At 38.1% G+C, this 106,603-nt stretch carries 87 protein-coding genes, 2 tRNA genes, 3 pseudogenes and 1 CRISPR repeat array (1 of these 93 running past the window's edge); of the genes and pseudogenes, 49 read left to right on the top strand and 43 right to left on the bottom strand.

Features of this window, described 5'->3' with window-relative positions:
- Together CFPU101_RS09505 and CFPU101_RS09500 are read left to right on the top strand one after the other, a co-directional pair.
- Positions 1 to 164, top strand: a pseudogene (locus CFPU101_RS09505) (hydantoinase/oxoprolinase N-terminal domain-containing protein); the annotation flags it as partial.
- A gap of 493 nt (positions 165 to 657) precedes the next feature.
- On the top strand, positions 658 to 4,041 hold the full coding sequence (locus CFPU101_RS09500; protein ID WP_206815115.1) for a putative Ig domain-containing protein: 3,384 nt from the start codon (positions 658 to 660) through the stop codon (positions 4,039 to 4,041).
- Between the two features lie 218 nt (positions 4,042 to 4,259).
- Here the strand turns inward: CFPU101_RS09500 and CFPU101_RS09495 are convergent, their stop codons facing one another.
- The 3 genes from CFPU101_RS09495 to CFPU101_RS09485 all read right to left on the bottom strand — a co-directional run bounded on the left by CFPU101_RS09495 (position 4,260) and on the right by CFPU101_RS09485 (position 5,698).
- Complete coding sequence (locus tag CFPU101_RS09495; RefSeq protein WP_206815114.1) at positions 4,260 to 4,463, bottom strand: phycobilisome linker polypeptide; 204 nt, start codon at positions 4,461 to 4,463, stop codon at positions 4,260 to 4,262.
- 194 nt (positions 4,464 to 4,657) lie between these two features.
- Positions 4,658 to 5,143, bottom strand: coding sequence for an allophycocyanin subunit beta (gene apcB / locus CFPU101_RS09490; protein WP_206815113.1), 486 nt, complete (start codon positions 5,141 to 5,143; stop codon positions 4,658 to 4,660).
- 69 nt (positions 5,144 to 5,212) lie between these two features.
- On the bottom strand, positions 5,213 to 5,698 hold the full coding sequence (locus CFPU101_RS09485; RefSeq protein ID WP_206815112.1) for an allophycocyanin: 486 nt from the start codon (positions 5,696 to 5,698) through the stop codon (positions 5,213 to 5,215).
- A 1,084-nt stretch (positions 5,699 to 6,782) separates the two neighbouring features.
- Here CFPU101_RS09485 and CFPU101_RS09480 point away from each other — a divergent pair.
- The 4 genes and pseudogenes from CFPU101_RS09480 (at position 6,783) to CFPU101_RS09465 (ending at position 13,025) form a co-directional block, all read left to right on the top strand.
- Entirely contained in the window at positions 6,783 to 8,645 is a 1,863-nt protein-coding gene (locus CFPU101_RS09480) for a M10 family metallopeptidase C-terminal domain-containing protein (protein WP_206815111.1), read from the top strand.
- A gap of 394 nt (positions 8,646 to 9,039) precedes the next feature.
- Positions 9,040 to 11,355 carry a ribonucleoside-diphosphate reductase subunit alpha gene (locus CFPU101_RS09475; protein WP_206815110.1) on the top strand — a complete coding sequence of 772 codons (2,316 nt, stop codon included), beginning with the start codon at positions 9,040 to 9,042 and terminating at the stop codon, positions 11,353 to 11,355.
- 93 nt (positions 11,356 to 11,448) lie between these two features.
- A pseudogene (locus tag CFPU101_RS09470) lies at positions 11,449 to 11,889 on the top strand (DUF29 domain-containing protein).
- A gap of 68 nt (positions 11,890 to 11,957) precedes the next feature.
- A complete protein-coding gene (locus CFPU101_RS09465; protein WP_242577847.1) occupies positions 11,958 to 13,025 on the top strand; it encodes a ribonucleotide-diphosphate reductase subunit beta in 1,068 nt (355 codons plus the stop codon).
- A gap of 154 nt (positions 13,026 to 13,179) precedes the next feature.
- Here the strand turns inward: CFPU101_RS09465 and sigC are convergent, their stop codons facing one another.
- Entirely contained in the window at positions 13,180 to 14,409 is a 1,230-nt protein-coding gene (gene sigC, locus CFPU101_RS09460; protein WP_206815109.1) for an RNA polymerase sigma factor SigC, read from the bottom strand.
- Between the two features lie 250 nt (positions 14,410 to 14,659).
- Entirely contained in the window at positions 14,660 to 15,541 is an 882-nt protein-coding gene (gene lipA / locus CFPU101_RS09455; RefSeq protein WP_206815108.1) for a lipoyl synthase, read from the bottom strand.
- Positions 15,542 to 15,802: 261 nt separating this feature from the next.
- On the opposite strand from lipA, the gene hemL reads away from it, so the two are divergent.
- The 3 genes from hemL (at position 15,803) to hpnR (ending at position 21,596) form a co-directional block, all read left to right on the top strand.
- Positions 15,803 to 17,104 (top strand): glutamate-1-semialdehyde 2,1-aminomutase, encoded by a 1,302-nt coding sequence (hemL, locus tag CFPU101_RS09450; protein WP_206815107.1) that lies wholly within the window; start codon positions 15,803 to 15,805, stop codon positions 17,102 to 17,104.
- 276 nt (positions 17,105 to 17,380) lie between these two features.
- A complete protein-coding gene (locus tag CFPU101_RS09445; RefSeq protein ID WP_206815106.1) occupies positions 17,381 to 19,870 on the top strand; it encodes a phosphoketolase in 2,490 nt (829 codons plus the stop codon).
- Between the two features lie 181 nt (positions 19,871 to 20,051).
- Positions 20,052 to 21,596 (top strand): hopanoid C-3 methylase HpnR, encoded by a 1,545-nt coding sequence (gene hpnR / locus CFPU101_RS09440; RefSeq protein ID WP_206815105.1) that lies wholly within the window; start codon positions 20,052 to 20,054, stop codon positions 21,594 to 21,596.
- 50 nt (positions 21,597 to 21,646) lie between these two features.
- On the opposite strand, the gene CFPU101_RS09435 is transcribed toward hpnR, so the two are convergent.
- The 3 genes from CFPU101_RS09435 to tatA all read right to left on the bottom strand — a co-directional run bounded on the left by CFPU101_RS09435 (position 21,647) and on the right by tatA (position 23,820).
- Positions 21,647 to 23,083, bottom strand: a complete 1,437-nt coding sequence (locus tag CFPU101_RS09435; RefSeq protein WP_206815104.1) for a DUF697 domain-containing protein — start codon at positions 23,081 to 23,083, stop codon at positions 21,647 to 21,649.
- Between the two features lie 349 nt (positions 23,084 to 23,432).
- A tRNA-Met gene (locus CFPU101_RS09430) sits at positions 23,433 to 23,506 on the bottom strand.
- 155 nt (positions 23,507 to 23,661) lie between these two features.
- Positions 23,662 to 23,820 carry a twin-arginine translocase TatA/TatE family subunit gene (tatA, locus tag CFPU101_RS09425; protein WP_206815103.1) on the bottom strand — a complete coding sequence of 53 codons (159 nt, stop codon included), beginning with the start codon at positions 23,818 to 23,820 and terminating at the stop codon, positions 23,662 to 23,664.
- Positions 23,821 to 23,900: 80 nt separating this feature from the next.
- Between tatA and CFPU101_RS09420 the strand changes: the two genes are divergently transcribed.
- Positions 23,901 to 24,653, top strand: coding sequence for a phycocyanobilin:ferredoxin oxidoreductase (locus CFPU101_RS09420; protein ID WP_206815102.1), 753 nt, complete (start codon positions 23,901 to 23,903; stop codon positions 24,651 to 24,653).
- A 139-nt stretch (positions 24,654 to 24,792) separates the two neighbouring features.
- Here CFPU101_RS09420 and CFPU101_RS09415 read toward each other — a convergent pair whose 3' ends face one another.
- Positions 24,793 to 25,035 (bottom strand): DUF4327 family protein, encoded by a 243-nt coding sequence (locus CFPU101_RS09415; RefSeq protein WP_206815101.1) that lies wholly within the window; start codon positions 25,033 to 25,035, stop codon positions 24,793 to 24,795.
- 219 nt (positions 25,036 to 25,254) lie between these two features.
- On the bottom strand, positions 25,255 to 26,229 hold the full coding sequence (locus CFPU101_RS09410) for a Gfo/Idh/MocA family protein (RefSeq protein ID WP_206815100.1): 975 nt from the start codon (positions 26,227 to 26,229) through the stop codon (positions 25,255 to 25,257).
- Positions 26,230 to 26,669: 440 nt separating this feature from the next.
- Here CFPU101_RS09410 and CFPU101_RS09405 point away from each other — a divergent pair, with 440 nt between their 5' ends.
- Positions 26,670 to 26,963 (top strand): ferredoxin, encoded by a 294-nt coding sequence (locus tag CFPU101_RS09405; RefSeq protein ID WP_206815099.1) that lies wholly within the window; start codon positions 26,670 to 26,672, stop codon positions 26,961 to 26,963.
- An 85-nt stretch (positions 26,964 to 27,048) separates the two neighbouring features.
- Here the strand turns inward: CFPU101_RS09405 and CFPU101_RS09400 are convergent, their stop codons facing one another.
- From CFPU101_RS09400 to CFPU101_RS09390, 3 genes are all read right to left on the bottom strand, one after another.
- Positions 27,049 to 27,981: a class I SAM-dependent methyltransferase gene (locus CFPU101_RS09400; protein ID WP_206815098.1), complete on the bottom strand. Its 933-nt coding sequence runs from the start codon at positions 27,979 to 27,981 to the stop codon at positions 27,049 to 27,051.
- A 200-nt stretch (positions 27,982 to 28,181) separates the two neighbouring features.
- On the bottom strand, positions 28,182 to 28,451 hold the full coding sequence (locus CFPU101_RS09395; protein ID WP_206815097.1) for a GlsB/YeaQ/YmgE family stress response membrane protein: 270 nt from the start codon (positions 28,449 to 28,451) through the stop codon (positions 28,182 to 28,184).
- Positions 28,452 to 28,588: 137 nt separating this feature from the next.
- Positions 28,589 to 29,899, bottom strand: coding sequence for a hypothetical protein (locus CFPU101_RS09390; protein WP_206815096.1), 1,311 nt, complete (start codon positions 29,897 to 29,899; stop codon positions 28,589 to 28,591).
- Between the two features lie 172 nt (positions 29,900 to 30,071).
- On the opposite strand from CFPU101_RS09390, the gene CFPU101_RS09385 reads away from it, so the two are divergent.
- The 6 genes and pseudogenes from CFPU101_RS09385 to CFPU101_RS09360 all read left to right on the top strand — a co-directional run bounded on the left by CFPU101_RS09385 (position 30,072) and on the right by CFPU101_RS09360 (position 34,238).
- Positions 30,072 to 30,695 (top strand): TetR/AcrR family transcriptional regulator, encoded by a 624-nt coding sequence (locus CFPU101_RS09385; protein WP_206815095.1) that lies wholly within the window; start codon positions 30,072 to 30,074, stop codon positions 30,693 to 30,695.
- Between the two features lie 75 nt (positions 30,696 to 30,770).
- On the top strand, positions 30,771 to 31,937 hold the full coding sequence (locus CFPU101_RS09380; RefSeq protein WP_206815094.1) for a WD40 repeat domain-containing protein: 1,167 nt from the start codon (positions 30,771 to 30,773) through the stop codon (positions 31,935 to 31,937).
- A 33-nt stretch (positions 31,938 to 31,970) separates the two neighbouring features.
- Positions 31,971 to 32,144: a hypothetical protein gene (locus tag CFPU101_RS09375; protein ID WP_206815093.1), complete on the top strand. Its 174-nt coding sequence runs from the start codon at positions 31,971 to 31,973 to the stop codon at positions 32,142 to 32,144.
- The gene (locus CFPU101_RS09370; RefSeq protein ID WP_206815092.1) at positions 32,141 to 33,193 is read left to right on the top strand and encodes a DUF3326 domain-containing protein; all 1,053 of its coding nucleotides are present in this window, start codon (positions 32,141 to 32,143) and stop codon (positions 33,191 to 33,193) included. The genes CFPU101_RS09375 and CFPU101_RS09370 overlap by 4 nt, the downstream gene beginning before the upstream one ends.
- A gap of 56 nt (positions 33,194 to 33,249) precedes the next feature.
- Positions 33,250 to 33,782: pseudogene (locus CFPU101_RS09365) on the top strand (lysostaphin resistance A-like protein).
- 9 nt (positions 33,783 to 33,791) lie between these two features.
- Positions 33,792 to 34,238, top strand: coding sequence for a DUF3531 family protein (locus CFPU101_RS09360; RefSeq protein ID WP_206815091.1), 447 nt, complete (start codon positions 33,792 to 33,794; stop codon positions 34,236 to 34,238).
- A gap of 67 nt (positions 34,239 to 34,305) precedes the next feature.
- On the opposite strand, the gene CFPU101_RS09355 is transcribed toward CFPU101_RS09360, so the two are convergent.
- Positions 34,306 to 34,785: a PD40 domain-containing protein gene (locus CFPU101_RS09355; RefSeq protein WP_206815090.1), complete on the bottom strand. Its 480-nt coding sequence runs from the start codon at positions 34,783 to 34,785 to the stop codon at positions 34,306 to 34,308.
- A 61-nt stretch (positions 34,786 to 34,846) separates the two neighbouring features.
- On the opposite strand from CFPU101_RS09355, the gene CFPU101_RS09350 reads away from it, so the two are divergent.
- Complete coding sequence (locus CFPU101_RS09350; protein WP_206815089.1) at positions 34,847 to 35,005, top strand: hypothetical protein; 159 nt, start codon at positions 34,847 to 34,849, stop codon at positions 35,003 to 35,005.
- A gap of 3 nt (positions 35,006 to 35,008) precedes the next feature.
- Here the strand turns inward: CFPU101_RS09350 and CFPU101_RS09345 are convergent, their stop codons facing one another.
- Together CFPU101_RS09345 and CFPU101_RS09340 are read right to left on the bottom strand one after the other, a co-directional pair.
- Positions 35,009 to 35,521: a hypothetical protein gene (locus CFPU101_RS09345; protein WP_206815088.1), complete on the bottom strand. Its 513-nt coding sequence runs from the start codon at positions 35,519 to 35,521 to the stop codon at positions 35,009 to 35,011.
- 4 nt (positions 35,522 to 35,525) lie between these two features.
- The gene (locus tag CFPU101_RS09340; protein ID WP_206815087.1) at positions 35,526 to 36,131 is read right to left on the bottom strand and encodes a YdcF family protein; all 606 of its coding nucleotides are present in this window, start codon (positions 36,129 to 36,131) and stop codon (positions 35,526 to 35,528) included.
- Positions 36,132 to 36,350: 219 nt separating this feature from the next.
- Here CFPU101_RS09340 and hemC point away from each other — a divergent pair, with 219 nt between their 5' ends.
- The 5 genes from hemC to CFPU101_RS09315 all read left to right on the top strand — a co-directional run bounded on the left by hemC (position 36,351) and on the right by CFPU101_RS09315 (position 42,423).
- Positions 36,351 to 37,310, top strand: a complete 960-nt coding sequence (gene hemC, locus CFPU101_RS09335) for a hydroxymethylbilane synthase (protein ID WP_206815086.1) — start codon at positions 36,351 to 36,353, stop codon at positions 37,308 to 37,310.
- Positions 37,311 to 37,351: 41 nt separating this feature from the next.
- Positions 37,352 to 37,525 carry a hypothetical protein gene (locus tag CFPU101_RS09330; RefSeq protein WP_206815085.1) on the top strand — a complete coding sequence of 58 codons (174 nt, stop codon included), beginning with the start codon at positions 37,352 to 37,354 and terminating at the stop codon, positions 37,523 to 37,525.
- Positions 37,522 to 39,597, top strand: coding sequence for an AAA family ATPase (locus CFPU101_RS09325; protein ID WP_206815084.1), 2,076 nt, complete (start codon positions 37,522 to 37,524; stop codon positions 39,595 to 39,597). The genes CFPU101_RS09330 and CFPU101_RS09325 overlap by 4 nt, the downstream gene beginning before the upstream one ends.
- A gap of 292 nt (positions 39,598 to 39,889) precedes the next feature.
- The gene (locus CFPU101_RS09320; RefSeq protein WP_206815083.1) at positions 39,890 to 41,695 is read left to right on the top strand and encodes an aspartate kinase; all 1,806 of its coding nucleotides are present in this window, start codon (positions 39,890 to 39,892) and stop codon (positions 41,693 to 41,695) included.
- Between the two features lie 83 nt (positions 41,696 to 41,778).
- Positions 41,779 to 42,423: a Uma2 family endonuclease gene (locus CFPU101_RS09315; protein WP_206815082.1), complete on the top strand. Its 645-nt coding sequence runs from the start codon at positions 41,779 to 41,781 to the stop codon at positions 42,421 to 42,423.
- A gap of 2 nt (positions 42,424 to 42,425) precedes the next feature.
- Here CFPU101_RS09315 and ftsH read toward each other — a convergent pair whose 3' ends face one another.
- The 5 genes from ftsH to CFPU101_RS09290 all read right to left on the bottom strand — a co-directional run bounded on the left by ftsH (position 42,426) and on the right by CFPU101_RS09290 (position 48,826).
- The gene (gene ftsH, locus CFPU101_RS09310) at positions 42,426 to 44,381 is read right to left on the bottom strand and encodes an ATP-dependent zinc metalloprotease FtsH (RefSeq protein ID WP_206815081.1); all 1,956 of its coding nucleotides are present in this window, start codon (positions 44,379 to 44,381) and stop codon (positions 42,426 to 42,428) included.
- A 295-nt stretch (positions 44,382 to 44,676) separates the two neighbouring features.
- Positions 44,677 to 45,540 (bottom strand): S1 RNA-binding domain-containing protein, encoded by an 864-nt coding sequence (locus CFPU101_RS09305; protein ID WP_206815120.1) that lies wholly within the window; start codon positions 45,538 to 45,540, stop codon positions 44,677 to 44,679.
- A gap of 95 nt (positions 45,541 to 45,635) precedes the next feature.
- Complete coding sequence (locus CFPU101_RS09300) at positions 45,636 to 46,382, bottom strand: dienelactone hydrolase family protein (protein WP_206815080.1); 747 nt, start codon at positions 46,380 to 46,382, stop codon at positions 45,636 to 45,638.
- Positions 46,383 to 46,414: 32 nt separating this feature from the next.
- The gene (locus CFPU101_RS09295) at positions 46,415 to 47,611 is read right to left on the bottom strand and encodes a glycosyltransferase family 2 protein (protein WP_206815079.1); all 1,197 of its coding nucleotides are present in this window, start codon (positions 47,609 to 47,611) and stop codon (positions 46,415 to 46,417) included.
- Between the two features lie 114 nt (positions 47,612 to 47,725).
- Positions 47,726 to 48,826, bottom strand: a complete 1,101-nt coding sequence (locus CFPU101_RS09290; RefSeq protein WP_206815078.1) for a mechanosensitive ion channel family protein — start codon at positions 48,824 to 48,826, stop codon at positions 47,726 to 47,728.
- A gap of 496 nt (positions 48,827 to 49,322) precedes the next feature.
- On the opposite strand from CFPU101_RS09290, the gene CFPU101_RS09285 reads away from it, so the two are divergent.
- The 9 genes from CFPU101_RS09285 (at position 49,323) to sppA (ending at position 56,405) form a co-directional block, all read left to right on the top strand.
- Entirely contained in the window at positions 49,323 to 49,877 is a 555-nt protein-coding gene (locus tag CFPU101_RS09285) for a protoglobin domain-containing protein (RefSeq protein ID WP_206815077.1), read from the top strand.
- A gap of 53 nt (positions 49,878 to 49,930) precedes the next feature.
- Positions 49,931 to 50,302 (top strand): roadblock/LC7 domain-containing protein, encoded by a 372-nt coding sequence (locus tag CFPU101_RS09280; RefSeq protein ID WP_206815076.1) that lies wholly within the window; start codon positions 49,931 to 49,933, stop codon positions 50,300 to 50,302.
- 114 nt (positions 50,303 to 50,416) lie between these two features.
- Positions 50,417 to 50,947: an ATP/GTP-binding protein gene (locus tag CFPU101_RS09275; RefSeq protein ID WP_242577848.1), complete on the top strand. Its 531-nt coding sequence runs from the start codon at positions 50,417 to 50,419 to the stop codon at positions 50,945 to 50,947.
- A 26-nt stretch (positions 50,948 to 50,973) separates the two neighbouring features.
- On the top strand, positions 50,974 to 51,822 hold the full coding sequence (locus tag CFPU101_RS09270; protein ID WP_206815074.1) for a DUF4388 domain-containing protein: 849 nt from the start codon (positions 50,974 to 50,976) through the stop codon (positions 51,820 to 51,822).
- Between the two features lie 28 nt (positions 51,823 to 51,850).
- Complete coding sequence (locus CFPU101_RS09265; RefSeq protein ID WP_206815073.1) at positions 51,851 to 52,189, top strand: P-II family nitrogen regulator; 339 nt, start codon at positions 51,851 to 51,853, stop codon at positions 52,187 to 52,189.
- Between the two features lie 183 nt (positions 52,190 to 52,372).
- A complete protein-coding gene (locus CFPU101_RS09260; protein WP_206815072.1) occupies positions 52,373 to 52,855 on the top strand; it encodes an orange carotenoid protein N-terminal domain-containing protein in 483 nt (160 codons plus the stop codon).
- Between the two features lie 122 nt (positions 52,856 to 52,977).
- Positions 52,978 to 53,514 carry a bifunctional pyr operon transcriptional regulator/uracil phosphoribosyltransferase PyrR gene (gene pyrR / locus CFPU101_RS09255; protein ID WP_206815071.1) on the top strand — a complete coding sequence of 179 codons (537 nt, stop codon included), beginning with the start codon at positions 52,978 to 52,980 and terminating at the stop codon, positions 53,512 to 53,514.
- 34 nt (positions 53,515 to 53,548) lie between these two features.
- Complete coding sequence (gene fni / locus CFPU101_RS09250) at positions 53,549 to 54,577, top strand: type 2 isopentenyl-diphosphate Delta-isomerase (protein WP_206815070.1); 1,029 nt, start codon at positions 53,549 to 53,551, stop codon at positions 54,575 to 54,577.
- 31 nt (positions 54,578 to 54,608) lie between these two features.
- Positions 54,609 to 56,405 (top strand): signal peptide peptidase SppA, encoded by a 1,797-nt coding sequence (gene sppA / locus CFPU101_RS09245; protein WP_206815069.1) that lies wholly within the window; start codon positions 54,609 to 54,611, stop codon positions 56,403 to 56,405.
- A gap of 39 nt (positions 56,406 to 56,444) precedes the next feature.
- On the opposite strand, the gene CFPU101_RS09240 is transcribed toward sppA, so the two are convergent.
- Positions 56,445 to 56,852 carry an MAPEG family protein gene (locus tag CFPU101_RS09240; protein ID WP_206815068.1) on the bottom strand — a complete coding sequence of 136 codons (408 nt, stop codon included), beginning with the start codon at positions 56,850 to 56,852 and terminating at the stop codon, positions 56,445 to 56,447.
- 3 nt (positions 56,853 to 56,855) lie between these two features.
- On the bottom strand, positions 56,856 to 57,359 hold the full coding sequence (locus CFPU101_RS09235; RefSeq protein WP_206815067.1) for a DNA recombination-mediator protein A: 504 nt from the start codon (positions 57,357 to 57,359) through the stop codon (positions 56,856 to 56,858).
- A 139-nt stretch (positions 57,360 to 57,498) separates the two neighbouring features.
- Between CFPU101_RS09235 and CFPU101_RS09230 the strand changes: the two genes are divergently transcribed.
- Positions 57,499 to 57,572, top strand: a tRNA-Val gene (locus CFPU101_RS09230).
- Between the two features lie 513 nt (positions 57,573 to 58,085).
- Positions 58,086 to 59,372 (top strand): three-Cys-motif partner protein TcmP, encoded by a 1,287-nt coding sequence (tcmP, locus tag CFPU101_RS09225; RefSeq protein ID WP_206815066.1) that lies wholly within the window; start codon positions 58,086 to 58,088, stop codon positions 59,370 to 59,372.
- A 36-nt stretch (positions 59,373 to 59,408) separates the two neighbouring features.
- On the opposite strand, the gene CFPU101_RS09220 is transcribed toward tcmP, so the two are convergent.
- A complete protein-coding gene (locus CFPU101_RS09220; RefSeq protein ID WP_206815065.1) occupies positions 59,409 to 60,170 on the bottom strand; it encodes a DUF5131 family protein in 762 nt (253 codons plus the stop codon).
- Positions 60,171 to 60,425: 255 nt separating this feature from the next.
- Positions 60,426 to 61,820, bottom strand: a complete 1,395-nt coding sequence (locus tag CFPU101_RS09215; protein WP_206815064.1) for a TniQ family protein — start codon at positions 61,818 to 61,820, stop codon at positions 60,426 to 60,428.
- Between the two features lie 144 nt (positions 61,821 to 61,964).
- Between CFPU101_RS09215 and cas6 the strand changes: the two genes are divergently transcribed.
- The 4 genes from cas6 to cas5 are packed head-to-tail and all read left to right on the top strand — an operon-like array spanning position 61,965 to position 65,794.
- Positions 61,965 to 62,630, top strand: coding sequence for a type I-MYXAN CRISPR-associated protein Cas6/Cmx6 (gene cas6 / locus CFPU101_RS09210; protein ID WP_206815063.1), 666 nt, complete (start codon positions 61,965 to 61,967; stop codon positions 62,628 to 62,630).
- On the top strand, positions 62,627 to 64,201 hold the full coding sequence (cas8a1, locus tag CFPU101_RS09205; protein ID WP_206815062.1) for a type I-MYXAN CRISPR-associated Cas8a1/Cmx1: 1,575 nt from the start codon (positions 62,627 to 62,629) through the stop codon (positions 64,199 to 64,201). Before cas6 ends, cas8a1 begins: the two co-directional genes overlap by 4 nt.
- A complete protein-coding gene (locus CFPU101_RS09200) occupies positions 64,185 to 65,159 on the top strand; it encodes a CRISPR-associated protein (protein WP_242577846.1) in 975 nt (324 codons plus the stop codon). Before cas8a1 ends, CFPU101_RS09200 begins: the two co-directional genes overlap by 17 nt.
- Positions 65,156 to 65,794, top strand: a complete 639-nt coding sequence (gene cas5 / locus CFPU101_RS09195; RefSeq protein WP_206815061.1) for a type I-MYXAN CRISPR-associated protein Cas5/Cmx5/DevS — start codon at positions 65,156 to 65,158, stop codon at positions 65,792 to 65,794. Before CFPU101_RS09200 ends, cas5 begins: the two co-directional genes overlap by 4 nt.
- 248 nt (positions 65,795 to 66,042) lie before the next feature.
- A CRISPR array of direct repeats spans positions 66,043 to 66,507; the repeat unit is 36 nt; unit sequence GTGATTCGTGGCTTAATGCCGTTAGGCGTTGTTCAA.
- Between the two features lie 41 nt (positions 66,508 to 66,548).
- Here cas5 and CFPU101_RS09190 read toward each other — a convergent pair.
- The 7 genes from CFPU101_RS09190 to CFPU101_RS09160 all read right to left on the bottom strand — a co-directional run bounded on the left by CFPU101_RS09190 (position 66,549) and on the right by CFPU101_RS09160 (position 79,701).
- Positions 66,549 to 68,030 (bottom strand): class I SAM-dependent DNA methyltransferase, encoded by a 1,482-nt coding sequence (locus tag CFPU101_RS09190; RefSeq protein ID WP_206815060.1) that lies wholly within the window; start codon positions 68,028 to 68,030, stop codon positions 66,549 to 66,551.
- 60 nt (positions 68,031 to 68,090) lie between these two features.
- Positions 68,091 to 69,641, bottom strand: coding sequence for a restriction endonuclease subunit S (locus tag CFPU101_RS09185; protein WP_206815059.1), 1,551 nt, complete (start codon positions 69,639 to 69,641; stop codon positions 68,091 to 68,093).
- Between the two features lie 36 nt (positions 69,642 to 69,677).
- On the bottom strand, positions 69,678 to 72,428 hold the full coding sequence (locus CFPU101_RS09180) for a type I restriction-modification enzyme R subunit C-terminal domain-containing protein (RefSeq protein ID WP_206815058.1): 2,751 nt from the start codon (positions 72,426 to 72,428) through the stop codon (positions 69,678 to 69,680).
- A 73-nt stretch (positions 72,429 to 72,501) separates the two neighbouring features.
- Positions 72,502 to 73,491 carry a TniQ family protein gene (locus tag CFPU101_RS09175; RefSeq protein WP_206815057.1) on the bottom strand — a complete coding sequence of 330 codons (990 nt, stop codon included), beginning with the start codon at positions 73,489 to 73,491 and terminating at the stop codon, positions 72,502 to 72,504.
- Positions 73,488 to 74,603: an ATP-binding protein gene (locus tag CFPU101_RS09170; RefSeq protein ID WP_206815056.1), complete on the bottom strand. Its 1,116-nt coding sequence runs from the start codon at positions 74,601 to 74,603 to the stop codon at positions 73,488 to 73,490. Before CFPU101_RS09170 ends, CFPU101_RS09175 begins: the two co-directional genes overlap by 4 nt.
- The gene (locus tag CFPU101_RS09165; protein WP_206815055.1) at positions 74,603 to 77,356 is read right to left on the bottom strand and encodes a Mu transposase C-terminal domain-containing protein; all 2,754 of its coding nucleotides are present in this window, start codon (positions 77,354 to 77,356) and stop codon (positions 74,603 to 74,605) included. The genes CFPU101_RS09170 and CFPU101_RS09165 overlap by 1 nt, the downstream gene beginning before the upstream one ends.
- A gap of 209 nt (positions 77,357 to 77,565) precedes the next feature.
- A complete protein-coding gene (locus CFPU101_RS09160; protein ID WP_206815054.1) occupies positions 77,566 to 79,701 on the bottom strand; it encodes an O-linked N-acetylglucosamine transferase, SPINDLY family protein in 2,136 nt (711 codons plus the stop codon).
- Between the two features lie 158 nt (positions 79,702 to 79,859).
- Between CFPU101_RS09160 and CFPU101_RS09155 the strand changes: the two genes are divergently transcribed.
- Entirely contained in the window at positions 79,860 to 80,819 is a 960-nt protein-coding gene (locus CFPU101_RS09155) for a ribonuclease Z (protein WP_206815053.1), read from the top strand.
- Here the strand turns inward: CFPU101_RS09155 and CFPU101_RS09150 are convergent.
- The 4 genes from CFPU101_RS09150 to CFPU101_RS09135 form a co-directional block, all read right to left on the bottom strand.
- On the bottom strand, positions 80,816 to 81,229 hold the full coding sequence (locus CFPU101_RS09150) for a hypothetical protein (protein WP_206815052.1): 414 nt from the start codon (positions 81,227 to 81,229) through the stop codon (positions 80,816 to 80,818). The genes CFPU101_RS09155 and CFPU101_RS09150 overlap by 4 nt on opposite strands.
- A 70-nt stretch (positions 81,230 to 81,299) precedes the next feature.
- Positions 81,300 to 82,238 carry an ornithine carbamoyltransferase gene (gene argF, locus CFPU101_RS09145; RefSeq protein ID WP_206815118.1) on the bottom strand — a complete coding sequence of 313 codons (939 nt, stop codon included), beginning with the start codon at positions 82,236 to 82,238 and terminating at the stop codon, positions 81,300 to 81,302.
- Positions 82,239 to 82,393: 155 nt separating this feature from the next.
- Positions 82,394 to 82,891 carry an HNH endonuclease gene (locus CFPU101_RS09140; protein ID WP_206815051.1) on the bottom strand — a complete coding sequence of 166 codons (498 nt, stop codon included), beginning with the start codon at positions 82,889 to 82,891 and terminating at the stop codon, positions 82,394 to 82,396.
- 70 nt (positions 82,892 to 82,961) lie between these two features.
- A complete protein-coding gene (locus CFPU101_RS09135) occupies positions 82,962 to 86,774 on the bottom strand; it encodes a hypothetical protein (RefSeq protein WP_206815050.1) in 3,813 nt (1,270 codons plus the stop codon).
- 519 nt (positions 86,775 to 87,293) lie between these two features.
- On the opposite strand from CFPU101_RS09135, the gene CFPU101_RS09130 reads away from it, so the two are divergent.
- The 7 genes from CFPU101_RS09130 (at position 87,294) to CFPU101_RS09100 (ending at position 94,794) form a co-directional block, all read left to right on the top strand.
- Complete coding sequence (locus CFPU101_RS09130) at positions 87,294 to 87,812, top strand: phycocyanin subunit beta (RefSeq protein WP_206815049.1); 519 nt, start codon at positions 87,294 to 87,296, stop codon at positions 87,810 to 87,812.
- An 87-nt stretch (positions 87,813 to 87,899) separates the two neighbouring features.
- Complete coding sequence (gene cpcA / locus CFPU101_RS09125) at positions 87,900 to 88,388, top strand: phycocyanin subunit alpha (protein ID WP_206815048.1); 489 nt, start codon at positions 87,900 to 87,902, stop codon at positions 88,386 to 88,388.
- A gap of 117 nt (positions 88,389 to 88,505) precedes the next feature.
- Entirely contained in the window at positions 88,506 to 89,327 is an 822-nt protein-coding gene (locus tag CFPU101_RS09120; RefSeq protein WP_206815047.1) for a phycobilisome linker polypeptide, read from the top strand.
- A gap of 26 nt (positions 89,328 to 89,353) precedes the next feature.
- On the top strand, positions 89,354 to 90,235 hold the full coding sequence (locus tag CFPU101_RS09115) for a phycobilisome linker polypeptide (protein WP_206815046.1): 882 nt from the start codon (positions 89,354 to 89,356) through the stop codon (positions 90,233 to 90,235).
- 114 nt (positions 90,236 to 90,349) lie between these two features.
- Positions 90,350 to 90,586: a phycobilisome linker polypeptide gene (locus tag CFPU101_RS09110; RefSeq protein WP_206815045.1), complete on the top strand. Its 237-nt coding sequence runs from the start codon at positions 90,350 to 90,352 to the stop codon at positions 90,584 to 90,586.
- 248 nt (positions 90,587 to 90,834) lie between these two features.
- Positions 90,835 to 91,188 (top strand): hypothetical protein, encoded by a 354-nt coding sequence (locus CFPU101_RS09105; protein ID WP_206815044.1) that lies wholly within the window; start codon positions 90,835 to 90,837, stop codon positions 91,186 to 91,188.
- Positions 91,189 to 91,833: 645 nt separating this feature from the next.
- Complete coding sequence (locus tag CFPU101_RS09100; RefSeq protein ID WP_206815043.1) at positions 91,834 to 94,794, top strand: esterase-like activity of phytase family protein; 2,961 nt, start codon at positions 91,834 to 91,836, stop codon at positions 94,792 to 94,794.
- Positions 94,795 to 94,980: 186 nt separating this feature from the next.
- Here the strand turns inward: CFPU101_RS09100 and CFPU101_RS09095 are convergent, their stop codons facing one another.
- Positions 94,981 to 95,892, bottom strand: coding sequence for a DUF4394 domain-containing protein (locus CFPU101_RS09095; protein WP_206815042.1), 912 nt, complete (start codon positions 95,890 to 95,892; stop codon positions 94,981 to 94,983).
- Positions 95,893 to 96,252: 360 nt separating this feature from the next.
- Between CFPU101_RS09095 and CFPU101_RS09090 the strand changes: the two genes are divergently transcribed.
- Both CFPU101_RS09090 and CFPU101_RS09085 read left to right on the top strand, forming a co-directional pair.
- Complete coding sequence (locus CFPU101_RS09090; protein WP_206815041.1) at positions 96,253 to 96,843, top strand: sigma-70 family RNA polymerase sigma factor; 591 nt, start codon at positions 96,253 to 96,255, stop codon at positions 96,841 to 96,843.
- Positions 96,844 to 96,850: 7 nt separating this feature from the next.
- Positions 96,851 to 97,600: an anti-sigma factor gene (locus CFPU101_RS09085; RefSeq protein ID WP_206815040.1), complete on the top strand. Its 750-nt coding sequence runs from the start codon at positions 96,851 to 96,853 to the stop codon at positions 97,598 to 97,600.
- A gap of 90 nt (positions 97,601 to 97,690) precedes the next feature.
- On the opposite strand, the gene CFPU101_RS25515 is transcribed toward CFPU101_RS09085, so the two are convergent.
- From CFPU101_RS25515 to CFPU101_RS09060, 6 genes are all read right to left on the bottom strand, one after another.
- Positions 97,691 to 98,878 (bottom strand): response regulator, encoded by a 1,188-nt coding sequence (locus tag CFPU101_RS25515; RefSeq protein WP_242577845.1) that lies wholly within the window; start codon positions 98,876 to 98,878, stop codon positions 97,691 to 97,693.
- Positions 98,827 to 100,299, bottom strand: a complete 1,473-nt coding sequence (locus CFPU101_RS25510) for an Hpt domain-containing protein (protein ID WP_242577843.1) — start codon at positions 100,297 to 100,299, stop codon at positions 98,827 to 98,829. Before CFPU101_RS25510 ends, CFPU101_RS25515 begins: the two co-directional genes overlap by 52 nt.
- Positions 100,300 to 100,337: 38 nt before the next feature.
- The gene (locus tag CFPU101_RS09075) at positions 100,338 to 102,956 is read right to left on the bottom strand and encodes a methyl-accepting chemotaxis protein (protein WP_206815039.1); all 2,619 of its coding nucleotides are present in this window, start codon (positions 102,954 to 102,956) and stop codon (positions 100,338 to 100,340) included.
- Positions 102,957 to 102,998: 42 nt separating this feature from the next.
- Positions 102,999 to 103,472, bottom strand: coding sequence for a chemotaxis protein CheW (locus tag CFPU101_RS09070; RefSeq protein ID WP_206815038.1), 474 nt, complete (start codon positions 103,470 to 103,472; stop codon positions 102,999 to 103,001).
- Positions 103,473 to 103,492: 20 nt separating this feature from the next.
- Positions 103,493 to 103,858 carry a PleD family two-component system response regulator gene (locus CFPU101_RS09065; protein WP_206815037.1) on the bottom strand — a complete coding sequence of 122 codons (366 nt, stop codon included), beginning with the start codon at positions 103,856 to 103,858 and terminating at the stop codon, positions 103,493 to 103,495.
- Between the two features lie 66 nt (positions 103,859 to 103,924).
- Positions 103,925 to 105,289 (bottom strand): response regulator, encoded by a 1,365-nt coding sequence (locus CFPU101_RS09060; protein WP_206815036.1) that lies wholly within the window; start codon positions 105,287 to 105,289, stop codon positions 103,925 to 103,927.
- 742 nt (positions 105,290 to 106,031) lie between these two features.
- Between CFPU101_RS09060 and CFPU101_RS09055 the strand changes: the two genes are divergently transcribed.
- Positions 106,032 to 106,603, top strand: the beginning of a protein-coding gene (locus CFPU101_RS09055; RefSeq protein WP_206815035.1) for an elongation factor G. Its footprint extends 1,465 nt past the window's final position; the window shows 572 of its 2,037 coding nt (coding positions 1–572); its start codon is at positions 106,032 to 106,034; its stop codon lies off the right edge, out of view.

Below are 106,603 nucleotides of genomic sequence, written 5' to 3'. Positions count from 1 at the left end.
CAGTAGCGACGAATGCTTTATTAGAACGAAAAGGAGACCGTACTGTATTATTAATCACCAAAGGCTTTAAAGATGCCCTGAGAATTGGTTATCAAAATCGTCCGAATATCTTTGCGCGTCAAATTATCTTACCGACGATGTTATATGAAAGCGTCATCGAAGTCAATTTCTTTGCTTTATCCCTAAGCAAAACTCAAGTTACATAGTCAGTTGTTTAAGCAATCTTGTTTCTCGCATGATTTTGGCAGAATTAATGCAATCAGCAAGCAATTGGTCAATAAGTTCTTTTTTAATCGTCATTGCTTCTATCTCCTTGAATAAATGTCATTTTACAAACTCGTTGTTGTAAACTCGGTTTTTATGTCATAACATTCAGGGGGTAAATTGCTATCTCTTGTATTGAGAATCTCCAATTTTTTTCATCATCTTTCTATCATCTTTGAGTAACTAAAATCTCCAGAAGCTTGCCAATCCAAATGATTTCGCTACTCATCACCCTTTAAAAGAAACACTATAACTGCATAAATTAATTTTTGATTAATGCTTAACTCCTCTTTTTAGATAAGTCTAAACACTCATATTTCATATTAGTGTTAAAATCTTCTCTTATTAACCATTAACCGAACTTAATCAGAACACTAATCTTAGATAACCACTATGGATGAAGATAATCAGTTACCTGCTTTAAACATTCCTATATCGGATCAAACTGTTGTACAGAGTCAATTCTTTACGTTTTCATTGCCTGGGGATACGTTTATCGATCCCGACGTGGGCGATGTAATTACCTATGTAGCCACCTTGTCCAATAATGAACCCTTACCCAGTTGGCTCAGTTTTAATAGTTCTAATCTGTCTTTTAGTGGTGTAGCACCATTAGATTCAGAAGACACTCTCGATATTAAATTAGTCGCTACTGATCCAAGCGGCGGGATGGCCGATGATGTCTTCCGATTAATTATCGATGATGGGCCCGACGTACCTAATGTACTTAATCCCATCCCAACTCAACAAATTTCTCAAGGAGAAGCACTCAACTTTACCATACCTGCAAATACTTTTAGAGATCCTGATGAGGGTGATATCCTAACCTATAGTGCTGCTCTAATTCGAGGTGAACCTCTACCAGCGTGGTTAAACTTCGATCCTGCTACCCAGACTTTTACTGGTACGCCAGGCAACAGCGATGTGGCTCGGCTGCAGATTGTAGTTACTGTCACTGATACAACTGGATTATCTGCCTCAAATAGTTTTAGCTTAACGGTTCTCAATGTTAATGACGCTCCTGTTATAGTCACTCCCATTTCTGATCAGATTGCTATAGAAGATGCGGCATTTAGTTACCAAATTCCTAACACCACCTTTACCGATATTGATTTGGGGGATAGTATTACCTATAGCGCACAGTTAGAAGGAGGTGCAGCATTACCCAGTTGGTTAAGCTTTGACGCAACAACTCTTACTCTGTCGGGAACACCCAACAATACCAATGTTGGTGCGATCGCCATTCAGATTATAGCAAGAGATACCTCTGGGGCAACTACTACTGATACTTTTGTTCTAACGGTGCAAGATGTGGCTTATCCGCCTTCAGTAGCAAATCCGATTCCCGATCAAAATGCCACCCAAGGACAAAATTTTACATTTACGGTTGCTGAAAATACCTTCACTGATTTCGATCTTGATGAAACCTTCACTTACAGTGCTAGTTTGACTACAGGAGAACCCTTACCGTCATGGTTAATCTTCAACCCTGTCAGCCGAACTTTTAATGGTACGCCGAGCAATGATAATATTGGTGTGTTACCCATTATTGTAAGTGCCACCGACTCAACAGGATTACAAGCATCAACTAACTTTAGCTTATCCACAGCTAATATCAATGACGCGCCGACCTTAGCCAATCCTCTACCCGATCAACTGTGGAGCGTTAATTATCCCCTAACTTATACGATTCCCGTTACTACCTTTTCAGATATTGATTTGTTGGTGACTCCCAATGAAGTGCTGACCTATACTGCTACTTTAGCAGATGGCTCTGCGTTACCTTCATGGCTCAGTTTTGATCCTGTGACCGCCACCTTTTCGGGTACACCAACGGCAGATCAATTGGGGTTAACCTATTCCATTTTAGTAACCGTCACGGATGCTGCGGGTATAACGGCACAAGATACTTTTCAACTGCCGATTACTACTACTTTTGATCCTGCTCAATATGGTGCCTCTAATTTAGACTTAGCGGATATTTATGGCTATAACTTAGACGCTTTAACCAACCATTTCATTAGTACTGGACGGTTTGAATTGCGTCAGGTGGATACGTTTAATGAATTACTTTATCAAGCGTCAAATCCTGATCTCATTGGTGCATTTGGCTTTAATCCAGCCTTGGCCACCCAACAATATATCGAACGCGGACGATTTGAAAATCGACCTTTAAATACCTTTGATAGTCAACAATATTTGGCCTCTTATACTGATTTGCTCAGTGTTTTGGGCAATAATCCCGATCCCGCCTTACTTCATTATTTGCAAACGGGCTATAATGAGGGACGAGTTCCAGATCGATTCGATGAATTGAACTATGTCGCTTCTTATGGAGACTTAATTGAGACATTTAGAACAGATGGCAGGGCTGCCACATCTCATTATCTAACGTTTGGCTTTCTAGAAGGTCGAGATCCCCTATTATTCAAACCAGACCAATATATTGCCAGTCATGGAGATATCATTACCCAGTTTGGCTATAATCTTGCAGGGGGAACGAATCATTACATTGTACTTGGATATGATGAAAACCGAGCAACAGATTCTTTTAATGAACTGCTCTATCTAGCGTCAAATTCTGATTTAATTTCCGAGTTTGGTTTGAATCCCACGGCAGCAACTCAGCAATATATTGAATCTGGCTACTCAGAGCAACGGCCAACCAATACTTTTAGTCCAGCACAATATTTGGCTTCTAATACCGATTTGTTAACACTTTTCGGGAATGATCCCAATACGGCTCTGGTTCATTATATAGCCTCTGGCTTCAATCAAGGACGTTCTGCCGATAGTTTTGATGAATTGCGCTATATTGCCTCTTACGGTAGCCTAGTCGAACAATTTGGCGCAGATGGGGCAGCAGCCACTCAACATTATCTCAATATTGGTTTTGCTCAAAATCGGAATCCTCTATTATTTCAAGCCGACCAATATATTGCCAGTTATGGAGATCTTATTACCCAGTTTGGCTATAATCTTGCAGGGGGAACGAATCATTACATTGCTAATGGATATGATGAAAACCGAGCCATGGATTCTTTTAATGAACTGCTCTATCTAGCGTCAAATCCTGATTTAATCCCTGTATTCGGTTTAAATACAGCCGCCGTAACTCAGCAATATATTGCATCTGGTTACTCAGCAGGGCGGCCAACCAACACTTTTAGTCCAGCACAATATCTGGCTTCTAATACTGATATCCTGCAAGTTGTTGGTAATAATCCTAATGCGGCTTTAATCCACTATATACAAATAGGCTATAGTGAAAACCGATCATTGGATAGTTTTGATGAATTACGTTATATTGCCTCTTATGGAGATTTAACTGAAGCATTTGGGACAGATGGCGCAGCAGCAACCCAGCATTATCTCAATATTGGTTTTGCTCAAGCTCGAAATCCCAACTTATTCAATCCAGCAGAATATATTGCAGGATACGATGATTTAATTAATCCATTCGGCTACAATCTCAATGCAGGAATACAGCATTATCTCACTGAAGGATATGAAGAAGGAAGAACAGATGATCGATTTTCTTCCGATATTTATATTGCTTCTTATGGGGATTTAATTACAGCATATGGCTATAATCTAGCTGCTGGTGCTGAACATTATATTACGATTGGCGCATCTGAAGGACGAGAGCGTGCTATTTTTAATCCTCTTTCCTATCTAAACGATAATCCAGATTTGCAAGCGGTCTATGGTCAGGATTTAGTAGGAGCAACCCGTCATTACATCGAGTTTGGATTTGCTGAAGGGCGAGTTTTCTAAAACTATGGGATGACCTCAAATTTAGGTTGCACCTTAACAATATAAGCCCACCTTTTAAAAATTAAGAGGTGGGTTAATTTTTGATATAATTTCTATTTATTAAAACAACAGATCACCGTAGGGGTAGCTAATTGGTATTACATACTTCCTAGAACTGAAAAATCGAAACAACAAAAAGAGGTCAAAAGACCTCCCCTTGCTTCGTATCAAACCTAAAATTATAGTAATCCAGTGTTTGCACCAGGTTTGCCAGTAGCTAACTGAACTTTAACAATTTTACCGCCCATTTTCATGATGCGTTGTTGTTCTTGGAACCAGTTGTCATAAGGAACAAGCTTGGTGAAATAGGTATTTTGTAATTCGCGTTGAGTCCGAATGCGAGTTTGGCTAGGAACACACGCAGTAATTTTGAACATCCGCATTGGTATAAGTTCTCCTGATTCTTCCTAAAGTCTTGTAGTGAGAGTCTATCTTAATCTTATACGACAAAGGTCGGGAGTCAGGAGCCAATACTAGATCGTCAAAACCGATAAACTCAGCCTTTAACCAGCTAGCACTCACTCTTGACTTCCCGAACCTTAATGGACTCCTTATAACGGGGTCTTGAGCAGGAAGTCTAGCTTAAGCCAGAGCAAATGTAGTCGAAGTATACACCCATTTCTTTTCCAGCATCAGCACCAGTCAGACTAGCGGTAACTTCTTTCATTGCTTGGATCGCTTGAACAGTCGAAGAAACGGGAACTCCTAATGAGTTGTAGGTTTCTTTTAAGCCGTTAAGAACGCGCTCGTCAAGAATGGAAGGATCGCCAGCTAACATTGCATAGGTAGCATAACGGAGGTAGTAGTCTAAGTCGCGGATGCAAGCAGCATAACGACGGGTGGTGTACATATTGCCACCTGGACGGGTAACATCAGAGTACAACAGAGATTTAGCAACAGCTTCTTTAACGATACCAGCAGCATTAGCACTGATTACACTTGCAGCACGAACACGTAATGCACCAGAAGAGAAGTAATTTTTGAGTTTGTCAATAGCGGAACCATCAAGGTATTTACCTTGAACGTCAGCAGAGTTGATGACAGAAGTGATTGCGTCTTGCATGGTTATGATTCCTTTTTTTGTCAGGGGTGAAAATCGTTACGAACAAAAGTGAAGGTCTTTGACAGTGAATTACTGCATTGCGCCGATCACATAGTCGAAGTAAGAAGAAGCTTCTGAGGCATCGTCAGCAGCAATTAATCCTAAAGCGACATCTTTCATTTCACGAACGCTCTGAGCAACGGCACCGATGTCGGTTCCTAGAGATTTGTACATTTCGCGTACACCGACTAGGCCAATTTCTTCGATGGGGGTGACATCACCAGAAACTACTCCGTAAGTGATTAGACGTAGGTAGTAGTCCATGTCACGTAGGCAGGTAGCGGTCATTTCTTCGCCGTAAGCATTTCCACCGGGAGAAACAACATCAGGACGTTTTTGGAAAAGACGATCGCCTGCTTGTTTAACAATGGTTTCACGCGCACCCGTTAAGGTTTCAGCAATCCGAAGACGGGCTGCACCACCTGTAACAAAAGCTTTGATTCTATCTAGCTCACCGGGGCTGAGATAGCGGGCTTCTGCGTCTGCATTCACGATAGACTTCGTGACGATACTCATTGATGGATTCCTCCTGTGTAAATGAGAACTTAAAAACTTAAGCTGATATCTTATACCAAAATCGGCTACTGTGGCTGTCTCGTTAATATTAACTTTTAACATATTTTATCTAAAAAGCTTGACAAATCTTAATTTTTATGATTTACCGTCACTGTTTAGATCTAGTTCCACAGCAGGCTGACCCAATCATTTTCAGATATTCTGTTCACATTCGCTGTAATTTCGTAATACTTTTTAACATTTTCCTCAGAAAACCCTTTTTGACTTAATCTGTCAGACTCTCTTTCGTCTTTGTATCTCAGGACGGAGTAGCAATCTGTTTTTTTCCCTTGTCGAGCTACCAATTTGCTTTCAATCGTGCTAGAGATGGTTAATTGGCCTCACCTCCAACCCCTTTTTTACAAGTAGAGAGGGGAGTAGGATGAGCTATAACTACTCTAGAAAAATGGTCTTATCTTCTCGATAACAGTAGCTTACTTGGCTCGGCAGGAAAATTTCAGTACTCTAAGAAGCCTCAGTAAATAACGGTTGCCAAGATGAGCAACTTGTCGGAACTCTTATGAAAGCTTTCTTATTTTTATCTATTATTACTTTCTTTTTAGAAAACACCTAAGCAATTCTAGCAATCTAGTTAATTTTTTCCTTTAATCAACAATAAATATAAATATTTATATTATTTTATAAATTCATAATCAATATTAATAAAATTTAACAAAAATAAATTGATACTTCATCTTATATATAAAATTATTTACAATTAAGCTTTAAAAAAATTATTGAAAATACGTTGGAAGAAATACAGTCATGTTTTGAAATAGACAAGTCACCACTTTATGTGACTTTAAGACTAAGTAAAAACTGAACCAAAATGTAAAAAGCGAGTTATTTTATAAATAGCGATACTATAAAGATACTAAAAATAGTGATCCTAAGCAAAATCGTATTTTAGGTATTAACCGACCTATTGTCAAAACATTTTGTTGTTCCCTAATCTCTTATCCATGTAAACAAATAAGGCTCTCGAAATTGAACAATCGGGATATTTTGAAGCAATTATTTTCATCATTCTAGGAGAATTAGAAAAATGTCTACTTTCGTCGGAGCAGTTACAAATGTTTCTTCTACAGGTTTGACGTATATCAATGGTTTGCTTTGGGGAAGTCGTTGGCGTGTTGAAAATGACAGTCGGCGGTTAACCTATTCGTTTATCAATGATCAAACGTGGGATACTAACCTTTATCCAGCCGAAGAAACAGCTTTTCATAATGCCATACAATCTTGGGCAAATGTGGCTAACTTTCGCTTAGAATTTACAGGAAATAACGATCACGCTGCTGAGATAACGTTTCATAGTGTCACCGCAGCAACGATCGGTGGTAGTCTAGGCCTAGCAATGCCACCAGGAGAAATTGACCTTCCCTATGTCCAGGGAGATGTGATGATCAATTATCAAGCTTACTCAACCAACCCCACCTCAGAATTGCTCGTTGGTAGCTATGATTATCTTACTTATGTTCATGAAATCGGCCACGCTTTGGGTTTAGCCCATCCTCATGATAATGGAGGGCGTTCGACGATTTTTCCAGGAGTCGATGGAAGTCCTTTCACAGATACAGGTAATTATGGACTGAATCAATATGTTTGGACTGTCATGTCTTATATTGACATCAATAGTTCATACTCACCTGGGTATGATACAAACTGGGGATATATCGGTGGCCCGATGGCCTTCGATATCGCTACTATTCAATACCTTTATGGGGTTAATACGACCTACAATACAGGAAATAATACTTACTATCTACCGACGACGAATGGCGTAGGAACTTATTGGACTTGCATTTGGGATGCAGGAGGGAGCGATACAATTTCGGGACAATTCGCCACTAATTCCGTAACGATTAATCTAAACAATGCTTCGATCGCTAATAACGATCCGAATGCAGGTGGTTATATTAATCGAGTCAATGGTATTTCGGGAGGATATACGATCGCTAATTCCCAGGGGGGGCGGTGTATCATTGAGAATGCAGTAGGGGGTAGTTATGGTGACTCGATAACAGGTAACAGCTACAACAACTCTTTATCGGGAAATGGCGGCAACGACACGATTTATGGAGGGTTTGGTGCCGACGCTCTTTATGGCGGATCTGGAAATGACAATCTAGATAGCGGTACTGTATCAGCTTACGATACAGCTAACGAATTCCTTGATGGGGGTGCAGGGAATGATTATCTACTCGCTGGAAATGGGAATGATTCGCTCTATGGTGGAGCAGGTTTAGATACCCTCAATGGCTATAATGGTAACGATTATCTTGATGGTGGTACGGAAAACGACTATCTACTCGGTAGTGGCGGCAACGATACGATCTACGGTGGTTTTGGTGCCGACTTACTCTATGGCGGTGATGGAAATGATTATTTGGATAGCGGTACTGTATCAGCTTACGATACAGCTAACGAATTCCTTGATGGGGGTGCAGGGAATGATTATCTACTCGCTGGAAATGGGAATGATTCGCTCTATGGCGGAGCGGGTTTAGATACCCTCAATGGTGTCGGTGGAAATGATATCCTCGTTGGTGGTCTTAATACAGATAGTCTGACTGGGGGTTCTGGAAATGATCGTTTTGTCTTCGATACAGGTGCTATCTTTAATGCAGGAACGATCGGTATAGATATCATTACTGATTTCGTTCGGGGTTTCGATAAGCTTGTTTTGGATAAAACAACTTTTACCAGTTTGGGTAGTTTAAGTTTTACTTCAGTTGCTAGTTTTGCTCTAGCGCAGACAAGTTCTGCTCTAATTACCTATATTCAATCGACAGGAAGCTTGTTCTACAACCAAAATGGTTTAGGTGCAGGATTTGGGACGGGAAGTCAATTTGCCGATTTAACCAATGGATTGACATTAACAGCCACCGATTTCTTACTTCAAGCTTAATACTAATCAATATTAATTGACGACTTAGGACAATTTTATTATTTTAATAGATTGTCCTTTAATTGTTTCTATCGTTTTTTTAAGCAAGATTTTTTTAACTAAAATATTTAATAAAACTAAAAAGAATTGCGCTCAAAAAGCCTAATATTTTGTTTGACTCGCTAATCGATTATTTTTGTTGGTCTATTGAGTGATTTTAGATTATCAAAAAATGATGCTGTATTGAACACTACCATTTACATTAAAAAATAATTAATGATTAAGATCTACATCTAGAGTAATAGACTTATCACTAACACCATATGTGTGGTATAACTAAAAAGCACTATTGACTTTGCTTAAAGAAAGTAGTACATTAATACCCACAAAAAACATCGTTTTTTTAGTCTAATCTATGCAACAAGTTTTACTGACTCAAACCGCTATCAATAGCAGCAGAGTTGATTCAACATCTCGTACTACTTCTGGACAAAATACATCAGTAGAAAAGCCAATTCAAGTAGTACGGCGCGATGGATCATCGACGGTTTTGGATATCAGTAAAATTAGAGCAGTTGTAGACTGGGCTTGTTGTAACCTAGATGTCAATTCAATTGCTTTAGAAGCGGGTTTGACGACTCGTCTACGGCATGGCATCACGACAAGAGAAATACAAGATAATTTAATTAACTGCGCGTTAGAAATGTGTAGTCCCGAAGAACCAGACTGGCGTTATGTAGCTGGAAGACTTCACATTTGGAGTTTATGGAAAGATACACTCGTATCTCGCGGATATCAGTACGGAAATTATGAAAAAACGGTTCGGACTAAAGTAAATGCAGGGCATTATGATGATAGGATCTTAGCCTATTCAGAAGAAGAACTCAAAGAAGCGAGTTCTTGGATTAATCCAGACTGGGATATAGATTATGATTACGCAGGAGCAGTATTATTAACCAGTCGCTATCTACTAAGTGATGAATTGCCTCAAGAAGCGATCTTAACTTGTTCCTTACTCCTAGCCAGTCCAGAAAAAAGCGAAAATCGTTTAATGTGGGCAAAACAATTTTATCAAGCGATCGCATCTCGTAAAGTTTCTCTCGCTACGCCAATCTTAGCAAACTTAAGAGTTCCGAACGGTTCTTTGACTAGCTGTTTTATTGTGTCAATGGACGACAATTTAGAAAGTATTTTCGCGGAAATTACTAACACAGCAAGAATATCTAAAAATGGTGGTGGTGTTGGAGTCAATGTTAGTCGTATTCGCGCTACAGGAAGTCATGTCATGGGCAAACCTAACGCATCTGGTGGGGTTGTGCCTTGGATCAAGTTACTCAATGATACCGCGATCGCAGTTAATCAGGGTGGAAGACGCGCAGGTGCAGTTACTATTAGTTTAGACATCTGGCATTTAGATGTACCCGATTTCTTAGAAATGCAAACCGAAAACGGAGATCAACGCCGTAAAGCCTATGACATTTTCCCACAATTGGTAATCTGTGACGAATTTATGCGTCGTGTGATTAATAAAGAGGAATGGACATTAGTTGATCCCTATGAAATCAAAACTAAATTAGGAATAGAACTAGCCGAACTTTGGGGCGAACAGTTTGAGACGGTTTATCAACAAATTGAAGCGAAAATCGGTACAGAAATTACGCTTTATAAAAAAATTAATGCTAGAGAACTGTTTAAAACGATCATGCGAAGTCAGATCGAAACGGGAATGCCCTATCTAGCGTTTAAAGATACTATTAACCGAGCTAATCCGAATAAGCATGAAGGGTACATTCCTGGAGTTAATTTATGTGTCGAATCGTTTTCTAATGTTACGCCAGGACAATTGGCTCACTGTTGTAATTTAGTCAGTTTAAATTTAGCAAATCTAGAATCCTCCTCAGAATTAGAGCAAGCTTGTCGAATTTCAGTGCGAATTTTAGATAATACAATTGATATTACCCAACCTCCCTTAATTGAAGCCAAAAATCATAACGATCGCTATCGAACCATTGGCGTAGGTTGTATGGGGTTAGCAGACTGGTTAGCAAAACGAAAATTAAATTATGAGCATTTAACTAATATTAATTATCTCTTTGAAGAAATTGGCTATTGGTGTACTCAAAGCTCAATGGAACTCAGTAAAGAAAGGGGTGCATATCAAGCATTTCCTGAAAGTGAGTGGGCAAAAGGTAAATTAATTGGCTCAAAAAATGTAGAGTGGTTTACCCTGAATGCTTCTCAACCCGAAAGATGGGTGAAACTTTCCGAAGATATTCAAACATACGGCATCCGTAACTCTCATATTACTGCGATCGCACCGAATACCTCATCCTCTTTAGTCCAAGGATGTACCGCTAGTATTCTTCCCGTGTATAGCCGTTTCTTCTATGATAAATGGGCTAAAGGGACAGTCCCGATCGCTCCCCCATTTATTAAAGATTATTTTTGGTTCTATCCTGAAAATAAATCCTTAGATCAAAAGAAAGTGATTAAAGCAGTTTCAATCATGCAGCAATGGATTGATACTGGGATTTCAATGGAATTACTATTTAATTTAAACCAAGGGATTTATTTTCCCAATGAACCCGATAGAGAAATAACAGCCAAAGATATCTTTGAATTATTAATTATGGCATGGCAAGAAGGATGTAAAGCGATTTATTACATCAGAACCGTACAAAAAGATAACTTTAAAGAATCTGATAATACTTGCTCCTCTTGTGCAAATTGAAAGTGTAATGTAAGTATAATCTCGCATTGAACTTTTATTATTTTTTTTGCTGGCGTTGATAGAATGTCACTATACAGTGTCTGGTGGTGAAATATGAATCTTAATTCTAGTTTATATGAACAAGATTACTACCTATGGATGGAAAAGACAATTTAACTTTTACAAAACCATCAATTTTCTGAATTAGATCTCGAAAATTTAATTGATGAAATCACAGACATTGCAAATAGCAAGAAAAAATTACTTAAAAGTAACTTAACAATTGTTCTTTGGCATTTGCTAAAATATAAATATCAATCAGAAAGACGCTCTAATACTTGGCGATTAACTTTAGACGAACATAGAGACAGAATAGAAGAAGATTTGAAAGAAAGTCCAAGTTTAAAGCCTTTTATTAGAGAAGTTTTTTTAGAATGTTACCAAAAAGCTAGACGAAAAGCATCAATTGAAACTGATTTACCGATTAATACATTTCCAATTGAATTACCTTTTACTTTAGAAGAAGTCTTAAATTTGGAGTATTTGCCAGAATAAAAAGATTGATTTCTTGAATAAAAATTGTTAGTATAATCAAACTAATAATGATTATACAGTCAAAAAAAATGGTATTTATTAACACTAAATTGTCGGATACAATGCCGATTAATCCTATCTTTAATCCAAGTGGTGACGATCGCACCGAAAATCGTTCAATTTGGTTTGGTAATACAACAAACCTCATGCAGCTTAATGATGTGCGCTACTCTTGGGCTGTTGGTTTATATCAACAAATGAGAGAGAACTTTTGGATTCCGCACCGCTTAGATGTTACCCAAGATGTTACAGATTATTGGAATTTAACCGATGATGAAAGATATGCTTATGATGGTATTCTTTCGTATTTAACATTCTTAGATTCTGTTCAGACTTGTAACATACCACACATTAAAAGTAGTGTGACTGCACCCGAAGTTAGTCTATGTATGGCAGAACAAGTATCACAAGAAGGAATGCACAATCAAAGTTATCAATATCTGATTGAAACAATTATTCCAGCCGAAAGAAGAAATGATGTTTATGACTTTTGGCGAACTGATCAAATATTAAGAGAACGCTGTGAATTTATCGCAAAACTCTATCAAAAATATATCGATCATCCGACAGCAGAAAATTATTTTGTTTCACTTTTGGCTGATTATTTACTAGAGGGATTATATTTTTACAATGGCTTTATTTATTATTATAATCTAGCTTCACGTATGTTGATGCCTGGAAGTGCCGACATTTTTAAAATGATTAATCGAGATGAACTTAGTCATGTGAGACTCTATCAAAAATTGCTTCCTGAAGCGATGCAGATATTTCCGCATTCATCAGATATGATTTACGAAATGTTTGATACTGCGGTAAAGTATGAATGTCATTGGACAAATCATATTGTTGGTAATAATATTTTAGGAATTACAGAAACCAGTACAGAACAGTATACGAAGTATTTAGCTAATATCCGACTTAAAGCGATCGGACTTAAACCTATTTACCAAGACGACAAATATAATAAGAGTCCTTATAGTCATTTAGAGCGTTTTTCTGATACTAAAAAAGAAGCGCATACCAAAGCGAATTTCTTTGAAGCAACTGTCACGAGTTATGTGATGTCTTCTGGTGTATCGGGATGGGATGATATTTAGATATTTATTTTTAAAGCTTTAATATGGAGGTTAAAGATAGTTTATTAAAAGCCATGAGTGAATCAGGATTATCCATCAATTTGTGAGCAAAAAACAGCTTGGTTATTGATGGATAACCAAACTGTTAAGATTAATACAAATTTACTTTTATTGTTTAACACAAAGCTTCAAAATAGTCTCTCACCAAATTTCTGCGGCGAGGTTGACGTAGTTTTTGTAAGGCTTTGGTTTCAATTTGACGAACTCGTTCGCGTGATAATTCTAAAACACGACCGATATCGGCTAAAGAATAAGATTTACCATCTTTAAAGCCATAACGCAATTGAATTACTTCTTGTTCGCGTGTGGTCAAATCAGATAATAAATTCTTTAAATCTTTTTGTAGGGCTTCTTGAACTAATGTTTCTTCTGGTGAAATCTCTTCAGTTTCCAAAAGCTCAACTAATTCTGTATCTTTTTCTTTTCCTACTTTAACTTCTAAAGAGACAGAACGAGGAACCCTCATCAAAATTTCTCTAACTTGAGGGGGGGTCATCTCCAATTCTTTAGCTACTTCTTCCATTGTTGCGGTACGTCCCTTTGCTTGAGAGATTTTGCGCTGTGCCTTTTTGATTTTGTTGAGTTTTTCGGTAATATGAACGGGGATACGAATAATACGGCTTTGGGTAGCGATCGCCCTGGTAATGCCTTGACGAATCCACCAATAAGCATATGTACTAAAACGGTAACCTTTTGTCGGATCAAATTTCTCAACTGCTCGCTCTAAACCTAACGTTCCTTCTTGTATCAGATCAAGTAGTTCTAAACCGCGATTTTGATATTTTTTAGCTACCGACACCACTAAGCGTAAATTCGCTTTGATCATCTGTTCCTTTGCCCGTATACCCAAAGCAATGATCTCATCTAACTCGGAAATCTCAAGTTCTGCGAGTTGCGCCCAACATTTTTTACCCTCACTAACAGCCGTCTTTAATTCAAAGCTAGTTAAACCGACTGTACTCGCCCAACGTTCCCAAGAAGGACGATGACCTAATTGAGAGGATAATTGATCATGAACTTCGACCAGATGATTATATTTGTGTAAAACAGGATTAGTTGCATTAGATACAGAGGAGCGTAGTTCGACTAGATCAAGATGACGCTGTACCTGTTGCGCTTTTTGAACTTCTTCGTCTTTTTTGAGGAGAGGAACACGCCCAATATCTTGTAGATACAATCTAACGAGATCAGTCGTCATACTACGACGCGGTTGTGTTTCTCCAACCATTGCTATATGCTCAGTTTCTAAATTGATCGATGTTTCAGAAAAAGAATCATCGATTTCAGTTTCATTAGGGAAAGGAGCAAATGAATTTTGATCATACAGGTAGGATTTTAGTGACATAGCACACTCTCTATGGCGACTGCGGGGACAAATAGGCTTTTAAGCGACGCTTAATATTAGCTTTCCCAAGATGTTCACTAAATACTACAGGTCGAAAAAGTTTTTTTATGAAAAAAAATTTTTGATGGCTGTAATTAGCGTCACTGATTTATTGGGAAGACCAGCAATCGTCTTAATGAGCTTCGTTCACAGTGAGTGACTACAATTTTTAGGTAAAAATTCCGTAAAGATGGGTTGTTTGTTACAAAAATTAATCAACTCTTAAACGTGGATAACGTTTCATCAATTCTTGAACTTGTTCAGCATGATAGGAACTACGAGTCAGAGGAGACGAAACCACCTGCAAAAAGCCGATTTCTTCTCCGTATGCTTGCCAAGAGGCGAATTGTTCGGGCGTAATAAAGTCTTGTACCCCTAAATGCTTTTGTGACGGTTGTAAGTATTGTCCAATGGTGAGAATATCACAATCAACTGCTCGTAAATCATCCATCACTTGACGGACTTCTTCGTCGGTTTCGCCTAAACCCACCATAATACCCGACTTTGTATAAACCCAAGGCGCAATTGTACGAGTACGGTGTAATAATTCTAGCGATCGCTGATAATCACCTTGAGGACGGACACGGCGGTATAATCTAGGGATGGTTTCTGTATTATGGTTCAAAACTTCGGGCTTTGCTTCTAAAATGATTGCTAAAGCGTCCCAGTTGCTTTCTAAATCAGGAATTAGAACCTCTATAGTTGTTTTAGGAGAAATTTGACGAACTTCAGTGATACATTGCACAAATTGATTAGCCCCACCATCAGGTAAATCATCTCGGTTGACTGAAGTAATGACTACATGGTTTAAATTAAGACGTTTTACCGCTTCAGCAAGACGTAAAGGTTCAGTTGGATCTAAAGCCTTTGGTTTTTTTTCAAAATCAATATCACAATAAGGACAAGCACGAGTACAAGCAGGCCCCATAATTAAAAACGTTGCTGTAAGAGCAGAGAAACATTCCCCAATATTTGGACAAGAAGCCTCTTCGCAAACCGTATTTAAGCCAAGATCTCGTAAAATCTCTTTAACACTTCCCACTCTTTCCCATTGGGGGGCTTTAACTCTGAGCCAACTCGGTTTAACGGTCATACTTTCTAAATTTACTATTGATATGTCTTTACTTCCAAACCTATCCTACTGCACTAATGTCTATTCAGGGGATCAAGATTAACATATTACAAAGCATTACCAAGGGCTTGAATCAGCGTCCTCATTTGGGTGATAACTAATAAAGTCTGTGGGTTTAAGTCTTGTTGTCTGCCTCAAGATTCGTAGGATAATTAGATAAGTACAGATCAAATCCATCTTAAGAAGCGCAAACTCACACACTCAATTTAAAAGGAGATTCTATTGGTTAGTACAACATCGTTTAATACCGCCAAATCAAAAGAAGTTTTTGCAGCCGCACAACAATTAATGCCAGGGGGCGTTAGTTCTCCTGTTCGTGCTTTTAAATCAGTTGGGGGAGAACCGATCGTTTTTGATCGCGTTAAAGGGGCTTATATTTGGGATGTAGATGGAAATCAGTATATTGATTATGTTGGCACTTGGGGGCCTGCTATTTGTGGTCATGCCCATCCTGATGTAATTTCCGCCCTGCATGAAGCTTTAGATAAGGGTACCAGTTTCGGCGCACCCTGTGTTCAAGAAAATATCTTAGCAGAAATGGTGATTGATGCGGTTCCAAGTATCGAGATGGTGCGTTTTGTCAACTCTGGAACCGAAGCTTGTATGTCTGTTTTACGTCTAATGCGGGCGTTTACAGGTCGAGACAAAATCATCAAGTTTGAAGGCTGCTATCATGGTCATGCTGATATGTTCTTGGTTAAAGCAGGATCTGGAGTCGCTACCCTCGGCTTACCCGACTCCCCTGGGGTGCCGAAATCTACCACCAATAACACTTTAACTGCACCCTACAATGATTTAGAAGCCGTTAAAGCCCTTTTTGCTGAAAATCCAGACGCGATCGCTGGTGTCATTCTTGAGCCTGTTGTTGGAAATGCGGGTTTTATTCCTCCTGAAGCTGGATTTTTGGAAGGATTACGCGAAATAACTCAAGAAAACGGCGCATTACTGGTATTTGATGAAGTAATGACGGGATTTCGTATTGCCTATGGTGGCGCACAAGAAAAATTCGGCATTACTCCAGATTTAACCACTCTCGGTAAAGTCATTGGTGGTGGTTTACCTGTTGGGGCCTATGGTGGACGTAAAGATATTATGTCACTCGTCGCACCTGCGGGGCCAATGTATCAAGCAGGTACTTTATCGGGAAATCCTTTAGCGATGACAGCAGGAATTAAAACGCTGGAGTTATTACAACGTCCTGGAACCTACGAACAATTAGACCGTATTACTAAGCGTCTCACGAATGGTTTATTACAAGTTGCTAAAGATTTAGGTCACGAGGTTTACGGTGGACAAATTAGCGGAATGTTTGGGATGTTCTTTACTGGAAAATCTGTACATAGCTATGAAGATGCTAAAACATCTGATACCGCTAAATTTGGACGTTTCCATCGTGGAATGCTCGAACACGGCGTTTATCTGGCTCCCTCTCAGTATGAAGCGGGATTTACTTCACTAGCCCATACAGATGAGGATGTTGATCGGACGATCGCCGCCGCGAAAGCCGTTCTTTCTAGTTTGTAAATTTATCTAAATAAAACTTGACAAGTCAGCTATTTTCTTATGTGAATAGCTGATTTTATTTTTGTGATCATCTAAAAAATTGGATATTCAAATATAAAAATCAATCAGGTTTGGCTACTAATCCTTAACTGCTCATCTCCCTTAAGGCTGAGGAAGTACATCCTGACATTTAGTATAGTGAGGGACAAAATGCAATAGATATATCGCACAGGAAATAATTAACTTTTTCACTCTAGACATTAACGAGTGCAATTACTCTTAGCGAGATAGATTTTTATGACAATAGCCACTTCAACGCAACAGTCAACTCTTAACGCAGATGAACTTTGGAAAATTGACGCTTATTGGCGTGCTGCCAATTATCTATCGGTTGGACAAATTTATCTACTTGATAATCCCCTATTGCGGGAACCTCTAACACTCGAACACATCAAACCGAGGTTACTCGGACATTGGGGGACAACGCCTGGTTTAAATTTTATCTACGCGCATCTTAATCGAGTCATTCGGTCTCAAGACTTAAACATGATCTACATTGCGGGGCCAGGACATGGAGGCCCTGGAATGGTGGCTAACACTTATTTAGAAGGAACTTATAGTCAATTCTACTCAGATATTTCTCAAGACTTAGAAGGGATGAAAAATCTGTTTAGACAATTTTCCTTTCCAGGTGGCATTCCCAGTCATGCGGCTCCTGAAACGCCAGGCTCGATCCATGAAGGGGGTGAATTAGGATATGCCCTCGTCCATGCCTATGGAGCAGTATTTGACAACCCCGATTTAATAGCTGCTTGTGTAGTGGGTGATGGAGAAGCTGAAACAGGGCCATTAGCGACCAGTTGGCATTCTAATAAATTTCTCAATCCAGTTCATGATGGGGCTGTCTTACCCATTCTGCATCTAAACGGCTATAAGATTGCTAACCCTACAGTACTAGCTCGTTTATCTCAAAAGGAATTAGAAAGCTTGTTTGTCGGGTATGGCTACAAACCCTACTTTGTTGAAGGTTCCGAACCAGAAGCGATGCACCAATTGATGGCTGCTACTCTCGATACCGTCATCGCAGAAATTAAAAGTATTCAAAGGGAAGCACGAGTTCATGGTTATCAGAAGCGTCCGCAGATGCCAATGATTATCTTACGCTCGCCCAAAGGGTGGACAGGGCCAAAAGAGGTAGACGGCAAAAAGACAGAGGACTATTGGCGATCGCATCAAGTCCCCCTAGCAGAAATGGCGAGTAATCCAGATCATGTCAAGTTACTCGAAATCTGGATGAAAAGCTATAAACCCGAAGAATTATTTGATGAATCGGGGCGACTCGTCTCCGAATTAGCGGCACTAGCACCCAAAGGCGAACGACGGATGGGGGCAAACCCACACGCTAATGGTGGTTTGTTGCTAAAAGCTTTGAAAATGCCTTCTTTCCGAGACTATGCCGTTACCGTGACCGATCCAGGTATCGAAATGGCCGAATCAACCCGAATTCTAGGTCAATTTCTTCGAGATGTGATGAAGCTGAACTTGGAGAGCCGTAACTTTCGGGTAATGAGTCCAGATGAAAATAATTCCAATCGTCTCGGTGCAGTTTTAGAAGTGACTAATCGAGTATCTACGGCAGAAATTCTAGAGACAGATGACCATATTGCGCCCGATGGTCGAGTGATGGAAGTCCTTAGTGAGCATATGTGTCAAGGCTGGCTAGAGGGTTATTTGCTCACAGGTCGTCATGGCTTTTTCTCCTGCTATGAGGCATTTATTCATATTGTAGATTCGATGTTCAATCAACACGCGAAGTGGTTAGAAAGCTGTCTTGATATTCCTTGGCGTAGAGAAATCGCCTCACTTAATTACTTATTGACATCCCATGTTTGGCGACAGGATCACAATGGGTTTAGTCATCAAGATCCAGGCTTTTTGGATGTCGTGACCAATAAAAAAGCCAAAGTAGTACGGGTTTATCTGCCACCTGATGCAAACACACTGCTTTCAGTTGCTGATCATTGCCTCCGCAGTCGTCAGTACATTAATGTGATAGTAGCGGGCAAACAACCCGAATTACAGTGGCTTGGCATGGATGAAGCAATCAAACACTGTACAACTGGTTTGGGGATTTGGGAGTGGGCTAGTAATGATCAAGGTGGAGAACCTGATGTAGTCATGGCTTGTGCGGGTGATGTTCCAACTTTAGAAACTCTAGCGGCGGTTGATTTCTTACGACATCATTTTCCACAACTCAAAATCCGTGTCGTCAATGTCGTCGATTTGATGACACTTCAGCCGCAAACCGAGCATCCGCACGGCTTATCAGACAAAGACTTTGACTCAATTTTTACTCAAGACAAACCGATCGTCTTTGCGTTTCACGGCTACCCCTGGCTGATCCATCGGCTCACCTATCGCCGCACTAATCACGCTAATATTCACGTTCGAGGTTACAAGGAAGAGGGAACAACCACTACGCCATTTGATATGGTTGTTGTAAATGATTTAGATCGTTTCCATCTAGCACAGGATGTCATTGATCGCGTACCTCAACTTAAAAAGATCGGTGCATATGTTAAGCAGATTATTCGTAATAAGCTAACCGAGCATAAGCAGTACATCATTGCACACGGCGAAGATCTGCCCGAAATTAATGACTGGAAATGGGGCTATTATCATCTTTCGTCTGCTAATCAAACACCTCCTGAAAATGCCACTCAGTCGAATCAGTCTAGCACTCCCGCTTCTGAGGGGGCAGAAGGTGCAGCACATTCGCGCTCATAAGCTATGATCTTGAGTAGAAATTTAGAGAATTGAGCTTAATCTAACAGTATCGGCAGGAGAACTGATCCTAACTCCTGCACAGTATTTCTATAAAAGAGACAGAAATGAAAAAACTCTGTAATAATCGTTCCTCGTTTACAGAAATGGGCTAGATTGATGGCATACGAGAGGAGAAGATTGCATGAAATTTTTAGCTGTTCATCCTGGCCCTTTGATGTATACTAAGGTTTTCCTACGCTTGGAACCACTAGGATTAGAGTTAGTGGCTACCGCAGCAGAACAAGCAGGACATGAGGTTAAAATGATTGACCTGCAAGCGGAAACCCATCAAGATTACTTCCGCATGATCAATCGATGGAAACCTGATGTAATTGGCTTTTCCTGTAATTATTTGGCGAATGTTCCTGAAATTATTGATTTAGCCAAAGCAACCAAGGAAAAATTACCCAATAGCTTTATCTTTGTCGGGGGTCATAGTGCATCTTTTATCGCTCACGAATTCCTAGAACAAGCAGGAGGCGCGATCGCTTGTGTCCTAAAGGGGGAGGGTGAGGCAATGATCGCCCCGCTTCTAAACGCCATTAAACAAGGACACAGAGCGATTTTACAAGTCCCTGGGGTGGTCACTCTAGACGGACAAGGCCCACCACCGATTTTTGTCGAAAATCTTGATGACATTACAGCAAATCGTAATTTATTGCGTCATCGTCGTAGATATTTCATCGGGGTTTTAGATCCTTGTGCATCTATCGAGTTTAGTCGAGGTTGTCCTTGGGATTGTGTTTTCTGTAGTGCTTGGACATTCTACGGACGTAGTTACCGAGTAAAATCAACTGAATCGATCGTTGCAGAACTCGAACAGATCAAAGAACCAGGTATCTTTATTGTCGATGATGTCGCCTTTGTGCAAGCTAAACACGGTTTTGAAATTGGCGAAGCGATCGCGCGTAAAGGCATCAAAAAGAATTATTATTTAGAAACACGGGGCGATGTCTTACTCAGAAATACCGATGTTTTTCGTTTCTGGAAAACCCTTGGACTTAAATATATGTTCCTTGGTGTGGAAGCAATTGACGAAGAAGGATTAAAAAAATTCCGTAAACGAGTCACCCTATCTAAAAATTTTGAAGCCCTTGAATGTGCTAGATCGCTTGGCATTACAGTCGCCATTAATATTATTGCCGATCCAGATTGGGATAAAGAACGTTTTGAAACCATTCGCCAATGGTGTTTAGAAATTCCTGAAATTGTCAATATCAGCGTCAATACTCCCTATCCTGGTACGGAAATTTGGCGTACCGAATCTCGTCAACTGACAACCCGTGATTATCGTCTATTTGATATCCAGCACGCAGTTTTACCGACTAAATTACCACTCAATGAATTTTATGAAGAACTGGTTAAAACGCAACAGGTTTTAAACAAAAAACATTTAGGGATGAAAGCACTCAAAGCAACGGCTAAAATTGCAGCACGTCATTTACTAAAAGGTCAAACTAACTTTGTCAAAATGCTGTGGAAGTTTAACAGTGTGTATGATCCTAAATTACTGTTAGCTGATCACGAAAAACCCGTAACATACGAGATCTATCTACCTCCTAAACCCGAAGAAAAAGTGGATCGAAATACTCTGTTTATCCATACACCAGCAGGAAGACAAGGACGTGCGATCGATAATTCGACTGAAGCATTCGTCGATGAAACTCGTATGGGAAGTAATGTTTAAAGATTATTCTTCACTAACGAAAAAGGTGGGTTATTCCCACCTCTTTCAAGTTAACTAACAGTTGTAGCAGTCTTATCCAAAGACAATCGAGAAATTGCCTGTTGAACAAAACCTTGTAAAAATGCCATTCTCTGATTATCATCAAAAACTTGTTTGAGTTTTTGTTCTAGATTTTTCACATTTAGATTAGCTTCGGGATCTAATACAACTTCTTGTTCAGAGAAATATTCAATTAAACTTAAACCCGCTAACCGAGTCAGATAAGCTGCGCTAATTCCTTGAACCGTACCACCAGCAACATAAGTTAACGCATGACTTTTCAGGAAACCTCCTACCGCGTGACTCGTTAATTCAACAATTCCTAATTGCACCATCAGTTTACCAATAGTAGTGGCGGCGGTTTGTGCTTGGGAAAGGGAAAATTTTTGTTGATAGACTGATCCTAAATCGACTAACATTTGAGCATTAATCGCGGCAGTTGCTAATAAATCTAAACTAGCGACTGGGTTAGCAAAAGCAGCAGCAGCAGCAATCCATTGATATTGCTCGACAACAGGTAATGCTTTTTCTTTGCGAACTTGATTATAGATCGCTTTTCCTTGTTGTTTAACATTCATGGTTTTACGCCATGCTGAACCCCACAGAAGTTGATCTTGTTCTTTTTGGCAGATATATTGAATACGTTCAATTAGATCTTTAATTTCTGGATTTGGTTTTTCTGTCCATTCTTTGAGAGTTCCATCCGTTTGATGTTGACGGACGATGATTTCTTTGGGTGCTGCCGCTACTGGAATAATTTCATAAGATGGAATATAGGATTTAACCCGTTGTTGTAGCTGTTGCATAACAATAGCACGTTCTTCGGGTTGATATTGATCTTGTTTATTAAGCAAAAGCAGCATTCTTTGATGGGCTGCGGTTAATTCTTTAATAATTTGCCATTCTGAGTCCATTAAGTCACCATTAATCAAAAAGATGACTAAATCTGAGGCTAATGCTAGATTTTTGGCTTTTTGTTCTTCTGTTTCGATTTCAGTCAATAATGGAGGCGTTTCGACAAATGTTAGATTATCACCGAGTTTTTGAGCTTCTAGTTGTTGTTTAAGGCTTGTTTTACCGACTTTTCTCGCGCCAGTAATCGCAATTTGTAAGTTTTGTCTTTTAAATTCTGCGGGTAACTGATTGATTTTTTCACGCAATGGAATAATTTCTGTTTCAGGCACTTCAGACGTTAAAGAATTAATCAGCGTTTCGGTTTTTGCAATCGCTTGATCAACTGTTTCTTTTGTTAAAGAAGGAGGTAACACTAGAGAATCGATTGAACTTTGAGGACGCATTAACCAAGCACCTGCTCCTACTGCGATCGCTCCAAGTAAACCCCATTCACCTAGATGGAAGAATCGGCTATGAACGGTTTCTCCAAGTCCCATGAGGGCAGTCACTCCGATTCCTGCTACCAAAATCGGTTTTTGCAACTTAACGGCCATTTATTTACGTTATCCTCTGCCTAGCAATCTGCATCAATTCTAACGTTTTTGAGTTAATATTTTTGCGGGTTATTGATCGGTCTTTCCCACTGCATAAATTCTTAAATCAGTAAACTTTTGCAACATTTTTTTGACAAATTACGTCTCTAAGGATTCTTTGTAATCAAGCCTAGACCTAAAAAACTGTTTATTTTTAATTCTGTTTTTAACACTCTATTTGTAAGAGCAGTAATGAGAGGGAAAATACGGCTCATCAGATATTGTCGAGTTTGACTAACCCAAATCTTATCTATATATAAATAGAAAGACGCTCTTTAAAAGAACGTCTCTACTAATTTTTTGATGATAATGGCGGGAGGCGGATTTGAACCACCGACCTTCGGGTTATGAGCCCGACGAGCTACCAGACTGCTCTATCCCGCGTCGCTTTATCTAGTATAGCGATAAAATAATCTTTTTTACAAGTTTTTGAAAAACTTTTTCTAGACGAGCTTTTTTAAACATGAGCGAGTTATGCGATCGCTTACTGAGCAACTTCTATCGACTATTTAACAATCCTTAACATTCCGTAACAGAATTTATTCTTCGTCATCGGTAGAAGGATTATTAAGTTCTTCCTTGAAACCGCGTAACGTTTTTCCTAGTGATTTGCCGATTTCGGGGATTTTTTTCGGGCCAAAGATCAAGACTCCAACCAGTCCAATAATAGCGACTTCGGGCCAACCTAAACCAAACATCCTTTTACTCCTTCAATTAGCATCCCTTTCTCTTCTATAGTAGAGGATGAAGCGTAGCAAACTTGTAAGATAAATTTGATATGTTAGAGCTTTCCCAGTCTGCTATCTATGAAAAACTCAATCCCTTAATTGCAAAGCTAGCAGAGATTATTCTTAGGCATTGGCAGCAGTCTTTAAGCTTGTCCTTGTATGAGTTGCCAGAAGGATTAGGCTATGTAGAAGGACGACTGGAAGAAGAAAAGCTAGTGATCGAAAATCGTTGCTATCAAACGCCCCAATTTCGCAAGCTTCATTTAGAGTTAGCTAAGGTGGGAACTCACTTAGATATCCTTCATTGTGTGATGTTTCCTCGCCCTGAATATGGCTTACCGATGTTTGGTTGTGATATTGTAGCAGGACGTGGGGGAATTAGTGCTGCGATCGTTGATTTATCACCCACCAGTCCAGAAAAAAATCTTCCAGAGTCATATCAAAAGTCTCTTTCTGCTTTATCACCTCTACAGTTCTCACAGCCTCGATCTTTACCGACTTGGGGTGATATTTTCTCTGAGTTTTGTTTATTTATTCGTCCCGAAACCTCAGAAGAAGAAGATCTGTTTCTCAGTAGAGTTGATGATTTCTTAGCCATTCACTGTAAGAACGCTTTAGCCGCGAAACCTTTACCCCCAGTCGAACAAACTTTACATCTAGAAGGACAATATCATTACTGTAGTATGCAGCAGCAAAATGATAAAACTCGTCGGGTGCTAGAAAAAGCCTTCGGTAGTGAGTGGGCTGATCGATATATGACGATGGTTTTATTTGATTTACCCAAAACAGCAGTTAATGTTTGACAATACATACGCGTAGAGACGCGATATATCACGTCTCTACAAAACAAGGGTATAGGGTTAACAAACAAGGGTTTATTTTTTAAGGATCAATTTAATCGCTCTGAGCGCGTGTAGTTCTATATGTTGTGACTTTCTTTTTTTAGTCGTTATCCCAATTTTCACCAGCAATTAAATCGCCAATTTGATCCCGTAATAAATATTCACATCTTTCGAGTTCGCATTCAACACAAACCCACTCTCTAGGGGGAATGTACTGGCATAGGGTGTAGATGGGTTGATTGCGATTAATCGTGCCTTGCTCCACCATTTGACGGACTTCATCTTTGATCATTGTGATGGAGTAATTCAAGGTGGGAGCAGTTGACAATGTACTTAGACTCATCGGAGTTATCCTAGATCAATTAACGAAGCTTACATTTACTATAGTCTAAGTGGAGAAAATAATAAAGAGATTTCGTGCTGTATACGAGATTACATTTTTTTATCAATTTGAAATACTTTCTCCTACCTACTTTCAAGCGAAGTAGGTACACGTTAAGAAATCTAAAGACATAGACCGAGAGTCGTTTGTCTTTTGTGGCGTAAGGTTGTATGAAGCATTTTAAAGAAAAACCGTTTGCCCTGTGAGGGAAGATTGTTCGGCAGCTTGAGCGACTTTGAGGGCGTAAAGACTTTCTTCTACTTTGACATACAAAGGCTGTTGATCAAATAAATAATCTAAAACAAGTTGTGTGTCTTTTTTGAAGAGTCCGCTACGCGGGCCACTTTCGAGAGGGGTTTCTTCTTTACCTCTGATCAATTTTCCCACTTCTCCAACAAAAATTAAACTGCCTTGATCGCCATGCAGTTCAAAAGTACGATCGCTATACCAAAAAGCCTCACCTTTGCCGTAGGTTGCTTGAGCCATTAGTCCACTCGTAAACCGAATTTGAGCATCACACAAACAAGAGGTAAAATAACCTGTTTCTGGAGCATCCCAATAACGAGATTGACAGGAAACCGACGCAACCGTCCCAAACAGATTCGTTAAACGATGAATACGAGAAAGTCCTGCAATAAAAGGAAAACCAAACAAATCTTTATGATATGTCCAACGACGCGGGGCAACCCGTTGGATGGCGGTTGTTGTATAGCGGGCAAAAAATACCTCTCCTATTTCTGGTAAATAATGGCGGATGGTGTTATGTAGTCCACCGAGTAATTCGATATGTTCAACGTGAAGTAGTTTATTTTGTTGTTGGGCTAACTGTATTAATTCTTGTCCTTCAGTGGTGGTAAAAGCGAGGGGATATTCGACAATAACGTGTTTCCCTGCTTCTAATGCGGTTTTAGCAATTTGGGCGTGATCTCGGTTGATATTGGCGATAATGATTAAATCTAATTCTGGGTGCGTGGCGAGTTGTTGCCAAGAGTCTAAAACAGGTATCGAGTAGGTTTGACTAAATGTTTCAATATTTTCGGGACGATTTCCGACAAAATAACGAAGCTGCGATCGCTGATCTTCTTGTACTGCTTCAGCGCGTTTTTGGGCTGCATATCCTGTTCCTACAATGCCAACTTTTAAAGGTGAATTCATCTAATTTTCTTAGCCATTTTATAAAAATCGATTTGCTTCATTCAATGTTTTTTGCATTAATATTGATTTATTTCAATCATTAAGTTTAATTATGACTTATTAGCCTAAAACGATTGATCATTTGCCTATATAACTATAACTAATACTTATTATTATTTTTGTCAACAAATCTGGTGATAATGAGTAAACTTAGTGCAACATTATTGTTTCAAGTTTATAAATAGTATATACTTTTGCAAATTTTTGATCGCTCTCACTACAATAATAATAAGAAAAACTTATTTTAAGTTTATTTAAGAATTTCATTACTAATGCGAGTCGAACTCTGGAGACTTTTCCCGTAGTATCAAAAATGAGGCTCACTGAAAAAGCTTTAAAAAACAGTCAAGCTTTAATAAGACTGCCGTTTTACCTTGGATACACTATAAGAGGAGTAACACATGGCCACTTACAAAGTAACTCTTAAAACTCCCGATGGAGATCATACAATTGATGTTCCTGATGATGAGTACATTCTAGACGTAGCTGAGGAACAAGGTTACGATTTACCCTACTCCTGTCGTGCGGGTGCTTGTTCGACCTGTGCTGGTAAAATCGAGTCTGGTAGCGTCGATCAATCTGATCAATCTTTTTTAGATGATGATCAAATTGAAGCAGGTTATGTTCTAACTTGTGTCGCTTATCCTACGTCGGATGTTACGATCACCACCCATCAAGAAGAAAATCTATACTAAAAACATTTGGAGTCTTGTTACTTCAAGTTTCATAAAAAAAAGCAGGGAAACCGTAGAATAGTCCCTGCTTTATTTTGCCAAATTTTTAAGCAACTTGAGCAATTATGGCACGATGACGCGGACTAATAATAGTAATTTGAGGAGATGTAAACCCTGCTTCTAACAATGCTGAGGTAATATCGAGTGTAAAATATTGATCAAGATAAGGTTCTGTACTTTTGAGTAAAGTAAAAATGTAGGGTGGCATTTTTTGATAAGCTTCTGAATTGGGATTCATATCCATCATGGCAAAGTATCCACCTCGACGCAGAATTCGCCGCGCTTCTTGTAAAATTTCTTTTGCTGTTATTTGAGGAATTTCGTGGAACATTAAAAAAGATGAGACTAAATCAAAAGATTGATCTCTTAAATGAGTCGATGTTGCGTTAGCATGAATCCAATTAATCTTGGTTTGTCGTTTTCTAGTTTGATATTGTGCTACTGATAAATGATAGGGTGATAAATCTAATCCTGTGACTTTTGCTTGAGGATAAATATTTTGTAGTGCAAAGGTACTCATTCCGACACTACAACCGAGATCAAGAATAGTTTGAGGATTAAGATCCGATTGGGTTTTTAAAACATTATGATAAGCTTGACGTAATTTGGGATCACCATTAACACTAATCCCGTCAGTATCCTTCCAGATCGTAGAATGCACTGTATAAGCAGCCGACTCCGCTTCTAATGCTGCCTTCCAGTCTAGATCACCGTTACAGTAAGCATGAATCGAACCAAGATAATAATTAGGATAAACCAGATCAGGGGATTCTATGGACGCTTTTTCGGTTTCCCAATCATGCGATCGTAACTGATTAACATTATCACGCCAAGGTACACCAATTTTTTCAGCGCGTGTGATCATCATCTGACGAGCTTGGTGTTTAGCCACATTATAAATCGGCTTAATGGCAAAAATCCCGTTAATCAGACGAGAAACTAAACTCGGTTGCGTTTGGTAGGTTTGTGTAACTGTCATGCTTTCTCACAGCTTGAGTTCTCCATTTTGAATCCTAAAACTTAAAGCAGACGCAAAGCAAGATTGATATGTTTTTGTAAAGTAAACGCAATAATAAAAAAAATAAATAGACTCTCCAGCAAAGGAAAGTCTATAAAAGAAGCTCACTATCTTGGTTCACTATAGGATTAATTAATTCACACGCATCAACAGTTGTATTTTTATGCTGCACTACGGCTAATTAGACTCCAGATGAAGATAGCAACTAAAGCACCTAAAACAGCTACAAATAATCCAGGGATACTTAAACTAGATGCCACTAGCTGTAAACTTCCAGTACTGAAGAAACTATATAATGAGCCGCCGACAAAAGCACCAATAATACCTAGAATAATTGTAGCGAGGATACCGCCGCCTTGATAACCAGGATAAATCGCTTTTGCAATTGCACCAGCAAGTAAACCTAAAACCACCCAAGCAATAATATTCATTTTATTAATCTCCTAATCTTGTCGTTTATTTATCACACTACAATCATCACTTAGGAGACAGTTTAATCGCGTCTATCGTCAGTTGTAATCATTGAGTATCTAAAGATAGATCGCAATTTCTTCGTTATGAAAAAAGCTTAAAACCCTTTTCCAGAAGCTTTTTTAGTCGCTTTATTTTTAGATTTATCTTTATTAACTTCTATAACGGCATCTTGGAATAGAGTATGTAAATGAAGTGGAACACTTGCACTTTCCGGTAAAATGGGTTCTGTTGGTTTTTTAAATTCTTTCATCAAAGACGATAAATCTTGTTTTAAAACAAATGTCGGACGATTTAAAACTTTTTGTAAAATCAATTCTAGTGATTTGGGATCTTGCTGAACTAATTTTTGCCATATTCCATAATTAACTTCGGGTGATTTTAAATATTGCATGACTAATGTTTCAGCATTTGATACATTTACTTCATCTTCTATTAGCAATTTTTTAAAATCAGAGTAGTTGGTTAAAAAACTTTGTCCCCAACGCGGATGACTAAACGCAGTGACTTGTTCTGCTTTTTTGAGATACGCTGGTAATTCCATTTTTGGCTGAACCATTTTAGTAATTTTTTGACTATTAAAGACTGTTGGATCAACACCCATTTCTGTTGCTACAGATTCAATTTCATCAGATGATATTCCTGCTTCTTGCGCTAGATCTTGTATGGTTTTAGTTCCATCTAGTCCAGTGGCTTCTAGTTTTTCTTGTAGATTAGTGTTTTGGAATTCAGTAAATTTTTGATTCAGTTGATATCCAGGTAAAGTAATCTCATCGTCACCAAAAAACTTAACAAAATCTTGATGAGACTTTTCGACCGATATCCAAGCTTCGGCTAATAAATCTGGTGCATCACTATATAAATGTAGCCCATAATTCTGTTTAAAATTACCAATAGCCACCGCTAATTTAGGTTTTCCTAATTTGCCAAAGGTTCGACAAGGACTAGAAAAAATCCAATAATCCTCTAGAGGAGCAATTTGAGTTAATAAAATTTCTCCGATTTTATATCGCTTCATACTTTCTTGCATTTTTTGGTCAGTCGGTTTGACGATGTAATGTTTAGCCGTTGTCCAATTCATCAACTCAAAACCATCATCCAAAATAGTAATAATTTCAAACAAACCTAAAAAACTATTTTCCCAACGTTGGAGCAATTGCCGATCGCTAGATGATAAATCAGTGTGAGCTTCTAGAAAGAGTTTGATCGGTGTTTTTTGCCCCACTTTTCCTTCAGCAATAAAACGATCTACTAATAAATTGCGTTGATTCATTTCTTGTTGAGTTGCTAACGCCATCTGTTCGGCACTAAAGGTTTCTAAAGCAACCGCTAAATCTCCTTCTGCATCAAAAACAAAATCGGTTAAAGCTTCTTTGAGTTTTCCTGCTTGTTCTAAAATTGCGTCCATTAAATCAATAATCCTTTTGTACCGTATCTTTCGGTAGTCTAGCCAATTTTCGCTTCGTCCATGTTCAGCCGCTAGACTAAAATGTCAAGATTTAGGAGTAAGAAAGAACTTCAGTTAGCAATCAGTGGCATGATGGAAAATATCGAGATCAGTGTTCATCTTTAAAAGTCCTATGCAAAGTATTTATCAACGAGGGTCATCGGAAAGCGGAGCAGAAGAAGCAACTCATAGCCGCATCCTTAACGCAGCCTTACGGTTATTTGCTTCACGGGGGTATGATGGCACAACCACCAAAGATTTAGCCGCCGCCGCTAATGTGGCTGAAGGGACACTGTTTCGTTATTTTCCTAATAAAAAAGCGATCCTCATTGAAGTTGCTACGGCTGGATGGATCGATATATTAACCGATTTACTGACAGAATTAAGCGAAATGGGCAGTTATAAGGCAGTCGCTCAAGTCATGCGCCGTCGAATGCTAAGGATGAGAGAAAATAAAGATTTATTACAAGTTTGTTTTGTTGAAGCCCAATATCACCCCGAATTACGAGAACGAATACAGCTAGAAGTCATTGCAAAAATGACCGATGTTGCTGAAGCATTTTTTCAAACGGCAATGGATAAAGGCATTTATCGTCGAACGAATCCCAAAATTGTCGCACAAGTCTTTTTAGGAATGTTTGCGATCGCAGGTTTTTCCGAGCAAACTATTCTCCCTGATGCTTCACCCGCATCTCTTCAAGAAATGGCCGAAGGTATTGCCGATATTTTTCTTAATGGAGTATTGGCTAAAGAATAAAGAAAAAGTTGGCAAAACGAACCAGATAAGGATAAGATAAAACCCAAAATCTGTTATATGATCTGCTCTTTGCCTATGAGGTTCGTTCACTCGATACATAAAAATACGGTGGTTTTAGTGGGAATAGCTTCACTATTACTGAGCTTTGGTAATCATCAAACCTTAGCCCAACTTCCCCCTAGTCCCCCAAAAACCGAACCTGAACGCATCCCACCAGAACTTCTAGCACCAGAACTTCCCTCATCCCCTACAAATAATCAACAGTCCCCGACAGAAGTCCAACCCCAAGAAATTATTGATAGTGATCCAGAGCAATGGAGATCCGTTGCTTTTGTGAAAATTGTTGGCGATCAAGAAGGTACCGTAGATACACTTCTCTTTAGTCCCGATAATAAATATATTTTGGCTGGTGGGTATCGTAACCAACCTAATTTAAAAATCTGGGATCTCAGTAACGGAAAAAGAAAATCTAATATTAGAGCGCAACGTCGAGGGGTTCAAGCCCTAGCAATTGATCCCGTTGGACAAACGTTAGTCAGTGCGGGAGAAGATGGCGGTATTAACTTCTGGAACTGGCCAAACGGTAAATATATCGGTATTTCGGTCGAACATCGCACCCTTGTTATGGATCTAGCAATCTCTCCAGATGGTCAAATTCTAGTCAGTGCAGGGTTAGATGGGATTCGAGTTTGGAGTTTATGCGATCGTCGTCCTCTTTACACTTTAACTCGAATTGGTGAACCTGCCTATGCTGTTGGTGTAAATCCCAATGGAACTACGGTAGCCAGTGGGGATGACCAAGGTAAAATTAAATTTTGGGATATCAGACGAGGGGTTTTTCTTTCAGAGTTTGCGGCACATTCTGAAGCCATTACAGGGGCTATTTATACTCCAGATGGCAGTAAATTAATTACCAGTAGTGAAGATCGCACCGTTAAAGTGTGGGATGTTCAAAGTAAAAAATTGTTATATACTTTCATCGGTCATCATAATCGAATTCGCTCGATTGCCTTACATCCTAATGGAGAAGTTCTGGCTAGTTCTAGTAACGATGGCGTCAGACTTTGGAATGTCGTTACTGGAGAATCCCTTGGCTGGCCCGAAAAATGCCGAGATTGGGTAGAAAGTGTGGCTTTTAGTCCCGATGGTCGCTATTTAGCCACTGGAGGCTTTGATTTTCAAGTCCGTTTGTGGGAACCGTCAATCAATTCTCAAACCCCCGAACTGCAAACCAAAAAATAGTAGACTGTTAGAACCAATCATTGCAATAAGACCATGACCACTCATTTTATTAGCGCAGAAATCGATCTACAAGAAAACCCTTTGCAACTTCAACAAGAAATCGAAGCCGAATTAGAAAAACACGGTAAACCCCTACGCTGGGCAATTACCAAAGTCGATCAAGAAAAGGAAACCGTACAAGTCGAAGCCATTGTAACGAAACCGTGAAACCTTATACCGTTGTTTTAATCATACCGACGGGAATTGGTGCGACAATTGGTGGCTACGCGGGGGATGCTTTACCTGTGGCTCGTGCAATCGCCAAAAGTTGTGATCGGTTGATCACTCATCCCAATGTCTTAAATGGTGCACAATTGTACTGGCCCCTCCCTAACGCTTTCTATGTCGAGGGTTTTGGTTTAGATCAGTTTGCTAAAGGGCATTGGGGACTACAAAGTGTCCATCAAAACCGAGTTGGTTTAATATTAGATCGCGCCATTGAGCCAGATTTGAGGCTTAGGCACCTGCAAGTGGCTGAAGGATGTCGGGCTACATTGGGACTTAATTTAACCGATTACGTGGTCACTGATGCCCCTCTGGATGTGGAATTAAGAAGCTCTGCATCGGGTGCAAGTTGGGGAACGATCGGTAACACTGGTAGTTTACTGAGAGCCGCCGAAGCCCTGATCCAACAAGCCCAAGCTCAAGCAATTGCGATCGTTGCTCGGTTTCCCGATGATCTTGATCGTCTCGCTCTAGAAAAATATCGTCATGGTTGCGGTGTCGATCCCCTAGCAGGTGCAGAAGCGGTCATATCTCATCTCATCGTACGACAATTTCGCATTCCTGCGGCTCATGCTCCCGCTTTATCACCACTTCCCCTTGATCCATCAATTTCCCCTAAATCGGCTGCCGAAGAAATCGGTTATACTTTCTTACCCTGTGTTTTAGTCGGTCTGAGTCGTGCGCCACAATTCGTAACACAACCCACTCATGAGAGCATTTGGACAGATCAAGTTGATGCTGTCATTATTCCTGAAAGTGCGTGTGGAGGTAGTGCCATCCTGAGTTTTAGTCAACAAAAAACCGTAATTATTGCCGTAGAAAATAATCAAACAATGATGCAAGTTTCACCCGAACCCATAGGGATTAAAGCAATTAAGGTAAACTCGTATATAGAGGCACTTGGTCTTTTAGTCGCCCATCGTGCGGGTATTAGTTTCGAGTCACTCAATCCCTCAATATTCCCTCTTCGTTGCTTATCTAATGTCTTGTGAGTAGTTCTGAAAATCCCGAATTTGAACCCTTAACCCGTAGACAAATTCTCATTATTATGGGAGTGACGGCGATTATTTTATTAATGATTGCCCGTGTCTGGCAATATTTCGGCTCAATTAAGATTCTTGAAGTTCATTTTACATTACAAGCGGTCTGGTTGAGTTTAGCACTTCTACGGGTATTAGTCTAGGAAGTGGCTTGATGTATCGAATTTGGCCCGCTTATCGTCGTAGTGCGGATACTTATTTAGAATTAGTAATTAAGCCGTTAATTTGGCCCGATTTAATTTGGTTGGGACTCTTACCAGGGTTAAGCGAAGAATTACTGTTTCGGGGTGTAATGTTACCTGCACTGGGACTTGATTTAACCGCCGTCATTGTGTCAAGTTGTTTATTTGGGGTACTTCATTTTAGCGGGTCTCAACAATGGCCATATGTTTTTTGGGCGACGGTAGTGGGTTTCGCATTAGGTTATAGTGCAATGGTCACAGGTAATTTATTAGTACCCACCTTAGCCCATATTGTCACGAATTTAGTGGCGAGTTATTTGTGGAAAGTGCGGCAATCTTTTGATACTCCTTCTGTATAGTTTTGATTTATGAAAATTGAATTTAGAGAATTTAATCCTTTTGATCTGTGGATTTGGTTAGAATTTGAAACGACCCCCTCTGGAATGGAACAACAATATATAGAAGAGGTGTTTGATTCTTGGTTCTATTTAGGAAAATTGGGTGCTTTTAATGCCGAAAATCTCCAAGTACAAGACATGGGAATTGACATTAGTTATATGTACTACAGTACAGATTCCGTTGAGGATATTCTGATGTCTCCTATGCACAATATGTCAGATTTTGAGTATCAGGGAATTTGGGGACGCTGTTGGTTTGATTTAGGAACCAGTGATTTAATTGGGATTGATATTTTAATTAATGCACTCTATCAACTGAGTAAAGAATTTGTGACGATTAAGCGTTTAATTATTGGTGGACAAAATGAAGACTGGCCTGTTGCTCGACGCTCTCAAGAGTTATTCACGGAAAATTAAAAGATAGACCTCACCCTAGCCCTCTTCTGTGAGGAGAGGGAACTATAAGGAATACTTTTTAGTTAGATTATTTTCGTTCAACGATCGCAATATTCCAATGTCCCCCTTGACTGGTTTGGAAGGCGACTTTTTTTCCATCACCGCTAATGGTTGGATGACGAACTGTTCCTCGAACATTTGCGGTTAATAATTCTGAACGTTGGGAATTGCGATCGTATACCATAATGTCGGTTTTACCCCGTTCTGTAGAAACATAGGCAAGATAACGACCATCTTGGCTTAAAAAGGGTTGATCCTGCATCGAATCACGTCGATTAAGATTCGGTAAAGAAACCAGTTGACGCTGCTGTGAGTCGAATAAATATATACTACGTCGTCCATTGCGATCGGATGCAAATGCTAAATATCTTCCATCAGCACTATAGGAGGGATATTCATCGGATACACCACTATTTAACCCACCGACAGGAATTTGAGGATTGATCAATAAAGCATTATTACAACTGCTTAAACTGAGTGTGAGTAGAATTGCGAGCGATCGTCTCATTTTGTTTGGGATCTTTACCAGTGTTTATTTTAACAGCAAGGAAACTGGGAGTTTTTAGAAAATGAATAAAGATTTTGCACAAATGAGTAAATCAGAATTAAGACAATACGTGTTAGAACATAAAGAAGATCTAGAAGTATTACGGAGTCTAATGAGTCGTCGTAACTCCCAAGCAACTCGTTACAACTTTCTCAATACTGAAGAGGGAAAAAAACATTGAGTCTTAGTCAGCTTGTAAAGTATTTAGCAATTGCTTCAAGCTGTTTGAACTTAGATGAATTTTAATTTCGAGTTGTTGCTGTTTATCGCGCAATAACAAAATCGTTTGCTTATCAGTCGTTTTTCCGACAATCAACGGATCAGTTAGCTCAAATTTTTGATAAATTACTCCCAGTTTGCTAATGCGGATCACTAGATTAGATTGGGATTGGGGGTAGATCTCTAACGTCTCAGCTACGGGGTCTAGAATGAGTTTCTGAGGCGTTATACTGCGTTCGTCCTCAAAAGTGAACTTGTGCCAATACAGCGTAATTCCGCGAATTTGGGGCATTTCAAGGGTCATATTTTCATCAAACCGTTGCGCTTCCCAATTAATTTCTCCATTCTCAGGGATTAATCGTTGTTGCCAAGAAACCTGTTTTAAGTTCAAATCTTGCCACCATTGCTCGATTTGTGTCAATGGTACAGCGTTTTCGGCAGGTGTACGATCCTGTTGCCAAATAATTAAATTACTCATAATTTTAATGATCTTTTAAATCTTCGCCAGTTGACCCCATAATTAACCATAATACGGCTCTAGCTCCATCGCGTAAACTTTTCTCAATCGGTTCAGATGGTGCATCAGAAGGGACTGCAAGGGGTTTAATCATAATACCCTGACTCCCTAAAACAATTTCACCGACAATTCGCGCACGACGCATATGATTATCTGAAGTGACTAAATAAACACTATCTACACCATGTTTTTTTAAATCATTAACGAGGGTAGTAAAGTTGGTTACCGTGTCCACTGCACGATAGTCTAAATGAAGATGAGCGGGGTTCGTATTAACGCCTTCTTTAGCAAAAATTCGTTTAACATAGGCTTTAGGACTACCCGAAGAAACCCAAATTGGTAGCTCAGGATGTTCTAATGCTAATTTAGCAGCAAAACGTTCTCGTGATTCATGTCCCCCCAAGACGATGATCGCTTCTGGAGGTGTAAAGAAGCTTTTGACTTCTCGATATCCCCACCAAACACCAGTAGCAAACGTCAAACCTAAAACTAACCATAGCTGATGAAGACCCGATCGCACAACTGATCGAGATGATTTTTTCTTACGCGTTGGTTTCCCTCGAAGAATCATATACTATGTACAGACGCGCTCACACCATCTTAGATTATAGGCGATTCATTTGCTGAGATTAGAGTTCGTCACTGGTTAAAAGTAAAAAGAATCAACAGCAAAATATTACAGGATGTAACTATTTTAGACATCAAGGGGATAGATCTACGAAATGGGGTCTATCTCTGCGATACCCTAGATCGAGTCTCTAATATTGATATTATCTGGATCAATCCTTCTATGGTCGTTTCTCCTTCAACTCGCACAATTCGTATTGGTTCGCGCAAAAGTCAACTGGCATTAGTACAAACATATTGGGTACAAGAAGAATTACAAAAGCATTTCCCTACTCGACAATTTGATGTCGAAACCATGAGTACCCAAGGGGATAAAATTTTAGATGTCGCTTTAGCAAAAATTGGTGATAAAGGTTTATTTACAAAAGAATTAGAAGTCGCAATGTTAGAAAAACAAGTTGATTTTGCGGTTCATTCTTTAAAAGATTTACCAACTCATTTACCCGATGGATTAATGTTAGGATGTGTCACACAACGGGTTGATCCTGCTGATGCTTTAGTGGTTTCAGAAAAAAATAAAGATAAACAGTTAGATACTTTACCCGAAGGTGCCGTTATTGGGACTTCTTCTCTTAGACGGTTAGCACAATTACGTCATCATTTCCCCCATCTGACTTTTAAAGATATACGTGGCAATGTTAATACTCGTTTGGCTAAATTAGAAGCAGATGAATATGATGGAATTATTTTAGCTGTTGCAGGTTTACAACGTTTAGGAATGAGCGATCGTATTCATCAGGTTATCCCCGCAGAAATCTCTTTACACGCGGTTGGACAAGGTGCTTTAGGGATTGAATGTCGTACTGAAGATCCAGAAATTCTAGAAGTTTTAAAACCCCTAGAACACGAAGAAACACGCGATAGATGTTATGCTGAACGTTCATTTTTAAGAGAGTTAGAGGGGGGGTGTCAAGTTCCTATCGGAGTCAATACTAAAATCGAAAATGGCATTTTAACACTAACTGGAATGGTAGCTAGTTTAGATGGAAAAAGATTAATTAAAGATACGGTTTCTGGGCAAGCCAGTGACGCAGAAGCATTAGGAATAGAACTAGCTAACAAAGTTAGGAATGAGGGTGCAGGCGAAATTTTAGCCGAAATTTTTGCCCAAGTTCGACAATAACAGATGATTTAATTGGGTGGGCTAAGTCCCACCTTAAAACAATGAGTATTGATTCTAATTTAGATAATATTCAAGAACCGATTACTACTGCTTCGCCAGAAGTGCGTCAAATTATCGAACAGGTACTAAAATTAGAAAAAGATAAATTGTATCTTAAAGCACCGCGCAATATTAATGATGATATTCTCACAATTATTAAAGAAATTGTCATATGAAACTTCTATCCATTAAACTTTGTAACTTTCGTCAATTTTATGGAAAAACGCCAGAAATTATCCTAAGCTCTGGTCAAAAGAATACGACGATGATACATGGCAATAATGGAGCAGGAAAAACAACAATATTAAATGCGTTTACCTGGATACTTTATCAACAATTTACGGCAGCTTTTGCTTCTCCAGAATTATTAGTTAATAAACGAGCCATTTCTGAAGTTAATATCGGTACATCGGTTGAATGTTGGGCAGAAATTATCCTAGAACACGAAAACAAACGCTATCAAATTAAACGAAGATGTTTTGTTTATCGAGATCAAGATAATAAAATTCAATATGGACAACTTCAACTTTTTATGTCATTTGCTGGTGATGACGGTTGTTGGTATCCTCCCATGCAGCAACCCGAAGAAATCATTAATCGAATTTTACCAGAAAGTCTATATCAATACTTTTTCTTTGATGGTGAACATATCGATCATATTTTTCGGAGTTCGGAAAAAAATACCATTGCTGAAGATACTAAAGAATTATTAGGTGTCAAAATATTAGATCGAGCTATTGAACATTTAAAAAAAGCAAAAAAAACACTACAAGATGAATTAAATGAACTAGGCGAATCTGATATCAAAAAATTACTGAAACAAAAAAATAAGTTAGAGCAAGAACAAACAAAAATTAATCAAAATAAAGAAAATCAAATTCAAAAACTATCGCAATACGAAGAACTCAAAAAAATCTTGACACAGCAATTATTAGAATTAAGTGGTGCAGAAGAATTAAAACAACTTAAAGAAAAATTAGAAAAACACGAAAAGACATTACGCAATAATTTAGTTAATACCAAGCAAAAAATTAAAAAAACGTTATCGAGTAAAGGATACACGATTTTACTTACTGAAGTTAATTCCTCCTTTTATGAATTAATTGAAGAATTACGAAATAAAGGTGAATTACCCAGTGGAATTAAACAAAAATTTATTGAACAACTTTTAGACAGACAACAATGTATTTGTGGGAGTCACCTTAATGAAGGAACAGACCAATATTTACAAGTCCAAAGCTGGAAAAATAAAGCAGGAATAGCAGATGTTGAAGAAGCAGCAATTCGTCTTGAATCAAATGTTATTGAATTAGAAAAACAAGTCAAGGATTTTTGGAGTAATATTGATACGGATCAGTCTAATATTCAACAATGGCGACTCGAATTATCTCAAGTAGAAACTGAATTAGATAATATTAAAAATAAATTTAGACACGCACCAGATGAAGATTTAAAAAATTTACAAAAACGCTTAGATGAAATCGAAGAATCAATTCGAGAAGTGATTCTAGAACAAGGAGTCATTAAACAACAACAAGAAATAATTACTAAAGAAATAGACGCATTAGAAAAACAAATCAGTAAACAAAAAATTAAAGAAGAAAAACAAGCTCTTGCACAAAAAAGAATCAATAGTACACAAGATGCGATAGAACGTTTACAAGAAGTCAGAAAACGAGTCGAAAGTCAATTTCGCTTATCATTAGAAAAACGAGTCCAAGACATCTTTAATTCTATATCTTTTACTCCATATATTCCTAGAATTAATAGTGACTATGAAATAAGACTGGTTGAAAATACATCAGGGGTAGCGGTACCTGTTGCAGCATCTACTGGAGAAAATCAGATCTTAAGTTTATCCTTTATTGGTGGAATTATTGATCGGGTTAGAGATTGGAGTCAAAAAAATACATTTATTGGATTAGATAGTAGTACCTTTCCGATGGTTATGGATTCACCTTTTGGCAGTTTAGATGAAATTTATCGTAGACAAGTGGCTAAAGCAATACCTCAAATTGCAAATCAATTAATTGTCTTAGTCACTAAAACTCAATGGCGCGGCGAAGTAGAAACAGAAATGAGAAAATATATCGGTAAAGAATATATTTTAGTTTATCACTCCCCTAAACGCGATTGCGAAGAAGATTCAATTAACATTGATGGTATAACTTATCCCCTTGTTGTTCGTAGTTCCAATGGATATGAATATACAGAAATCATCGAAGTCGAGAAAGAAATAGAATTTTAGCACAATTTTTATTAAGTTTAATCTAGAAACAATGCTAAAGATAAATAATTATGAGTACAGCTATCGAGAAATATGTGCTAGTCGTTTCATTGAGATAATTCTTGAAATTGATAACTATAACTATCTGGGAGTTGGTCGTCTTTACATCCCTTAATTTCATCTACAAACTAAAACTGAATCAGTTAAAATGAAGAACGGCACTAGGAAAAGATCAAACCTGCAACCTAAAACCCAAAAATACTATCAGTATTAATCTAAATCATATTTGTAACTCACCCAAGAAGTAAGTACCATGGCCTTGATTGTCCAAAAATATGGAGGAACCTCCGTCGGATCAGTTGAACGCATCAAATCTGTCGCCCAACGCATCGCTCAAACCGTAACCGCAGGAAATACAGTCGTAGTCGTCGTTTCTGCAATGGGTAAAACAACTGATGGTTTAGTCAATCTCGCCAAAGACATCTCCCCAAACCCCTCGCGTCGGGAAATGGATATGTTACTCTCAACGGGTGAACAAGTTACGATCGCTCTCCTTAGTATCGCCCTACATGAAATCGGACAGCCCGCAACTTCCCTAACTGGGGCGCAAGTCGGCATTGTAACCGAAGCTGAACACACACGCGCTAGGATTCTTGAAATCAAACCCGATCGCATTCAACGGCACCTCAATGATGGGGAAGTGGTCGTAGTAGCTGGATTTCAAGGAATTTGTGCGGGTGATAATTTAGAGATTACTACCCTCGGTCGTGGAGGCTCGGATACCTCTGCTGTAGCCCTTGCAGCAGCCCTCAAAGCCAATTTTTGCGAAATCTATACCGATGTTCCAGGCATCCTCACAACTGATCCTCGTATCGTTCCAGAGGCTCAATTGATGGAGCAGATCACCTGTGATGAGATGTTAGAACTTGCCAGCTTAGGGGCAAAAGTCTTACACCCTAGAGCCGTCGAAATTGCTAAAAATTTTGGTGTCCCTCTAGTTGTGCGTTCGAGTTGGAGCGATCACCCTGGTACAAGAGTTGTTTCACCCCAACCAAAACCGCGTTCTCTACAAGGGTTAGAACTTACTAAAGCGGTTGATGCAGTTGAATATGACGCAGATCAAGCCAAAGTCGCGTTATTACGGGTTCCCGACTGTCCAGGTATTGCTGCAAGACTATTTAGGGAAATTGCACACCAAAACGTAGATGTAGATCTGATTATTCAATCGGTTCACGAAGGCAATAGTAATGATATCGCCTTTACCGTTGTTCAAAAAATGCTCAAAGGTGCCGAAGCAGTAGCCGAAGCGATCGCCCCTGCCCTCCGCAGCCATCCCAACAAGACTGAAGAATCCGAAGTGATGGTAGAGAAAAAAGTAGCTAAAATCTCGATTGCTGGCGCAGGAATGATTGGTCGTCCAGGGATCGCAGCGAAAATGTTTAAAACCCTAGCGGATGCTGAGATTAATATTGAAATGATCTCGACTTCTGAAGTAAAAGTCAGTTGTGTTATTGATGAAAGCCAAGGGAAAAAAGCAATTCAAGTTCTTTGTCAAGCCTTTGATGTGGAACAGTCCCCCGCTACTTCTACGGTTGATACGGCAAAATCTGGGGTTCCTGTTCGCGGTGTTGCCTTAGACACAAAACAAGCCCAAATCGCGATCCGTCATGTGAGCGATCGTCCTGGTATGGCTGCTCTCATCTTTAATACCCTAGCCGAAAAAAACATCAGCGTTGATATGATCATCCAATCGCAACGATGTCGTATCATTAATGGCTCACCGACACGAGATATCGCTTTTACCGTTGCCCAAAATGATGTATCTGCTGCCCAAACCGTTCTTGAGGAATTAGCGGTTAAACTGGGAACAGGAGAAGTTTTAATCAATGATAATATTTCAAAAATTAGTATTGTCGGTTCTGGAATGGTGGGACAACCAGGTATAGCGGCTCGTTTCTTTGAAGCATTAGCTAAAGAAAAAATCAACATTCAAATGATCGCCACTTCTGAAATTAAAATTAGTTGTGTCGTCAGTATTGAAGAAGGAATAAAAGCTTTAAAAGCTGCTCATGCAGCCTTTGAATTAGCAGGACACGAAAAAATCGAAGTTCCTGCGTAAATGTAGAGTTTGGATTGCTAGATTTATATTAATCAACAAAATCTCTAGGGGTAGGGATTCCAAACCCTCATTATAAAAATAATATGAGCCAGCTACAAATCAAACCAGTTACGGATACTTGGATTAATGCCACTTGGGAGGAATACTTACAAGTTACTGAAGATCTCGCCTACGAAAAAGCGAAATGTTACTATTACAACGGACGGATGAGAATCGAAATGGCAGCCCTTGGAAATCCCCATTCAAGAAATCATTATATTGTTATTGTTGGAATGGCTTTATTTGCAAGTGTTAAAGAAATAGACATTGATGGTCACGATAATTGTACATATCGAAAAACAGGATATACAGAAATACAACCCGACATATCATTCTATTTTGGTGATAAAGCTGAAATTATTCCTTGGGATGCCACCATTATTAGTTTAGATAATTTTCCCCCACCAAATTTAGTGATAGAAGTTGCCTACAGTTCTCTTGCCGATGATAAAGGTGAAAAACGCTTATTATATGAATCAATAGGCGTTCGTGAATATTGGATTATTGATGCACAAAATGCTCAAATCATCGCATTTATGATCGAAAATCAAGGCAGTCGTCGAATAGAACAATCGCAAGTTCTTTCAGGGTTAGAAATCTCTTTACTAGAAGAAGCATTACGTCGTAGTCGTCAAATGAATCACGGGAAAGTGACTTCTTGGATCTTATCCGAGTTTCAAAAAAAATAAAATTAAGATAACTTACATTTTGCTAATAACATCTGTAATTCTTCACCTTCAACAACTTCTGTAACTAATAGTTTTTGTGCAATTATTTCTAATAACTCTCGATTTTGAGTCAAAATAGTTTTAGCTTGTTCGTAACCTTGTTCAACGAGTTGCCTTACTTCTTTATCAATGACCTTAGAAGTCTCTTCACTTACAAAACGGCGCATACTCGCTCCGCCATTGCCTAAGAAATTATTTTCGGGTTGCCTTTCATAGGCTAAGGGGCCTAAAACCTTACTCATTCCATAAAGAGTAACCATGTCCTCAGCAATATCAGTAGCTCGTTGTAGGTCGCTAAATGCCCCATCTGTGACACTTCCAAAAACAATCTCTTCGGCGGCTCTTCCACCTAATAAACTAGCAATTCGATCACAGAGTTCTTTTTCGCTGCTTAAAAAACGGTCTTCCGTTGGAGTATAAAGAGCATAACCCAAAGCTGATGAACCTCTAGGAACGATCGTAATTTTTTCGACTTTCTTGCCATCGGACATAATTGCACCGACCAAAGCATGACCCACTTCATGATAAGCGACGATTTTCTTTTCTTTATCACTTAAAACACGGCTTTTCCGTTCTAAACCAGCAATTACTCTTTCAATTGCTTCTTTTAAATCCGCTTGAGAAACCTTTTCACGATGATTTCGCGCTGCTAATAAAGCCGCCTCATTGACAAGATTCGCTAAATCTGCACCTGCAAAACCAGGGGTTTGAGTGGCAATCACTTTTAGATCAACATCTTCCTCGATCTGCACTTTTTGGGCATAGATCTCTAAAATTGCTAATCTTCCCGCTAAATCTGGGCGATCTACTAACACTTGACGATCAAACCGTCCTGGACGCAATAATGCTCGATCTAACGTTTCTGGACGGTTGGTCGCCCCTAAAATAATAATGACCGATTCTTTAGCATCAAAGCCATCCATTTCGGTGAGTAACTGATTTAAGGTTTGTTCTCGTTCATCACTACTACCACTAGCGACATTACTCGAACTGCGAGACTTACCGATCGCATCTAACTCATCAATAAATATAATACAGGGGGCTTGTTCTTTAGCCTGTTTAAATAAATCTCGTACTCTCGCCGCACCAGTACCGACAAATAATTCGACAAATTCGGATGCAGAAATACTAAAAAATGTAACCTCGGCTTCTCCTGCAACCGCTTTTGCGAGTAGTGTTTTACCTGTTCCAGGCGGCCCTACTAACAAAATACCTTTAGGAATTTTAGCCCCAATGCGATTAAAGCGATCGGGTTCTTTAAGGAATTCGACAATTTCTTTAAGTTCAGTTTTGGCTTCTTCGGCCCCTGCTATATCACTAAAAGTAATCCTTGTTGATTCTCCATCATAAACTTTAGCTAAATTTTTATTAAACGCCAAGGAACGACGGCTATCATCGTGGAGAAAATATTGCATCGCTGCGACTAAAATCAGAGGAGGCACAACCCAGGCCAAGAGTGTACTAAACCAAGCATTTTGAGGGGGTGGTGCTGCTTCAAAAGTAACTCCTTTAGCTTGAAGAGTAGTCGCTAAATTGGGATCATTAATGGGAATCGTTGCTAAAATAGTTCCTTGCTGTCGTAAGGGATATTGATTTTGATCGGCTTCTGGGGCAGTATGAAAAGGATTTTGTGAGTTTTGAGGCACTGAGACTGGACTATCTGGAATATTAAAACCTTCTGGTGCTTTTAAACCTTCTAAAGGGGATTTTAGCTGATAAAGAATCAACTGATTTGCTAGTTTTACTTGGCTAACTTCTCCGTTGTTGACTCTGGTTAAGAATTCGCTGTAAGGTGTTAGGGTTCGTTCTGGAATGTTATTAGAACGAGGAAAAAATAGATACGCTAGAAATGAAGCACCTGCTAAAACTAAAAGAAGATTCCCAACACGAGGAAATTGAAATTTATCTTTCATACCCATGATTATCTATCCTAATGCTTCGATTTCCTTTTCTGTTCTTTTTTGAGCCATTAATTGTTATAAAGCCATGTTAACAAGAAGAGTGATGGTCTATTGTCACTTTTGATAAATATAAGTTAAAAAATTAAGGCGATGATAATATTAGTTCCATAGTCCACCGTGAAATGAATTTCGCGGCTTATAGCAGAAGTCCTACGGGGCAAACACACGCAGGGCGCGCAGGTCGTCGCCACAGCCCGTCGACTTTTGCTATTAGACAAAGAATTGATTCTCTGATCTTATTTCAACACAAATATTAATCAGGATTTTGTGTTTGTCTGGCTTTCGCCTCTTCTAGTCTATCGTGTGCATTTTCCATCATTTCATCCATTTTTTCTAAGATTTCGCCTGGATAAGCTTCTAAAATTTTTGTAGAAAAAGAAATCCGATTTTTGTATTCATCGATGTCGGCAACAACGACCTTAATTTTCTGTCCAATTTTAAATAGAGTTGTCAACGCATCGACATGAGACTGACTTACCTGTTTAATATGTAATAAACCAGTTACTCCCTGACAATCAACAAATACGCCATAGGGCTGAATTTTGACCACTGTTCCTTCGACTAATGCCCCAACAATTAAATGCTGCATAGCTGCGGCTTTAGCCAGTTGTCTTTGAGATAAAACAAGCTTATTATTTTCTCGATCGACTTGCAGAAAATTAGCAGTTAGCAGTTGCCCGACTAAAGCATCTAAATCATCTTTTTCAATGAGATGAGAACGGGGAATAAATGCTTTTAGCCCTTCTACTTCTCCAGTCACTCCACCTCTGTTGACTCCACTGACTCGCATTTGTACTGATGTATCACTTTCGGCAATTTCTTCGATATGATCCCACGCTTGTCTCATAAGCAGTTGACGACGCGATAGGGTGACTTGTCCTTCTGCATTCTGTTCAGCGACAATGAGAAACTGCATTTCTTCTTGTAGGGGTAAAGCTTCAGCAATATTAGTAATATATTGAGCCGAGGCTTCACGTAACGGTACAAAACCTGGAGATTTTCCCCCAATATCTACAAATGCGCCATCTGAAGTGTGTTGAAAGATTCTACCTTTGACGATTTGTCCTTTGGCAAATTGATAATCATATTGATCCAAAGCTTGTACAAAATCATCCATGGAAAAAGATGGCGATGGCATGATTACAAAAATCCTAAACGTTTCAATTGGGGTTCGTCTCCAGTGTACGTCTAATTACCTCAGAGCGTCACCCACTAATTTTTTAAAGTTGTCTTAAACAACTCTAGCACATGATACCAAGCATCTTGGGCCGCAGATTTATTGTAGCTGGCACGCCCATCACAAAAAAATCCATGCTCTGCGTTTTGATAGCGAAAAATCTGATGAGGAATGTTATATTTTTGCAATTGGGTTTCAATCTCCGATACTTGTGTCGCGGGAATACTAGCATCTTGCATTCCAAAAAAAGCATAGATGGTTCCTTTAATTTCTGAGGTTCGTTCTAGAGTTGTTCCTTCTCCTCCAGGTGTTCCAGTCGTAATTCCTGCACCATAGAATGAGGCTGTCGCTTTAACTTGCTCTAAAATCGAGGTTAAATAAACGACATGACCCCCAAAACAAAAGCCTATGGTACCTACTCCCTGTTTTTGGGCTTGGGGTAAGGTGTACAGATAGTCGATGGTTGCTTGAATGTCGCTTAGTAATTCGTCTGCTTTGGTGTGGTTTTTGTATTCTCTCCCAATAGCAATACTTTCAGGGGTATATCCTGTCTCAAACCCAGGGGCAAGACGTTGATATATGGCTGGGGAAATAGCAATATATCCTTCTTGAGCAATTCGACGGGTGACATCTCGGATATGATCGTTAACACCAAAAATTTCCTGCACCACAATAATAGCGGGATAAGTCAGATCTTCTTGTGGCATGGCGAGATAAGCATCAATAGCTAAATCTCCGTTTTTGATTTGTACGGATTCTGTATTAATCGCTACAACAGACATAAGCTTAGTTGAGATCTCATCAATTAATATCTTTAATTTTTGTCTCGTTCTGTTTCAAGCCATCGACTCTTAGGATTGTTAAGATAAGCGAAATAGATCGGAATTTTCCAGATTAAATATCTAACAATATCTCTTAAAGTACTAAGTGGAATCTCGGTGCGAGCAAACTTGAACCAAGCGGCAAAAACACCGATCATGATCATCAGACCCGCCACTGCAAGAATACCACTTGGAAGCCAAGATAAGCCCAATAACCCACCAATTAGAGTAATAATCAACATTAAGCACCAAAGTAAGACCAAAAGAGATAGAGGAGGAACGCTGATCTCTAGAGCAAGTGCTAGTAAATCTAGACGTTTTTGCTCTCTAAAGGCTTTTAGTAAACGAGGTGTTTCGGTCAAAATCATTTCAATATGACCATGTTCCCAGCGCGATCGTTGACTAGCTGCCCATTGGTCTGCCATTAAACGCCCTTTTACCCTGCCTTGTGGACAATAAAACGGTGAATAGCCTGCGAGTGCTAAATCGACGGACAACTGCATATCATCAGTTGTTTTACTATTGGTTAATGAAACTTGTCGAATAACAGACCAAGGAAAAGCCATCCCTGAACCTGTGAGTAAGCAAGGTTGTCCTAACTGTGCTAAACCAATAGGACGCACTAAATTTTTGACTTTAATGGCGAAAGCTGAAATTAGATCTTTTACTGTAGGATTGATCGGATGCTCCATTAGATAGGTCGATTGAACGGGTCGTTGCTTTTGATGGGCTAGACAAGCTATAGTTTTGATGGTATTTGACTCTACAAAACAATCAGCGTCAACTGTAATCAAAATTTCGGGTGGCTCTTTTTCGAGATATTTCAGCCCATAGTCTAAAGCGTATCCTTTACCTCGCTGATCGATATTAAATCTTTCGATCACAATTATCGGATACTGACGAGCAGCTTGAGCCGTTGTATCAGTACAATTGTCCGCAATGACAATCAGTTGATCGGTGCTTGTTAACTGCGGTAAAATACTTTCAATTGTGCTAGAAATCGCATCGGCTTCATTATGTGCGGGAACAAGAACTGTCACTCTAGGATTCGCTTCTTGATCGTTTTCTAAAATGGCTTGATGATCGATCTTCGCTTGGCTCGCTGCTAAACATTCTATAAAAAAGACAAGACTAGGTAATAAGATTATTAAAGCTGGCAATAGCAGTATGATTTCTAGACTTAACTTCATAGCTTAGTAGTGAAAGGTCACTCACTATCATAGTACACAGTTTTTTTAACGTAACTATGTGTGCAAGCTATTTTATTTTTTGGATTGTAACTAAATTAAAAATTGAACATCAATTTAATTGATTACATCATTATCTTCTTCTGTCTCAAAATTTATATCATCATTAAATTTAGGTAAATAAGCTAATTTTAAAGGAAACGGAACATTAATATTTTCTGCTCTATATTGCTGATGTAACTTTTTTAAAAATTCATGTTTTAAGGTGATATGTTCAAAAAACTCATCTTCTCGAATTTTGAGATAGACTGTTAAATTAATACTAAAATAATCAAATTGTTGATAGCGAATAAAAGGTTTATAATATATTTTATCTTTAGAATTGTTAAATTTTTTCAGAATTTCTTGAGCTACTTCAAGTGTTATTTGTTCTACTTTTTCTAAATCACTATCATAACTAATAGCTAGGTCAACAGATAGAATAATTGATTTATCAGGTAAACTATAATTTCTAAAACTTGAAGTAATAATTTTAGAATTGGGAATAACCATTAAATTTTCGGTAATTTCTTGAATAATAGTATATTTTAATTCTACATCTCTAACATAACCAGATTCACCCGTTTTAAGTTGGATATAATCTCCTGGACGTACTTTTTTTGAAGTAATAATATTGATCCCAGACATTAAGTTAGATAAAGTATTTTGTAAAGCTAAACCAATGGATACGCCACCAACTCCAAAAGCCGTTAAAAATGGGGTTATACTGACTCCCACCGACTGTAAGATGAGTAAAAAACCAATACTAAAAACAGTAACTTTTAACAGAAAATCAAAAAGAGTTGTTAAAGGCGAAATTCCATCATCTTTTGTCGTATAAACCCTAAGAATTGTAACGGCTACTTCAGCCAACAGAACCGTAAATGATCCTAAAAAAGTTGCTAATAAAAGTTTTTGAGCGACTAAAATAATACTTAATTGAAAAGGAAGAGTTCGTAATGAAAGAGAAATACCTCCCAACAAAAACCAAAAAATACTAATTTTTTGCAGAGGATCAACGAGAATAGTATCAAGTTTCCATCCTTGAAGAGTGCGACTTTTAAATAAACGAGCAAAGAAATATCTTTTAAATAAAATTCCAATTAATAAACTACTAATAATAATGCTAAGTGGAATAAGTAATGTTAATAAATTATCGATTTTTATTTGTTGATTCATAAGTTTTTTTAGGTAAAATTAATTGTTTTTTAAAACTTGATTGATGAAGTTAAATAACAATTCAGTAACTAGCAACACATTTTTATAAAAAAGATAGTTATTGTAAATATTTATAAACTAATTTAGACAAACTGATCATATCATCAATTGAAAATATCTATATTTTTTTAAGATTTGATTGATTTAAACATGGAACAATGACAAAATGAGAAATTTAAGGATTGAATTTTTATACACATCTTTAAAAATCATCATACTTTGATAAATAAATTAATTTTTCTTAATTAAGCAAAAAATTTAATCATAAAGCTACTTAAAAAATCCGTATAAATGCGGTTACAATAAGCGACTTTGTTAGGGATAAATAGAGTTAGTTACAACACAGTATAGTGTTTAGCGTTTGTAGGACTTTATCAAATCCATCCTGAGAAACCGAGATCTTTAAGTCACTCCAACTTAGGTAAAAAAAGTTTAGTTTGTGTGCTAGGAGAAAAATATGACATTAAATCCTCAAGAATTTATGCAAAAGATGGAACAACGAATGCTATTTAGCAATTCAGATAAAGCCATCTTAAACTTTTATGCTGATTGGGGAAAAACAGTAGTCTCAGAAATGACCAATTGTTTTTATGATTATCTCGGTCGTGACCCCGAAATGAGTTCCATTTTAAATGCTTCTGATGGCAGAATCCACCGTCTTAGAGAAACTTTTATAGAATGGTTTCAAGAGATGTTCACTGGAATGGACGCTTGGGGAACTAATTATGCTGAACGTCGCTGGCGTATTGGTTTAATTCATGTACGGGTCGGAATTGGGCCACAACACGTCGTTCCAGCGATGGCGACAGTTGTTAGAGAAATTACTCAAAAACTACAAGCAGAAAGTAAAGGAAACGAATTAAGAGATGCTCTAAGTAAAATTTGCATGATTGATTTAGCCTTTATTGAACAAGCTTATATTAAAGTTTCTTCTAAAGCTGTTTTAAAAGAATCTGGATGGACAGAAGGATCATTCCGTCGTCTCATTGCGACGGATGCTGCTGTTGTGTAGCAATTGACAATCATAAACTGATTTTTGATTATTTTGAACTAAACGAGGTATTTATGGGTATTAACACTGGAAAATTAACAAATGTTTTACAAGGTTTTGTTACTGGAACCAATGACGTTCAAGGTGCAGCCGTCGTCACTCCTGATGGACTTTCACTAGCATCCGCGCTTCCCCCTGGGATGGATGATGAACGAGTTTCCGCGATGTCAGCCGCGATGCTTTCTCTAGGTGAAAGAATTGGGAGTGAACTCGCAAGAGGTGGCGTTGACCGAATTTACGTCGAAGGTAATGAAGGGTATGGGGTTCTAACAAGCTGCGGAAATGATGCTGTTTTTCTGGTACTAGCCAGCAAAGCCGTTAAGCAAGGTGTTTTAATGTTAGAAATCAAACGGGCTTTAGAAGACCTCAAAACACTCTTAGTTTAATTATCCTTTAAGCCAGATCCTGATTATCTAGATGAGGAGGTGTCATGAATGATTGATCATCTCCTCCTTTTTAATAAGTTTATTACTAGGGAGAATAATATATTTATGGAGATTATGCGCTTGGTGATTACAGGTCCAGTAGGTGCAGGTAAATCGACTTTTATTCGTTCAGTAAGCGAAATAGAAGTAGTAGATACAGATCGACAAGCTACCGATGAAACAAAGCTTTTAAAACCTAAAACCACAGTTGCTTTTGACTTTGGTCGTTTGCAATTTAGTCCAAATATGGCTCTGCATCTTTATGGAACGCCAGGCCAGTCTCGCTTTGATTTTATGTGGGATATTCTGATCTGTAAAGCCCATGCTTATATGATCCTAATTCCAGCGAACCGTCCCAGTGAATTTCGTTATGCACGTCGCATCATTAATTTTATGGAACAACGCGCTAAAATTCCGATGATCATTGGTTTAACACATACGGATTGTCCAGGGGCCTGGTTTCCAGAAAATATGGCGATCGCTTTGGGTTATACTAACGAAAAAAACCGCCCCCCCATTATTACAGTAAATGCAACCAAAACAGGATCAGTTGCTCAAGCAGTAATCGTTTTGGTTAAACAATTAATGCTTGAGTGTCTAGTTTAGTTTTTAAACTTCATTTGTGACTGATTATGCTGATTACAGGACAATTATCAGAATTTTCTTTACCCGAACTATTCCAATTCCTTGAACAAGGACAAAAAACGGGGTTACTCACCCTAAATTCCTTTAATCAAGAAACAAAACAACATTATATCTGGTTCCGTCAGGGTCGTATTGTAGCTGCCAGCGATCGCAATGACGAAACAGGATTACTTGTTTTAATCCAAAAGCGAGGATGGATTAATTCTCTGCCATCGATTTCATCTGAACAGCTAAAAACAACACCCTTGGGATTGTATTTCAAAGCAAATAACCTTTTGCAAGCCGATCAGCTTAAACTCTTATTTTATACTCAAGTCATGCAGCAAGTCTGTGCTTTATTTGAGTTACCCGACGCTGATTTTACTTTTGATAGTAATGCTGCTATTCCCTCTCTTGAACTGACAGGGTTAAGTAGTCTTGGTTCAGAAGTCACCCTTGCAGGTTTACGCGCTTTACAAGATTGGAGTGCGTTACAAAACAAACTACCTGAGATTCATTCAGCTTTAACCAGTCGCAGTGAAGGTAAACCGACGCTTCATCTCAATCAAGCAGAATGGAATGTTTGGGAATATACTGATGGCCAAGTTAGTCTAAAAGCGATCGCAGAACAACTACAAATCCCTATTGATAAAATACAACAAATTGCCTTCCGTTTGATTGTCGTTGATCTGGTTGAAGAATTACCGATGATGGTTACGTCATCTATTCCTAACCTGTCGCTTAATTCCCTCGATCTTAATCCCATAGAAGAAACAAAAAGGATGAGCAGCAATAATAGTAGTTTAAGTACCGCCTTTTTAGAAAATTTAATGAGTTTCCTACAGGGAAAGACGTAAGCTAAAGAAAAGATTTAATGTTCTAGTAATGAAGAAAATTACAGCTATTATCCGATCGCACAAACTAGAAGAAGTCAAAACGACCTTGGTTAATGCGGGGGTTATTGGTTTGACTGTCTCAGAACAACGACAATTTGGTCGAAGTAAAAAACAAGAAGTTTTGTACAGAGGTGCAGAATATATGATCGATTTTGTCAATCGAATCAAGTTAGAAATTATTGTTGAGGAGCATCAAGTTAATTCTTTATTAGAAGCTTTAGTGATCAGTGCCAGTACTGGAGAAATAGGAGACGGCAAAATATTTATATCTTCGATTGAAGAAATTGTCAGAATTAGAACGGGAGAGACTAATTTAGAAGCGATCTGAATTTAATCGGTCGAAATTTGTATTTTTATAACTTTTTTTTCTGTCTTGAGGAATAAATCGTAGTTGAGTAAAAAGTTGATGAAAACTCTGTCAAGAGTATGATGTCTTGAATTAATAACATGACTAAGATTTATCAATAACAATTAAAAAAATTGTTCTGATGAATTTAGAGGTTTATAACTAATGGTTTCTTTTCCTATTTCAGAAGATACAAATCAACTAAGCGACAGTTTTAGACAATTTGGCGTAGATGAACAGTTAGCGATATTGTGGTTCGTCTATAAAAAAATGGGTACTTCAATCACGATCGCCGCACCTGGTTCTGCTGAATCCGCGATTTCTGGTGGATTATATAATCAAGTTAAAGAAAAATCGCAAGAAGAACAATTACAAATTCAGCGTGATATTCTAAATGGGGTTTCTAATGAAATTACCCGCGAGTATGGATCTTTAAGAGCAAATAGTAAACTTGCTTTCTGGTATTTTTTAGCGCAAGGCATGGACGAAGGTGTTATTATACCATTCCCCGAAGATTATACACTTTCCGATACGGCTGACCAATGGATAACCAGCCTCGAAAATGAAGAGTTTCAACAACAAATTACAATTTTAAGAACGATCGTTGATCGCTCAGGTTCCGCACCCGCAGCAGGCGCATCTATCTAATTTGTGATCATGAGTCGGCCATAGACGTGTGTAAGACACGTCTTTTTTAGTGGGACAATTTTTTGTATATACTCAAGTTAATCTAGTAGATTGATGCTATTGATTGTCCTAAACCAGCCTCTATGTCAGAACAACTGATACAAATCCTCTCAGCCGATGAAATTCGTAGAACTATAAATCGTCTTGCGTCAGAAATCATTGAAAAAAATGATGATTTGTCGCAATTGATCTTACTGGGAATTTATACAAGAGGCGTTCCCCTTGCTCATCTACTGGCTAATCAAATTGAAACCCTAGAACAGGTTAAAGTTCCCGTCGGTGCCATTGATATCACTTTTTACCGAGATGATTTAGATCGCATTAAAACCCGTACCCCCGAAAAAAGCAAAATTCCTCAGAGTCTAACGGGTAAAACGGTGATTTTAGTCGATGATGTGATTTATAAAGGTCGCACGATTAGAGCCGCATTAAACGCTGTTACTGAATACGGTCGTCCAGAAGTGATTCGTCTACTAACCTTAGTTGATCGAGGACATCGCGAATTACCGATCCATCCTGATTTTACAGGAAAAATGCTACCCACATCTAAAGAAGAACAGGTTAAGGTTTATCTTCAATCCGTTGATCATAAAGATGCAGTGGAGTTGATAAAAGGTTAGAATTAGTGTTGTTTGACGCGATGACTGAGGCAATATGAGTAATACCCAGATTCGCAAAGATGATCATTTGCGGATTTGTTTAGAAGATGATGTTCAATTTCATCAAACAACCAATGGTTTAGAAAAATATCGTTTCACTCACTGCTGTCTTCCAGAATTGGATCTCAAAGAAGTCGATATCTCTACAACATTTTTCGGTAAAACGCTTAATGCACCGTTACTGATTTCTTCGATGACAGGGGGAACAGCAAGAGCAAAAGAAATTAATTATCGTCTAGCAACGATCGCTCAAACCCATAAACTAGCGATGGGAGTCGGTTCACAGCGTGTTTTAGTCGAAAAGCCAGAGGTCGCCGATACTTTTGCCGTGCGCTCCTTTGCTCCAGATGCCCTCATTTTTGCCAATCTTGGAGCCGTACAGCTTAATTACGCTTATGATTTGGAGCAGTGTTTACGCATTGTCGAACTACTCGAAGCTGATGCTCTGATTCTTCACTTTAACCCCCTCCAAGAATGTATTCAGCCGAACGGCGATACTAATTTTAAAGGATTATTTGACAAAATTAATAATTTATGCAGTAAAATTTCGGTGCCTGTAATCGCCAAAGAAGTAGGGAATGGAATTTCACAGAAAATGGCGCAAAAGCTTTTAGAGGCGGGGGTCAAAGCGATTGATGTTGCAGGTGCGGGGGGAACCTCTTGGGCTAAAGTGGAAAGTGAGCGATCGCAATATTCTTTACAACGTCGCTTAGGTGAAACGTTTGGGGACTGGGGCATACCGACAGCCGAATGTATTGTCCAAATTCGCCAACAATTTCCAACCGTTCCCTTGATTGCATCAGGTGGGTTACGCAATGGCTTAGAAGTGGCAAAAGTCATCGCTTTAGGAGCCGATTTAGCGGGTTTAGCGTTACCCTTTTTACAAGCTGCCGATCAATCATTAGATGCTTTACACGAATTAGTACAACTATTGAGTGCGGAAATCACAACGGCTCTTTTTTGTACAGGAAATCAAACTCTAGCTGATCTTAAACATTCCAACGTGTTAGAAGCGATAACATAAAGATTACAATACTCTTTATTGATCGACTGCAATGGGCCAATTCACAAAACAAATTTTTGCAAGTTGTCTGGGAAGTTTAGCGGCACTATTCTTATTACTTATTTTAGGAACTGGCGGAATATTGGCTCTTTTGTTTGCGGGATCAGGACAAAATAACGGCTCATCAGTTGATAACAAATCGATGTTAGTCTTTGATTTATCAACCACAATACAAGATACCGAACCTGCTTCATCTCTAGCTCAAGCTTTTCAAAATAATAATACCTCGCTCACTCTACGACAAGTTTTACAAAGCATCGCCAAAGCAAAAGAAGATTCTCGCATTTCAGGGATTTTTCTCTATGGTAAAGGTGGCATTGATGAAAGTGGTTATGCCATCTTAAGTGAAATTCGTCAAGCTTTAGCAGATTTTAAAAAATCGGGGAAAAAAATCCTAGCTTATGATGTGGAATGGAGTGAGAAAGAATATTATCTAGGTTCAATTGCTGATCAAATCATGATTAACCCGATGGGAACCGTCGAATTTAATGGTTTAAGTGTAGCACCTCTATTTTATGCAGGTGCCTTAGATAGATTTGGTGTCGGTGTTCAAGTGGTACGAGTGGGTGATTTTAAATCTGCGGTTGAACCTTATACTCGACAGAATATGAGTCCCGAAAACCGTCAACAAATTAGAACTTTATTAGATAGTGTTTGGGGGGATTTTTTAACACAAGTTTCCAGCAGTCGTCAGATTGATCGAGATCAACTACAAGGGATCGCAGATAATCAAGGTATCCTCAAACCACAAGCAGCAAAACAAGCGAGATTAGTTGATAAAATTGCTTATTTTGATGAAGTTTTAGCCCAATTGAAGGAAATAACAGGAGAACCTAAACAAGAAGATCAATCTTTCCGTCAAATTAGTTTAGATAGCTATGCGAATGGTGTTTTAACATCAGTCAATGAAAATAATACTAACAAAATTGCAGTTCTCTACGCAGATGGCACAATTGTTGATGGTGCAGGAGAAGCAAACGAAGTCGGTGGCGATCGTTATGCGCGAGAACTCCGTCAACTCAGAGATAATGATGAGATAAAAGCAGTTATTTTGAGAATTAATAGCCCTGGGGGAAGTGCTACTGCTTCAGAAGTTATTCTTAGGGAAATTAATCGTTTAAGCGAGAAAAAACCTGTTATTGTTTCGATGGGTGATGTTGCTGCTTCGGGAGGCTACTGGATTTCGACAGGTGGTAAACGGATTTTTGCCGACAAAAGTACAATTACGGGTTCTATCGGAGTTTTTGGAATTTTATTCAATCTCCAAAAGATTGGTAATAATAATGGTTTAACTTGGGATAGCGTAAAAACTGGACAATTAGCCGATTTGGGTACCAATGTTAGACCAAAAACTGAGAAAGAATTACAAATTTATCAGAACTTTGTTAATGAAATTTATAGTTTATTTATTAATAAAGTTTCCAAATCACGTAATTTACCCGAAAGTAAAGTTAGAGAAATTGCACAAGGGCGAGTTTGGTCAGGTCAAGACGCTCTTAAAATTGGTTTAGTTGATGAAATTGGCGGTTTAGAAGAAGCGATTCAATATACTGTCAAAATTGCAAAATTAGAAAACAATTGGAGTCTAGAAGAATATCCTAATCGAAAAACTTGGGAAGAAAAATTCTTGAACAGGCTTTTTAGAACCGAGATTAGTGATTTTACTCCTGCTTCGGCTCAATTAACTCAGGATGTTTTGAAGCTTAAAGATGAATTGATTATTTTTAAAAGTTTTAATGATCCTAAAGGGATTTATACTAGACTGCCGTTTTATTTACGGATTGAATAGGAATCTAAGGGAGGGTTTAGCCCTCCTTTAATTTTCAAGTTACTGAATTTTTAGAATACTCAAAACAAACAGCGTAAAAGTACTCAATGAACCGATGCCAAACATTAGAGAACGAGCAATTGAGATATTAGAAATATAAAACACTGGATAAAGAGAACGAGCGACCACAAACGCGATCGCTGCTCCTGCTGCTAAATTAGAATTAACACCTGTCACATAAGCTAAGATAGCGGATGCCGCAAAAGGCATAAACGTCTCAAAAGCATTTTGATGCGCCCAACTTGCTCGTTTGGCATAAGCAGGTAATCGATCAAACATTTCACGCGGAGCCGACATATCATATCCTACTTGAAGACGAGCATATCCAACGACCATAAATGGAATATAGATCAAGATAAACGCCGCCAAAATAGAATAGAGCAGAATTGCACTAACTGATAAATTCATTCATTAATCAAAGTAGAATAAAGTAACTAATTTACGTTGCTCTTCTGCTTCGTGACAGGTTTGCAAAAGCGTATGGCTGTCATGAAACGCAAAACAAATCAACTGCTGACAGCGAGAAATAATCTCCCTATTACAAATTGAACTTGCTTCACCAAGAGAAAGATTATCATTTTCTGGACTTTCAATTAGATGGATAACTTGTTTAAGTTGATCTTGTGATTCTCTAGGTTGCCTTTCTAAGCTTTGGGGCAAGATAACCGTTAAAAGATTAGGATCAGCCCGCATTGCTCCTTTAATCACCGCAGAATTTGTTCCAGTGGCACCAGAAGTCATCACTCGGTTACCACCCAATGCTAAAGCATACGTCATCATTTCAATTAACTGTTGATGAGTAATGGGAACATGGCGCGTACCGAGTAAAGCAATGCGTTTAGAACCCGTCTGTTGAATTGCAGCGAGTTCCTGCGACAAAGTGTCTGAACTAAGGGTTTCGATAGATTGACTCAAAGATTTTTACTCTTCGTAGCTACACTCATTAACAGTTCGTTATTTTAGCAAAACTCGGCCCATAAAGCGAAATAAGTGTATGAAATCTATAAACATCTTGTATTTATTTAAAAAAGTATGCTATGATTATGGACTGTGCGGACGTATAGCTCAGTTGGTTAGAGTACATCGTTGACATCGATGGGGTCACTGGTTCGAATCCAGTTACGTCCATATATATTGAGCATACATTTGTTGATAGGCTGTCATTTAAAGTTTGTTTTTGCCGTTGCGGCAAAGTAATGCCTTAAAAATGTAGCGGCAAGATTATGCTTTAAAAATTTAAGAGAAAAATAATGTGCATTATTAACTATCTCTATTGTGAAGATTCTATCGTTCATCAATACGCAGTGTGAATTTAGCTTAACGTAAAACCTTGCATACTTAAAGGCAGCCTAGAAAACTCGGTTGTCGAATCTGTAGCGAGATAAAAATATAACTAAAATGTACCTCTTGCTTAAGAGTACAACCTTAGAACAGTATAGATAGGTTTATTTTTAATGAAGAATGTGTAAAGCTTGATTTGTAAATGTCGAATAGGATTAATATTAGAAAAGATAGAAAATTCAATCGCTCATAATAGATGTTATCAGTTATTGAAACGAGATATCTGTTGTGAAAATTAAGGTCTATCAACCTTTTGTAGACTTATCCTAGTTAATATATCTTACTCTGGTAAAGAAGATTATGAGAAGACAAAATATTGCTTGGAGTGCTGATGGCAGCGTCATACCAGAAGCCGAGCCTCACACTAAAGCCAAACACTACATTCTAGAGACTTATATTGTCAATCTCATACATACTTTATATGGAAAAGGTAGATATGGAGTAACTAATTTTACATTTATAGATGGATTTTGTGGAGGTGGACTATACAAAGATTCTCAAGAGATAGATATGTGGTATGGCTCTCCAGTTAAAATAATACAAGCAGTTAGAGAAGGATATAAAAAATCTCAAAGAAATTATTCTCTTAATGTTCAATATATATTTATAGATAATCAAAAAGAGCATTTAGATTATCTTAAAAATTATGCTATGCCGCGTGCTGGTTTAGACGAGTTGTGTGATGAAAAAATTCACACTTTTAAGGATGAATTTGGAACAAGAACCGAACAATGTGAATTTTTTCACGGTGAGTTCGAGAAATTGATTGATTTTTGCATACTGAGAGCCGAGCATTTTAGAGGCCATTCATTTTTTCTTTTAGATCCTTGTGGTTGGACTGATGTCTCAATGAATAGTATTAGAAAGATACATAGTTTGACTAAATCAGAAATTCTTTATACATTTATGATTGATTTTATTGCTAGGTTTATCACGGAACGAGATACCAAACTTCAAAAAGCATTCCATGATATTCTTGAAGCAGATAGTTATTACGATTTAAAAAAAATAACTGATTTAAGCAGTGCATCGGTACAGTGTTATTTAAGAAATGAATCCATGAGACTTTTTAGAGAAAGAGGTAAGTTTGAAAAAGCATTTACTTTTTCTATGGTTCCAAAAGGAGATACTAGACCTTTATACTATCTCATCCATCTATCTAAAAGTTTAACTGCATTACAAGTTATCAAAGACTCATTTTGGCAAAATAATAATTTATCATATCAATATTATTTTGAGATTTACGGATATACTTTTAGAACAACAGATTATTATGAAGAAAATCAGACATTTCTAGAATTTGATATTACAGAAAATAATTATGATTATTCAATTAGAAAACTTCATCAGCAATTAGTAGATTTAATCTATAATCAGAAAGAAATTACTTTTCTCAATTTATGTGAGAAAACTATGGAGCTAAATCCTGCCAATAGAGAACAATATGTTAAACTTATTAATTTTTTAAGGATGGAGGGAGATATTGAAGTTATAAGAAACGACAAGCTACTTAATGGAAAAAAGCCAGATTTACAGAAGAATGATATTATTAAACAGCCATCAACAAAACAACTTAGATTTTTCTGAAAAAATAGCTTTATCTTTTTATGAAAGATCAATAAGCTAAATAAGACTTAGTTGTTTTTGCTTAAGATTATTGGCTTTCCACTGCTGTAAATGACTTTCCCAAGACTGAGGCATTTCATCCCAGGTTTGTCCGTTTAAAAGACGACCACCTGCTTTAGAATGCTTGCCACCCCATTGCTTAAAAAAGAAAGCGACATTTGCTTCTTGAGCTTGATGCAATATATCTTCAACCCATTCTTGTTGAAGTGGTCGATGTTTTAGTCCCGATTCTCCGCCCACAATGACCCAGTCTATACCAGTTAGGTCTAATTTTAATGAGCCTAATAGAGGTTCACAAGAAAGGAAACGTATTTTAGCTGGTATTTGTCGAAGAGATTCCACTCTGGAAACATAATTTTGATTCTCGACAGATACCCCCATCCATATATTATCTGTCCACTTCAGTTGTGGAGCAATTGTCAATAAGCGTTCATGTCTTTTGGTCAAAATTTGATAAATGTGCCAAGGTGTTTCATGTATTACATTAAAGACTTTTTCGATGAACTCTAAGGGAATTTGCTCATGAAATAAATCACTCATAGAATTAACAAAAATTCTACTTGGATTCTTCCAATGTTTGGGTTCACTAAGTCTGTTATGATGTAAAGTTAATTTGAATCCTTGAGGAAAAGTTTGTGCAAATCTTTCTGTAATTGCCTCCGCATAACAATACTTACAACCTGTACTAACTTTGTCGCATCCTGTCGTTGGATTCCAAGTTTTATCTGTCCATTCGATACCAGTTTGAGGGCTTGACATTACAAATTCCTCTATTTTAATTTATTTAATATAGTAGTATTAATTCTATCATTTCTCTTGACGAATGAAATAAAGATTAACTACATTTTATGAGATAATTAATAAAAAGTATTCATGCTGATGGCAAGTTTATTCTTTAAAAAAATGACTCGTGGCTCCTGACACAACTTAATAGTACAAATATTACACGAGTAACTCTAGATTTGTGAAAGCTCAAGTTATAACCATTTGTCTTAATAGTTTATTGATAAGGCATTACAAGCTCCTAATAATAGATTGAACTTCTTTCTTATAAAGCAGCCGAACCTTCTTATAGCGAAAATATCCAGGGTTGCTAATAAGCTCACATACACGAGCTTCTGTTGGATATTCCCCTAATTTGCCGAGTGTAATAATAGCCTCTTCAATTTCAAGACAACATTTATCAATAGAAGCTATATGACAAAGATGCTGATAATGACGGCGTTTATCTACAATTTGACGGCATAGTTCAGGAAAATGTCGTGAGAGAAGCCGTCGATTAATATTTAATTGTTTAGCAACATCTATGAGCGTTGGTAATGATTCAGAGGACTGAGACAAAATCGTAGTTAAAGTGTTTTCAATTAGCTCTAGATTAAAGTTTTGAGGCGATAATCGTGCCTTTTTAGAAGATTGACGCTCAAATGTTAGTTTATTAAGAGTAGTAGCTGTTTGTTGAAAATCCTGCATTAAGAATTGAGATAAAGAAAGACGAAGAGAATAACAAATTTGTAGTAGAGCAGAAAGAGAAGGACAATTTTTACCTGTATACCATCCCCAACAAGTATTTTTAGGAATTTGGTGCATTGCTGCAAAAGCCGCTATATTACCATCAGTGTATTTTTCTACAGCAATATTAAAAGATTTTTGTATATGTTCTGGAGTTAGTAAGGAAGATAGCTGATAAGCATTAGCGAGCAATTCTCCCAAAGCATTGACCATCCATCTTTCCTGATTAACTATTTGAGAATTGTTAGAAATTGCTTTATTTTGAGCTATTCCTAGCCACTGAGAGCAGTATGAGCAATAGCCTAAATTCGATTTCCAACTTAACCAATGTATTTGACGACAACAATGAGGACAATTTTGTATTAGAGGATATTGATGTATCAGACAAACTGTTACATCTTTTAGTGTCCAAAGTAGTAGGTCATAAATCAAGTGTTTGTTTTGTTTCCATTCTTGATAACAAATTGGACACCAAGCTTTATAGGGGCGTAATAAACCTTTTGTGACTAAAATATTTGAAAAGGGTATTAATGTTAAAAATTGTAGTTGATTATGAAGCGTTAATTGATTAATAACATTTGAAAAATCAGTGGCTATAGTTCCATACCCATTTAAAGCATGAGAACGATTAAAAAATGTTTTTAGTCCTCTACTTGTATAATTTTTAATAAAAGTTTGCTGTAGGAGAGGATTGATAACTCTCGATAATAAAATACTGGGAAAAACCTCGTGTGAGTTGGCTAAACGAGTAACAAAGCTGGTCAAGCTCTCAACTTTAGGAGTTCCTATGCCAATCGGTTCTAAATGATGTAAGCGACTTCGCTCAGGCATTGGAAACTTCTCTGGACTCCATAGCTCATCCTCAGAGTAGGGTTGAATTTGGGTAAGCTTTATGTCCATAAATGTTTAAAGAAGCTAAAATTTTTCTTAAAATTAACTTGAGATATTGCAAAATTCTAAAAGTAAGTTATAGTGTACTATTATAGTTTGTTTCTTTCAAATTATTCTAATATTTACTATTAATTTTTCTAACACTGTTCATCTATGATAGCTACCCATATAAACAGTGAAGAATATTTAGACCTAACCTTTAAGCTTAGAGGCGCACCGATTCCCCTTGATAATGGTTATATTATCTACGCTGCCTTAGCCCGTATTTGTCCACCTCTTCATGAACTTAATTCTATTGGAATTCATCCTATTGCTGGAATTCCAACTAGCAACAATTTTCTTGAACTCAATGAGCAATCTCGTTTAATAATTCGCATTCATCATCAACAAATTCCCTTAATATATCCTTACTTAACTGCTCAAACGTTTCAAATCGGTCAAGAATCTTATCAACTAAATATTCCCGACTATCAACCTTTGATTGCCTCGGAAAGTCTTTATTCTAGATTAGTCGTCATTACTGGTTTTCAAAACCCTTCTACTTTTATTGAGGCCGTTCAACGGCAACTGGATAATTTAGGAATACAGGGAAAGATTGAACTTCTTACCCGACAAGATGGAACTCCCCAACGGCGACAACTCACCATTAGTAAGCAAGGAAGACAATTTAAAATACGAGGATTTGGTATAAAAATCAGTGAACTCAACCCAGAAGATTCTTTAATCTTGCAAGAACGGGGAATTGGGGGGAAACGCAAGATGATGTGCGGGGTGTTTGTTCCAGCAACTCGTACTAAGGAAGAGGAGGAGACGCAATGATAGTTGCTACTCAACCAAAAATTTCCCTGTCTCTCGATGCCTCCGATACAACGATAATGCACCGTGTAGGAATGACGGGACTTTACATGACGTTAAAACGATTAGAACAGAAATTTCCTGATTCTCGAAATCGTGCTGGACATCTTTCATGGTTGTTGACTCCCGATACTATTGAATTATTCTGGGCAGGGAGTGATGTAGTTGCGCTCTCATGGTTGATGCAAGAATCCTTTCAACTCGATGATAGGGGGTTAATTCAATTAGCAGGATTAGAAAATGATGCAATGGAATTAGAACAGAAAATCCACATCCATGAAGGGATATGTGCTATTTTCCTGCGTCATAATAAGTTTTACAAAGCAGGGAATCAGGCTAAAACAAAACTAACGGTTGAAAGTCAAGAAGTGGAGTATCAATACAAACCACTTCTTTGGTACGCTCATCAAACTTTTGCACAACATTTATGCGAGATAAATACCCAACAACTCAAACAGGATTATCTTCAATTTACGAGTTGGTTGTATCTAGGGGGAGTAGTACGTCATGCCATGTTGGAGAAAGTCACGAAACTGGAAGCTAAACCTGAATATGCTTTCGCTTTATTGTTCGTTCCCGTTGTCTGTCACTACTGGTTACTCCATTTTCCTTCAGAAGACTTGAAGGAAAGGAAACCCCATCGTTACCTTGTGGTAATTCCTGAAGTTAATAATTTTGAAGAAGCCTCTCAAAGACGATGGCGATTACAACAATTAGCAGTCAAACAACTTCATGTTAGCAGCATTGAGGAGGCAGGTTTACTTTATTACAGCTTAGATGAGGTTCAACAAGACGATAACTACTATCAAGCTTGTCAAGTCTGGTTATATGAAAAAATGAATAAAATGTCTCATCAACGAACTGTGATGAGTATTAAAGAAATCGATATTGATAAGGATATTTTAATCACCTATCAAGTGGTTCAACAACAGTTTCAGCCCAATTATCAACACATTAATTCTAAAAAAAACCTTATTACAGTTAATTCAATTCGGTCACTGATTGCTGAGAACTTAGTACGAGGACTCCCTTGGTGGTCTAATTTTTGGGAAAAATTGATTGTAGAGGATTCAAAAGGATATCTATTCAAACAGCTACTTTACAATCGCAGAGGAGTGAAATTTATGGTAGAAGGTAGTGAACAAAAAGAAAAGTGTCTGACCTTCGTTAATGTCTTTCAACACGCCATGTCGGTCTACTTTGCTAAAGTGTATGCTAAGACAGACAAAGGAAAAGAAGCTCCCATTGAAAAAAGAGTTGAACGATTAAGGGCAGAGTTGAATTGTTGCTATGATGAATTGTCGTTTCAGCAATACCTAGCAGATTTTTTGGCTAGGGGAGGATTAAATGAGTATTTCTATGAAAATAAAGATAGAGTTTTATTGATAATAGAAGAAGTTTCTTGGAAAAAGTTAAGAGTTTGGTCTTTGTTAGCGATAGCAAGTTATAAACCCAAAGAAAAACATACTAATACGAATGAAAATTCATCTCCAGACACTCAAAAACTAGAAGGAGTAAATGATGAATCAGAATAATAATGACAATAAAATTCTAAATTATTATCTTTATGGTACTGTCCTTACTCGTTATGGTTTAGCATCCTTAAATCATGGTATGAGGCAAGGAAATAAAACTTTATTACAAAAAGTTTATTGGTATGGTAAAATTCATTCTTTAGTCAGTTCAAGTGCTATTCGCTGGGCATTACGCTTTTATCTTCAAAAGAAAGCTTATTCTATAAATAGAGTTTGGGATGAAGATGAACATATAAATCGGTTAACCAGTGAGGATTTTGACCCAGAACAATTTTTAGATGATGACATTTTTGGGTTTGCTTTATTGGAGTCTGCCGAAACAGAAGGGGATGCTTCAACAACGAAGAAAAGAAAGAAACAAACAAAACTTAGCACTCCTAATCAGCGAATGGGTGCATTAGGGATGAATATGGCTGTTTCGTTAACACCCTATGATGGGACATTAAAGTTAGGAGCAAAAAGCGGGAGAGAAAAGGATAGTACATCGCTTCATTTCACGGAATATCATGCGACCCGCTACCAATATTACTTTGGCATTAACGCTACTCATCTGAAAGACCCTTCTCGGATTCTTCCTCTGATAGATGGGATTATGGAACTTCCCAAAGTAGGAGGAAATAGTAATATTTTTAATTATCCTTTTTGTCCCGATAGTTTTATTTTTCAATGGACGAGTCATTTTGCTTCTTATATTTCCTATTGCTTTGAAGCTTGTGATGGTCATGGGAAAGGAAAGCAGGTTAAGCTGACAAAAGACTTTATAGGTGAGGTGGAATGCGGTCAAATTAACCCTGATGATCTTTGGATTGGGGGGTCAATTGTTGAAGAGTTACAACAGTTGGAGAATTTTAAGCAGTCAAATCTTAGTAAGGCGCATCTTAACCGTAATCGGAATGAACTGATTGAAGCTTTAAAAGCGGTTATTAAAAGAGATTTGGAGTTGGAAAAATCACAATGACGACACCATTAATTCTCTATTTAGATGTTCCATTTGCGACTTTTCGAGAGTCTCATGCAAGAGAAATAGGGAGAACTTATCCTGTTCCTCCTCCAGCAACGGTGTACGGAATGTTGTTGTCGTTGGTAGGTGAAACGGATATCTATCGTCATTGTGGGATAGAAATAGCCATTGGAATGTTATCTGAACCTAGAAAGTCTCAGATTTTGCGTCAGATGAGACGGTTTAAGAATGCTAATTTTAGTCATCCAGAAAATGTTAATCCCTCTTATCAAGAGATTTTGTCTAATCTAAAATGTTTGATTTGGCTTCGTTCTGACGGAGAGAAGCGACAACCAAGTTTAAGGGATAGAATACAGTCAGCGTTCGACTATCCTCAGTTAGTAAAACGGTTTGGCTGTCTATTCCTAGGGGAAAGTGACCAGTTGATTAAGACTATAAAAATTGTCTCTGAAGAGTATCCAGAGGGAGTAAGGCGGTGGGTGATAAGGGATAATCGAGGACGATTAACTTTACCCTATTGGGTTGACCATGTGGGGATAAGAAATACCCGTTCTTTAAGATATCGAGTGGAGGAAATAGATAGATTATTGCCTCCTGATTTAGCATGGACGATGATTAAATCACCGATTTAACAAGTATCTTTGAATAGTAAGAAAATTTATTGTAGAGAAATGGTGAAAAGATTGACAAGATAAGCGATATGCAGATTTAGTTGAGGTAGAAGATGCTTGCAATTTCACAAAAAGGCTTATAAAAATAAGATTTAAGTGGTAACAGACAAAAAAAAGGTGATAAGTTTTGCATTTTTGATATCTTAGTTTGAAAGATACTTGTAAGATTATCAATAAGCCTTCATCAGACAAAGGTTCTCGTCTTTGGGGTGATTCGTGGCTTAATGCCGTTAGGCGTTGTTCAAGCTATTGTTACGGTATTCAGTAGAAAATTTGGTGATGTGATTCGTGGTTAATGCCGTTAGGCGTTGTTCAAGATCCCAATCCATAATCTAATCTTAGCTTGCTGACTGTGATTCGTGGCTTAATGCCGTTAGGCGTTGTTCAAGTGCGTAACGATGGTGTTGATTTAGTAGTGACGGTGTGATTCGTGGCTTAATGCCGTTAGGCGTTGTTCAACGTTAGGGCGGATTGTCAAACGGGCTACCTTTGGGAGTGATTCGTGGCTTAATGCCGTTAGGCGTTGTTCAAAGTAACCTTGAAAAAATTCTTCAATTAGAGCAAGAAGTGATTCGTGGCTTAATGCCGTTAGGCGTTGTTCAACTGGCCCGTCGGCGTGTAGGACGTTGAGAGGCGATGCGATTCGTGGCTTAATGCCGTTAGGCGTTGTTTAAAATTCCACCTTGATTTAACTGAGGTGTGAATCAATCTGAGTCTAACTATTTTCCAAGCTTCCTATAATAGTACGAAAGCTCTCCAATCCAGCTTCTAAGTTTTCTAGAATTTCTAGAGCAAGAATATCGGGTGCTGGAAGGTTATCGAGGTCGGTTAAACTTTTATCCTTAAGCCAGAAAATATCAAGGCTGGTTTTATCGCGTGTGATAATTTCTTCATAGGTGAATTTGCGCCAGCGTCCCTCTGGGTTATTTTCTGAATAAGTTTCTGTACGATTGTGACGATTTACGGGGCTATAACAAGTGATAAAATCTCCTAAATCATCTTTTTTAAGAGGATTTTTCTTGAGAGTAAAATGTATATTAGTACGGAAGTCATAAAACCAAATTTCTTTTGTCCAGGGGTGTTTAGCTGCGGGTTTGTTATCAAAAAAGATGACATTGGCTTTAACCCCTTGTTTATAAAAAACCCCTGTAGGAAGTCTTAGAATAGTATGCAGGTCGGTATTAAGTAAAAGTTGCTTTCTGACCGTTTCACCTGCACCGCCTTCAAAAAGAACATTATCAGGCACAACAACGGCTGCTTTTCCTGTTGTTTTCAGCATGGCGCGAATATGCTGAACGAAGTTAAGTTGTTTGTTAGACGTGGTTGCCCAAAAGTCTTGACGATTGTAGGTTAAGTCTTCTTGGTCTTGTTCTCCATCTTCATTTGTAAAAGTGAGGCTGCTTTTTTTCCCGAAAGGAGGATTAGCAAGAACATAATCCATGCTTTCAGAAGGTGGAGCAATGAGGGCATCTGTAGAGGCAATAAAGCAATGTTCATCGTCGATATCGCCAATATTATGCAAAAACATATTCATTAGTGCCATGCGTCGGGTATTAGCGACAATTTCGTTACCTCGAAAGGTTCTTTTTTTGAGAAATTCTTTTTGGTCTTTGTCTAACCTATAGTTTTTGACTAAAAAGTCATAAGCACCGAGGAAAAATCCGCCTGTACCACAAGCAGGGTCAGCGATAGTTTTCATCGGTTCAGGGCGCAAACATTCCACCATTGCCCAAATCAGCGCACGAGGGGTAAAGTATTGTCCTGCACCGCTTTTAGTATCTTCGGCGTTTTTCTCTAATAATCCTTCATAAATATCACCTTTGACATCTGCACCCATCATCACCCAGTTTTCTTCGTCTATCATGGCGATGATTTTGTAGAGTTTGGCGGGGTCTTGGATTTTGTTCTGGGCTTTGGTGAAAATTTGTCCGAGTAACCCTTTTTTCTGACCTAATTCGCGCAATACAACAAGATAATGAGCTTCCAAATCTGAGCCTCGTTTGGTACGGAGACTTTGCCAGTCGTAGTCGAAGGGGATACCACTTTGGCGGTTGTAGGGGGGGTTGGCGTATTCGTCCGCCATTTTTAGGAATAAGAGATAAGTCAGTTGTTCTAGGTAGTCTCCATAGCCTACACCGTCATCTCGTAGGGTATTACAGAAACTCCAAACTTTGGAAACAATAGAGGCAGTATTCATCAGCTAAGTTTTATTTATGGGTTTGTATGAGAAAGTTTGTTCTAAAAATCAAGAATGAAATCATGCAGATGTGACATCCAATTCAAGTTGTTTAGGAGAAGATTTTGATGTTTCATTGGAGTTTTCTGCTTGAATACGTTTTAAGAGTTCGCTGGCGGGTTCATCATTAGGGTTTTGAGATACGAGTTTTCCCTCAAAAGCAAGTTTGAGAATACTTTGGCGTAAAGCTTCGGCTTTTTCTAAATTCTCGGTGATGGTGGCTTCTAATTTGTCGCAAATTGATAAGCGAGATTCAATTTCTTGAACAATTTGAGTTTGTTCTAATAGAGGAGCAATAGCCATAGGTAATTCACTAATAGGAGCTAAAAACAGATTGGCTTGAGCCGTTGCTTTTTTCTTAGAGTGAATAACTTTTTGAAGTATGGGAGCTTGCAATTGATATTCCAAATACTTTGATAAATATTTATTATGTTGTATTTTGATAAGAGCAACACTCCTCACCATAGTAAATAGTATATTTTTGGGTACTCTACAAATCCGACCAATCGTACCAGAGCAAGATATTAAGATGTCCCCTTCTTCTGGATTGCATCGTTGAATTATCCTTATATATTCACTTTCAGGAATATAATCAACTTTTTCAAAAGATAGATAACTGTTTTGAATGTTTCTGGCTGATAAAAGATAGTAACCATTTTCTGTTCTTTCTGGAGTTGAATGTTCTCCGTCAGTTATTTTCTCAGAAATCTCATTAAGTCTTACCCAACACCATCCATCAGGTAAACTCGGTAACTTGCTTAATTCTTCCTCGGTTAACAGGGGTAACTCCTTTGATTGTTGAGGTTTAGTAGGCTTTTTGCCATTTTTACCGCTTGCTTCCCAATCTTTAACCGCTTTTTCCCACTCTTCTAACTGTTGCTGATAGTGTCGCTCTCTTTCTGCTTTAATCTGAGTGAGGAGAGTTTCAGCATCTTCTAGGGTGTCTTGGTGTTCTTTGCGCCATGCTTCGGTAAGTTTACCCTCAAACGCCCACTTTAGAATAGCTTGACGGTAGACTTTAAGTTTTTGTCTAGCTTTTTTTAGGTATTCTACCCCGTTATCGAGTTCTGAGAATAATTCTTCGATTTTCTCCACGATGCGATGTTGTTCGGGTAAGGGAGGAAGTACTATATAATAATTGCCAATTACATCAAAACCAACTCTAGGTCTATCTCCCTCATTAAGATGAGAGGCGAAAGAAACAAATTTAGCAGAATTCAAGAAATATTGAAGTAATTTTGGATTTATAGCTTCATTTTCAGGAAAAACAATAAATTCTGCAGAACACAAGCCATAAAAATCAGGCTTAAATACCTTATTTAAGTAAGGGCGCAATCGTCCATATAAAATATCATTTGGATGAAAATATACTGCTTTACTTTTCAGGTTTTTAGCTTGTTCTGTTCCCAATAACTTCATTGTATGAGAACTGATATGTTCCATTCCAATAAAAGGTAACTCTGAGTAATCTTGAGGTGACACCTTTGGACGATTTGGATTAAATATTTCTTTTAATTGTAATTGTATCCAGCCTTTCGGCAAATCTGCTATTTTTCCGTTTGTTCCCGTCATTATTCTATTACTTATTCATTTCTTTAGAATTTTTCTTCACACTACTAAAGCAGTGTTTAACTCCTCAATAATAGCCTCCATCTCATCCCCAAAAAGCTGATAAAGTTTTCCTAAACCTCCCATACTATCAAAAGGTGCATAGTCTAAATCTTCCCTTTCTAGGGCAAAAGAACTGATAATATGTTCCTTCATTGCTCGTAGCCACTGCATCTGTTCTTCATTAAATTTTACTGAGGCACCCGCCTGTTTTTGAAAAACCCACGTTTGAAAAGCACGATTAATACGGTTCTCATGAGGGGTTAGGGTTTCATCTAAGCCAATAACTCGCCGTATTAAAGTAACAAGGGCAGTTAACTCATTAATCGGCTGACTGCTAACCTGTTCTATTTGTGCATAAGCTTGCCATATCCTTAACGGTGCAAGGTGAGGACGGTCTTTTTTCAGTATATCTAACACTTCTTTCACCATTTGATAGGTAACAGGTCGCTGTTGATAGGGTAAATTATAATAGATCCGTAAGGCAGTAATTTCGTCTTTATTTACTTCAATAAAAGCTTTAAAGTCAGTTATCAGCGTTTCATTTTGTGTCTGCTGTTCTTGGCTCCATCCTGCATAAGTTACCTTATCTAAGTTAAGGCTGTCGATATACTGTTCATGAACTTGGCGGACATTATCTAAATATTCAATGAGTTGTCCTGTAAATAAACCAGAAACATGACGGGATAAGCTTTCATGTATTGCTTCTAGCTGTTCAAGTGTAGGATTATCGGTTTGATAATCTTGTTTCGCCCTATCCTCTATAACATCTAAGTCACACGCATTGAGTAACGCTTGGGCGATGTCTCCTAGTTTTGCTCCTTGAGTCAAATTTTGAACTTCTTGGGCTTCTTCTGAGGTGACTTGCCGTTCTAAACGGGCTAATCGTCCTGCAAGAGAAGTATAAGCCTCAGTATCAGTTGCCCCCATCATTATCCCTTGCATTAGGTCTTTGAGGGGAACACTACGCTTTGTTTCTAAGGGGCGACTATCGGTTTTAACAGATTTCTCTACACCTACGGCATCAATAATCACAAAGTGAGTTTTAGCAGATGGGGCAGAACCAGAAACTTTTTTTAACTCATCATGGCTCAGGGTGCGCGTTCCTCGTCCTTTCATCTGTTCGTAATAGTTTCGTGATTTTACATCCCGCATAAAGATAAGACATTCAAGAGGTCTAACATCGGTTCCTGTGGCAATCATATCAACTGTAACAGCGATGCGAGGATTATAACCATTGCGAAACTGAGATAACACCGATTTCGGGTCTTCTTTAGCTTTATAGGTTACTTTTTTACAAAAATCATTCCCTTCGTCAAATTCTTCTCGTACCATGTTGATGATATCATCGGCATGGCTATCATCTTTAGCAAAGATAAGAGTTTTGGGAACTTCTTGACGATGAGGAAAGATTTCAGGCAGTTTATCCCGAAACGTGCGAATAATCTGACGAATTTGACTAGGATTAACCACATCACGGTCTAATTGTGTTCCTGCGTAGACAATTTCATCATCTATTTGTGTCCAGCGTTTCTCACGCGTCAGTTTTTCCCGTTTTTCAATAAATTCTTGAGCAATTAAACGGCTACCATTTTTAGTGATTTCAGTTTCGATAGTATAGACTTCATAACCGACATTCACCCCATCCATGACCGCTTGTTCATGGGTGTATTCGCTGACTATGTTTTCATTAAAAAAGCCAAAGGTACGAAGGTCGGGAGTAGCAGTTAAACCAATGAGAAACGCATCGAAATAATCTAGAACCTGCTGCCAGATATTGTAAATGGAGCGATGACATTCATCAATGATAATAAAATCAAAAAATTCAATCGGTACTCTCGGATTATAGGCAACGGGAACAGGTTGTTTACGTTGTACCATCTCATTTGGGTTCGTTTCTTCGGCTGCCTCGTCTAAAGGTGAACCTTTAAGAATGGAGTAAAGACGTTGAATCGTGGAAATACAGACTTGAGCATCTTTAGCGAGATAATTAGATGAGAGACGTTGAACATTGTAGAGTTCGGTAAATTTTCGATTATCATCATTAGGAACAAAACTCATAAACTCTTGTTCGGCTTGTTCTCCTAAGTTTTTCGTATCAACGAGGAATAATACCCGTTTAGCGTCAGCAAACTTTAAGAGACGATACACGGCGGTAATAGCAGTGAAGGTTTTTCCGCTTCCTGTTGCCATTTGAACTAATGCACGAGGTAGATTACGCTTAAATGACTTTTCTAAGTTGTTAATCGCTATAACTTGACAATTTCTTAGTCCAGTCGGGTCAAGTGTCGGAATATCAGGAAGTCTATCCCGTAAGCTTTTCGATTGGGTCAACCATTCTTGGAAGGTTTCAGGACGATGGAAAGAAAAAACGAGACGGGAACGAGGTTTCGGGTCACGGCGGTCAGTAAAGCGAGTCAGTTTTCCTGTACTCTCATAAATGAAGGGCAGGGGTTGATTGTTGATGTGTTTTAATTTGCTATCAGCATATTCTCTTGATTGTTCTTCTACAACAGTCAGGCGATGTCCTTCTTCGTCTCGTTTAGCTTCAATAATCCCTACTGGCTTTCTATCAACGAAAAGCGCATAATCGACATATCCTGCATCGGTTTGGTACTCTCGAACGGCTATTCCTAAGCTGGCATTAAAATTGATGGCGTTTTTATCTTGAACGTCCCATCCCGCTTGAGCTAGTTTTTGGTCAATAAGGTCACGGGCTTGATTTTCAGGGGTTTGGTTCGCCGAGGACATCTTTAGTTGATGAATAAGAAATTGTGTTTATTACTTAGATAGCCCAATTTGGTGAATGAAATTCACATTGCTTCTATAATCTTAACTTTAAGCCAAAATTCTCAAACAAGATTTCTCCGAACTCCTTAAAATTAGCCAGAAATAATTGTGATACGCTAATCTTTGCCTTTTTACAGACAGGAATTATTAGCTTTACCAAATGATAAGGTTTATTTTGATGCTGTTTAGTCGCTATTTTTAATTGTTCCATCATTTTACCCAACTCTCCAAGTAACTTTAAATTCTTACCGATTGCTTGCTCAAACACTAATAAAATTAACTGTAACTTTCGGGTTAACTCTATTGAAATGGGTTTGTATTCTAATTGGGGAGTTAGCGCAATTAATTCACCAATGCCTTGAATATTAACTCGATATTTTTCTATATCTTCTTTTCCTTCTGTTTCTATTCCTAGCCATTGATAACAGTGAGAACAGAAACCCGATGACGATGACTTGGCTATGACAGGTAAGCTAGAACCACAATGGGGACATTCATCAACTAACCTTTGTTTATGGCTCAAACATACCTCCACATCTTTAAATGACCATAACAACGGCTCGTAAATCGTTTTCTTCTCCTGTTTCCACTCTTCCAAGCAGCAGGGACACCAAGCACGATTATTCCGAAATAGTCCTCGGTCATAAATCAACCCTTTCCAACTCAAAAGGGTTAAAAAGTGCAATTCTTGTCGCATGGTTAACTGCTCTAAAACAGTTACTAATTGTCTCGTCATCTGCCGCATTCCGTTAATGGCGGGTTTAGCATCACTATTTCCCAATAAATGATTCACACTTTTGGTTAATAGCTCTGACTTGTCCTCATTAATCAGAATAAGTGGTGCAATTTCTCCCATAATGAGCTTTTGTGAGGTTAAGCAATGCTCTTGTGCTAAACGATTAAGATAACTACTGAGGCTTTCTGTGTTTAGAGTTCCTATCCCTACAGGTTTAAGACTAAATAACCGACTTCGTTGAGGGATTTCTAGTAGTTTGGGACTCCAAAGTTCCTCATAAATACTCATCCCTCTTGATTAACTCCTACTAAGTCTCTCCCTACCTTACGTTCTCCAACCTTTCCACCTTTCTTTGTCGGTTGAGAATCAGTCAATTCAGGCTTGATGGCTTTTTCTTCGTTATATAAATAGGCTAAACGGCTTTCTCCTGCTTCTAACTCTTTTTGAATGGTCTTGCGTCTTCCTGCTGATAATTCTCTCGCTTTAAAATCTTTCATTCTCACCGTTTTAGCCACATCATCTAAAGCATTTTTGAGAGCGCGATACCACCAACTTTTAAGAATCCCCACACAACCTATTGAGTATTCCATAAAATATTCCCAACGTTCCTCTAATTGTGGTTCATCTTCAACTGGTAAATACTGCTGTAATGTCTTAATTACTTTAATAAATTCTTGTTGATCTTGCGATTTATCTAGATAATAGGGAGGTAAATAATAATCTTCACTTCTTCTGCCTACTTGACCATTCACTTCTTGACATTTTAAAAGTTCATACGTACCAAATAAAACATGAACTGTTTGAGTTTTATTCGCAATTGATTTCAGCCAGTTCATTTGAACATTAATTTGTCTTCCTCCTGCCACATCAAATAAATGCTGTGCTTCATCTAGGGTATAAGCTTTTAACTGACGATGTAAGAAAACTTTTTGCATCGTTCGACGCAAAGCTTTAGCATTTTTTCCTTCGTGATCTCCTATCAAATTATCTTCGTTATCATTCTCAAAATTAATTGTATAATTTTCTTTATAATCGATTAATACTTCCTTTAATGACTCCAAAACTTGAATATAGTAATCAGAATAGTTAAACTTTCCTCCTTCAGCACCATCTACCTCTATTCCTCCTACTACTAAACTACCAGGATTGGACATAATTTCATTTTCAAAATGTTTAAGCAATCGTTTTTCAAATTCTGCTTTTAATCGTGATTTGCCTACTCCTGTTACGCCAAACACCAGATAAACTAAAGCATCATCTGGTTCTATAGCATTCTTTAGTAGCTGCTCTAAAATTAGTCTTATATTGCGATGAGGAACAATCACATCTTTAAAATACTTAAGTTTGTTATCTGTTGTTTCTTGTAAAATTTCTTGAGGAAAACGACGTTCTTTATCCATTACCATAATTCCTCTTCAGCAAAAGCTTGAATGTTATCAAAGTTAATTTCTCTAGATAAACTAGAAGGTAAAACATCTTCTTCTATTTCTAAAATACTCTTCTCGATTTCTCTATTATTTTGAGATGAAGGGTATTCAATACTTGCTGCATTTAAGACAGCACTACTCAGCTTTCCTTCAATTAAATTATAGACTAATTTAGCTGATTGATCTCGTCGAATTTGTAGCAATAACTCTTCATGTTCTTCTGCGTTATTAAGCAAATCAACAATCTCTTTAGAGCCTAGATATTGACTTTGATTATAGCTTTGGCGTTTTCGTCTGCCAATTGTTGTGGCTATCTCTACTGCCTTCTCTGAATGACCTTGAAACCTCATATAATAATTAGATAAACACTTCACCCAATGATTATTAACATAAGCATAAGCAACACTATAATCTAGGGGGTCGTAGCGCACGGGAACAGATTGATTCTCAACGCTATAAAATTCATCTGTCCAATAATCTTGATAATTAATTCTTATTCCCTTACCAGGGATAACTTTGGCTGTTCCCTTATTGTTTGTGGGCAAGGTTAAAATCTTGAATTGCTCATCATATTTAATATATTGATGAGGGCGATGTCCCGTTTTAGTAACTCCTAATTCAAAGGCTTTTTGAGGGGACATTCCTTCTAAAGCAGGATGTTCTGTACTATCATAAACTCCATAAGCATAACCGAACGCCAAATAATCATATAATTCTTCTAAATTCCAGACAGCTAAATTCTTTGGATTATTTGCTTTTTTAACAAGGCGGACGTGCTTCATGATTTGGGTATTTCCCCTCAAGTTATTGATAAATTCCGTATTCTGTGAGCCAAACCAACGTTCAATAATTGAACTAAATTTAGGGCAATCCTTGGGACGATGCTTTTTACTAGCTTCAAAACGTGCTAACAATGTCTCAAAATAAGTAGAACTAAACTCTTTTCCATTATCCACAACAATCCATTCAGGAAACCGTCCAAACCGTTGTACACAGATGCGAATAGCCATCATACAAGAACGGTAACTTGGATTATCGAAGGTGAGGTATAAAGCTAGAATTCGCCGACTATAGGCATCAATCATACCTGTTACCCAAGGCCTGCCTAAGTTTTTGCCACTATAGGGGCATACACACTGAATATCTAGCTGTGTATGGTCAATATGCACAATTTCAAGGGGGCGATCTCCATGACGGGGGGTAGTAGGTCGAATTAACCAAGGCCCCAAATAATTATTAGCAGCACGAGAACCCATTCTTTTTTTAGTTTGTTGATAACTGTTTCGTTTTTTCACTCTTTCGTAATAAAAGGTATGACTTGGCAAAGGAGATATTTGTCTTAATTCTTTCCATCTATCCTTCAAAATCTCATAAGTCTGCCAAACGTTCTTTTGTGTAAAAGATTCATAATGTTCTTCAATTACTTGATCAATTATTTCCAAATCCTCATCACAATAGCGAGGTGTTGAGTTTCCTTTGTGTTGGGGAATTAAGCCAATAAACCCACTTCCGTATTCTTGTTGTGCTTTTCGGTATTTGGCTTTCCAGTGACGTAAGGTTCGTTCTGATAGGTTTTCTTCTTGAGAATTATAAGGTTTTCCATCTAAAAAAGGTTTAATAGCTGCATAACGATAGTTTGCGGTCTCTAACGCTTTAGGACTGGCTTCTAAAAAGTATTGCCATCCTTCCTCATTTAAAGTGGTGTGGCTTTCTGTCTGAAGATTACTGATTTCTCCTAATTTGACTAATTGTTCAAATTCTGCGAATTGCCAACGAATAATTCCTTGTTCTCCTCTAACAATAATTTTGCTTTCCCCAATATGGTCAATGGTGAGGCTTTTACCATCTAACAAAAATGATGACCCTACTTTAAGATCCACCATCTGCACACTGCTAGATATGGGTTCACGATAATCATGAGAAGCCGTGATGTAAGCCATTGCGGTAGCCTGGTCACGAAATAAATGAACTTTCTCTTGTTCCACTAAGGCTACTTCGCTTAAATTCACATAAACTTTTTCAAGAGAGATTAAGGTATTGATATCATCAATAGTGGCATTTTTCGCCTTCTCAAGTAGAGTGGTAAAGTTAATTCCTGGATAATTTATGATAATTTCTTTCAGATTAGCTTCTACCTGCTCATCAATAATGTATAGTTGCTTTAAATACCCTTGCTTGTAGGATTGTAAATATTTCTGATTACGATATTTGACCCAATCAATTTCACTATCTGAGCGAAGATAATAATAATATCCTAAGTTTTCGAGATATTCTTGAACAATAACATCTACCCATTGCCCTTCTATTTTTTGATAGCGATAAGGCTGTTCCTCACTAAGTTTTTCCAGTCTTTTCTCTGTTTTCCACTCTTCAAAACCACAATGATTCTTTCTCAACACGAAGAAATCGGGATAATGACCGATAGTGGTGGCTTGTTTACCTTGCGGTGAGCATTTAATACTAAATTTAATCGGTTGATCCCAATATTCTAAAACTGTGTCGTCATATTCATAGAATTGAGTAATAGCTGGTAGTTCAACGGTATGAGACTCGAATTGAATCGTTCTACCCATTTTTGAACTAGCATAGGGGCCATGAACGTTTCTTCCTCCTCCTTTTACTCTACGAGCAGGTGGGGAAGTCCGAATTTGGTTAACCAAATCTCTTTGTTGTTGGGAGAGTTGCAAACTATCACACCATGTTTGAAATTCAGCATCAGAGAGCATGGGTATCCCTCCTAAAATTAAAACAAGCTTACTAATAAAAACATCATAGCTAGTCTAGACTATTTCGGCAATGTCAAACTTTAAATTTGCTATTTCGGCAAATTCAAGCTTTAAAAAAAATTCTACCAAAAATTTTATATATTGAAGTTATTAGGTTTTGAAAAAATGGGTCGGCAAAATCTAACTTTAAATTTCGGCAAAAACAAACTTTAAATTATAGCGTGTTCCATTTCTCTTGTAAACTGTTGAGCATTCCAAAGAGGTGCAGTAGAACGAGATTTTTTAAGTTGAGTTGCAATTTTCTGGCGGAGTTTTTCATCAGTTCCGAGTTTAACGCCCCATTGAATATACTCCTCGTTTGTCCACGCTATACCGTCATCAACTCCCACATTCTTGAGAAAAGTATAACTATTTCTAGCGGCAAATTGTTCACCCACTTTAGTAACTAATGGTATCCCCATCCATAAAACTTCTAAAGTAGTTGTTGCACCATTATAAGGATAGGTGTCTAGCACAATATCAGCTATTTGTAAATTAGCTCGATGGGTTTCTTCATCTTTATCTTGTGGTAAAAATATCAGTTTTTCTGAGACAACGCCTATTTCATCGGACAAGTTCTTAAATAAGTTTTGAATAATTTCTGAGTTAGCAAAACCTTTGATGAGTAAATAACTATTAGGAACAGCTTTAATAATTTCTAATTGCAATCGAATCGTATCAGGATGACGTTTTAAACCTGATTGTACAGTTAAATAGATAATTGCATCATTGGAAATTTCTAAATCTTCCCTTCTTAGAGTTGGTGTTCCTATTTCAAAACCATCAATGGCTAAATAAGTTTTGTTTAAACGCCAGATTTTTTCAGAGTAATAATTTTGAGCATTTTCAGGTAAGACATAAGGATCAGCAATAAAATAATCAATAGCTGGTATTCCACTAGCATCCATCCCTAACCAAGTTATTTGAATAGGGGCAGGTTTAAGACACATGACTTGAGAGGTAAGGTTATAAGTTAAACTATCTAAATCAACTAATATATCAATTTCATCTGCTTGAATTTGATCGGCGACCATTTGAGGATTTCGTGGCAATTGATAACTTTTATACGCATTTGGAGAAAACCACAATTGAGTTAGGTCATCTTCTGGTTGACTAATCCCATATAAATGAATTTGAAAATTATTTTTGTCATGATATTCCATTAGCCAACGAGATAGCCATCCTACTGAATGCCGTCGAAAAGTATGCCCTAAATAGCCGATTTTAAGAGGAGTAGATTGTGTTTTTGGTTTAAAGGAGGTATATGAATAATTATTACCACTCAAAAATTGTTGGCTGTATAAATTAGAAACTTGATTTTGTAGCTGCCGTGTTTCTGATGGGTTATCTTGAAGATACAATATTGGTGTAGTCAATCCTACTAAACTTTCTTTCATTAAAGGGTGTAATTGAATTGAATTTGTTTTAAGTAAATCTTGAATTAATGTTAAATGACGTTTTGCGATCGCATCAATTTTTAGCCATTCACCTTGATTTAATAGCACCAATAAAATTTTATAATTAGCGAAAAGTTGTAAATCAGTTCGAGTGACTTTATTAAAAAAGTGCTTGGCTAAATCTAAAGCATCTGTATAATTTTTATCAATAATCTGAAACCAAAATATTTGATCGAGTAATATTATATTATCTGGCTTAAATGCTAAACATAATTTAATTAATTCACTAGCATAATGACCTTGACCAAAATCATAAGCTCTAGTTGTAGCAAGTTGTGAGATTGTTGTAATAAAAGTTTCTTGTTCAAGGTGTTTAGAACTAGCTTGAGAAAAAGAAAGAGCTTCTAAACTTGGAAAAGCTATGATTTTATTTAAAACTTGTAATAACAATTCATTGTCAATATTTTTGCTAGGCAATTCTTCTAATAAATGAATAATCTTTATGTCTTCTAACTGTTCAGGTAAAAATTGTTTTAACTGTATTTCTAGCAGGATTATGTGTAATAAATTATTGACATATTTAGGAACAATTTCTTGGATACTTCTTCTAATCAACCAACTGTTTGTAAGATTTTCTATCTGTTCTTGACAAATAGCTTCTGTTTCTAAAACTTCCACTAATTCTGTAATCCAAGCATCAATGTCTTCGGGTTCAGCTTGACTTAAGACTAAAAACCATGTTGCTTGAGCTTCTTCTTGATTATTATTTAAGAGATAAGATAAACCTAAATACCAGTAATAAGATAAAGTTTCTGGCTCTTTTTCTAACTGTTCCTCATAAAATTGGGCTACAGCGTCATATTGTCTTGTTTGTAACAACGGTTCGATTTGCGGATGCCATGCCAACATTATGTTTAACCTAAGATTTGGGTTAACTATTCTTAGTTTGCCCAAGTAGAGCGATCAGACTAACACAAAGAGCGAGTTTTTTCATGTGAACGTTATAATTTAGACACCCGTGCTTAACAACAAAAACCGATAAACTCTATTTAAACCTTCAAAAAACTGTGGAAATCACTTTTTTAGGAACCAGTTCAGGTGTTCCTACCCGTTCGCGTAATGTTTCGAGTGTTGCCTTGCGTTTACCGCAACGGGCGGAATTTTGGCTATTTGACTGTGGAGAAGGAACGCAACATCAACTACAACGGAGTGATTTACGCACTTCTCAGCTACGGCGAATTTTCATTACCCATATGCACGGCGACCATATTTTTGGTTTAATGGGACTGTTAGCCAGTTGCGGGTTAGCGGGAAGTGGTCAAGAAATTGATATTTATGGCCCCAGTGGTTTAGGGGAATATTTACGCGCTTGTGCCAAATATTCTTATATGAATATCGGACATCGCATTAATGTTCATACTGTTTCGGAGGGGGTCATTTTTCAAGATGAAGAATTTACCGTTAGCGGTGAGTTACTAAAACATCGTATTCCCGCGCATGGTTATCGTATTGCCGAGAAGGATAGACCAGGACGTTTTGATGCAGAACGGGCAAAAGCATTAGGTATTCCAGCAGGAAGAATTTATGGACAATTAAAACGCGGTGAAAGTGTCACGTTACCAGATGGTAGACGAATTCGCGGACAAGATTTATGTGGGGCAATGGAACCAGGGCGCAAAATAGCTTATTGTACTGATACCGTTTTTTGTGAAGCAGCGATTAAACTAGCCCAAGATGTTGATGTACTGATTCATGAGGCGACTTTTGCCCATCAAGATGCAGAAATGGCTTTTGAGAGGTTACATTCTACTTCAACGATGGCGGCCCAAGTTGCTTTAGCTGCTAGAGTCAAACTTCTGATTATGACTCATTTTAGCCCACGTTATGCCCCAGGCAATCCTCTAGATGTCCATGATTTATTAACTGAAGCACAGGCTATTTTTCCGAATACAAAACTAGCCTATGACTTTTTTAGTTATGAAGTTCCCCGACATCGAGATGCTAAACAATTGGCTGAACAGGTTTAAATTTTACCTAAACGTTGACGAATTTGTTGTAAGCGGTCTTGTGTATCGATGGGTGAACGGGGTAAGGGTAATTCTGTATTTGGCCAAGTCTCTAAATCATTACAAGGACACACTAAAGACGGCTGACTGGCAACTTTTAGCGGAACGGGCATCGTACACCTAGCGCAAGAACTCACATCCCATGCAGGGGATAACAGTTCTTGTATGGTTTCTTCGGTTCCTTCTAAATAACTATCACCGTTTTTTGGGTCGATGATTTGTTGCCAGACAGCTTTAAATTCGTTTGAATAGTCTTGTCCAGTATAAATAGGTTGAGGAAGCAGGGTTTGGTGACCATTTTTCAGTACAACCCGCTTACCTAACCCAAACCAATAGGCAAAATATTTTTTAACCTCTGCTTCTGCTGCCATACGTTCTCAAAATTTTTAACTTTTAATTCAATGCTAACGTGTGTCAGAACATATAGATCTCTAAAAATGGTTAGAAATTTTGCTGTTCTTTTAAACCTAGTACACTGGCTAATAAAGCTTGTTGGGCGTGCATTCGGTTTTCCGCTTGTTCCCAGACTCTAGACTGTTTTCCTTCTATCACTTCCTCGGTAATTTCTTCTCCTCGGTGGGCGGGCAAACAGTGTAAAACGATCGCATCTGAGTCGGCTTTTTTTAGTACATCTGTATTTAATTGATAGGATTGGAAAATCGGCATTCGAGACTCGGCTAAATCTTCTTGACCCATACTCGCCCAAACATCAGTATATAATGCGTGTGCACCTGCGATCGCATCTATAGGATCTTCTGTAATTAAAATTTTGCCACCACCCGATGCAGCTAAAGTAGAGGCCGTTTCGACAATGGTTGAGTCAGGGTAATAACCTTGAGGTGAAGCGATATGAACATTCATCCCCATGATAGCCCCACCTAAGAGTAAAGAATGGGCAACATTATTACCATCACCGACATAAGCAAGGGTTAAACCTTTCAAAGTACCGAAACATTCTTGTATCGTTAATAAATCGGCTAAAATCTGGCAGGGATGTTCTAAATCACTCAGGGCGTTAATAATGGGAATATCGGCATAATTAGCGAAGGTTTCTAAATCCTCTTGTTCAAAGGTACGAATGGCTAAAACGTCTAAATAGCGGTCTAAAACCCTAGCAGTATCCGAAATCGGTTCGCCGCGACCTACTTGCGTTACACTGGGATTGAGATCAATAACCTGACCGCCTAAGCGATACATAGCTACAGTAAAAGAAACACGTGTCCGTGTTGAAGCTTTATAAAACAATAATCCTAAGACTTTTTTGCAAGCGAGTGAGAGTTCACCTTTTTTCAGTTGAGTGGCTAAGTCTAATAAATCTTTAATTTCTTCTTGACTAAGGTCTGTGATTCTCAGAATATCTCTTCCTTTTAACACATCGATACCTACTCTCTTTGAGAAAGATCATATTATATCGGCTTTTGGAAAGGTCAGTGAGTATCCAATTTTAGAAAATTCCGATTTCTCTAACCTAGAAGTGATGATGAGTCTTCGAGGTCTAGCTTTCATTGCGTCTTACAATCAATCAATAATCTTTTTTAAATGCCAATCACATATTTACGCCATTCATGATTCAGATTGCCCCTTGTATGTTTTAAAAGCTCAAAATGTAGACTACTGTAAGGTTTACGGGGTTGATTAAGGAGTGTCATTCCTGCTTCTTTGGGGGTTCGGTTTCCTTTTTTGACGTTACATCTGACGCAAGCACTAACCAAGTTTTCCCAAGTATCGCCTCCACCTCTGGAACGGGGTATCATGTGGTCTAGTGTTAGATGTTCCCCCTTATAACTACAATATTGACACGTGTGGTGATCTCTTTCTAAGATGTTGCGTCGGGTTAGCGGAATTTCTTTGTAAGGGACTTTGACATAGTGACGTAACCGAATGACAGAAGGAAGAGGAAAACCCGCATACACATAATGTCCATTGTGTTCAAGTTGTTCTGCTTTTCCCTTTAGTAACAACACAACCGCCCTTCGCCAACTCGTGATATTTAGCGGTTCATAAGAAGCATTCAAAACCAAAACCTTACTCATCGGTCTTGCAAATATCTAAATTTATCCCAAATCGTAGCACAAATTACTTCGATTGTGTGGTTTATTGGCTTTAATCCCATCTATTGAATTGTTCTAAAGAATTCTGTATGAGGTTTAGCATTTGTTCCCGTCTTCGTTCAAAATTAGCAGCAACAGTAATTAACAGAATACCCACCACTAAACCAATAATCCACTTTAGCAAAGTATATTGAACACTGAGTACAATAAGTTGATAGAAAACCGTCAGCATAAAGGTAAGTGTACCCACCAATAGAAAAGCCTTAATTTTTAATCCTAAACCTACTAAAACTGTTAGTAAACTAATTATTGCTGGTGTCAGTCCTGTTTCTTGATAGAACACTAAAGCAGGGACATTAATAATACTGCTGCCTAAAATTCTTAAATAATGACGGATTTTTCGGTTATGGGATTCTTGTAGTTTGGGTTCAACTTGAGCTAGATATAAAACAGATAGTCCAATGGCAGATGTATAGTAAAAAATATCAGTTAGATTTTGTCTATCTAAGAACCGAAAATCGAGCCAATTAAGAATAACTACAGTGATATAACTCCAGCGTATTGTTCTTTGATGGAAGGCTAAATAAATATAAAAACCTGCAATGGCAAATAAACTAAAATTAGAAATTTCTGAAAAGGTGAGAACAGCCGTAATCAGCGATACACTATAAGCAACATTGCGCCAAGCTTTAAGATGCCATCCCCATCTAGCCCAAGGAAGATTATAAATGATTAGAGCGATGATGACAGAACTCAAGCCAAAATAAGGATCTAATATTTCTAATTGTTGCCAAATCCAACGAGCAAAAATAACGGTAAGATAAATATCAAAGAAGCCTAGATAAACCCATCGATTTTTTAAAGTTGTATAACGTGCTTTAAATAAGGCATAAATAGAAACTATCAAGGTAAGACAAAAAAGAATACTATTAGGGTAAGATTGAGGAACTAAAAAGACAGCACTGATTAAAGCTAAGATTTTAAGGATCATAGAAATTCCCCAGTTGATCTCAGCAATTCTTTCTAAAATTCCTAAAGGGATATGACGAATTGCTTCAAATTGTCTTGTTCTGCTTGACCAGATGAATAATCGATAAATACAAGCTAAACCTACTTGCATTAAACTTAAACTAATTAACTCATTGGCTAATGAATAGTTAATGTTTTTCCACAATTGATAAATAATGATTTCGTGAAAGGCTAAAGTAATACCAAATAAAGATAAATAAATTAAAGCTTTATTTAGAGGAAAGCGACTACTGACGCATAACCCAACAATCGCCACGCCTAAAGTTAATATACCTGTATAACTTGTAAACTCTCCAAATCGCCAAAGTATTACCATTCCTGCAAATAATAAAGGTGAGATCTGTAAACTCTTCAATTGTCTAAATCTTGGAGACTGAGAGAATAATAAACGAGTTAAATAAAAACTAACAAAAGCTAAAAATAGATTAATGGCAGAAATTACTAATTTTGAGCCATTAAATAAATAAACACTTTCTATGACTACAAATTCAATAGATAAAAGCGAACCATAAACAGCGATTTCTAAGGGTTCTTTCCAATAACGATAAACTAAACTAAATGCGATTAAAATAGCTGTTGCAAGCCAGTGCCAAGATGTATTAAATTCATTGAAGATTAATAAAAAAGTATGTAAAGTAAATCGAAATAACTCAAAAATACAAAGAACACTAGCAATTTGCTCTAATGCTATAGTATAAATTGATGATATTCTATTTGATCGCTGTTTAATCCAATTTTTAATTAACCATAAACAAGTGAGATAAATTCCACTGAATAAAACCCACTCTCGTAAAAAGAAAGCTGTGATTATATTTCCTTCTATCAACCATTGTTCAAAAATCCAACAAGTTCCCAGAACAAAAATTAATAGAATAGGTAGTCTTGCTGTAAGTGGACGTTTGTAGTAAAAACTATTAATAATCATTACTCCTGCAGAATATCCCAAACTTATTAATCTAATACTAGGTTGCCAAAGCGTTAAAAACTGTGCAAAAACAAAAGAAAAACTACTGAATAAAGCTGCTTGTCTACTGCGTTTTTTTCGCGTTATGATTGCAATAATTGTTAAAAAGCTTGGAATAAATAGCCAGGCTATAATACTATATTGCTTTATTCCTTGAGCAAAATATTGATTTAATGAAAATAGAAAAGACCAAAAACTAAAGATGGATAAAATAAATCCAAAATGCCAACTACTTAAAAATAACCATTGTTTTTTATTGCGAGGTAATAACGGTTTATAACGCAGACTATTTAACCACTCACCAACTGTTAATAAAATTAAAAAATAGCCCCACTGAGTTAAATTTAGAGAGCTAAAACGCCAATCAATCCAAGAGATAATAGTCAGCAAACCAAGTGCATGAGTAAAATAAATTAATGGAACTCTTAAAGAACGAGATGAGATTACATAAACCAGTGTACTTGTAGAAAGTAATAAATTTAGCGATCGTCCTGCAATTGATTCTAAACTTACACTGGTTAAACAAATACTTAAACCGAGAGTTAACCATTCTCCAAAACTAGCTAATTTTGGTTTTTCTTGACGATCTAGCCAACCTGTAAACCAAACCCAAAGTAAAATATAGGGAAAGTAAGTCAGACTATAAATTGATAGAGAATAGTCTGGAGTTTGACTAAACTGCAACCAAATGTTATTAATATTCTTTCGGATTTCAATCGGGATTAAATCTTCTATCAAAAACAAACTTTGAAAACCAATAATGAATAAAGCGAATAAATTGATTAATTTCCAATTTGTGCGTAATTTTTCCCAAAAATAATGTAAACCTAATGCGGTAATTCCTAATGCTTGCCAAGTTACACCATTAAAGAAAGCAATGACCCAACCGTAAATCAGTAAAATAAAACCGACAATATCTAAAACTTTATCTAAAAGAGTAACTTTTTCAGTTTGTTTTCTAAGCAACCATCCGCAAAGACTAATTGCTAAACCTAATGAGGCTAAAGATAATTTGACAAAAAAGATTCCTCTAATTAATAAAATGGATAATCCATAGATTAGTAAAAATTTGCTAAAGTTATTTCTTTTAAGTTCGTTTGTCTTCAAAAATGTTAAATGAATCGCCGTTAAAACAGTTCCAAAATAAATAGCCGAAATAGAAAATATTGTATTTAGCCAACCCCAATGTAAAAGATTTAAAACAATATAGTTACCTTGTCCAATGAGATTATAATTAGTCTGACGAGAATAATAATAAATTCCTAATAAACTAAGAGTTGCAGTAAGAATAATTCCACTTCCTAAACTTTGTTGCCATAATTGAAAAGTATCCATAGCCCAAAAATTAAGCGGTATTAGAAATAATGTAATAGCTTGTAAAGTTTGTGAAGTCAGTTGCAAATTATTTTGTCGTTTTGACCAAAAACCAATCAACCAAAAGACTAAGGTATAAGACCAGAGAATTAAATATTGTTCAATAGGCGAAAAATTTTGCCATTGTCTAGCGGCTAAAACGCCAGATGAAACAATGACTAGAAATAAGCCTAAAAACAATAACCAACGTAAACTTAATTCTTCTCGAAAAGAAGTAATGAATTGACTGAAAAAAGTTTGAATAAGATTTGTTCGGATTTTAGATGAAGTTGATTGAGTTACACTTTCTGACTCAACAACCTGTAGCGAATCAACAGAAGATAAGCTAGTCACTGTTGGCAAAGAACAAATTAAATATTGTTGACTAATCTTTCTAACTTGCGCTTCATTAATCAAACCTAACTTTAACCATGTCTCTAAACCTTCTAGTAAAAGAGGATTAGTAGCGTTAATCCTAATTTCCAGATGAATTTTCTTTGATGATGGCTCAGGATTCATGGTACAGCAAGTCACACCAGACAGAATAATCCCTTAATCCTAATCCTGTTCTTAATCTTGCGCCTCTGCCTAAGTGTTAGATCAAAAAGTGACACACTAGCCTATCAAGTAGGTTAACATCAAGTTTCTTGACAAAAATATTAAGAAAATCTAAATTTTTGAGAAGAAACTACCAAATGACCCTCCTCGCCTTTAACTTAGTGTTTACATTTCTTTACACAAGAACAGCAAAAAACTTAACAAGACGTAATAGATCAAGACACGATAGCAGTGTATAAAAATTATTTGAGGGGTAAAAATAACAATCAACGTTAAACAAACTAAATGTTTGTCCCCTTTTCGAGGTTTATGAGACAAAGGTAAAGTTTTTTTAGGATTTGTTACAACAAACTGAGAAAACGATCAAAAAAACCTTTAAAATAGTCTCTCAGGTACACCAACCAAGTGACCTAAAAAGCTAAACCCCTAAAAGGGGATCAATTCAAATAATCAATTAAAGTCAAGTAGGAGATAGATCCAATGTTTGACGCATTTACAAGAGTTGTTGCTCAAGCTGATGCTCGTGGTGAATACTTAAGTTCCAACCAACTCGATGCACTGACCAAAATGGTTGCAGAAAGCAACAAGCGTATGGATTCAGTAAACCGCATCACCAGCAACGCTTCTTCAATCGTTGCTAATGCAGGTCGTTCTTTATTTGCTGAACAGCCTCAACTAATTGCTCCCGGTGGAAACGCTTACACCAGCCGTCGCATGGCTGCTTGCTTACGCGACATGGAAATCATCTTACGCTATGTAACCTACGCTACCTTCACAGGTGATGCTAGTGTACTCGAAGATCGTTGCTTAAACGGTCTACGTGAAACCTATGTAGCTTTAGGAGTTCCTGGTGCTTCCGTTGCCTCTGGTGTTCAAAAAATGAAAGAAGCTGCTCTAGCGATCGCTAACGACCGTAACGGCATCACTCAAGGTGATTGCAGTGCGTTAATGGCTGAAATCTCTAGCTACTTTGATCGGGCTGCTGCTGCTGTTGCTTAATTTATATTAAGTAACGCCTAACTGGCATACCGCCTGTCTGTAACGTGTAGGAAAACTTTGCAAACTTAATTGGGAGATACCAACATCATGAAAACCCCCTTAACAGAAGCTATTTCTGCTGCTGATTCTCAAGGACGTTTCCTTAGCAGCACCGAAATCCAAACCGCTTTCGGTCGTTTCCGTCAAGCTAACGCAAGCTTACAAGCTGCTAAAGCATTAACCGAAAAATCAAGCCAACTCACCCAAGGTGCTGCTCAAGCAGTCTACAACAAGTTCCCCTACACCACTCAAATGCAAGGCCCTAACTACGCGGCTGACCAACGTGGTAAAGACAAATGCGCTCGTGACATCGGTTACTACCTCCGCATGGTAACCTACTGTCTAGTTGCTGGTGGAACAGGCCCCATGGATGAATACTTGATTGCTGGTATTGACGAAATCAACCGTACCTTTGAATTATCTCCTAGCTGGTATGTTGAAGCTCTCAAATACATCAAAGCTAATCACGGTTTAAGTGGTGATCCTGCTGTTGAAGCTAACTCTTACCTCGACTATGCAATTAACGCCCTAAGCTAGTCATATCTAGGGAATTAACGGCCTGGAAAGCAGGAGGTTGTTAGCAATTGGGTTAGCAATCGGCTGTTTGTCCAGGCCTTGTTATATCTATATAAACGTAACAGTTAGGTGATACTCATGAGCAGTTTAACAGCCGCCCAACGGCTAGGATATGAACCCTATGTCTCTGCTAATCCTGTAGAATTACGGGGAAACCGCACAGCAGAAGACGTAGAAGCCGTGATTCGTGCCGCTTATCGTCAGGTAATGGGCAACGATCACCTCATGTCCAGCGAACGATTAACCAGCGCAGAATCACTACTCCGCAACGGTTCGATTAGTGTAAAAGACTTTATCAGATCCTTAGCCCTTTCAGAAGTCTATCGCAATAAATTCTTCTACACCCAACCGCAAAACCGATTTATTGAGTTGAATTATAAGCATCTGTTAGGTCGTGCGCCCTACGATCAATCAGAAATTGCTTACCATACCGACTTGTATAACCAAGAAGGCTACGAAGCAGAAATCAACTCCTATATTGATTCTGCTGAATATCAAGAAAACTTTGGCGATTGGATTGTTCCCTATTATCGCGGCTTTGCCACGCAAAATGGTCAAAAAACCGTTGGTTTTAGCCGAATTTTCCAACTTTATCGAGGCTATGCAAGTAGCGATCGCACATCGGGCAACGGCACTAAATCCAAACTCGTGCGAGAAGTCGCCCAAAACTCGGCAACTCCCGTCTATATTGGCGAAACAGGAGAAGCACTATCGGGATTATCAGGAGGCGATCGCGGTAAGTTCTATCGCGTGCGAGTCATTCAAGGTGCTAAACCAGGACGTACTACCCGTGTTCGTCGTTCTAACCAAGAATATCTCATTCCTTATGAACAACTATCCAACAAACTCCAAGAAATTAGCCGTCAAGGTGGCCAAGTCGCCAGCATTACATTAGCTTAATCATCATTGAAAGGAGACTAACTAACGTGGCTATTACCACAGCAGCTTCCCGTCTAGGTACCACTGCATTTAGCGACTCCACACCTTTAGAACTCCGCCCCGACTGGACAACAGAAGATGCAAAAGGCATCATTCGGGCCGTTTACCGTCAGGTGTTGGGTAACGATTATATCATGGAGTCCGAACGGCTCAAAAGTGCTGAATCACTTTTAACCAATGGTTCGACTTCAGTTCGTGACTTTGTTCGTGCCGTCGCTAAATCTGAATTGTACAAGAAAAAATTCTTTTATGGCAATTTTCAGACCCGCGTCATCGAACTAAATTACAAGCATCTGTTAGGTCGTGCGCCCTACGATGAATCTGAAGTCATTTATCACCTCGATTTATACGAAAGTCAAGGATATGACGCGGATATCGATTCTTATATCGATTCTGATGAGTATATCGAAAACTTTGGTGAAAATATAGTCCCTTATTATCGTGGTTTTGCGACTCAAACTGGACAAAAAACCGTCGGTTTTACGCGGATGTTCCGTTTGTATCGGGGTTATGCTAACAGCGATCGCTCTCAAATTGAAGGTAGCACCACTCGTTTAGGTACAGAATTAGCCCAAAATGCGGCTTCTGCGATTATTGGGCCTTCGGGTAATAACAACGGTTGGGCATATCGTCCATCTAAAGCAGGAAATACACCGACTAAAGCATTAGGTGGTAACGTAGCGTTTGGGGATGTCGGCAAACTCTATCGCGTAGAAATTGCCGCCATTAGCAAACCTGGCTATCCCAGTGTCAGACGCAGTAGTAAGGCTTTGATTGTCCCTTATGAACAACTCAACAACACCTTACAACAAATCAACCGTCTCGGCGGAAAAGTAGCGAGTATTACGCCCGCTAGTCTCGACGCTTAAAAGATGAGGAGGTAAAAGCCGCTAAAAACGGTCTTTTATCTCCTTATTTATCGATATAAGAATTGAGCCTAATACTTGATTATTGCTTAAAACTCACCAGGAGAAAAGAAAATTATGCTAGGTCAAGCTGCTATGGTAAGTGCAGATAGCAACCCCTCTGCAAGTCGCGTCTTTGTCTACGAAGTCGCAGGACTTAAACAAAATGACGAAAATGATAAGAATAGTTATCAATTTCGTCAAAGCAGTAATGTTTTTATTAAAGTTCCTTATAACCGCATGAACGAAGAAATGCGCCGCATCACTCGTATGGGTGGCACGATCATTAATATCCAGCCTTTGAATGCTGAATAATTCCAATTTTCAAGAGTAGAGACGTTTCGGAACGAAGCGTCTTTACTGCTTTTTGAGCATAAAAAAATCGAAATGTCAAGATTTATTAAATTTTATTCAAGATAAAAATGCTCTTTTTGACCAAGCAGAATACAACCTTGGTGAGAGGAATAAACCTAAAGTGAACCGTTAATCTAAACAGGTGTGGAAAAAAAATGATTGGTTAAAAACTAACTAATACAACTTGTAACCATTAATGGAGTATCACAATGAGAAATCTAATTTCTTCTTTTAAAAAACGTTTGATTGCAGCTACTTTACTTGCGGTGCTACTTGTGGCAACCAATATCAATTCAGCACAGGCTAAAGAACCAATTGGCGAAAGAATTGGCGATCAATTACACGAAACCAGTGTAAAATCGGAAAGACCTAAAACAACGGGTGAATTTAAAGCGGAAGCAGATGGGGATGTACCTTTAGGTGAACGAGTCAAAAATATCACTAGAGATTCAGCAGAAGCCTTTGGGCAATTTGGACAAGGAATTACCACCAGTATTAAAGAAACCGCCAAAGAAGTAGGCGAAAATGCTAAAGATGCGGGTCAAGATATTTCTAATCGTTAAACATTCATATCATAGTTAAAACTTGATCTGACAAGGGCGAGAAATCACAGGCTCATCCATTTGTCAGAAATGAGATACCATTTTAACCCCTTTCTACAAAAAAAGAGAAAGGGGTTAAAAATATTTTAAGTTAATCTCTCTTAGTATTGCCTATGCTAAATCTGATTGATAGGACTTTTTAAATAAGTGTAGGGGTTTGGTCTTTCTATCACTTTTTTATAGGATTTAGAATTATTCCTTAAGATAGTTGCCTAGTATTACATAATACATAACAATTGAAAGTTTAAAATTATTGATAATCATATTCATTTTTTGACATAAACATCATCTCATAATGTAAACCAGAAATTAATAAATTGATATCCTTTTTTTAACCTCCATTTTTGATTTTTATGAGAAGTTAGTAAATGTAAAAGATGACTTTTTAGGAAAAACAGAAGTAATGGAGAGTCTTTAGTAATCAATTACATTTCGAGCTATTTTGCTCTATACCTTATTGAAAGTCTAGTCTCAGGAATTGCTCGTTAGTCAAGCATCCTGAAACTTGCTAATAGTTAAGTTGGTAAAAATATGCTTGATTGACTAAAAAACTGCTGTCTTTCTTAAAAAAGTCATCAAGACATTTTCCCATAAGAGTAAAACAAGATGACGATTATTCATGGACGAACCGATACACCTGCATATATTTTTAATCTTGGGGGAGAATGGAGCAACTTAACTCCAAGCGAAACCCTTACTGGTAGTGTTGAATTAATCGGTTTTGCTTCCCTACCTGCTGATACCTTTGCTCCTGGCCCATCATCGGGTAATTTTATTGACACCGAAAATCGTGAGACACCTTTTACTAGCCAACCTGTACAGGGTTTTAGTGGCGTACAATTTACCAATGATGGAAATTACTGGTTTCTCTCCGATAACGGTTTTGGTGCAAAATCCAATAGTGCTGACTTTCTACTAAGAATCTATAAAGTCGAGCCAGATTTTAAAACGGAAACGAATGGGACTGGTGAAGTTGAATGGACAGATTTTATTCAACTAGGCGATCCTAATAATTTAATTCCTTTTGATATTGTTAATGAAAATACCGACGATCGCTTGCTTACAGGTACCGATTTTGACGTAGAATCGCTCGTCATTGCTGATGATGGCACCATCTGGATCGGCGATGAATTTGGCCCCTATCTACTCCATTTTGATAGTAATGGCGTTCTGTTAGATGCTCCGATTGCTACCCCTAATATTACCAATCTGAATACCCTAGAAGGTCAGGAACCTTTAGTTATCGGTCATCGTGGAGCTAGTGGCGAGTTACCAGAACATACCCTAGAAGCTTACAAAAGAGCTATTGAACAAGGGGCAGATTTTATCGAGCCAGATCTTGTCAGTACTAGCGATGGCGTTTTAATTGCCCGTCATGAACCAATTCTTGCTCAAGTAGAACTTGATGAAAATGGTGCAATTAAGTTAGATGCTCAAGGAAGTCCGATTGTTCTATCAGCAACCACTAACATCGCTACCTTAGCTGAATTTGCCGATCGCGTCACCATTAAAATGCTGGATGGTACTCTAATTGGTGGATGGTTTGCCGATGATTTTACTCTAGAAGAAATTAAAACTTTACGGGCGCGTCAACCTCGTTCCTATCGCCCTCAAGAGTTTAACGACTTGTACGAAATCCCAACTTTAGATGAAATCATTGATCTTGTCCAACAAGTAGAAGCTGAAACGGGTCAAACAATCGGTATTTATCCCGAAACCAAACACCCAACTTACTTTGATGATTTGGATCTATCTTTAGAGGAAAATCTAGTCGAAACTTTGTTAGATCAAGGGTTTACCGATCCCGATCGTATTTTTATCCAGTCGTTTGAAGTCGCCAACCTCTTAGACCTCCAAAACAACCTTTTAGCAGGAACTGAACTAGAAAAGACACCTTTAGTACAATTGTATGATGAATTCCATGTTCAACCCTACGATATTGTTGCAAATTTTAGTGATCCGAATTTTGATCCAATTGCGGTTTATGGCAGCAATGTGATCACTGCTGAAACGAACTACGGTGATTTGATTAACCAAGAAGGTGATGATAGCCAAAACCTCCTATCAGATTTTGTTGCTAACTATGCCAGTGGGATTGGCCCTTGGAAACGAACTTTTGTACTAACCGAACCTTTAGCTACACCCGTTGATGGTAATAGAGATGGGGTTGCAGAAATTAGCGAACAACTGACAGGGGAAATCTTACCCGTAATTGAAGATGCCCATGCAGCAGGGCTACAAGTCCATCCCTACACCTTCCGCGATGAAGAACGTTTCCTTGTCCTCAACCCAGATGGAACCCCACAAACGGCCGAACAAGAATATCAACAGTTTATTCAACTAGGAGTAGATGGCTTTTTTACTGATTTTCCCGCAACGGGCGATCAAGTACGAGATCAAATTGTTGCGGATCAAGTTCGCTCCCTGAGTAATCCAGATGTACTAGCTGGAACGGCTGTCGCTAATCTGGCTAATTCTAAAGGTTTTGAAGGAATGGCTTATAGTCCAGACCGCCAAACCCTTTATCCAATACTTGAAGGCGTAGTGACAGGCGATCGGGCTAATGCTTTACGGATCTATGAATTTGACGTAGCAACTCAAACCTTCGCTGATCAATTGGTGGGTTACTACGGATTAGAAAATGCCAGTCATGCGATCGGTGATTTTACCCCGATCAACGAAACCGAATTTCTAATCATTGAACGGGATAATGGACAAAGTACAGCAGCCCAGTTCAAGAAAATTTATAAGATTGATATTTCCCAAACGGATCAAAACGGTTACGTCCAAAAAGAAGAATTGGTCAATCTGCTGAATATTGCTGATCCTAACGATCTCAATGGCGATGGTAGTCAACTTTTTACGTTTCCCTTTGTCACCATTGAAAACCTGATCATTCTAGATGAAACCACCCTACTGGTTGCCAACGATAATAATTATCCCTTCTCCATTGGTCGTGGGTCTGACATCGACAACAATGAAATCATTACCCTCAAATTAAGCGAACCACTCAATCTTGATCCACGACTAGGAACCCCTGAAACACCACTTCCATCGACCGCTTATGGAACACCAGGTAATGACACATTTGATAGTGTTAGACCTGATGCTAAAAGATTTGTCGGCGAAGGGCAAATTCTCTTTACAGGTAGTGGTGATGATACCGTCGATGTCACTTTTGCTATTGGTGGCAACCGAATTGACCTCGGTAGTGGTGATGATATTCTGTTTGCTGGTGCTAATAACCGCATTCTGGCAGGTTCAGGCAATGACACCCTATTTGTTGGTTCAGGTGGCGGCAATAATCTAATAACAGGGGGTTTAGGAGTAGATCAATTCTGGATAGTTACTGACGAAGAGGATCTCAGCGATCAAGAGAATATTATTACTGATTTCACGGCAGGTACTGATGTCATCGGTTTTGCTAATACCAATCTAACCTTTAATTCGTTAACCATAACTCAAAACGGGGCTAATACAATTCTTAACGCATTAGGGCAAAACCTAGCGATCTTGCAGAACATTCAAGCAGCGAATTTGAGTGTAAATGATTTTGCTTTTGCATGAACTTGACTCGTAGCATTCAAGGCTGACACTTTGAATGGCTGTTTACTGAAAGCTTTCAAGCCTCTTTGTCATTGTGTTAGGTTACTTTCGCTTCTCAGTATCTTCACCGTAGTTTGTCCTTATTTCATCCGTTAAAATATTTATTTTTAGACCGCTATATACCTCCTAGCGGTCTATTTAGTTAAGCTACTTAAGACGACGGCGGAAACGAGTCATCACGCCAAAAGTCAAAAAACCGAGTAAAGCACCAATTGTACTAGGCTCTGGAACAGTTCTAGCAGCAAGTCCAACAATAGTGACGTTACCGTTACCGATCGTACCCACTGTAGTAGCAGCACCAGTAGATAAGTTGATGGTGTATAGACTTGAGCCAGAAGCAGCGAAAGCCATGTTAGTGATGTTGTTCCCCTTTTGAGTTGAGAGAATATCAAACCCCCCAGTCGAACCAAAGTCAACGCCAAGGGAACCTACTGTATTTAGGGTGCCAGCATTAGGAGGATTCTGTTGGACTAAGATGTCAAGACCAAAGTCAATCCCGAATAGCTCAGTTGTGCGGTTTGGGGCAGGGGAGGGCGAAAACGAATTGGTATAGGCCGCGGCGGTAAGATTTGGCTCAACTCCGACGTTAACATCTCCAGTGCCATAGGCAAGTGTTCCATCAACAGTAGTTGCACCTGTAGCCACATCAACGCGTAGGTTCTGGTTATTGCTACCAACAATCCGCAGGCGATCGGGGACTGGATTAAAATCGATACCTGACTCAAATCCAGAAGTGAATGCAGTGGAGAGAGAACTTACAAAAGTAGCAGCACCTGTAGCAGTGTTAATCGTATAAATATTGCTGGTGTCCGTAAGACCATAAAGCTGATTATCGGCTGGACGAAAGTCAATTCCTAGCAAATTGCCAGTAATTCCAGTTACAGAGCGAGTCTGAGTTTGACTGGAATTATTGGAGTCGAATAAAAATAGATTATTGTTGTTGTCTAGACCGATCAACTGGATACTAGAGGCATTGGAGGATTGAGCAGTAGCGAGTAGCGTAAACACTGTGGCTACCGCTAGTGCAGCAATACGTTGACTGTTCTTATCGAGTTTCATGGGAACTTTTCCCTCCGTAAGTGAAATGCTTAACTAAAGGAGGCATTCAAGGGGACTGAAATAAGCGTCTTTAGCTTAGATAGTTAGGCTTCTGCCTTAAAAAAATGAATGCCGATTCACTGATTAACAGCTTTAGTACAACTACGGAGGAGATGCTGCTACAGATTTATTTCAAGTCTGAATTGCAATCTTTCTTAACAATTTCTCCTGATCAACACTGATCAGAAAACCGATCGGCTTGCTCATTCGTATTATCTTAAAGGCTATAAAAAGGCACTTTGCTAATGATGAACTTAGCTACGTTATTATGATTGGGCATCGCTTTTCTAATGATGGTTTTAAGTCTACTCTTCAAAAGATATGAATTCTGACGACTCTAGCGACAATCCGACACTTCCAATATCGCCAACAGATACAGAGTTATTCGAGTCCCTAAAAGCTGGACAAATTTCGGCTTTAGACACTTTTTATGACCGCTATGGAAGGCTTGTGTATGGATTAGCACTTCAGATCTTGAAAAATTCTCAAGAAGCAGAAGATTTGACCCAAGAGATTTTCTTGGCACTCTGGCGTAAAGAACAGTACGATCCGTCTCGCGGCTCTGTAAGTAGCTTTCTAACTACTATGACTCGTTGTCGGGCGATTGATAAACTTCGCTCTCGCGGTGCTTTTCTTAATTTTCTTGAGCGATGGCGTAGAACCCAACCTACCGAAACCTTTACGAACACTCCATTTGAGCGAGCCTCTTATGCTGAACGTTCCCAGCAAGTTCAAAATGCCTTAGCGCAGCTTTCGCCAAACCAGCGTCAAGTCTTGGAGATGTTCTATTACGAAGGTCTTACTTATACAGAAATTGCTCAACGGCTAAAGATCCCCCTAGGAACCGTCAAGACTCGCTCCCGCCTCGGATTATTGAAGCTAAGACAAACCCTAGAAGATTTTGTGAGATAGTGGCATTATGACTGAATTTTTACCTCCAGAACAGTTAGAAGAATTAATGGTTGGTTACGTTCTTAACGATCTCAGCCCCGAAGAAGCACAGAGGTTAGAGCAACTTTTGGCAGAGAATCCTCAATTGTCTATAGAAATTAATCGTTTAGAAGAAGCTTTGGGACTCTTGCCCTATGCCCTCCCAGAAGTAGAACCCCCTCCTCATCTTCGTTCAACTATTCTTCAGGCGGCTGTTGCTCAAACTAATCACCGCCATCCCTTACGCCAGCGATCTTCCTTATCGTGGTACAAAATTGCTAGTGGTATCGCTGCTCTATTAGTATTGGTTTTGGGCTTAGACAATTACCGTCTGCGGCAAACCCTAAAAGCTACTCAACCTGTTAAAAAACAGTTTGAAACTCTTACTTATTCTCTTGAAAGAACAAAAGCGGCTGAGGTGGCTGAGGCTAAAGTAGTAGTTAACCCAAATAATCTCGAAGCTGAACTGACCATAAAAAATCTACCTCCTTTGCCACCAGGAAAAGTTTATGTTTTATGGACAGTGCTTGAGCAAGATGCCCCTTACACAACTGACAGCAAAGGAGCTATCCTAACAGAAGCATTTGTTGTTGATGCTCAAGGAACTGTTTCTCAAACTTTTACGGTTCCTCGAGTTTATCGTTCTAAGGAATTGATTTCAAAAATTGCTGTAACAGTTGAGGATGCTGCCTCACCGCAAACACATAAAGGTTCACCAATCTTGCTTACGGATTTATAATTCTTACTTTTCAGGTTATGTTACAAAATTTTAGTAGTATTAAAAATGTAGTAAAAACTTAGTGATTGACTTGATTAGTTTGGCAAAAAATTAAGTTTTTTGCTCCGATAGCAAGACTTCAACAGTTGTTAATAATTCCTGTGCTTGAATGGGTTTACCTAAATAAGCACTCGCCCCAAGTTGCATCGCTTGTTGAATATGTCGATCGCCTGTCCGAGAAGTTGCCATAATAATTGGAAGATTTCGCCATTCTGAGTTAGAACGGATTTGCTGTAAGAGTTCAAAGCCATTAACACGAGGCATTTCTACATCAGAAATCACTAAATGAATTTCATCACTATGTTGAGCAAGTCGATCAAGTGCTTCTTGTCCATCTCTAGCCATTAAAGTTGTATACCCCACCCGTGTCAGAATTCGTTCTAATAAGCGTCGCGTCGCCACAGAATCTTCAACAACCAAAATCGTCGGTGTTTTAACTTTAGTTTTGGGCGTTGATTTAAGCGGTATCAATGAATTATTGATCACAAAAGCTTCAGGTAATAAAACGGGTACGATTTCCCCATTTCCCAAAATCGTACAGCCCGCTAAGTAAGGGGGTGTAATAATCGTTTGATCAAAAGGTTTAATAATTAATAAACGTTCACCAATTAAACTATTGACAGAAATAACAAAAGGTGTAGCTGAACCAGCAACCACTAAAGCGACACGAGGGTTAATTGATTCTAATGGTAACTGAGGACAGGGTAATAATTCATTTAGAGAGATGATGGGTAAAACCTGTTCGCGCCAAGTTACTGTAGTATGGCGATCATCAAGCCAATTTAATTCATGATAGGGCATCGATTCAAGAATACTTAAACTCGGCAAAGCGATCAAACGTTGTTCGAGTTGCACCAAAGACAGAGACATTAAACTTAAATTAAGCGGTAACTTTAATGTAAATGTTGTCCCTTGATTCGCTTGCGTTTTAACTTGTACCGTACCTCGCAAACGCTGAATCTGCGTCCGAACAATATCCAAACCGACACCGCGACCTGATAAATCATTAATTGTTTGAGCCGTTGAAAAATGAGGCTGAAAGATCCAATCTAGAATTTGTTCGCTTGAATAATCCTCAAAGGTAGACTCAGGGTTACAAAGACCTTGCTCTTTAGCTTGTTGATAAATGCGAACTAAATTAATACCTTGCCCATCATCTTTTAATTGAATCATCAAAATATTATTTTCTACTTTAGCTGAAAGTAGAATTTGTGCGGTTTCTGATTTGCCAGTTGCCAAACGATCCTAACCGATTCGATGCCATGATCAAAGGCATTATTGAGTAAATGTGTCAAGGGGGTCTGTAAATTTTCCAGTACCACTTGATCAACTAAAGTATCATCTCCTTCAATTACTAAATCGACGGATTTTCCATAGCGTCGATTAAGGCTTTGCAGTTGCGGGATAAAGCGTTGCGCTAAAAGACGAAAAGGAACTAAACGAGATTGAGTGAGTTGATGATAAAGTCCATCTAAATTATTTTCAGATTGCTGTAAATTTTCAGCAAAATCATGATTGATTAAGTCTAAATCAAAGCGTGTTTCTTGAATCCTTAAGATTAATTCCTGAAAGGTTTGTAAACTACTGTGTAAGTCAGTATAGCGATCTAATTCTAGAGCATCAAAATCGAGTTGTGAGGTACTTTGAGCAGGAAAGATACTTTTTGAGTAAACAGGAGTTAGAGCAAGCTGATCATATAATAATTGTATTTGCTCTCGAATCGGTTCAAAAACCTGTGATAAATCCTTTAAACGTTGGTTAGCCTGTTGTAATTGCTCTTGTTGTAAACGGAGACGTTCCCGCGTCAAGATCAGTTCTTCGACATGATAAGTCATTCCTTCTAATCGTTTTAGAGGAACGCGGACTTGTGAAAGAATTATTTTTTCTTCTTGTGGAACAGGAGACGGGTTAACAACGGGGTCGGGTGCTAAAACCTCTATTAAATATTGATCTCTTAAAGACCGTAATTGACTAAGAATTTGTTGAGAAATCGCTAAAGCTTCTTCGGGTGTAGCCTCAGCTAAAACCAGTTCTAGGGGTTCAATTTCGGCAACTAGCCAAGGTAAATCGAGAGTTTCACCTAATAAAAGACATTGATCAAAAAAGGTGGTTAGCACATCAGTGATCACATCGGGTGCATCAGCAGGTGATAAAGCCTCAACACTGGTCAAACACGCTTCTAAATCTTGAGTTAGTGCTTTTTGAATCAGGGTGAGTTGAATTGAATTTAAAGTAGGGTTCGGCTCGGTTGTAGATACTTCCGATTCAGTAGGTGTAAAGGAGGCTAAAATTTCTAAAAGAGCAAAATCAGCCTCAATTACTTGATCCATACGAGCATGATTCAAGATATTAGCCACTTCAAAAACGCCCCACTCTAAGAGAGTCCAGCTTTCAGCGACATCGCTTACCTGTTGCAGTTGAATCGCTTGTAGAAGATCTTCGAGACGATGGGCTAACTCTCTTAAACTGGGTAGTTGCGCTAACCCCGCACCACCTTTGAGAGAGTGGGTCGCTCGGAGTAATTCGATAAAATTCGGATCATGGCGATTCTGTAAACCCGTTTCTAAGGCTTGTAAATACTCTGGGGCATCTTCTTCTAAAAAACAGATTCTAGCCTCTTGGGTCATTGCGGCCAGAGTTGCTTCATCTAACTGAATCATAGGAATTTAGGGCAAGATCATTAAATAAATTAAAAGAATTAGGACTGCAACTGGAACTGAGCGATCGATGATTGCAGTGCTTTGGCTTGTTCGACCAAGGTTTGTAATGAGTTCACCACATCTTGCGCTTCTAATGAGGTTGTTATCGCGATCGCGCTCACATCTTCCATCGTTTGATTCACCTGTTGTGATGCCTCAGTTTGCATCGTGGTACTACTCGAAATTTCTTGGAGATAGGTGTCGATTTGTTGGCTAGTTGCGGCAATTCCTTGTAAAATCTGTTTCGTTTGTAAAGCGAATTCTGTACCTGTCACAACCGCACTCGTACTTTGTTCCATTGCTTGTAATACGGTCGCTGTCTCTTGCTGAATATTGTAAATTAGGTTTTGAATTTCTTTAGTTTGTTCCGTCACTCGGTCAGCCAAACGACGAACTTCTTCAGCAACAACCCGAAAACCTTGTCCATTTTCGCCCGCCCGTGCTGCTTCTACAGAGGCATTAAAAGCCAGTAAGTTCGTTTTTTCGGAAATTCCTGAAATAATTTCGACAATTTGCGAGATTTCTTGCGACGATTCAGCAAGATGTTTCACTTTTTTGGCGGTACTAGCGACGGTTGTCCGAATCGTTTCGATACTATTGACGGTTTTATCCATTGCTAAATCGCCTTCAGTGGCTTCTGAGGAGGCTTGACGAGCAATTTTAGCGGCTTCGGTGGCTGATTCTGCAACGGTTTGGATTGATGTATTGATCTCTGCAACGGTTTGTAAGGCTTGATTAATTTCACCCGATTGTGTAGAAGCGGCTTCGGATAAATGACGGACTGACGTTGAACCGTTTTGCGAAAGTTCATTCATTTGGTTAGAGACGACTTGAACCTGCAAGACTAAATCCCGTAGTTTGCTAATGGTTGTATTAAATGCGTCGGCAATTGAGCCAACAACACCCTCAGTCACTTTTCCTCTAACCGTTAAGTTTCCTCTTTGTGCCTCTTCAATTTCAAGAAGTAATCTTACGACTTCTTTTTGTAAGCTTTCTTTCTCTTGGCGTTGTTTATTAGCTTCAAATTCTTGTTGTTTAGCTTGTTCGGCGAGGGAACTTTCTGAGATAACAATGTTATCCGCTAATGTGTTAAAAGTATTCGTTAATTGACCGATCTCATCTTGGGAAAAAGCTTCGGCTCGTTTTTGACGATCGCCAGATGCAAAGGCTTCGGTAACTTTCTGTAATTTTTCAATGGGATTAACGATCGTGCGTGCTAATAAATAGATTAAAGCAAGACCGAGAGCCAATGCTAAAGCTAAAACTAATCCTTGTAGGGCTAAACTATTGAAAATCAGTGCATTTAAACCCTCTTCAGAAGTTCCGCGTACTAAAACTGCCACTGGTACACCGTGATTGTCTCTGACTGCTTTAGCGGCTAGAGTATAGGGTTTATTGTTTAGCTTGGCTCTCCCTGTGACAATTTGACCGTCTTTTGCTGTAATCGCCTCCTTTAAAATGGGATTGTTAGAAATGGTTAGATTATTAGTATCCATTTGCGCAGAATTAGCTTTAACTACAGAGGTCACTAATTTAAAAGTTTGATTGGGTTGAGCTAAATAAACGGCACTATATCCACTCTCAAAAGCATTAACCGTATTAGTTGCAATCGGCGATTTAACAATATCTCCAGAAATTAAAGCCCCAACAATCTGGGAATTTAAAGCACGAACGGGTGTTACTACATAGCGAATAACAAAATTAGGTTTAGTTGCTGGATCGATTCCTAATTCTTGCGCTCGAAGTTGAGCCAAACGAGGACTATCTTTAGCCAATTCATTATAAGAAATGGTTTCTGTACTGATGATTTGTTCACCCGATGATAAGGCTTTTGTTACTAACTCATGTGGATCATAAAGTGTACCAAAACGCGGTAAACTAGAAGATGCTACAATGCGCTTTTTTTTATCCACTAATGTAGCAATTTCAATCTTACGATTCCATAATTCAAAGCGTAATGTACTTGTTACTGATGAGTTAGGTAAGCTATTGGATGCCGCGTTAATAACTGCTGGATTAGTGGCCATACCACCAAAACCAAAAAACATTTGATTCATCTTAACTTTGTAGTTAATCTCTAAAACGGCTAATTCAGATTTGGCTTGTTGGAGTAATTGGGCTTGACCATTATTGACGATCAGATAAGAACCGACACCAACGGTTCCTAAAACAGACAGCAATTCTAAAGGTAATAATGTTGCGAGTTGTTTTGTCCGAATGGGTAGATCATAAAACCGTTGTAGCCAACGTTGTATGAGAGGTTTTTTAGCAACTTCAGAATCAATAACTTTAGAATCAAGCGTTTCTGATGGCGCGAGAGTAAAAACACTCTCAATGGTTTCTAGTTGTTTTGTTAAAGCTTCAATGGTTTTTTGAGCAACTGCACTATAGTTCCCACTGGTATCAAGTTCGATGACTTCTTGATAGAGCGCGATCGCACCAGTTAGATCACCCGATTTTTCAAGATTACCCGCCGCTAAAATTTTATTAATACATTCATTTGCTAAATCAACACTATTATCATTAACAGGCTTTGTTTGGCTGTACATAGATCCTCGATAGGTTAGGTTAGAATCAGTTTGATTTGATAATTGAGAATTGGTTGAAGTATCTAACATGAAATTGAATCCGTAACAAAGTAAAAAATAGGAACTGATTAACTAAACATTAATCAAGCCAAAATTTGAGGTAGATAAGCTAGAAAAAAAAGAGTCTGTGTCTAAAACTAAAATGATTTCTTCTTCTAAAATAATTGAGGTAGTAAATAAATTTTTAAACTGAGGTGAGAGAGGAAAGAAAGAAGAATTATCTAGATCTAGCGATAAAATACCATTCAACGCTTTAGCACTGAGGGCGATTCGTCGTCGCATTTCAAGTGTTTGAAGCGTGATCACAATCAAAGTCCAACTCGATTTTTTGATAGAAGGAGTAGGCGTTAAATCAAAAAATTGCTCACTGTCTAAAATCCAGAGTAGTGAACCTTGATAATTGGTGATTCCAGCCCAATAAGAAGCCATTCCAGGAAGAGGACAAATTTGCTGTTGTGGAATCTGAATAATTTTTTCAACATGAGGCAACGGTAGAGCGATTCGGAGCGCGTCCGCTAATTGAAAACTGAAATATTCTGGGTTCATAAGAGTTTTTAGCAATCAGTTCAATTAACATAACGTTCAACTGTATCAACGAGTTGTTGAGGAACAAATGGTTTTGTAATATAGTCGTTGCCACCTTGTCGCAGGGCCCAAAACCGATCAAAATCTTCTGCTTTTGAACTACAAAATAAAATTGGTAGATTTTGCCAGTTCTCATGAGCGCGAATTTTACGACATAGATCAAGACCACTTTCACCAGGCATAATAATATCAAGCAAAATTAGATCGGGTTGAGGATTGTTGTGTAGCCATTCCCAAGCTGATTCTGAACTATCAGTGACCGATACTGTAAATCCTGCATGAGTTAATAAAGCAGAAATTAGTAAACGTTCTGCTTGAGTATCTTCAACCACTAGAATGGATTTCATAAAGCTTCTTACTTGTTATATATACAATACGTCTTAGTATTAATATTCCCTAATTCATCAAAAAAATTATATTGAACAGGAAAGTGCTGTTAATCTGTGTACTACTTCAATTAATTCATTCGGATCAAACGGTTTAGTTAAATATTCACTAACCCCAATAAACTTAGCCCGCAAACGATCCACAAGTCCTTCGCGTCCTGTCAACATGACAACTGGAATATCTTTAAGAATGCGAGAACGATTTAACATTTGGCACAACTCATAACCGTTAATCTCTGGCATATTGATATCTAGCAAAATCAAAACGGGTTTGTGTCGAACTAAGACCGTTAAAGCTGATGCAGGCTCAGTAATTGATATCACTTGATACCCTACAGTAGAAAGAGTTCTAGTTACTTGTTGTTGTACAGTTTTACTATCATCAATACAGACGATACAAGGTGGTGAACCGTCACGATGCCGTGAAAAATTATTTTGTTTAAAGCTATTCTCTAAAGAACTGGTGTGAGTGTCTTTTTTTTCAACGATTGCAGTTGACGTATTTCTTAAAATGACCGACTTTTCTGGTTGATGATTAAGCGTTCTAGAAAGTGCTATTGTATTTGGTTCATTTAGCTTATAAGGTTGAGTTGAGATAATTGTTTTGTTCGTTAATTGGGGTTGACTCGTCGTGATGAGGTTTGTTTCTGTAGTGGTTTCTTGAAAGGGAAAAATTTGAATCGCTCCCATTTTGACCAAAGGTTGAAGTTTTAAACCAAGGGTTAAAGGACAAACTTGCATTTGAGTCGCTATCTCATACAAACATTTTTTTTGTGCTAAACTTTGTAGCCATGCTGAAAGAGATTGTGTTCCAAAAACGGTTAAAAATTCTCGCTCTTTGCTCCAAATTTGCCAAGCTTTATAAAAGTGGAATATTTTTTGAGAATCTAAACACAGACGGATAAAAGGTGAGGCAATTTCAGTTCTTAGTTGTTTCCAGTGATTAATTGAAGCCTGAAATTGCGCTAAAAAGTCCCGCCAAGAATAGTTAAGTATAGTCGGCTGTAACTGATTATTGGGTAAAAATGTAATTGAAGTTTGTTCTAAAGCTGATACCTGTATTAAGGTTTCTTGTGTAAGTTTAAGACATAATTGTTGTAGCTCGATAATCGGCAATTTTTGAGTTAGCCAATAATTACAAATCTCCTGATATTCCGCCATTTCAGAGTCAGGACGCAAAAAGTTTAAAGGGGCTTTAAATTTTTGACCTAAATAGGTAAGTCTTTCTTGTTGACCGACTAAACTGGTAGCATAATTAATCTGTCCTTGATTTAGATAGAGTTTCCATTGAATGGATAGATCTTTTGGATCAGTAATAATTAAACAACCTGTTTTGTTTTTTTGTGAGATTAGCTGCAAACACTCGGCAGGAGTAGTAATTTGCTCAGTCATGAGTGTATTAGATGTTTTTTGGTAAGGGATAGATCAAAAACTTAGGCAATATGACAATAGATAACCTGCAAGACTCAAGAAAAGTCTAAACAATTTTGTTATCATTTGTTTGCACCCGAATTCCGATTGATTATGCTTGATATGGATATTCTTAACGGTAAGCCATTCTCTCTATTCCCAATTTGATTAAATGCACTAAAATACTAATGTATTTCCATGATTGAAAAGTAATTTTAAATTAATTAGCTCCTCAAATATCTATTAATCATATCAATTCAATACTTTTGAGAATAACAAAAATTAATAATCATTAGCATCGTTGAAACTACGGAAATAGGCAACAAACTCTTGTTATTACTAGGGTAGAGAATTCCGTAAATTCACATAAAGCAGTGATTTTCACAAAGAACTTAATTTGTATTTTAAAACACAGTATTAAAATTTAATAGTAAATGAATTAAAAATATTTTAACTTTAATCTAATTGAAAAAGACTGATATAACTACATCTTTATTTTCAAAACTTAATCTTGATTTAACTTAGTTAACAATAGATGAAAATTGCTTTAAGAGAAGTTGCAATATTGTTCTAATTACCCACAAATGCGCTACTCTTCAAATCATAGAGAAAAATTCATATGGGATCATTTCTCTAAGAGTTTAACACTGAATCTTGGCGAATTGGGACAAAAACAAGCAGTGTTGAGCCAATGTTCTCTTAATGTATTCTTGGGGTAAATCAGATGAACCAAAATGCCATAGAAAACACCCGTAATGTGGCCATTGTCGGCCCTTATTCTAGCGGTAAAACCACATTACTCGAAAGCCTTCTATTTCTGACTGGAGCCATTACGCGCAAAGGAAAAGTCACAGAAGGTAACACCATTGGAGACAGTTCACCCGAAGCTAAAGAACGTCAGATGAGTGTGGAAGTCTCTACCGCTAGTACCACTTACCAAGATATTAACTTTACTTTTCTCGACTGTCCAGGCTCAATTGAATTTGCACAGGAAACCTATAATGCGCTAGTTGGTGCAGGAGCCGCTATTATTGTTTGTGAGCCAGTGATTGAGCGAGTCTTAACCTTAGCCCCTCTCCTCAAATTCCTCGATGATTGGGAAATTCCCCATTTACTCTTTATTAATAAAATGGATCGCTCTAATGCTCATTTTATGGATGTGCTTCACGCGATCAAAGAAGTTTCCAGCCGTCCTTTAATTCCATTACAATATCCAATTAATCGCAATGGCTCACTCGTTGGTTATATCGATCTCATTACCGAACAAGCCTACCACTATCATCAGGGCAGTCCCGC

Source organism: Chroococcus sp. FPU101 (assembly GCF_017312365.1).
GTDB lineage: Bacteria > Cyanobacteriota > Cyanobacteriia > Cyanobacteriales > Microcystaceae > Chroococcus.
Note: the sequence above shows the minus strand (reverse complement) of the source record. Positions and strands in the feature narration are given on the sequence as shown.

What these genes read in the sequence shown, in the direction of transcription:
- CFPU101_RS09375 (WP_206815093.1), top strand. Translation starts at nt 31,971, where the DNA reads ATGACCACTCATTTTATTAGCGCAGAAATCGATCTACAAGAAAACCCT.
- CFPU101_RS09475 (WP_206815110.1), top strand. Translation starts at nt 9,040, where the DNA reads ATGCAACAAGTTTTACTGACTCAAACCGCTATCAATAGCAGCAGAGTT.
- CFPU101_RS09165 (WP_206815055.1), bottom strand. Translation starts at nt 77,356, where the DNA reads ATGCTCTCTGATGCTGAATTTCAAACATGGTGTGATAGTTTGCAACTC.
- hpnR (WP_206815105.1), top strand. Translation starts at nt 20,052, where the DNA reads ATGAAATTTTTAGCTGTTCATCCTGGCCCTTTGATGTATACTAAGGTT.
- CFPU101_RS09110 (WP_206815045.1), top strand. Translation starts at nt 90,350, where the DNA reads ATGCTAGGTCAAGCTGCTATGGTAAGTGCAGATAGCAACCCCTCTGCA.
- CFPU101_RS09090 (WP_206815041.1), top strand. Translation starts at nt 96,253, where the DNA reads ATGAATTCTGACGACTCTAGCGACAATCCGACACTTCCAATATCGCCA.
- CFPU101_RS09190 (WP_206815060.1), bottom strand. Translation starts at nt 68,030, where the DNA reads ATGAATACTGCCTCTATTGTTTCCAAAGTTTGGAGTTTCTGTAATACC.
- CFPU101_RS09180 (WP_206815058.1), bottom strand. Translation starts at nt 72,428, where the DNA reads ATGTCCTCGGCGAACCAAACCCCTGAAAATCAAGCCCGTGACCTTATT.
- CFPU101_RS09060 (WP_206815036.1), bottom strand. Translation starts at nt 105,289, where the DNA reads ATGACTGAGCAAATTACTACTCCTGCCGAGTGTTTGCAGCTAATCTCA.
- CFPU101_RS09400 (WP_206815098.1), bottom strand. Translation starts at nt 27,981, where the DNA reads ATGACAGTTACACAAACCTACCAAACGCAACCGAGTTTAGTTTCTCGT.
- CFPU101_RS09415 (WP_206815101.1), bottom strand. Translation starts at nt 25,035, where the DNA reads ATGAGTCTAAGTACATTGTCAACTGCTCCCACCTTGAATTACTCCATC.
- CFPU101_RS09120 (WP_206815047.1), top strand. Translation starts at nt 88,506, where the DNA reads ATGAGCAGTTTAACAGCCGCCCAACGGCTAGGATATGAACCCTATGTC.
- CFPU101_RS09495 (WP_206815114.1), bottom strand. Translation starts at nt 4,463, where the DNA reads ATGCGGATGTTCAAAATTACTGCGTGTGTTCCTAGCCAAACTCGCATT.
- sigC (WP_206815109.1), bottom strand. Translation starts at nt 14,409, where the DNA reads ATGTCACTAAAATCCTACCTGTATGATCAAAATTCATTTGCTCCTTTC.
- CFPU101_RS09315 (WP_206815082.1), top strand. Translation starts at nt 41,779, where the DNA reads ATGAGCCAGCTACAAATCAAACCAGTTACGGATACTTGGATTAATGCC.
- tcmP (WP_206815066.1), top strand. Translation starts at nt 58,086, where the DNA reads ATGAGAAGACAAAATATTGCTTGGAGTGCTGATGGCAGCGTCATACCA.
- CFPU101_RS09300 (WP_206815080.1), bottom strand. Translation starts at nt 46,382, where the DNA reads ATGTCTGTTGTAGCGATTAATACAGAATCCGTACAAATCAAAAACGGA.
- CFPU101_RS09285 (WP_206815077.1), top strand. Translation starts at nt 49,323, where the DNA reads ATGACATTAAATCCTCAAGAATTTATGCAAAAGATGGAACAACGAATG.
- CFPU101_RS09465 (WP_242577847.1), top strand. Translation starts at nt 11,958, where the DNA reads ATGGTATTTATTAACACTAAATTGTCGGATACAATGCCGATTAATCCT.
- CFPU101_RS09105 (WP_206815044.1), top strand. Translation starts at nt 90,835, where the DNA reads ATGAGAAATCTAATTTCTTCTTTTAAAAAACGTTTGATTGCAGCTACT.
- CFPU101_RS09150 (WP_206815052.1), bottom strand. Translation starts at nt 81,229, where the DNA reads ATGGCAGCAGAAGCAGAGGTTAAAAAATATTTTGCCTATTGGTTTGGG.
- CFPU101_RS09360 (WP_206815091.1), top strand. Translation starts at nt 33,792, where the DNA reads ATGAAAATTGAATTTAGAGAATTTAATCCTTTTGATCTGTGGATTTGG.
- CFPU101_RS09085 (WP_206815040.1), top strand. Translation starts at nt 96,851, where the DNA reads ATGACTGAATTTTTACCTCCAGAACAGTTAGAAGAATTAATGGTTGGT.
- CFPU101_RS09295 (WP_206815079.1), bottom strand. Translation starts at nt 47,611, where the DNA reads ATGAAGTTAAGTCTAGAAATCATACTGCTATTGCCAGCTTTAATAATC.
- pyrR (WP_206815071.1), top strand. Translation starts at nt 52,978, where the DNA reads ATGTCAGAACAACTGATACAAATCCTCTCAGCCGATGAAATTCGTAGA.
- CFPU101_RS09435 (WP_206815104.1), bottom strand. Translation starts at nt 23,083, where the DNA reads ATGGCCGTTAAGTTGCAAAAACCGATTTTGGTAGCAGGAATCGGAGTG.
- CFPU101_RS09485 (WP_206815112.1), bottom strand. Translation starts at nt 5,698, where the DNA reads ATGAGTATCGTCACGAAGTCTATCGTGAATGCAGACGCAGAAGCCCGC.
- CFPU101_RS09330 (WP_206815085.1), top strand. Translation starts at nt 37,352, where the DNA reads ATGAGTATTGATTCTAATTTAGATAATATTCAAGAACCGATTACTACT.
- ftsH (WP_206815081.1), bottom strand. Translation starts at nt 44,381, where the DNA reads ATGGGTATGAAAGATAAATTTCAATTTCCTCGTGTTGGGAATCTTCTT.
- CFPU101_RS09390 (WP_206815096.1), bottom strand. Translation starts at nt 29,899, where the DNA reads ATGGACGCAATTTTAGAACAAGCAGGAAAACTCAAAGAAGCTTTAACC.
- CFPU101_RS09160 (WP_206815054.1), bottom strand. Translation starts at nt 79,701, where the DNA reads ATGTTGGCATGGCATCCGCAAATCGAACCGTTGTTACAAACAAGACAA.
- CFPU101_RS09325 (WP_206815084.1), top strand. Translation starts at nt 37,522, where the DNA reads ATGAAACTTCTATCCATTAAACTTTGTAACTTTCGTCAATTTTATGGA.
- CFPU101_RS09065 (WP_206815037.1), bottom strand. Translation starts at nt 103,858, where the DNA reads ATGAAATCCATTCTAGTGGTTGAAGATACTCAAGCAGAACGTTTACTA.
- CFPU101_RS09380 (WP_206815094.1), top strand. Translation starts at nt 30,771, where the DNA reads ATGAGGTTCGTTCACTCGATACATAAAAATACGGTGGTTTTAGTGGGA.
- cas8a1 (WP_206815062.1), top strand. Translation starts at nt 62,627, where the DNA reads ATGATAGTTGCTACTCAACCAAAAATTTCCCTGTCTCTCGATGCCTCC.
- CFPU101_RS09270 (WP_206815074.1), top strand. Translation starts at nt 50,974, where the DNA reads ATGCTGATTACAGGACAATTATCAGAATTTTCTTTACCCGAACTATTC.
- CFPU101_RS09420 (WP_206815102.1), top strand. Translation starts at nt 23,901, where the DNA reads ATGTTAGAGCTTTCCCAGTCTGCTATCTATGAAAAACTCAATCCCTTA.
- CFPU101_RS09480 (WP_206815111.1), top strand. Translation starts at nt 6,783, where the DNA reads ATGTCTACTTTCGTCGGAGCAGTTACAAATGTTTCTTCTACAGGTTTG.
- CFPU101_RS09220 (WP_206815065.1), bottom strand. Translation starts at nt 60,170, where the DNA reads ATGTCAAGCCCTCAAACTGGTATCGAATGGACAGATAAAACTTGGAAT.
- CFPU101_RS09290 (WP_206815078.1), bottom strand. Translation starts at nt 48,826, where the DNA reads ATGAATCAACAAATAAAAATCGATAATTTATTAACATTACTTATTCCA.
- hemC (WP_206815086.1), top strand. Translation starts at nt 36,351, where the DNA reads ATGGTCGTTTCTCCTTCAACTCGCACAATTCGTATTGGTTCGCGCAAA.
- CFPU101_RS09140 (WP_206815051.1), bottom strand. Translation starts at nt 82,891, where the DNA reads ATGAGTAAGGTTTTGGTTTTGAATGCTTCTTATGAACCGCTAAATATC.
- cas6 (WP_206815063.1), top strand. Translation starts at nt 61,965, where the DNA reads ATGATAGCTACCCATATAAACAGTGAAGAATATTTAGACCTAACCTTT.
- fni (WP_206815070.1), top strand. Translation starts at nt 53,549, where the DNA reads ATGAGTAATACCCAGATTCGCAAAGATGATCATTTGCGGATTTGTTTA.
- CFPU101_RS09240 (WP_206815068.1), bottom strand. Translation starts at nt 56,852, where the DNA reads ATGAATTTATCAGTTAGTGCAATTCTGCTCTATTCTATTTTGGCGGCG.
- tatA (WP_206815103.1), bottom strand. Translation starts at nt 23,820, where the DNA reads ATGTTTGGTTTAGGTTGGCCCGAAGTCGCTATTATTGGACTGGTTGGA.
- CFPU101_RS09280 (WP_206815076.1), top strand. Translation starts at nt 49,931, where the DNA reads ATGGGTATTAACACTGGAAAATTAACAAATGTTTTACAAGGTTTTGTT.
- CFPU101_RS09385 (WP_206815095.1), top strand. Translation starts at nt 30,072, where the DNA reads ATGCAAAGTATTTATCAACGAGGGTCATCGGAAAGCGGAGCAGAAGAA.
- CFPU101_RS09185 (WP_206815059.1), bottom strand. Translation starts at nt 69,641, where the DNA reads ATGACGGGAACAAACGGAAAAATAGCAGATTTGCCGAAAGGCTGGATA.
- CFPU101_RS09200 (WP_242577846.1), top strand. Translation starts at nt 64,185, where the DNA reads ATGATGAATCAGAATAATAATGACAATAAAATTCTAAATTATTATCTT.
- CFPU101_RS09345 (WP_206815088.1), bottom strand. Translation starts at nt 35,521, where the DNA reads ATGAGTAATTTAATTATTTGGCAACAGGATCGTACACCTGCCGAAAAC.
- CFPU101_RS09095 (WP_206815042.1), bottom strand. Translation starts at nt 95,892, where the DNA reads ATGAAACTCGATAAGAACAGTCAACGTATTGCTGCACTAGCGGTAGCC.
- CFPU101_RS09170 (WP_206815056.1), bottom strand. Translation starts at nt 74,603, where the DNA reads ATGGATAAAGAACGTCGTTTTCCTCAAGAAATTTTACAAGAAACAACA.
- CFPU101_RS09070 (WP_206815038.1), bottom strand. Translation starts at nt 103,472, where the DNA reads ATGAACCCAGAATATTTCAGTTTTCAATTAGCGGACGCGCTCCGAATC.
- CFPU101_RS09075 (WP_206815039.1), bottom strand. Translation starts at nt 102,956, where the DNA reads ATGTTAGATACTTCAACCAATTCTCAATTATCAAATCAAACTGATTCT.
- CFPU101_RS09350 (WP_206815089.1), top strand. Translation starts at nt 34,847, where the DNA reads ATGAATAAAGATTTTGCACAAATGAGTAAATCAGAATTAAGACAATAC.
- CFPU101_RS09500 (WP_206815115.1), top strand. Translation starts at nt 658, where the DNA reads ATGGATGAAGATAATCAGTTACCTGCTTTAAACATTCCTATATCGGAT.
- CFPU101_RS09135 (WP_206815050.1), bottom strand. Translation starts at nt 86,774, where the DNA reads ATGAATCCTGAGCCATCATCAAAGAAAATTCATCTGGAAATTAGGATT.
- apcB (WP_206815113.1), bottom strand. Translation starts at nt 5,143, where the DNA reads ATGCAAGACGCAATCACTTCTGTCATCAACTCTGCTGACGTTCAAGGT.
- CFPU101_RS09130 (WP_206815049.1), top strand. Translation starts at nt 87,294, where the DNA reads ATGTTTGACGCATTTACAAGAGTTGTTGCTCAAGCTGATGCTCGTGGT.
- CFPU101_RS09275 (WP_242577848.1), top strand. Translation starts at nt 50,417, where the DNA reads ATGCGCTTGGTGATTACAGGTCCAGTAGGTGCAGGTAAATCGACTTTT.
- CFPU101_RS09320 (WP_206815083.1), top strand. Translation starts at nt 39,890, where the DNA reads ATGGCCTTGATTGTCCAAAAATATGGAGGAACCTCCGTCGGATCAGTT.
- CFPU101_RS09100 (WP_206815043.1), top strand. Translation starts at nt 91,834, where the DNA reads ATGACGATTATTCATGGACGAACCGATACACCTGCATATATTTTTAAT.
- CFPU101_RS09405 (WP_206815099.1), top strand. Translation starts at nt 26,670, where the DNA reads ATGGCCACTTACAAAGTAACTCTTAAAACTCCCGATGGAGATCATACA.
- CFPU101_RS09445 (WP_206815106.1), top strand. Translation starts at nt 17,381, where the DNA reads ATGACAATAGCCACTTCAACGCAACAGTCAACTCTTAACGCAGATGAA.
- CFPU101_RS09260 (WP_206815072.1), top strand. Translation starts at nt 52,373, where the DNA reads ATGGTTTCTTTTCCTATTTCAGAAGATACAAATCAACTAAGCGACAGT.
- CFPU101_RS09410 (WP_206815100.1), bottom strand. Translation starts at nt 26,229, where the DNA reads ATGAATTCACCTTTAAAAGTTGGCATTGTAGGAACAGGATATGCAGCC.
- CFPU101_RS09215 (WP_206815064.1), bottom strand. Translation starts at nt 61,820, where the DNA reads ATGGACATAAAGCTTACCCAAATTCAACCCTACTCTGAGGATGAGCTA.
- sppA (WP_206815069.1), top strand. Translation starts at nt 54,609, where the DNA reads ATGGGCCAATTCACAAAACAAATTTTTGCAAGTTGTCTGGGAAGTTTA.
- CFPU101_RS25510 (WP_242577843.1), bottom strand. Translation starts at nt 100,299, where the DNA reads ATGATTCAGTTAGATGAAGCAACTCTGGCCGCAATGACCCAAGAGGCT.
- CFPU101_RS09395 (WP_206815097.1), bottom strand. Translation starts at nt 28,451, where the DNA reads ATGAATATTATTGCTTGGGTGGTTTTAGGTTTACTTGCTGGTGCAATT.
- CFPU101_RS09175 (WP_206815057.1), bottom strand. Translation starts at nt 73,491, where the DNA reads ATGAGTATTTATGAGGAACTTTGGAGTCCCAAACTACTAGAAATCCCT.
- CFPU101_RS09355 (WP_206815090.1), bottom strand. Translation starts at nt 34,785, where the DNA reads ATGAGACGATCGCTCGCAATTCTACTCACACTCAGTTTAAGCAGTTGT.
- CFPU101_RS09265 (WP_206815073.1), top strand. Translation starts at nt 51,851, where the DNA reads ATGAAGAAAATTACAGCTATTATCCGATCGCACAAACTAGAAGAAGTC.
- CFPU101_RS09340 (WP_206815087.1), bottom strand. Translation starts at nt 36,131, where the DNA reads ATGATTCTTCGAGGGAAACCAACGCGTAAGAAAAAATCATCTCGATCA.
- CFPU101_RS09305 (WP_206815120.1), bottom strand. Translation starts at nt 45,540, where the DNA reads ATGGATGATTTTGTACAAGCTTTGGATCAATATGATTATCAATTTGCC.
- lipA (WP_206815108.1), bottom strand. Translation starts at nt 15,541, where the DNA reads ATGACCGTTAAACCGAGTTGGCTCAGAGTTAAAGCCCCCCAATGGGAA.
- cpcA (WP_206815048.1), top strand. Translation starts at nt 87,900, where the DNA reads ATGAAAACCCCCTTAACAGAAGCTATTTCTGCTGCTGATTCTCAAGGA.
- cas5 (WP_206815061.1), top strand. Translation starts at nt 65,156, where the DNA reads ATGACGACACCATTAATTCTCTATTTAGATGTTCCATTTGCGACTTTT.